This window comes from Saccharomonospora sp. CUA-673 (assembly GCF_001942305.1).
In the GTDB taxonomy this organism is placed as follows: domain Bacteria; phylum Actinomycetota; class Actinomycetes; order Mycobacteriales; family Pseudonocardiaceae; genus Prauserella.
In genome coordinates, this window is the sequence record NZ_MKKE01000016.1 from 1 (window position 1) to 81,252 (window position 81,252).

The following is an 81,252-nucleotide window of genomic DNA, read 5'->3' on the forward strand; positions in this document are numbered from 1 at the left end:
AGCGGCGTCGTCGACGGCCCGTTCGCCGACCGCACTACGCCCCCGCCCACCGTCGTCCGAGCCCCCGCCCACGACGTCCCCCACGAGTGACCCGTCACCCACACCGACGGGTTCGTCGTCGTCGGATCCGACGTCCAGCGGCAGCGGATCGGCCACGGCCTCGAGCTGACGACGTCGACCTCACCACCTGCGACGACTCGGCGGCGTGTACGTCGACATCGCTGCACCGCAGGTGGGATGATGGGCACATGGCCCAAGACCTCGCGCTCGACGCAGACGCGATCATCGGCCACCCCGTCGACCTGGTCCAGTCCAGGAACCTGCGCAACCCCTACATCGCGCACACCGTCTTCTCCACAGCCCGCGACATCTATGAAGCCTGACGCCCACCGGCGCCGGTTGGGCGCGGCGCGCTCAGGCGGGTTCGGGCTTCGAATCCGTCCGCAGGCCGTCCGCACCACCGCCGCCCGGTACACCACGACGGTTGCACCGTCGGACAAGGAATGAGGCAGCCGTGGCACAGACCCCGGAACACCCGAACGCCATCGGCGACGCGCCGCCGATGGCGCCGGAGCCGCTCCTGACCGAGGACGTCATGCTCCTGCTGCACCAGCCGGCGAGCGGCGCGATCGCGGGCGAGAACGTCCTGCACTACGTGCTCGGCAGCGCCGCCCTCACCGACCTTGCCCGCACCGGGCTGCTCGACGTGACGCAGCGCGCGGGGTCCAGCCAGGTCGTGGCGACGGGCGACGACGACGGATCGGACGCGATCCTCTCCCTGGCGCACTCCGCCCTCACGCCCAAGCCACGGGACGTGCACACGGCCGTCGCCCTCGTCGGCCCCAAGCTGCGGGGCCCCGTCCTCGACCGCCTCGTCGAGCGCGGCGACCTCGGCCGCGAACGGCGACGGGTGCTCGGAATCCTGCCGTCCACGAAGTACACACTGACGAGCCGGCGCCGCGACGAGCTCATGGAGCGTGTCCGGTCCGCACTCGTGGACGGCACGGCGCCCGAACCGCGCATCGGGGCGAGCATCGCCCTGATCTCGGCGAGCGGCACGCTACCGCAGTTCCACCGCGAGATCCCGTGGAGCGGGGACGTCTACACGCGCGCCAAGGAGCTCGAACGTGCGGACTGGAGTGCCATGGCGGCATCGGCCGGAGTCGCCGGTGTGGTGAACGCGGTCATCACCAACGCCGTCGTCGCTGCCGCTGTGCTGCCGTCGACCCAGTGAGAGCCGCCGTCAGGACCGTTTCCCTTCGTCGCCGTCGGAGTCGCTGTAGTCGGCGAGCTCGTTGTAGAAGCTGCGTTTCAGCGGGGTGCGCACGAGGTAGGCGGATCGCGCGATCGACATGCTCCCGACCGAGGAGGTCGCCAGCTGCAGCGCGATAATCAGGATTACCTTCACGACGTCCGGGATCGTGGGCTGGTGCAGGAGCGCACCGGTCACGACGAAGATGATCCCGATCCCGCCGCAGTGCCCAGCGAGGAAATCCGGGTGTAGGCATCGGGGAATCGGATGATGCCCAGAGCCGCGGTGACGAACACGAGGGCCCCGGCGATGATGAAGACGTCACCGATGATGGTCATCGCTTCCCCCTGGTGAGTGCGCGGGCGAGTGACAGCGCGCCGAGGAATCCCACTAGTGACGTGATCAGCACGATGTCGAACGTGTAGGTGCTGGCGGCGCGGATCCCGAACAGGGCGATCATGCCGGCCACCCCGAACAGGAGCAGGTCGCCGGCGACGACGCGGTCCGCTTCGGTGGGGCCGGCGAGCATCCGGTAGGTGGAGGCGATGCAGGCGACGGCGAGGAGCACGATGCCCAGGGCGGCCACGGTCATGTGGTGCCTCCCTTCCTGCGGACAGCACGCAGCATCCGCTGTTCCATAACGCCGAGCTCGGACCGCGCTTCGTCCGCGTCCTCGGCGTACATCGCGTGGACGTACAGCACGCGCCGCCCCTCCGCGGTGGTCTCGGTGCCCAGGGTGAGCGTTCCCGGCGTGAGCGTGATGAGCGCGGCCAGGAGGGTCAGTTCCCCGTCCGTTTCGCACCGGGTGCTGTATCGAGCGATGCCAGGGGTCGAGTACTGCGCGGGCGTGAGGTTGTCACGCAGCACCTGGACGTTGGCGACGACGAGCGCCCGGGCGAACCAGAGGGTGAAGCCGAGCATGCGGAAGGGCCAGCTGAGCCAGGTCATGAGCCGATCACCGCCTCGAGGTACGCGGACGGGTCGAGCAAACCGGCAGCCGCCGTCTCGGACAACGAGAGGAGGAGCTCGGCCCCGATTCCCAAGCTGAGGGTGATCGCGGCGAGCACTACCGCCGGTGCTGCCAGGCGCGCCTCGACGCGGGGTGGGGCTTCGGTGAGCACGGCCCCGCCTCCCGCCGGCGCGTCCTCGGATTCCGAGTTCTTGCCCCAGAACACGCCTGACCAGATCTTCAGCATCGACAGCAGCGTAATGATGCTGACGACGAGCATGATGACGACCGCGGCGATCTCCCCGGCGTCGAGCGAAGCCAGAATCAACGAGTACTTCGCGACGAACCCGGAGAACGGCGGAAGCCCCGCAAGCGACAGTGCCGCGATGAAGAAGGCGACCGCCAGCACGGGTTCCCGTTTCGCCATTCCGGACAGGGCACCGATGGTGCCGGTTCCGTAGCGAACCTCGATCGCGCCGGTCGAGAGGAACAGCGAGGCCTTCACGATCATGTGGTGCAGCAGGTAGAAGATGCCCGCCGTCAGGCCGACCTCGGTGAACAATGCGACGCCGAGGAGGATGTAGCCGATCTGGCTGACCATGTGGAACGCCAGGATCGACCGGGTCGTGGTCTCACCGGCAGCGCCGAGAACGCCGATGACCATCGTCGCGGAGAACACCGCCACGCCGATCCACAACCACCTGCTGTCGCCGTCGAACACGACCGCGTAGATGCGATAGATCGCGTAGATCGCGACCTTCGTGTGCAGGCCCGAGAACAACGCGGTGACCGCCGGGGACGTGGCGGGATAGGCGCGGGCGAGCCAGCCGTGCACGGGCACGATGGAGGCCTTGATGCCGAGGGCGAACAGGCAGACCATGATCGCGTAGCCGACCCTGTCGTCGGCCTGCGCGGCGCCGGCGAGCTCGCCGAGGTTCACGGTCCCGGCGGTGCCGTAGACGAAGCCGACGCCGGCGAGGAACACCGTCGAGGTGAGCAGGTTCAACGTCGCGTAGAGGCGAGCGCCTGCGGCCTGCCGCAACGGTGCCGCGCCGCGAGTGGCGAGCACGAACAGGCCGTACGAGGGCAGCAGCATGACCTCGATGAACACGAACAGGTTGAACAGGTCTGCTGTCAGCAGCGCCCCGTTGACACCGGCCAGCAGCACGAGCATCAGCGGACCGAAGTACCGGGAGCTCGCCCGCTCGGAGGCCAGCGCGAACCACACGCACACGACCGACAGCAGGCCGGTGACGGTGAGCATGAGCGCGCTGAACATGTCGGCGACGAGTGGGATGGCGATGCCGAACGGCCACAGCCCGACGCCGTGCGCGGAGGCGCCGCCCCCGGCGAACTCCGCCACGAGCGCGATTCCGGACGCCGTCGACGCCACCAGCACCGCCATCGTGACGACGGCATGGAGCCGGGGCTGGTGACCGACCAGCGTCAGCAGGCCCGCCGTGAACAGGGGAACCGCGACCAGCAGAGGCAGAAGCGGCTCGATCATGCGCGAACCTCCTCGGCCTCGTCGGCACTGTCGGCGCTGTTGGCACTGCCGGCGCTGTCAGCACTGTTGGCACTGTCAGGACTGTCTGCGCTGTCGACGCTGTCCGAGCTGGTGTCGTCGGGGCTGTCGTCGTCGGTGGCGCCATCGTTCGTGTCGTCGCCGCTGGTGCCGGTGACCGCGAGGACGAGCATGAAGATCGTGATGGAGAACGCGATCACGATCGCGGTCAGCACGAACGCCTGCGGCAACGGGTCCGCCACCGCCGACGTGTCGGCAGGGGTGCCGAACGGTTCCTCACGACGGTCGGTCCCGCCTGCGGCCATGAACACGAGGTTCGCGGCGTGCCCGAGGAGCACGAACCCGAGGATCACCCGCAGCATCTCTCGTTGCATGAACAGATAGACGGCGCCTGCCACCAGCACGCCGGATACGACTGCGATGGTCATCGGTGGCTCACCTCCTTGATCATGGTCGGTTCGTCGTCATGGACGACGCGACGCTGCCGCCCGAGCAGGTTGAACGCGGCCAGGACGACACCGATGACCGCGAGGTACACCCCGACGTCGAACACGAGCGCGGAGGTGAGCTTCATGCCGAACAGTTCCGCGTGCAGGGGCCTGAGGAACGAACCGTCGGCGTAGCCGAGGAACCCGGTCGCCGTGGCGATCGCGACCCCGGCACCGATCAGGACCATGTACGGCCACTTCACCCGCGCCGACGTGTCGGACGGCGCGGCGAGGTAGAGCAGTGCGAATCCCGCCCCGCCGATCAAGGCGGCGTTGAAGCCGCCTCCGGGCTCCTGATGGCCGCGGAGAAGCAGGATCATCGACAGCGCGATGATCACCGGACCCAGTAGTCGGGTGATCGACCGGACGAACACCGAGTTCACCGCGGCGTCGGCCAACGGTGTCGAGGTGTCGAGGTGGGCGCTGCGCGTGGGAGCGGGTCGCCGGCCGTGCAGCAGCACGGCCATCGCGATTCCGGCGACACCGAGCACGGTCAGCTCGCCCAGCGTGTCCAGGGCGCGGAAGTCGACGAGGATCGTGTTGACGATGTTCGCGCCGCCGGTGAGTTCCTCGCCCTCCCGAAGGTAGTAGGCCGCGGCCTCGGACATCTCCCGTCGCCCGGTGAACGCCCACACGCCCAGCGTGGTGGCGACACCGGCCCCGACCGCGACGACCGCGGCGACGATGCGCGGGCGCTTCTTCTCCCGCTGGAATCGAAGGGGCAGGCGGCGCAGGAGCAGGACCATCACGCAGACCGTGAGGATCTCCACGAGCAGCTGAGTGATCGCGACGTCGGCGGCACCGAGCGCGAAGTACCAGAGCGTCATCGTGAACCCGACCACGCCCAGGACCACGATCGCGGCGATCCTCGTGCGGGCGAGCACCGCTCCGAGCGTGCCGACGACGACGAGCGCCACCAGCACCCAGTCCGTCGGACGGGACGGCTCCCCCACGACGGGCGGCAGGTCCCGCAGGACGAACACCCCGATCAGGGCGAACAGTGCCAAGCACACCGGGGGAATCGCCAGGTGCAGCCGCGGTGACCGGCTGCCGGCCCATCCTCCGACGACCACGCCGAGGCTGATCGTGCCTGCGCGCAGGCGATCCACGACCGCCAGCCCGCTGATCGGCAGCGCCAGCGGGGCCATGACCGCCTGGACGCGGTGCCGGGCGAGCACGAGGGCGGTACCGACGAGCATGACGACGACGGACGCTGCCAGCGCGGGGGTCAGCCCGTGCCACAACGTCAGGTACACCGACTCCTCCTGGCCGATCGTCGCCGTCGCGGCGGACGAGATCCAGGAGTCCAACGGGAACGGAACGACGCCGAAGGCCAGTCCGGCCGCGGCGGCGATGGCGGGCACGGCCAGGAACGCGGGCGCACCCTCCGGGACCAGGCGCCCCGAGCGGCCCGCGAGCGCACCGAGCACGATCCGTCCCGAGTAGGCGAACGTGAACACCGATGTCAGCACGCCGCCGGCCACGACGAGCGCCGAGACCCATGCCGGGCCGGGCATCTCGAAGAAGGCGTCCAGCATCAGCTCCTTGCTGATGAAGCCCAGCAGCAGCGGCACACCGGCCATCGACGTGGCCGCGAGAGCGAGCGAGACGGCCGTGACCGCATCCGGAGCCGGAGGTCGGCGAGTTTGCGGATGTCGCGCGTGCCTGCCTGCAGGTCGATGACTCCGACCAGCATGAACAGCGCCGACTTGAACAGCGCGTGAGCCACCGTGTGCACCAACGCGGCGGTCAACGCCGCCGGGGTGCCCACGCCGATCATCGCGACGAGGAGTCCGAGCTGGCTCACCGTGGAGAAGGCCAGCAGCTCCTTCAGGTCGTACCGGCGCAGCGCCGCGACCGCCCCGAACAATGCCGTGATCAGGCCGGCGGAGATCAACAGTAGGGACCAGACCTGCTCCCCGGCGAGCGCCGGCGAGAAGCGCAGCAGGAGGTAGATGCCGGCCTTGACCATCGCCGCCGCATGCAGGTACGCCGACACCGGCGTGATGGCCACCATCGAGTCCGGCAGCCACGCCTGGAACGGGAACTGCGCCGACTTCGTGAACGCTGCTGCCGCCACCAGGGCGGCGACCGCCACCACGAACCCGGCATTCTCGTGCCAGATCGGGTCTGCCAGTGCCGCGCTGATCCTCGTCGTCCCCGTACCCACCGCGACGACGACGACCGCGGCGAGCAGGGCGAGGCCACCGGCGGCGGTCACCAGCAAGGTGCGGATCGCAGATTCCCGCGCATGCGGGCCAGGGCGGGCGATCAGGAAGAACGAGCACAACGTGGTCGCTTCCCACGCCACGAACAGCACCACGAGGTTGTCGGTGAGCACCAGCAGCAACATCGCCAGCGCGAACACCGTCATCAGCAGGTAGAACGAGCCGTGCCGGCCGTTGCTGCCGAGATAGCGGGTCGAGTAGATGAGCACGCCCGCGCCGATGACGAGCACCAGCAGGGAGAACAGCAGCGAGAGCCCGTCCAGCCGCAACGCGAAGTCGACACCGAGGGTCGGCATCCACGGCCACACCTCGTCGACCGGACCGGCCGGCTCGGCAACGGCGACCAGCAGCCCGGCCGCGACGAGCAGCGGGGCCGCGAGAACCCAGCCGGAGTTACGGCCGAGGCGATGCGTCAGCGGGAGCGCAAGTGCACAGGAGAGTAGAACGATCGCAAGGCATGCGAGCAGCAAAGGTCCACCTCGTGGTCGAACGGACAGACGTCCATCGAGCCGAATTAGTCAGAATCGTCCTCGCGAAGCGTCAAACGAAGTTCGGCCGATGCTAAAGCATCGACACCAGGGGCTGCCCCGGCAAGGATCGCTCCCCACGATGAGATGTACCCGTTCGTGCCTGGGTGCGCGAGCAGCCAGAAGGTCGGGGTGAACGCCGACCTGCAGTAGTGAGAACGAGCAAACATCCACACCATTGTACCAATTGACCCACTCGTTCCTCCTGTGTCGTTCCTCTCGACACCCGCTCCTGTGCTCCTGGCCGAGCCCGGCCGAAGGGGCTGCTGAAGGACGTCGTGACAGTGGTCCAGGCCACTGGGTCGTGGTGTGACTCACGGGATAGGACGGCCCGAGTCAGCGTCGTCGCTGGCACCTCGGGCAGGAGTACGACGAGCGGTTCATGAACGCCTCGCGGCGAATGAGGCTCGCGCAACGCCGGCACGGCTCGCCGCCGCGGCCGTAGACGTTCAGCGAGCGTTCGAAGTAGCCTGACCGACCGTCGACGTTCACGTACAGCGCGTCGAACGACGTGCCGCCCGCGGCGAGGGCATCGGTCATGACGTCGGAGGCCGCGCCGAGCACCTCGAGCGCCCGGGCGCGGGTGAGGCGCTCCGTGGGCCTCGTGCCGTGCAGCCGCGCGCGCCACAACGCCTCGTCGGCGTAGATGTTGCCGATACCCGACACGAGGGTCTGATCGAGCAGCGCGCGTTTCACCTCGGTGCGGCGTCGACGCAGCGCCGCCACCGCGGCGTCCAGGTCGAACGCAGGGTCCATGGGATCGCGCGCGATGTGCGCGAGCGCCGCCGGCAACGCCGCGCCGCCGGCGTCCACCAGCTCGTCCAGCGCCAGACCGCCGAACGTGCGCTGATCGACGAACCGCAGCTCCGGACCCCCGTCGGCGAACCGGAACCGCACGCGCAGATGCTTCTCGTCGGGCGCCGACGCGGGCTGCACGAGCATCTGCCCACTCATGCCCAGGTGCGCCAGCATCGCCTCGCCGCCGGCGAGCTCCAACCAGAGGTACTTGCCGCGCCGACGGGCGGCCGTGACGGTCACGCCCGCGAGCCGGGCGGAGAAATCGTCCGCGCCGGGCACGTGGCGCCGGATAGCGCGGGGATGCAGAACGTCGACCGATGCGATGGACCGGCCTTCGACGTGGCGTTCGAGGCCCAGTCGGACGACCTCGACCTCGGGGAGCTCGGGCACCCGCTACCCCGCGTCAGTCCGACGACGATTCGCCGAGATCGAGCTCGGCCGACAGAGCCCGCCACGCCGTCTCGGCGGCCTTCTGCTCGCCTTCCTTCTTCGTCGTGCCGCTACCGCTGCCCAGGTCACGGCCGCCGACGAACACGGTCGCCGTGAACTCCTTGCGGTGATCGGGGCCGGTGTCCTCGACCCGGTACTCGGGCACGCCGAGGCCGGAGGACGCGGTCAGCTCCTGCAGGCTCGTCTTCCAGTCCAGGCCGCACCGCGCAGCGGCGCCTCCTCCAGAAGCTTGCCGAAGAGCCGGTGGATGAGCTCCCGCGCGTCTCGATGCCGTGCGCGATGTATGTCGCGCCGATGACGGCCTCGAGCCCGTCCGCCAGAATGCTCGCCTTGTCGCGCCCACCGGTGAGCTCCTCGCCCTTGCCGAGGAGCAGGTGCGCACCCAGACCGCCGTCGCCGAGCTCGCGCGCCACACCGGCCAACGCGTGCATGTTCACCACGCTGGCGCGCAGCTTCGCGAGCTGGCCCTCCGGCAGGTCGGGGTGCTTGCGATACAGGTGATCGGTCACCACCAGGCCCAGGACCGCATCACCGAGGAACTCGAGCCGCTCGTTCGGCAGCAGACCACCGTTCTCGTAGGCGTACGAGCGGTGCGTCAGCGCAAGCGTCAACAGCTCGGTGTCGAAGGTGACATCGAGCGCGTCGAGTAGCGGTGTGGGATCTGTTGCCGGGCCCGCCGGCGCCTTACCCCCCATCTCGCGGACCTCAGGCCGGCTCGACAACCTGCCGGCCGGCGTACTGGCCGCACTCAGGGCAGGCGATGTGCTGCGGCTTCTTGGCCTTGCAGGCGCGGTTGGAGCACTCCACGAGCTGCACCGGCGTCGCCTTCCACTGCGAACGGCGGGCGCGGGTGTTGGAGCGCGACATCTTCCGCTTGGGGACAGCCACGGCTGGTTCTCCTCATCAAAATCTGCCCGCGCATGCGCGAGCTGCTTGCCTCAAACTCTGGGGTTGGACGCGAGCGACGCTAAGACGTCACCCGTCCGAGCCGTCCGATCGTTCGCCTGCCTGATCATCGCGGGTGGCCGAGTCGTCCTCGGCGCCTCGGTGTCCTGCAGCCGGTCGACGAGCGCGGCCCACCGAGGGTCTATCGTCTCATGCCCGTGTCCGGGCTCGAGATCGGCCCACTTCACGCCGCACTCGGAGCACAGGCCCTCGCAGTCCTCCCTGCACAGCGGGACCAGCGGCAGCGCGAGCACGAGGGCGTCCCGCACGACCGGCTCGAGGTCGATCCGGTCGTCGACGACCCGGCTGACCTCGTCCTCCTCGGTCGTCTCGTCGGTGGTCGAGTCGGGGTAGGCGAACAGCTCGGTGACGTCGATGGACACCTCGTCGGCGATCGGGTCGAGGCAGCGCGAGCACTGGCCGGTGGTCGGCGCGACGGCCGAACCGGTGACCAGCACGCCCTCGACGACCGATTCGAGGAGCAGGTCGAGCGCGATCGCGGCGTCGGTCGGCACGGTGACGACGTCGGGAACGCCGAGCGGGACGTCGACGGGCACGTCGAGCTGCAGCGGCCTGCTGGCGCCCGGGCGACGGCCGAGCTCGTGGGTGTCGATCACCCACGGGCTGCGGTCGGCGCGCGCGCCGCCGCGGTCGGTCGCGCGGTCGTCGCCGGCGTTCGGGGAGCGTTCGTCAGACATCGGATTTCTCGGGATCGGGGGCGTTCGGATTCGCCGCCTTCATGTGGAGGACGTACCTCCCCCGGGCGCGTCCGTCCAGCGTACGCGAGCACCGCGGAGCCCCGCCCCGCGGCCGGTGATCACGCGTCAGCGCCTCAGTGGGCTTGGAAGTCGTAGAAGCCGCGGCCGCCGGTCGAGCCCGTCGCGGTGCCGGCGCCGTTGTAGCCGCCGGAGGTGCCGCGGAGGTGGTTGCGGCCGGAGTCGACGGTGCGCAGCGTGCTCGAGAGGAGTTCGGAGAACTCGGCGAGCTTGCCGTCGACGTAGGCGTCGCAGTCGGTGCGCTGCTTGTCGGCCTCGGCGTGCGCCTCGTCGACGATACGTCCTGCCTCGCCGTGGGCGGCCTGCACGACCTCGGTCTGCGAGACGAGCCGGGCCTGCTCGGCGCGGCCGTCCTCGACGGAACGGTCGTAGGCGTCGCGGCCGGCCTGGATCATGCGTTCCGATTCGGCCCGGGCCCGCTCGGTGAGGTCGTGGTACTCGGCCTGGCCGGCCGACACGGTGCGCTCGGCCTCGGCCTGGGCATCGGCGACGAGCTGCTCGGCGCGGGCCTTGGCCTCGGCGACGAGCCGTTCGGCCTCGGAGCCGGCCTCGGACACGGTGCGTTCGGCCTGCTCGTTCGCGGTCGACACCGTGGTCTCGGCCTCGGTGCGCGCGGTCTGGACGATCTCGTCGCGCTTGTCGAGCACGTCCTGCGCGTCGTCCACCTCGGCGGGCAGCGCCTCGCGGATGTCGTCGAGCAGCTCGAGCGTGTCACCCCGCGGCACCACGCAACTCGAGGTCATCGGGACACCCCGCGCCTCTTCGACGATCGTGACGAGCTCGTCGAGCGCCTCGAACACCCGGTACACGGCAACTCCCTCAAAAACCGATCGTGGCCGCCTCCAGTGTGCCGGTCCGGCGGCGAGTTTTCGGTGACCGAGCGGGGCCGGGCGTGTCAAGCCGCCAACCAGGCACGACGCGTGCGGCGTGCTCGCCCGATTCCGCCCGCGCGTGCCGGTCCGCCCGGTTCAGTCCTGTTCGGCCAGTTTCGCCAGGAGCCGCTCGTGGACGTACGGAGAGACCATGGTGGTCACGTCGCCGCCGTAGGTCGCGACCTCCTTGACCAGTGAGCTGGACAGGAAGCTGTAGGCCGGGTTGTTCGACATCAGCAGCGTCTCGACGCCGGAGATCTCCCGGTTCATCTGCGCCATCTGCAGCTCGTAGTCGAAGTCGCTGACCGAGCGCAGCCCCTTGACGATGGACTGGATGCCGTTGTCGCGGCAGTAGTCGGTGAGCAGGCCGTGCCACGAGTCGATGCGCACGTTGGACAGGCCCTTCGTCGACTCGCGCAGCAGCTCGAGGCGCTCGTCGATGGTGAACATGCCCCGTTTGCTCTTGTTGATCAGGACGGCGACGACGACCTCGTCGAAGAGGTTCGCCGCGCGTTCGATGATGTCGAGGTGCCCGTTGGTCGCCGGGTCGTAGGAGCCGGGACATACCGCTCGCCGCATGCGCCGCACCCTAGCGGGGCTGCTCACCCTCGCCGGGCCGACCCACGTGCTCGCCCCAGTACAGGGCCGTGTCGCCGTACTTCTTGGTGCGGAAGGACTCCAGCCCCGTGGGCCACGCCGGTTCGCCGTCGCGCACCGCCCGCTCGACGACCACCAGCGCGCGCTCGGCCAGCCAACCGCCGTCGACGAGGTCGGTGAGCATGTCGGCGAGCGTCTCGGACGGCAGCGCGTACGGCGGGTCGACGAGCACCACGTCGTAGGGGCTCGCACTCCCCTCGGCGACGACCGTTTCGACCTTGCCCTGCCGCACCCGGCCGCCGAGACCGACGGTCTCGACATTGGCGTGCAGCACCTGCGCGGCACGGCGGTCGGCCTCGACGAACAGCACGTCGGACGCGCCGCGCGAGAGCGCCTCCAACCCGAGCGCGCCCGACCCGGCATACAGGTCGAGCACCCGGGCCTCGTCGAGGTCACCGGCGGTTTCGAGCGCGTTGAACAGCGCCTCGCGCACCCGCTCCGAGGTCGGGCGCGTGGTGCGCGGCGGAACCCGCAACGTCCGTCCCCCGGCGCGGCCCGACACGATCCTGGTCACAGCCACGATCGTAGAAGCCGTGGCGAGTGTGACTCTTGGCCGGACCTCGTGATTCCAGGGGGCCGATTCGCGTATTGTCGTTCTTCCCCTTCCCGGCGACTTTGCACCCAGGAGCGCGTCAGTGTCGGAACCTCGGGTCAGACGGGCCGAGATCGCGATCGAGCAGTCCCACGTGGACCGGGTCTACACCCGGCTCGCGGAGCTCCGCAGGCAAGCCGAGGACATGCGCGCGAAGGGTTACGAGATCGGCCACGGCGCGCAGCGCGAGGCGGTCTTCGAGCAGGCCTCGATGCTGTTCGAGCGCGACATGATGGTGTTCCACGCCAACCAGACGCTGCAGTCGCTCGACGCCGAGTACGAGGGTCTCGTGTTCGGCCGGCTGGACCACACCACCACCGAACCGGTGTACGTCGGCAGGCTCGGCATCCGCGACGGCGACTTCGAGAACCTCGTCACCGACTGGCGTGCCCCGGCGGCGGCGCCGTTCTACCAGGCCACGGCCGAGGCGCCGATGGACGTCGTGCGACGCCGCGTGATCCGCTGCTCCGGGCGACAGGTGCTCGACGTCGACGACGACGTGCTCATGCCCGAGTCGGTCCCGGACGGGATGCCCGTGGTCGGCGAGGGCGCGCTCATGGCGGCACTCGGCCGGGCGCGCGGCGAGAAGATGCGCGACATCGTCGCGACCATCCAGAAGGAGCAGGACGAGGTCATCCGCGCCCCGTGGCGCGCGTCACCGAAATCACCGGCGGCCCCGGCACCGGCAAGACGGCCGTGGCGCTGCACCGGGCCGCCTACCTGCTGTACCGCTACCGCAAGCAGCTCGGCGGCGCGGGCGTGCTGGTGCTCGGCCCGTCGGGCGTGTTCACGACGTACATCTCGCGGGTCCTGCCGTCGATGGGCGAGACCAACGTCGAACTGCGCTCGCTGGGCGAACTGCTCGACGGCATGCAGGCCACGCGCTACGACCCGGCGCCGCTCGCGGCGATCAAGGGTTCGCTGCGCATGCGCAAGGTGCTGCTCAAGGCCCTGCGGGACACGCCTCCGGGTGCACCGGAGGAACTGCGGATCGTCTACAAGGGCGAGGTCCTCAAGCTCGACACCAAGCAGCTCGAGCGGGTGCGCAAGAAGGTGCACTCGGCGGGCGGACCGCCGAACCGCGCGCGGATGCGCGCGGCCGACACGCTGCTCGAGGCGCTCGCCGACCGGGCCGAGGAGAACGCGAAGGCGGGCGGGCCGCGCCTCGAACGCGCCGACGTGATCCAGGACGTCGGCGAACGGATCGACTTCCACCGTTTCCTCGTCGCGTGGTGGCCGGTGCTGTATCCCGCGCAGGTGCTCCGGTGGCTCGGCGACGAGCAGAAGTTGGCGCGCTCGGCGCGGAAGGTGCTGAACGCCGACGAGATCGGCCTGCTCGCGGCGTCGCTGCGGGGCGAGGGCGACGACTGGACCGTGGCCGACGTCGCGCTGCTCGACGAGCTGCGCGTGCTGGCCGGTCCCCCGCCGAAGCGCCGCAAGCAGCGCGCCCAGGAGATCGAACTGGACGCCGCGCAGACGCGTGACTCCGACGATCCCGCGCGTCAACGTGCGGCGAAGCCGGCGCACTACGACGAGTACTCGCACATCGTCGTCGACGAGTCGCAGGACCTCTCCCCCATGCAGTGGCGCATGCTCGGCCGGCGCGGCGCGTACGCGAGCTGGACGATCGTCGGCGACCCGGTGCAGAGCTCGTGGCCCGATCCGGCCGAGGCCGCGCAGGCGCGCACCCACGCCTTCGGCACGAAGACCGCCCACCGCCGGTTCACGCTGCGCACCAACTACCGCAACTCGGCGGAGATCTTCGACCTGGCGGCCGAGGTCGTCGTCGACAAGCAGACCCCGGAAAGCTCCGGGGCCGCGGTTGCGTCGCCGGAGGACCTGCCGAACGCCGTGCGCAAGACAGGCCTGACCCCGGAGGTCCGCCGGGTCGACGAGGCGACGCGCGAGAGCGCCGTCCACTCGGCCGCGAAGGAACTGCTGGACGGGGTCGACGGCACCGTCGGCGTGATCTGCGCGATGAACCGGGTGCCGGAGGTGGAACGCTGGCTCGCCGGCCAGGGCGAGGACCGGCTCAAGGTGGTGGGCAGCCTCGATTCGAAGGGGCTCGAGTACGACGCCGTCGTGCTCGTCGAGCCGAGCGAGCTGATCACCGAGTCGCTCACCGGACGTCGCGTGCTCTACGTCGCGCTCACCCGCGCGACCCAGCAGCTCACCGTGCTCGCCTCCGACGACGACTGGCGCTGACCCGACCGCTTCACAGCTCCCGAGGGCCCCCTTCCGGACGGGCGTGTCCCCCACTAGGGTGACGAGGTCATGATCGACTTCGGCACGGTCCTGCCCCGGCTCGTCCCCGCCGCCACCGCGGACGCCGAGCCGTACCGGGGTTACGCCACCGAGTCCCTGCCCGGTGCCGCGACCGTCTACATCAGCACCGCACGGACCGGCAGCGCAGAGGGCGGCGCCGGCGACGACGTGACGTACCTCCCGGCCGAGACGGTGGCGGCCTGCGACGCCGACGAGCTGGCGGCCGCGGCGTTCGACAACCTGCACGCCGTCGAGTTCGCCGCCCCGGAACACCTCGACGGCGACCTGCTCGTGGTGAGCGGCCCGCACGCCGGGACGGCGGCGCTGATCCTGCCCGACGTCCTGCCCCGACTGACCGGCGCGGCAACGTTCGAGCACGGCGCCCTGTTCGCCTGTCCGACGTCGCATGTCCTGCTGCTGTACGTGCCGCGCGATGCGGGCGTCCACGACGGGCTCCAGAACCTCGCGGCACAGGCGGCGGGCGAGTTCGAGTACGACGAACGGCGCCGGATCACGCCGTCGACGTTCTGGTGGGACGGCGACCGCAGCGCCGAGCAGGTGACGTCGGTCGCCGACCGGGAGATCTCGGTCGACATGTCGGGACCGTTCGGCGAGACCTACCGCCGCCTCGCCGGCTGACCCCGGCCGCGCGGTCCTCGACGACGTTCCGCCGGGCACATTACGTCACTCGCGGGGCTGACTTCTCACTCGAAGCGGTTACCATGCGTTCTGGCGTGCACCGGACGTGACCAGGGCGTAATGGGGAGGATGCGATGGGTGAGCCACTGAGCCACGATTGGGTGGGGCAGTACGACGACGAGCCCGTCGTCGGTCACTCCGAGTGGCTACCCGAATCCGAAGGCGTTCCCGCCGACGCCCCCGTCCGCAGGGCACCCGCGCACGCCCTCCCCGACGACGAGCACGACCCGTACACCCGGCACGTCGAGCACTCCGAATACCCCGAATACCCCGAGTACTCCGAGCACGCCGAGCACGCCGAGTACGCCGCCGGCGACCGGGACCGCACGCCCGTCGATGCGGCAAACACCGAGGACACGGTGCAGCGTGCCCTGGCCGTGCACCGCCTGCTGAACGGGCAGACCCCGCCCTCCCCCGACCCGCTGCCCGGTATCCGCCGCATCCCGCTGCCCGACGTGGAACCGCCGCGCGCCGATCTGGTGAAGACGCTGGTGCGCCGCCGGTCGTGGGACGTGTTCGCCCACCACGACCTCGACCTGGGCGCGCTGAGTGGTCTGCTCCGGTTCGCGCTCGGCGTGCAGCGGTTCGAACCGGCCTACGGCTCGGAGAACCACCCGATGGGCATGGCGCCGTCGGGCGACGGACTGGACGTGCTGCGGGCGTACGTGCTGATCCGCGGGACCGACATCCTCGAACCGGGCGTGTACCGCTACGAGGCGATCGCGCACGAGCTCACGCGGCTCACGATCGCCGACCCGGTGCGCCCGCTGCAGCAGATCTACTGGCAGCCCGAGTTCGCGGCGGCGCCGGTGACGATCGCGCTGACGACGCGGATGCGGGTGGCCTACGAGCACAAGCCGCTGCGCCACTACCGCACGATGCATGTGGACTCGGGGATCGCGGTGCAGAACGTGTACCTCGTCGCGACGGCACTCGGGTTGGCGTGCTGCGCGGTGTCGGACTTCGACGACGCCGGACTGTCCGAGCTCCTCGGCGTCCCCGAGTCCGAGATCCCGACCATGCTCATCCCGGTCGGCCACCCCCCGCTCTGACCCGCACCGCACATGCACCCGTGGGCCCCATAGTCGCTCCCACCCGTCTCCCACCACCACCCAAACGGACACGCTCCGCGTGGCAGTGTTCGACAAGCGCGACTATGGGGCCCACGGGTGCTTCTTGAACGGGGTCAGCCGATGGTGATCGGGGTTGCGGGGTCGGTGATGTCGTACACGGCCTCGAGGGTGAGGGCGTCGCCGTCGCTGACCAGACCGAGGCAGCCGCTGGTGTTCGTGGCCTCGAGCGGTGCGACGCCGTCGGGCAGCGCGACGTCCGGGGTGACGGTCAGCTGACCCGTGGCGTTGTCGTACTCGCCCGGCGCGTTGCCGACCGCGTCGAAGCTGCACGTCAACGTCGAGATGCTGGCGTTGACCTCGCCGACCCACCCGGTCGACACCCCGCTCGCACTGTCGTACGAGCCGATGTGCAGCTGGTACGGCTGCGCGTTCGGCGTCACCGAGACGCTGCCCAGCGGGCCGGTGCAGCTGTCGAAGCTGACCGACAGGTCGCCGATGGGTGCGGGCGCGGTGTGACTGCCGCTCGGGATCTCGCCCTCGCCGGACGACGACGAGCACGTGACGTCGGTGCCCGAGTCGACGTTGCTGAGGGTGCTCCCGTCGGCGCTGGCCGACACGGATCCGTCCTCGTTCGGGTTGGTGACGGTGATGTCCTGAGCGGCGAACGCGGCGGGTGCCGCCACGAGGGCGATCGCGGCGGACACGGCGATACCTCCGACGAGGCCAGGCATACGGTTGCGCATAGAACTCCATCCTCCGTTGGCTGAAGACTGCTACCTGCGGATAGCCCGCGATCGACGCTAGGCCGCGTTGATCACCGGAACCAAGAACGGACCGGACGGACCGCGTTCGCACTCACCGCGGTCACACGTTTTCGCCGCGTCGTTGTCACCGGCCGACAGCATCCGGCAGATCCACCGATTCGGATGTTTCGGGCGCCCAGTCGGGCAGACTCCGCACGGCCGCCTCGAGTTCGAACCGCGCCCGCGGGTCGCGGAGGCGGTCCCCGTACGCCTCCTCCATGCGCCGCACCCGGTGCCGCACGGTCTGCGGGTGCAGGCCGAGCCGTTCGGCCACGGCGTGGACGCTGCCCTGCGCGTCGAACCACGCGCGCAACGTCTCGATGGTGCGTGCGCGCCGGCGTTCGGTCATCGCAGCGAGGGGCGCGAACAGTCGGCGCCGCAGTTGCGCCGTCACCGCGTCCCCGCCGCGCAGCAGCAGTTCGGGCAGCACGCGCTCGGCCCACACGACATCACCGGCCGGCACTCTCCCGTCACCGGCCAACGACAGCGCGCGCCGCGCCAAACGGAGCGAGTCGGCCGCCGCCGTGGGCTCGACGCCGGCGCCCACGCCGACCGCCGCGCCACCGACCGCATCACGCAGGGCGGTCACGTCGTCATCGGTCACCGCACCGGCCACGAGCAGGCACGGGGCGGCGCCGGACAGGTCGGCGAGGACCTCATCGGGCAGGTCGCGGGCCGCGCGCACGGGTCCGCGCAGCGCGAGCGGGGTCGCGATCTCGGGCAGCGGCCATCCGGCGCGGGAGGCGAGTTCGACGAGCTCGTCGTGGTTGTCGCGGTGACCGTGGGGGCCATGGTGATCGCCGCGCCGGGCCGTGCCGTCGGTCCGGAGCAGCAGGCGGATCAACCGGCAGCGGGCGGCCACCGCGGGGTCGGACGTCTCGGCCAGAGCGGCGCGGTATCCGTCGAGTGCCACCGAGGACAGTTCGTCCATCAGCGCCAGCATCCGGTCGGCCAGTTGCGACATCACCGCGGACGAGAAGCCGCTTCGCTTGCCCACCAGCATGATCCGCCGCCACGCGACCCGGACGCCGATGCGATAGGCGAGCTGCAACGTGTCCAGACTGCGGCCCTCCCGCAGTTCGCGGCGGCCGATCCGGCGGTGCACCTCGTGCCCGTCGCTGGCGACCGAGGTGCGCGACGCCGTGGACGCCGCGGCCGGTTCGCCGAGCCGGTCGACGAACAGCGTGATCGCGTGCCGCACGCCCTCCCGGATACCGCGTCCGTACGGGCCTTCGAGGGAGCCGCGGTATTCGGGCACGGCCGCCCGGATCTCGGCGATGATCTCCCCGGCGACGTCTTCCAGCTCGGGGCGCATGATTCCGCCGAGGCCCTTGAGCGCGGGCACCTCGGAGGAGGGTGGGCCGACAGGGTGAGCTCTCACGGGCTCCTCACAGCTCCCTTCCCTACGTCATCGGAGGGTCGGAACGGAGCACACCACACGAAACGGTGAGGTGGAAGGGCCGTGACTGGCGGGAACCAACGGCGTTCACCCGGACAGCCCACCACCAACGGCGGGCGCGCACACCCCGCATTCACGGCCGGGCCTGCCGGTGCGTTCACACACGGCGTTCATGAACCCAGCGCCCGCCCGAGCGCCTGGATCACCGGGGTGAGGCGCCGCAGCAACGCGCCGTCGGTGGTGGCGCACTCGGTCAGTCCGGCGCCGACGACGTGCTGGTCGGCGAGCGCGTCGATGCCGGCCACGAGCTGGTCGACGGTCAGCCCGCCGGGTTCGCGGTAGTGCCCGCCGGGCCATTCCTCGGGGTCGAGCACGTCGACGTCGACGTGGAGATACACGGGCCCGCCGGTCTCCGCGCCGACGGCCTCGCGCACCGCGGCCGGGTCGGCGGGCGGCGGGACGTGCCGCAGGAGACCGGCGTCGACGGCACGGCGTTCGTCGGGGTCGAAGGCGCGGGTCCCGATGAGCACGGCGTGGCCGGGTTCCAGCGCCGGGCTCGCCGCGAGGTCGGCGTCGCCCTCACCGAGCAGGGCTCGCAGCACCATGCCGTGGAACGCGCCGGACGGCGATCCCGCGGCGGTGTTGCTGTCGGCGTGCGCGTCGAACCAGGCGGTCACCAGCCGGTGTCCGTGCTGTGCGCGGGCGAAGCCGATCGGGACGAGATCGGCCCCGCAGTCACCGCCGATGGTCAGCACGGGCCCGCCGGGGCCGAGGAGCGACAGTGCGGTGTCCCGCCAGGACACCAGCGCCGCGCGGTGCGCGATGCCGTCCACTGTGGGCGATGCGGCGGCCGGGACGTCCGGATGCTCGACGGCGACGTCCAACACCTCGCCCGCCAGGCCCGCGAGGGCGCGGCATCCCGCGGGCAGCACGTCGGACGCGCCGTCCCAGGTCGCCCCTTGCCACTGCGGGAACGCGACGATCCGCACGCTCACCCTCCTCCTCCGGCGACGAGCCGGTGCTCGCGCGGCGAGATGCCGCGGTGTCGTTTGAACGCGGCACTGAACGCGAACGCGTTGGCATAACCCACTTTCCTGGCGATGACATCGGCCGTGTCGCCGGTGTTGCGCAGCAGGTCGGCCGCGACCGTCATGCGCCAGTCGGCGAGGTAGGCCATCGGCGGGGTGCCCACCAGGTCGGTGAACCGTCGCGCGAACGCGGCCCTGCTGACCCCGCACCGCGCGGCGAGGTTCGACACCGTCCACTGTGCACCGGGCTCGTCGTGCACGAGCCGCAGCGCCTGGCCGACCACCGCGTCGCTCTGCGCCCGGAACCAGCCGGGCGCGGCGCCGCGTTGGGCGTCCATCCAGGTCCGCACGGTCTCGACGAGGGCCAGGTCGAGCAGCCGGTCGAGCACGACCTGCCGGCCGGGACGGTCGACGTCGAGTTCGGTGATCAGCAGGTCCAGCACCGGCGATCCGAGGTCGACGGCCGGGACGCATGCGATGCCGGGCAGCGCCGCCAGCAGCCGCGCCCCGACGTCCCCGGTGACCTGGTAGGTGCCGCTGACGATGACAGAACCGCCCGCCGACTCCCGTTCCCGCGAACCGGCGAGGAATTCCTCGGTGATGTCGGTGCCGTCCATTGTGGTCAGCCGGTTGCCGGGGCCGACGACCACCGACGCGAGGTGTCGATCTCGTCGGCGACGACGTACGGACCGGCCCCGGTCACGACCGCGACCGTGCCCTCGTCGAGCCGCACCGGGTCCGCACCACCCGACTCATCGGTGCCGGGCTCACCGTCGCCGCTCCCGACCTCGCCGGTCGCACGATCCAGGCGTGCCGACGCACCGTTGTCACGAGCGCGAGCCGGGCGCCGTCGGCGATCCGCAGCGCCCACGGCGGTTCGAGCACGGTGCGGCAGAACGCCGCCGACCGCGCCCGCACTCCCGCGAGGAGATCCGCCAACGCATCCACACCGCCAGCGTAGGCGATCCGATATGCCTGCGAGCGATTCACGCATGGATCGTCTCGGCCCCGCGGGCGACTCTGGAGACAGCCACTCGAGACAACGATTCGAGACGTCCCAGAGATCGGAGACCTGCCATGTACGCCATCACCGGAGCGACCGGACACGTCGGCGGCGCCGCCGCCCGCGCCCTGCAGGCGCAGCACCTGCCCGTCCGCCGGGTCGTCCGCAACCCCGTGAACGCCGGACCCACCGGCGCGGTCGCCGACCTCACCGACCGCGCCGCGCTGACGACGGCGCTGCGCGGCTGCGACGGCGCGTTCGTCCTGCTGCCGACCCTGCCGAGCGGTTCCGACGCCGACCACCGCCGGATGGCCGACACCATCGCCGGCGCGTGGCAGGCAGCGGCGTCCCGCACGTCGTCGCCCTGTCGTCGTGGGGAGCCCAGCACGCCGAGGGCACCGGCCCGATCCGCTGGCTGCACCACCTGGAAGGCGCCCTCGGCGAGACCGGGGTGCGGGTGACGTCCGTACGGTCGCCGCATTTCCAGGAGAAGGTCGAGACGACCATGGCGGCCTCCACCGGCGCCGGGATCCACCCGGTGTTCGCCCCGTCGGCCGACGTCGACACCACGATGGTCGCGACCCGCGACATCGGCGCCGTCGTCGCCGACGCGCTCACCAATCCGGCAGGCGCAGCAGGATCCTCGGGGGCGAGCGAGATCGTCCACCTCGACGGGCCGCGCTACACCGAACGCGAGGTCGCCCGGCGGCTCGGCCTGCGCCTGGGCCGGGAACTCGAGGTCGTCGTCCTCCCCCGCAAGACGTGGGAACCGACGTTCGTCGACGCCGGCCTGCCCCCGCTGCTCGCCGCGGAGCTGGCGGCACTGCACGAGGCGGAGGCCCGCGGACTGCTCGAGCCCGCGGGCGACCGCCGACATGTGTGCACCACCGACCTCGACGAGACGTTGGCCGAGATCACCGCCGCGCTCGTCTGAGGCCGGAGGAGGCGACTACTCCAGGACGATCAGCAGATCGCCGCCCTCGACCTGCTGGACGGAGTTGATGGCGCGCCGCCGCACCGTGCCGCCGGTCGCGCGGTGATGGCGGCCTCCATCTTCATCGCCTCGATCGTCGCGACGGTGTCGCCCGCGGCGATCTCGTCGCCCTCGCCGACCTGCAGCGTGACCACGCCGGCGAACGGTGCCGCGACGTGGTTCGGGTCGTTCTTGTCGGCCTTCTCGGCGGCCGGCACGTCGGTGGCGACCGACCGGTCCCGCACGGGGATCGGGCGCATCTGGCCGTTCAATGTGGACATCACGGTGCGCATACCTCGTTCGTCGGCCTCGCCGACGGCCTCGAGCGCGATGAACAACCGCACCCCGGGCTCGAGGTCCACGGTGTACTCCTCACCGGGACGCAGACCGTAGAAGAAGTCCTTGCTCCGCAACACGCTCGTGTCGCCGTAGGACTCCCGGTGCGCCTCGAACTCGGCCGTCGGGCCGGCGAACAGCAGCCGGTTCAGGCTCGCGCGCCGGTCCTTCGTCAGCGCCTCGCGGTCCTCTTCGGACAGCGTGACCTCACCGCGCGCCTCACCGCGGCCCTCGAGCGCCTTGGTGCGGAACGGCTCGGGCCATCCGCCGGGCGGGTCGCCGAGCTCGCCGCGCAGGAAGCCGATGACCGAGTCGGGGATGTCGAACTTGCCGGGCTCGGCCTCGAACTCGGCCGGTTCGACCCCGGCGCCGACCAGGTGCAGGGCGAGGTCGCCCACGACCTTCGACGACGGCGTGACCTTGACGATGTGGCCGAGCATCCGGTCGGCCGCGGCGTACATGGCCTCGACCTCCTCGAACCGGTCGCCCAGTCCGAGCGCCTTGGCCTGCGTGCGCAGGTTGGACAGCTGACCGCCGGGGATCTCGTGGTCGTAGACCCGGCCCGTCGGCGAGGCCAGGCCCGCCTCGAACGGGGCGTAGATCTTGCGCACCGTCTCCCAGTACGGCTCGAGGTCGCCGACCGCGCGCAGGTCCAGCCCGGTGGGCCGGTCGGAGTGGTCGGTGGCGGCCACGATCGCCGACAGCGACGGCTGCGAGGTCGTGCCCGCCATCGAGGCGACCGCACCGTCGACCGCGTCGGCGCCGGCGCGGATGGCCGCGAGGTACGTGGCCAGCTGCCCGCCCGCCGTGTCGTGCGTGTGGATGTGCACGGGCAGGTCGAACTCGCGCCGCAGCGCGGTCACGAGCCGCTCGGCCGCGGGCGCGCGCAGCAGACCGGCCATGTCCTTGATGGCCAGCACGTGCGCACCGGCGTCGACGATCTGCTCGGCCAGCCGCAGGTAGTAGTCCAATGTGTACAGCTGCTCGCCGGGATCGGACAGATCCGACGTGTAGCACAGCGCCACCTCGGCGACCGACTTCCCGGTCGCGCGCACGGCCTCGATCGCGGGCCGCATCTGCGAGACGTCGTTGAGGGCGTCGAAGATGCGGAAGATGTCGATGCCGGTCTCCGTGGCCTCCTCGACGAACGCGTCGGTGACCTCGGTCGGGTACGGCGTGTAGCCGACCGTGTTGCGCCCGCGCAGCAGCATCTGCAGGCAGACGTTGGGCATCGCCTCGCGCAGCAGCGCGAGGCGCTCCCACGGGTCCTCGGCCAGGAACCGCAGGGCGACGTCGTAGGTCGCGCCGCCCCAGCACTCCACCGACAGCAACTGCGGCAGGGTGTGCGCGACCGCGGGGGCGATCGCCGTCAGGTCCTTCGTGCGCACGCGCGTGGCCAGCAGCGACTGGTGGGCGTCGCGGAAGGTCGTGTCTGTGACGCCGACGGTGCCCGACGTGCGCATCCACCGCGCGAAGCCCTCGGGGCCGAGCTCGTCGAGCTTCTGCTTCGACCCGGCCGCCGGCGCGCCGTCGGGCACCGCGGGGATCTTCTCCTCGGGGTCGATCAGCGTGGGCCGCGGACCGTGCGGCTTGTTCACCGTGACGTCGGCCAGATAGGTCAGCAGCCGCGTGCCGCGGTCGGCCGAGTGGCGCGCGGTCAGCAGATGCGGGCGCTGCTCGATGAACGCGGTCGTCACGTTGCCCGACTGGAAGTCCTGGTCGTCCAGCACCGCCTGCAGGAACGGGATGTTCGTCGCGACCCCGCGGATGCGGAACTCGGCGAGCGCGCGCCGCGCGCGGCCGACGGCCGTCTCGAACGTCCGTCCACGGCAGGTGAGCTTGACGAGCATCGAGTCGAAGTGGGCGCTGATCTCCGTGCCGGAGAACGCGGTGCCGCCGTCGAGCCGGATACCCGACCCGCCGGGCGAGCGGTAGGCGCTGATCATGCCCGTGTCCGGGCGGAACCCGTTGGCCGGGTCCTCGGTGGTGATCCGGCACTGCATCGCCGCGCCGCGCAGGTAGATCGCGTCCTGCGCCAGGCCGAGGTCCGGCAGGCTCGCGCCGGCGGCGATCCGCAGCTGCGACTGCACCAGGTCTACGTCGGTGACCTCCTCGGTCACCGTGTGCTCGACCTGGATCCGCGGGTTCATCTCGATGAAGACGTGGTTGCCGTTGCGGTCGACGAGGAACTCGACGGTGCCCGCGTTGCGGTAGCCCATCTGCCGGGCCAACTTCACCGCGTCGGCGCAGATCCGCTCCCGCAGCTGCGAATCCAGGTTGGGCGCGGGGGCCAGCTCGACGACCTTCTGGTGCCGGCGCTGCACCGAGCAGTCGCGCTCGTAGAGATGGATGACGTTGCCCTGACCGTCGGCCAGCACCTGCACCTCGATGTGCCGGGGCTCGACGACCGCCTGCTCGAGGAACACGGTCGCGTCGCCGAACGCCGACTCCGCCTCCCGCGAGGCCGCCTCGATGGCCTCGCGCAGGTGGGGCGGGTCCTCAACGCGCCGCATACCGCGGCCGCCGCCGCCCGCGACGGCCTTCACGAACACGGGGAACGTCAGGTTCTCGGCCGCGGCGACGAGCTCGTCGACATCGGCCGACGGCGCCGACGAACCCAGCACGGGCACGCCCGCCTCACGGGCCGCCGCGACGGCGCGCGCCTTGTTGCCGGTGAGCTCCAGCGTCTCGGCGTCGGGGCCGACGAACGTGATGCCGGCCTCCTCGCAGGCGCGCGCGAGGTCGGGGTTCTCGGACAGGAAGCCGTAACCGGGGTAGACCGCGTCGGCACCCGCGCGCTGCGCCGCGCGGACGATCTCGTCCACCGACAGGTACGCACGCACCGGGTGGCCCGGCTGGCCGATCTCGTACGCCTCGTCGGCCTTCAGCCGGTGCAGCGAGTTGCGGTCTTCGCGCGGGAACACCGCCACGGTGCCTGCGCCCAGTTCGTAGGCTGCGCGGAACGCGCGGATGGCGATCTCGCCGCGGTTGGCGACGAGCACTTTCCGGAACATTCCCGGTCCTTCCGTCCTCGGATCGGTCGGGACGCACGTTACCCGCTCCCGCCTCCTGGGAACACCTGCCCACATCCCGGAACGCCCGCTGGGCGGTTCGCCCGAAGGGTCAGGATTTCTCGAGGTATTCGGCTCGGTCGGCGTCGACGACGTCGGCAACCATGCGGGCCAGGCCCGGACTGTGCGCCAGGTCGGGGTCGGCGTCGACGACGCGCTGGGCGACGCCGCGTGCCTGCGCGATCACGTCCTCGTCGTCGAGCAGCGACAACATCTTCAACGCCGACTTCGTGCCGGACTGCGCCGCGCCGAGGATGTCGCCCTCGCGGCGCAGTTCGAGGTCGAGCTTCGACAGTTCGAACCCGTCGAGCGTGGAGGCGACCGAGTCGAGCCGCTGCCGCGTCGTCGTGCCCTCGGGGATCTCCGTCACGAGCAGGCACAGCCCCGCCGCGGAACCACGACCCACGCGGCCGCGCAGCTGGTGCAGCTGGCTCACGCCGAACCGCTCGGCGTCCATGATCACCATCGTCGTCGCGTTCGGCACGTTCACGCCGACCTCGACGACGGTCGTGGCGACCAGCACGTCCACCTCGCCCGCACTGAAGGCCCGCATGACGCCGTCCTTCTCGTCGGCGGGTTGTTTGCCGTGCAGCACGCCGATCCGCAGCCCGTGCAGCGGGCCCTCCTCGAGCATCGGCGCGATGTCGAGCACCGCGAGCGGCGGCCTGCGGCCCCCGGTGTCGGCCGGCGGCTCGTCCCCCACCCGCGGGCACACGACGTAGGCCTGCCGCCCGTTGCCGACCTCCTCGATGATCCGTTTCCACGCCCGGTCCAGCCAGTTCGGCTTCTCGGCGACGGGCACGACCGTGGTCGAGATCGGCGACCGTCCCGACGGCAGTTGCCGCAACGCCGAGGTCTCCAGGTCGCCGTAGACGGTCATCGCCACGGTGCGCGGGATGGGCGTCGCGGTCATGACCAGCACGTGCGGGCTGGTGCCCTCGGCGCCGCGGGTGCGCAGCGCGTCGCGTTGTTCGACGCCGAACCGGTGCTGCTCGTCGACGACCGCCAGGGCCAGGTCGGCGAACGTCACGTGGTCCTGGATCAGCACGTGGGTGCCGACGACGATGCCCGCCTCCCCGCTCGCGGCCTCCAGCAACGCCTTCTTGCGTTCCTTGGCGCCCATCGACCCGGTCAGGAGCGTGACCTTGGTGGCGTGTTCGGCGGCGCCGAGCTCGCCCGCCGTGCCCAGGTCGCCGAGCAGCTCGCGCAGCGACCGGGCGTGCTGGGCCGCCAGCACCTCCGTCGGCGCGAGCATCGCGGCCTGCCGGCCGGCGTCGATGACCTGCAGCATCGCCCGCAGCGCCACGATCGTCTTGCCGCTGCCGACCTCGCCCTGCAGCAGTCGGTTCATCGGGTGCTCGACCGACAGGTCGGCGGCGATCGTCTCGCCGACCTCCCGCTGCCCCTCGGTGAGCTCGAACGGCAGGCGTGCGTCGAACGCCGCCGTGATCCCGCCGTCGACGCGGGGGCAGGCCCGCGCGGGTTCGCTCACCTCGTTGCGGCGGCGCTGCGCGAAGATCAACTGGATGGACAGCGCCTCGTCCCACTTGAGCCGCTGTTTCGCCGTGGTGAGCCGCTCCCAGCTCTCCGGAAGGTGCACCTGGCGCAGCGCGGTGTCCAGATCGGTCAGCCCGAGCTCGGCGCACAGCACCTCGGGAACCGGGTCCTCGACGGTGTCGAGCGTGTCGAGCACCTGCCGCACCGCACGGGCGATCTTCCACGACTCGACGCCCGCCGCGGCCGGATACACCGGGATGATCTGGTTGGCGAATCCGTCCACCGTGGACGGATCGTCGTCGTCCTGCTCGAACAGCTCGTATTCCGGGTTGGACAGTTGCAGTTCGCTGCGGAACTGCGACACCTTGCCCGCGAACAGGCCCTTCCTGCCCGCGCGCAGGTGCTGCTCACGCCAGCCGACGTTGCCAAAGAACGCGCACGTCAGCCGGCGTTTGCCGTCGCTGAGGTGGATGGTGAGGATGCTGCCCTTGCGGGCCCGCATCGGCCGCCGTTCGACCCGTTCGATCTTCGCCATCACCGTGGCGTGCTCGCCGATCTCGAGCCCGCCGATGTCGGTGAGCTCACCGCGGCGCTGGTACCGGCGCGGGTAGTGCCGCAGCAGCTCGGCGACCGTCCGCAGGTTCAGCGACGATTCGAGCGCCTTGGCCATCTTGGCGCCCAGCACCACGGAGAGCTTGTCGCCCGTCGTCGTCATGTCACCGCCACCATCCCGGTCTCACCGCCGCCTTCTCGGTCTCACTCCACGCCCATCAGCAGCACCGCATCCGCCTGCCCACCGTAGTAGCACACCAGTTCGACCTCCGGATGTGCGGCACGCAGATGCTCGGTCAGGATCTCCTCGATCCGGTCGGGCGCGTCGACGCCGGTCAGCACCGTGACGAGTTCCCCGCCGACCGCGAGCATCCGCGTCAGCACCTCGAGCGCGGTCTCCACGATGCGGTCCGGCGCGCCGATCCGCACGACCTCCCCGTCGACCAGCCCCAGCACGTCGCCCGCGTGCGCGTGCCCGACCCACGTGATCGCGTCCTCGCCGGCGATCACGATGTCGCCGCGCCGGGTGGCCGCGGCGGCCTCGGCCATGGCCACCACGTCGGCGCCTGCGCGGCGCTCCGGGTCGTGCACCGCGAGCGCGGCCAACGTCTGCACGGGCGAGGCGCACGGCACGACGACCACGTCGCGGTCGGCGAGCACCGGATGGTTGGCCGCGCGCTCGGCGACCGCGGTCAGGTCGACCTCGCCCGGCACGACCGTGACGTGGCCCGCCGCGGTCTCGCCGACGAGCCCGAGGAGCTGTTCGACGCTCGGATCGTCGTCGGCGGCCAGCACGGGCAGTCCCTCCCCGGCGACCAGGTCGACGACGCCCCGCCCCCGCAGGACGACGACCACCGCCCGATCGCCCGCCGCGCCCTCGGGCGGGGCGGGGGTCATGAGCGGTTCGACGCGCACCCGGTGCGGACGCCCGTGCCGCAGGCCCGCCTCGAGCGCGGCACCGATGTCGCCGCAGTGCACGTGGACGGCGTGGTTGCCGTCGCCGTCGCCCGCGACGGTCACCGAATCACCCAGCTCGGCCAGGTCCCTGCGCAGCTGCAGCAGCGCCGATTCCTCGGCGTCGGCGGGCAGATCGGACAGCAGGTACATGACCTCCCACGCCTGCGGCGCCGGCACCACGGACGGCACCGTGACCGCGTGTTCCGGCGCGGCCTCCCCCGCCACGACCGCGGCGAGCGCGTCGAACACCGCCACGAGGCCCCGGCCGCCCGCGTCGACGACCCCTGCGGCGGCGAGCGCGGCCAGTTGACGCGGCGTCTCGGCCAGCGCCTCGGCCGCCGTGCGCGCGGCGGTGCGGGCGACGTCGTCCAGCGTGCCCACTTCTCCGTCGCGGGAAGAGCCGGTCGCGCTGCCGTGGCTGCCGTCGCTGTTGCCGTCGTTGTTGCTGGTGACGGCGGTTCCGACCGCGTGCAGCACGCTGAGCATCGTCCCGGCGACGGGCCGGGCGACGGCGCCGGTGGCGAGCTCGTCGGCCCGCCGGAGAGCGGAGGCCAGCGCCGGGCCGTCCAGCCGAGCGGCGTCGCCGGCGGCATCGGCGAGGCCCCGCAGGAACTGCGACAGGATCACCCCGGAGTTGCCGCGCGCCGCCGCGACGGCCCCGCTCGCCAGCACCCGCAGCGCCTGTCCCGCGGTGGTGACGTCGCGACGCTCCGTGAGTGCGATGTTCGCCGCGGCGATCGTGTGGAGCAGGTTCGAACCGGTGTCGGAGTCGGCGACCGGGTAGACGTTGATGCCGTCGATCTCGGTGCGCAGTTCCTCGAGGCTGCGCACGCAGCGCCCGCCCACGCTCGCACGGCTGCCGCGTCCCAGTGCTGCACCGCGTACCCTCCAGCCGGGAACTCGTCGGATCGAAGGCGAGCGTATCGACCCGGATTCAGGTGCGGAGAACGCACCGGCTACCCTGGTCGAGTTGCCCGGCATTCCCGGGCGGATTGTGTTTACCTACTTTCTCGAGGAGTGTTCGACGTGGCTGCCGTGTGCGACGTCTGTGGCAAGGGGCCGGGCTTCGGCAAGTCGGTCTCGCACTCTCACCGGAAGACGAACCGCCGGTGGAACCCGAACATCCAGACCGTGCACGCGAAGCTCGGGCTTTCCCAGAAGAAGCGTATGAACGTGTGCACGTCCTGCCTGAAGGCGGGCAAGGTCGTTCGGGGCTGACGCCTCAGAACCACAGTTTTCGAGGGCCCCGGGGATCACAGATCCCCGGGGCCCTCTCCGTGCGCCGTGTCAGCACCCCACGACGCCGTGTCAGCATCCTGCGACGCCGTGTCAGCACTTCACGTCGCCGTGTTGGCACCCCACGACGACGGCGTGGGTTACGGGAGGCGCCAGTCGATCGGTGCGGAACCCTGCGCCTGGAGGAGTTCGTTGGCGCGGCTGAACGGCCGTGAGCCGAAGAAGCCGTTGTGGGCCGACAGCGGGCTCGGGTGCACCGACTCGATGCACCGGTCGGCGCCGATCAGCGGCTTGAGCTTGCGGGCGTTGCTGCCCCACAGGATCGCGACGAGGGGCTGGTCACGTGCGGCGAGCGCGCGGATCGCCTGTTCGGTGACGTCCTCCCAGCCCTTGCCCTGGTGGGAGTTCGGCTTGCCCGGCTGCACCGTCAGCGACCTGTTCAGCAGCAGCACACCCTGCCGGGTCCACGGCGTCAGATCGCCGTTGGACGGCATCGGATGGCCGAGGTCGTCGACGTACTCCTTGTAGATGTTGACCAGGCTCTTCGGCAGTGGCCGGACGTCGGGCGCCACGGCGAAGCACAGGCCGATCGCGTGCCCCGGCGTCGGGTACGGGTCCTGGCCCACGATCAACACCCGCACGTCGGCCAGCGGCTGCTGGAACGCCCGCAGGATGTGCTCGCCCGCGGGCAGGTAGGTCCGCCCCGCGCCGATCTCGGCACGCAGGAACTCGCCCATGGCGCCGATCTTGTCCGCGACGGGTTCGAGTGCCTGGGCCCAGCCCGCGTCGACGACGTCGGTGAGTGCTCGCGCTGAAGTCACAGTCCGGGACCTTATCGACCCGCTAGTCCAGCCTGCGCAGCTCCGTCCGGAACCGCCGCGCGCGCTCGACGTAGCCGTCGACGACGCGGGTGATCGCGTCGGTGCCGAGCGAGGTGTTCTCCCGTGTCTTCGCCGGCACGCCCAGCGCGATGTGCCCGGACGGCACGTGCCCGCGGTACGACACGACCGCACCGGCGCCGACGACGCCGCCGTCCTCGACGACGGTGCCGTTGAGGACCACGGATCCGGACGCGATGAGACAACCAGACCCGATCGTCGCGCCCTCGACGTGCACGTTGTGGCCGATCGCCGAACCCGCGCCGAGGATCGTCGGCTGTCCCTTCGCGACGTGCACGACGCAGCCGTCCTGGACGTTGGACCGCGCGCCGATCTCGATGTGGTCGTTGTCGGCCCGCAGCACCGTCTGCGGCCAGATCGACGCCTCGGGTCCGAGTCGCACGTCACCGATGATCGTCGCGTCGGGATGCACCCACGCGTCCGGGTGGATGTCCGGTTCGAGCGCACCGAGTGCGTAGATCGCCATCGCCGAGCTACTCCAGTTCCTTCGCCATGCACACGCTGAGGACGTCCTGGGCGTACACGCCGAACTTGTCGATCTCGCGGTAGCCCGCCGAACGGTACAACGCGATCGCCTCGGGTTGGCGCGTGCCGGTCTCGAGGACGATGCGCCGGCAGTCGGCGTCGGCGGCGGTGCGTTCGAGGGCGGCGAGCATCGCGCGGGCGTGGCCGTTGCCGCGGTGCGCCTCGACGACGAACATGCGCTTGATCTCGGCGTCACCGGCGCGCAGCGGTCCCTCGTCCTCGTCGTGCCGGCGCCAGCCGCCGCACGCGATCGGCTCGTCGCCGCGGTAGCCGACGAGGAAGATCCCGTGCGGTGCGGCGAACTCCGCCGGGTCGACGGGCGTCACGTCGGGGTCGCCGTAGCGCGTGACGTACTCCTGCTGCACGAGCTCGATGAGCTTGGTCGAGTCCACATGGTCGAAGGGCAGCGTGCGAATGTCCACCCGTCCATGTAACCCGATTCAGCGCCAGTGTTCCCAGCCGTTTTCGCCGTCGTAGGGCTTTCCGTCGACGGTCACGCCCGTGTCGGGCATCAGCACGGTGCCGATCTGCCGCCAGCCCTGGGGAAGGTCGGTGAACGACGGGAACGTCGCCACCAGCGCGTGATCCTCCCCACCCGTGAGCACCCAGCGGAGCGGATCGGCGCCGAGCGCGCCGGCGACGTCGACGAGTTTGCGGTCCACGTCGAGCGATTCGGACGTGATGTCGATGCCGACGCCGGACGCCTCGGCGAGGTGCCCGAGGTCGGCCAGCAACCCGTCAGAGATGTCGATCATGGAAGTCGCGCCGGCGTCGGCGGCCACGGGGCCGGCCTCGTACGGCGGTTCGGGCGCCCGCTGGGCGTTGACGACCCCGACCGGCGAGCGGAATCCCCTGCCGAGCACGGCCAATCCGGCCGCGGCCCAGCCGAGCCGGCCGCACACTGCGACGATGTGGCCGGGCCGCGCGCCCGACCGCGTCACCGGCTCGCGGCCACCCAGGTCGCCGATCGCCGTCACGCTCAGCACCAGCTGGTCCGCGCGGACCACGTCACCGCCGACGATGCCCGCACCGGCCCGCTCCGCCTCGGCGGACATGCCGTCGGAGATGGCGGCCGCCACGGCGGCGTCGGTGTCGGCGGGGCAGGCGAACCCGGCGACCAGCGACGTCGGCCGCGCGCCCATCGCGGCGACGTCGGCGAGGTTCACGGCCGCCGCCTTGTGTCCGATCTGCTCGGGCGTGGACCAGTCGAGCCGGAAATGCACGCCCTGGACGAGGACGTCCGTGGTGATCACCACGCGGCCGTCGGGCGCCTCGACCACGGCCGCGTCGTCACCCGGCCCGAGCACGGTGCCCTTCGGCAGCTGCTGCCTGCCGACGACCTCCCGGATCAACCCGAACTCGCCGACGTCGGCGACCGTGCCGCCGACCCCGGCTCTGTCTGTGTCCCGTCCCTCCACACAACACCTCCGGTGCCCCGCCTGCGGTACGTTGCAGCGACGTTACCTATCTTGAGGCCGCTGGGGCCCATTCGGACGAAGGGACGCGCCGTGGTGCACGCATACATCCTCATTCAGACCGAGGTCGGCAAGGCCGCGTCGGTCGCCGCCGAGATCGCCGCGCTGCCCGGCGTGGCCAGTTCCGAGGACGTCACCGGTCCGTACGACGTCATCGTGCGCGCCCAGGCCGACAACGTCGACGATCTCGGTCAGCTCGTGGTGGCCAACGTCCAGAACGTCGACGGCATCACCCGCACGCTCACCTGTCCGGTGGTGAACCTGTCCCGTTGACCGACCGCACGTCCCCCGACAGCACTCCCCCGGACGAGGGTTCGCCGTCCGACGGCTCCCCGGACAGCAGCTCCCCGGACAGCAGCTCCCCGGATACCGGCTCCCCGGACAATGGAGCGCCGCCGCGGAAGCTGCTCATCGGCGCCGCGGTCCTCGCGACCGCCCTCGCCGTGGCCGTCGGCGCGATCGGCATGTTCGCGCGGGGCGGCGATGAGGGCGCCGGTCCGGCAGCGCACGACGGGTCCGACGACGACGGGCCGCTGCCCGTCGTGTCGATTCCCGCGCCGGAGGCCGACACCGACGAGTGCCGGCAGATCATCGAGGCCGCGCCCGAGGCGTTGACCTCCTCCGGGGAGCAGCTCGAGCGGCGCGAGCTGGCCGAACCGGCACCGGAGGCGACCGCCGCGTGGGGCGGTAACGACGAGGCCGTGGTGCTCCGCTGCGGCCTCGAACGTCCGCCCGAGCTGACCCGCACGGCGACGCTGCGGCAGATCAACGGCGTCCAGTGGCTGCACGTGCCCGGCGAGGGCAGCGCCACGTGGTACGCCGTCGACCGGCCCGCGTACCTGGCCGTGACAGTTCCCGACGGCACGGGAACCGGGCCCCTGCAACGGATTTCGGACCTGGCCGACGCCGAACTGCGCCAGGTTCCCCTGACCTTCTGAGCCGCCGCCCGGGAGCCGCCGCCCGCGCCTCAGCGCAGGCCGGTGCCGCGGGCGATCGCGGTGTCGACGAGCGTGGCCAGCAGTGTCGGGTAGTCGACGCCGGTCACGGCCCACATCTTCGGGTACGCCGACGTCGATGTGAAGCCCGGCATCGTGTTGACCTCGTTGATGATCAGCTCACCGGAGTCGGTGACGAAGAAGTCGACGCGTGCCAGGCCCTGGCAGTCGAGTGCGCGGAACGCGTCGACCGCGCAGGCACGCAGCCGCTCGATGACGGCGTCGTCGAGCTTGGCCGGGATGTCGAGTTCGGCGTCCTCGCCGAGGTACTTGGTCTCGAAGTCGTACCAGGCGTCGGAATCGTCGGACAGCACACGGATCTCGGCCGGCAGCGAGGCCTCGACGCGGCCGTCGGGGAACTCGAGCACGCCGCATTCCACCTCGCGTCCGGAGATGCCCGCCTCGATGAGCACCTTCGGATCGGTCCGGCGTGCCACGGCGATCGCCTCGTCCACCTGGGACCAGTCGGTGACGCGCGTGATGCCGACCGACGAGCCCGCGCGGGCGGGCTTGACGAATGCGGGCAGTGCCAGGCGTTCCCGGTCGGCCTCGGGCAGAGTGGACTGTCCACGCGGGACTGTCGCATAGGGACCGACGGGAAGCCCCTCCGCCAACAGGAGCTTCTTGGTGAACTCCTTGTCCATGGCCGCGGCGCTGGCCAGCACACCCGCCCCGACGTAGGGCAGGTCGGCCATCTCCAGCAGTCCCTGGATGGTGCCGTCCTCGCCGAAAGCGCCGTGCAGCACGGGGAACACGACATCCACCTCGGACAGCACCTCGGCCTCGCGTCCGGGCTGGACACTCACGACGCTCTTGCTCGTCGGGTCGCCGGCGAGCACGAGTGCCTGCCCGTCGTCGACCGACGGCAGCGCGGTGCCCTTGATCTGCAGCGCCGTCGGGTCGTCGGTGCCGAGCACCCAACCCCCCGACGGGGTGATACCGACGGGGACGACCTCGAACCGCTCCGGGTCGAGGTTCGCCAGCACGGAGCCGGCGGACACGCAGGAGATCGTGTGTTCGCTGCTGCGGCCGCCGAACACCACGGCCACGCGCGTCTTGCCGCTACTCATAGGCGGCCACCCTACCGGGGCGGGGTCCGGGTCAGTTCGACGAGAGTGGGCACGCATTCGCCCAGCTCGGCGCGCGAACACCCCGCGTAGCCGACCAGTACACCGTGCGCGGTCGGCGCGGTGGCGAAGTGCCGCGCCAGCCCGTCCAACAGCACCCCCCGGCGTTTGCCCGCCGCGATCCGCTCCCGCTCGTCGGTCGCCGACCCCAACGGCACGACCAGGTGCGCGCCCGCGTCGTCGCCGAGCACGCGGACCCCGGCCCGGCCGAACGCCTCGACCAGCACCGTCCGCCGGTCCGACAGCTCCCTGCGGAGCCGGCGCAGATGCCGACCGAGGTCGCCGTGCCGCGCGAGTTCGACCACGACCTGCTGTCCCGCCGGTGACGGCCGGGTTCCGGTGAGCTCGCGGTGCTCCAGCACGGCCTGCGTCACCGACGGCGGCGCGACCATCCACCCGGCGCGAGGGTCGGCGTGAGGATCTTGCTCGTCGTGCCGAGGTGCACGACGACGTCCGGGGCCAGTGAGGCGAGCAGCGGCAACGGTGCGACGTCGTAGCGCAGTTCGCCGTCGTAGTCGTCCTCGACGACGAGGAAGTCGCGCCGGCGCGCCAGCTCGGTGAGCTCCACGCGCCGCGAGGCGCTCATCCGGCAGCCCATCGGGTACTGGTGCGCGGGCGAGCAGTACACGGCGCGCACGCCCGGCGGGATCAGGTCGGTACGCAGGCCCTCGTCGTCGATCGGCACGCCCGCGACGCGCATGCCCGCGCGGGAGAACGCCTGCACTGCCCGCTGGTAGCCGGGTTCCTCGACGGCTACCAGATCGCCGGGCCGCAGCACGGCCGCGGCGAGTTCGACCACCGCCGCGGTCGTGCCGCCCGTCGCGAGGACCGATTCGGTGTCGGCGTCCAGACCCCGGTGTCGCAACAGATGTTCGGCGATCACCTCGCGGTACTCCCCCAGTCCCGTGCGCGAGAGGTACACCGCGGGCGGGGTGTCCGAGGCCGCCCGCCACGCCCGGCGCCACGCCGACCGGTCGAGCCCCTCGGCCCACGGGACGCCGGGCAGCAACGCGAGCCGGCCCGACGGCAGCTCGTCGCGGGCCGCGGCGGACCGGTGTTCCGGGCGGGCCGTCGGCGGGGACGTCGTCACGTACGTGCCCGACCCGTGTTTGCCGACGATCCAGCCCTCGGCGTGCAACTGCTCGTAGGCGGCCGCCGTCACGGTGCGGCTGACGCCGAGCCGGTCGGCCAGCGCTCGCGTCGACGGCAGCCGGTCACCGCCCCGCAGATGCCCCGACGACGCCGACTCGCGGAGCGCGTCCGCCAACTGCACGGCCAGCGGCGCGGGCAAGTCGCGATCGAGCGTCACCGGCAGCGCCGTGTCGCCGCGCGGCACGACGTCACCGCGCGACACGTCCGCCCCCTGTTCCGCCGATTCCCCGCAAAGTGGACTCCTCGTTCAGCGCCGTTGTGGACATTTCATCATGCCACTGTGTGCGGCATCGTCATCGGCATGTCCTCGAGCACTCCCACCACACCGTCCCGTCCGTCCTCCACACCGCTGTCCTCCACACCGCGCAGCACGTTGACGCGTAAGAAGGAGCGGGCCTCCGGCGACCGCGCCGATCTGCACTCGGTGCTCGACGCCGGTCTGCTCTGCCACGTCGCCGTCGTCTCCGGTGGATCGCCGGTGTGCGTGCCGACCGGTTACGGCCGCGACGGCGACACCCTCTACCTGCACGGTTCCACCGGGTCCGGCAATGTGCGCGCCGCGAGCAGCGGCGTGGACATCTGCGTCACGGTCACGATTCTCGACGGGATCGTCTACGCGCGCTCGCTGAACAACCACACGTTCAACTACCGCTGCGCGATGATCCACGGCCGCGCGCGCACGCTCACCGGCGACGACGAACGCGACCACGCGCTGCACGTGATCAGCGAACACCTCGCACCGGGTTCGTGGGACTACGCGCGCCGGCCGAGCGCGAAGGAACTGGCGGGCGTCACCGTGCTGGCGCTCGATCTGGAGGAGGCGTCGGTGAAGCTGCGCGACGACGACCCGGGCGAGCAGCCCGAGGACGTCGACCGCGACGACGTGTGGGCCGGGGTGATCGGCGTCCGCACCGTGTTCGACCCGCCGACGTCGGCCGCCTATGTACCCGCCGACGTGAAGGCCCCACCCCACGTCACCACTCGAACCCCGTAACCCCGCCGCCGTGTCAGCACCCCACGTCGCCGTGTCAGCGTTCTGCGTCGCCGTGTTGGCGTTTCGGGTACGGCCGGCAAGCCGTCAGGTGGGGCGGACCTCGGCCGTGAACGGGTCGACGTGGACGGGACGCGTGGTGCGGCCCGCGGCGCGGTAGACGTGGATGCTGATCGCCGGGTCGGGGCCGTCGTTGCGGACCTCGTGGGCATAGCCGGGGCCGAACACGCGCGACTGGCCCTGCGCGAGGTTGTGCACCTCGGTCACGACCCGGCCCGCGGGCGCGCGGCGCGTCACCGACTCGGTGAGGTGTCCGGACACGACGGTGAACGCGCCCACGGCGTCACCGTGGTCGTGCATCACGGCGTGCTGCCCGGGAAGCCAGCTCAGCAGCCACACCTCGTCGCCGTCGGTGCGGTCGATCAACGTGGCGAACCGGTGGTCCGGGTCGTAGCGCAGCGAGGTGCGCCAGCGGTCGCGGTCGACGGCGTAGTCGAGCGCGATCCGCACCGGGTGCTTGGCCAGGCGGCCCGCGGTCTCGGGCAGGGCGATGGTGTTCTCGGGAACGGCGAACATGAACGTGCGAATCCTTGCTGTCGGAAAAGAGTGTGTCGGCGCGGGTTACGAAGCGGAATTCACCGGCGACAGCGACAGCAAGGCGCGCAGCACGTACCGCGGCGGCCGGTGACCGGCCCCCGTACGGCGGAAACGTTCTGCGTCAGCACGTCCGCAAGAGAACCAGCGACCACCGATGGCGTCAAGCGCATCCCACGAAGTGACACAGAACGCCAACACGGCGACGCCAAGTGCTGACACGGCGACGCGGAACGCTGACACGGCGACGTGGGGTGCTGACACGGCGGGGCGGTTACATGCGTTCGGGTTTTTGCTCCCTGCCCAGGAGTTCGGCGCCGACGGTCGCGAGGTCGAGGCCCTCGTGGCACACGCGGTACATCGCGTCGGTGATCGGCATGTCGACACCGGCCCGCCGGGCGAGATCGCGGATGGAGCGGCACGACATCACACCCTCGGCGACCTGCCCGCCGACGGCCTCCTGCGCCTGCTCGATGGTCTCCCCGCTGCCGATCCGTTCGCCGAACGTGCGGTTGCGCGACAGGGGCGAGGCGCAGGTCGCGACCATGTCGCCGACGCCGGCCAGACCCGCGAACGTCATCGGGTCGGCGCCCAGCTTCACGCCCAGCCGCGCGGTTTCGGCCAGACCGCGTGTGATGAGCGTCGCAATCGTGTTGGCGCCGAAGCCGAGGCCGGCCGCCATGCCGCACGAGAGCGCGATGACGTTCTTGCACGCCCCGCCCAGTTCGCTGCCGACGACGTCGCTGTTGGTGTACGGACGGAAGTACGAGGTGAACGCCGCTTCCTGCACGGCGACGGCACGGTCGTGGTCGCCGCAGGCGAACACCCCTGCGGCGGGCTGGCCCTGCGCGATCTCCTTGGCCAGGTTCGGACCGGCGACCACGACGACCGATTCCTCGGGCACGCCGGCGACCTCGCCGATCACCTCGCTCATCCGCTTGAGGGTGCCGAGTTCGACGCCCTTGGCCAGACTCACCAGGGGCGTGTCGGCAGGCAGCAGGTCGCGCCACCGCTCGAGGTTGCTCCGCAGGCTCTGACTGGGCACGGCGAGCACGACGGCGTCGGCACCGTCGACGGCCTCCGCTGCGTCCGAGGTCGCCGTCAGGTTGGCGGGCAGGTCGATGCCCGGCAGGTACCCCGAGTTGGCGTGCTCACCGGCGATCTCGGCGGCCACCTCGGGCCTGCGGGCCCACATCGTCACCTCGCGGCCCGCGTCGGCGAGGATCTTGGCGAACGTCGTGCCCCACGATCCGGCCCCCAGCACGGCGACCGACTGCACCGAACTCGACATCTCAGGCATCGCCACCGGTCTTGGCGGGCGGCTGCTCGTCGCGGATCTCCGACAGCAACGTCGTGACCTCGCCCATCAGCAGATCGGTGACCTCGCGCAGGAGCTCCGGCGTCTGCGGAAGGCCGCGGTAGGCGCTCAGGTCGACCGGCTCGCCGACCGCGTGCACCACCGTCTTGCGCGGCAGCGGCCGGAACTTCTTGGTGTAGCCGTTCCACACCTGCTGCGTACCCCAGCGCGCGCACGGCAGAACGGGGACGTCGTTCTCCAGCGCGAGCCGGGCGACGCCGGGGTAGGAGCGTTTGGGCCAGAACTCCGGGTCCTTGGTGATGGTGCCCTCGGGGTAGATCACGATGACCTTGCCCTCCTGCAGCGCCCGATGCGCCGCGCGGAGGCTGTCGCCGGCCGAGCTGGTGCCGCGGGCCACGGGAATCGAACCGGCGCCCACCAGGATGCGGCCGAAGATCGGCACGCGCGTCAGGCTGTCCTTCGCAAGGAATCGCGGCACCCGCCTGTTCTGGTGCACGAACACCGCATCGACCGCGGGGTCCAGGTGCGACACGTGGTTCATCACCAACAACGCAGGCCCGCGCGCGGGGATCCGCTCCGCACCGCGGTAGTCCCTCCTGCTCATGTAGGTCAGTGGGTAGAACAGCGCCGCCGCCGCACCGACCCAGAAGCCGCCCTTCTCCCGATCAGCCAAGACTCCTCCTCGTAGGCCCACTCCTCGCCGGGGCGGCACCGATCCTCCCATGGGCACCGACCGGCGATGATGCGGGAAGATGGTCTCGTGGCCGTCACCCTCCTCGTGCCGTTGAAACCGCCCGGCGCCGGCAAGTCCCGACTACGCGGCGCCTTCGGCGCAGCCCCGCACGCGTCCGTGGTCCTCGCGCTGGCCGCCGACACCGTCGCGGCGGCCGTGACCACCCCGGGTGTGGACCGGGTCGTCGTCGTGACCAGTGACGTCGAGGCCGTGACCACGCTGCGCGAGTTGGGCGCCGATGTCGTCGACGACGGGGGCGCCGCCGACCTCAACGCCGCCCTGCGCGCGGCCGAGCTCCGATTGTCCGAACCCGCCCACGGCGCGACCGGCCACGGTACGAACGGACACGGCCCGCGGGTCGTCGGTGCGTTGCAGGCCGATCTGCCCGCCCTGCGGTCGGCCGACCTCGCGGCCGCGCTCGCCGAGGCGGAAGGAAGGCGCGCGTTCGTGGCCGACCACCTCGGCACCGGCACGACGCTGTTGCTGGCGGCGCCGGGGCGGCCGCTGGCGCCGCGCTTCGGCGCCGGCTCGGCGGCGGCCCACACCGCGTCCGGGGCCCGGCCGCTGACGGCTCCCGGCGACTCGCTGCGCTCGGACGTCGACACGGCCGACGACCTCGCCCGCGCCCGCACCGTCGGTGTGGGGAGGCACACGTCGGGGCTGCTCGCCCACGCGTGCCCGGTCCCCTGAGCAGTTTGTGACCCGGTGTCGTGAACTCCGGTCGAACCGACGCGAAACACCTCACCGGGGGTCCACGAATCCGCAAAACTGGTGGACAATGCCGGCGTGACCATGGACGAGAGCACCACGCCCGCGAGCTCTCCGGAATCCCGCCGGGCGACCACCGAACCGCCGCCGGAGCCGACCGCCGGCGACGCGGCGAACCACACGCTGCCCGCCGCACCCCCCGCCCCGACGCCCACGGCGCAGGGGCCGAACGCGCTGCCCGACAACCGGTACTTCAACCGGGAGCTCTCGTGGCAGGACTTCACGCCCGGGTGCTGGCGCTGGCCGAGGACGCATCGCAGCCGCTGCTCGAGCGGGCCAAGTTCCTGGCCATCTTCGCGTCCAATTTGGATGAGTTCTACATGGTCCGGGTCGCTGGGCTGAAGCGCCGCGACGAGACCGGCCTGTCCGTGCGCAGCGCGGACGGTCTCACCCCACGTGAGCAGCTGATCCACATCGCCAAGCGCAACCAGGAGCTCGTGCAGCGGCACAACGACGCGTTCGAGTCCCGGGTGCGGCCCGCGCTGGCCGAGGAGGGCGTCCGGATCGTTCGGTGGTCCGATTTGGACGATTCGGACCACGAGCGGCTCTCCCGATACTTCCGCGAGCAGATCTTCCCGGTGCTCACCCCGCTCGCCGTCGACCCGGCGCACCCGTTCCCGTACATCTCGGGCCTGTCGCTGAACCTCGCGGTCACGGTGCGCGATCCGCAGGAGGGCACGGAACGTTTCGCCAGGGTCAAGGTCCCCAACAACGTCCCACGGTTGGTGCGCACCGAACCGCAGCGCGACAGCCGTTCGGCGACGTTCCTTCCGCTCGAGGAGCTCATCGCCGCCCATCTGGGTGAGTTGTTCTCGGGCATGGAGGTCATCGAGCACCACGCGTTCCGGGTGACGCGCAACGCCGACTTCGAGGTGGAGGAGGACCGCGACGAGGACCTCCTGCAGGCGCTCGAGCGCGAACTGGCGCAGCGCCGATTCGGTCCGCCGGTGCGCCTCGAGGTCTCGCGGGACATGAGCGAGCACATGCTCGAACTGCTGTTGCGGGAACTGGAGGTGGATCCGCGCGACGTCGTCGAGGTCCCCGGTCTGCTCGACCTGTCGTGTCTGACCCAGCTGCTGTCGGTGGACCGGCAGGACCTCAAGGACCGGCCGTTCGTGCCGGCGACGCCGGCCGCGTTCGGGGAACGGGAGACGCCGAAGAGCGTCTTCTCGACCCTGCGCGAGGGCGACGTGCTCGTGCACCACCCCTACGACTCGTTCTCCACGAGTGTGCAGCGGTTCATCGAGCAGGCCGCCGCCGACGAGAAGGTGCTGGCCATCAAGCAGACGCTGTACCGCACGTCGGGCGATTCCCCGATCGTCGACGCGCTGATCGACGCGGCCGAGGCGGGCAAGCAGGTCGTGGCGCTGGTGGAGATCAAGGCGCGGTTCGACGAACAGGCCAACATCACGTGGGCGCGCACGCTCGAACGTTCGGGTGTGCACGTGGTCTACGGACTCGTCGGGTTGAAGACGCACTGCAAGGTCGCGCTCGTGGTCCGCCAGGAGGGTTCGACGATCCGCCGCTACTGCCACATCGGCACCGGCAACTACAACCCGAAGACGGCGCGCCACTACGAGGACATGGGTCTGTTCACGGCCGATCCGGCGATCGGCGCCGATCTGACGGACCTGTTCAACGTCCTGACCGGCTACTCGCACCAGGCGACGTACCGCAACATCCTGACCTCTCCCAACGGGATCCGGCGCGGCATCCTCGAGCGGATCTCCGACGAGATCGAACGTTCCCGACAGGGCGTCGACGCGGGCATCCGGCTCAAGTGCAACTCGTTGGTCGACGAACAGGTCATCGACGGGCTGTACCGCGCGTCGCAGGCCGGTGTCCCGGTCGAGATCATCGTGCGCGGCATCTGCGCGCTCAAGCCCGGCGTGGAGGGGCTCAGCGAGAACATCCGCGTGCGCTCGATCCTCGGCCGGTTCCTGGAGCACTCCCGCATCTTCCACTTCCGCGGCGCCGGGACGTACTGGATCGGCAGTGCCGACATGATGCACCGCAACCTCGACCGTCGGATCGAGGCGCTCGTGCAGGTGCGGGACCCGAAGCTGGCCGACCAGCTGGACGAGACGTTCAACTCGCAGCTCGACCCGCACACCCGGTGCTGGGTCCTGTCCCCGACGGGCGAATGGCACCCCTCGCCCGCGGACACGACCGATGTCCGTGACCATCAAGTCGAATCGCTACGCAAACACGGAGCACAAGGGTGAGCACGACAACCGCCGACCGCATTGCCTCGCACGCCGCGGGCGCCGTGCTGTGGCGCCCCGCGGGTTCGAACGACACCGACGTCGAGATCGCCGTTGTCCACCGGCCACGGTACGACGACTGGTCACTGCCGAAAGGCCACCTCGACCCGGGTGAAACGGCGCCCGTCGCCGCGGTCCGGGAACTCGAGGAGGAAACGGGCCACGCGGCCGTTCTGGGCGCTTTCCTGAAACGGGTCGAATACCGCATCGCGCGCGGCCGGAAAGCCGTCGACTACTTCGCCGCCCGCGCCGGCGACGAAGTGGCGCGCGGTTTCACCCCGAATGACGAAGTGGACCAACTGCGCTGGCACTCCCCGTCCGAGGCGCGGGAGTTGTTGTCCTACGACTCGGACGTCGAGGTCGTGAAGGAGTTCGCCGCACGTCCGACGGAGACCACGACCGTGTTGCTGGTGCGCCACGCGAAGGCGGGCAAACGGGAGAACTGGGCGGGAGACGACGATCTGCGTCCGCTCAGCGATGCCGGCCGGCGGCAGGCATCGGCGCTGCGGGAGATGCTGGCGACGTTCGGCCCGGACCGGGTCCTGTCCGCGCCGCTGCTGCGGTGTGTGCACACCGTGCAGGGCGTCGCGGACGACATCGGCGTCGAGGTGGTGCACGACGATGCGCTGTCGGAACGCAGCTACGCCGCCGACCCGGACGCGCCGATCGAGCGGATCGGCGAGCTCGCCGCGGAGGGCGGCACTCCCGTGTTGTCCAGTCAGGGCGGGGTGATCCCGTACATCGTCGAAACGCTCGCCGTCCGGGACGGCGTCACGCCCCGGGCGAATCCGCCGGCGGTCGCGGCCGACGGGGTCACGGCGAAGAAGGGTTCGCTCTGGCAGCTCACTTTCGACGCTGACGGCCGTCTCGTGGACGCGACCTACCTTTCCAGCGCCCTGCCTACGCCGACGGCCGCGTAGGCCGCACAGGCCAACTCAGGGCCGTATACGGCATTCCCACGCGAACGGGCCCCGATCCACTGTGTTCCGACAGCGGATGCGGGGCCCGTTCGCGGATACGGCGGGAATGCCGCCGACGAAGAGGTGTGCTTACTTCTTCTTCGCGGTGGTCTTCTTCGCCGCGGACGCCTTGGCGGTCGAGGCCTTGGCCGTGGAGGCCTTGGCGGTGGTCTTCGTCGCCGGCTTCGCGGCCGCCTTCGTCGTCTTGGCAGCGGTCTTCGGGGCCGCCTTGGTGGCGGTCTTCTTCGCCGTGCTCTTGGCGGCCGTGCTCTTCGCCGCGGTCGCCTTGGACGCCGTGCTCTTCGAGGCGGTGGACTTCGAAGCCGTCGCCTTGGATGCGGTGGACTTCGCCGCGGTCTTCGGAGCAGCCTTCGCGGTGCTCTTCGCCGCCGTCGTCTTGCCCTTGGTGGCGGTGGACTTCGCGGCCGTGCTCTTGGCGGCGGTGCTCTTGGCGGCCGTCGCCTTCGAGGCCGTCGACTTCGCCGCGGTCGTCTTGCCCCGCGTGGTCGTCGACTTGGTCGCCGTCTTCGGGGCCGCCTTCGTGGCGGTGGCACGCGTGGCGGTGGTGGCCCGCGAACGCGTCGTGGTGCTGCGCGTGGACGTGGCAGCGGTGGCGCGGGTGGTCGTGCCGCGGGCGGTCGTACCCGACACGGCCGGCTTGGCCTTCGTGACCTTCGGCAGCTTCTTCGTGCCGCTCACGACGTCCTTGAACGTGGTGCCCGGGCGGAAAGCCGGAACGTTCGTCTTCTTCACGCGCACGGTCTCGCCGGTGCGCGGGTTGCGCGCGGTGCGGGCTGCGCGGGCGCGCTTCTCGAACACACCGAAGCCGGTGATGTTCACCTTTTCGCCCTTGTTGACCGTCCGGATGATGATGTCGACGAGATTGTCGACGGCCTGCGTGGCGACCTTCTTGTCGCCCAGGCGCTCGCCGAGCGCCTCGATGAGTTGGGCCTTGTTGGCCATTCCAGTCCTCCAAGAAGAACTACGTGTTACCCGGCCACACCGGCCGACATGCGCACACGGTATTACCTACGCAGCACAAATTCCAAACGGCACGCGGATTTCTTCCTTATCGGATGGGGGATCCCCGAGCGATAAGGTCCGCCGGGAGCGGTATCCGCGTGGCCGTCTGGTGTCGGGTGTTCGGCCGGTGGGCCGGGTCGAATTCCCTTGCTGAACAGGGAATCTCTGCAGTTGTCCTGGGGCCGGAGCGCGCCGTCAGCCCGCCGCGGCGGGCAGTGTCACGGGCTTGTGAGCCGGACGTGTGGTCTCGAACTCGGCGATGGCGTCGGCGTGCCGCAGGGTGAGCGCGATGTCGTCGAGCCCCTCCATCAGACGCCAACGGGTGTAGTCGTCGATCTCGAAGGGCGCGCTGAAGTTCTTGGCCCGTACGGTCTTCTCGGCAAGGTCCACAGTGACCTCGGTGCCGGGCTCGTTCTCGAGCAGCTTCCACAGCAGCTCGACGTCGTCCTGCGAGCACTGCGCGGCCACGAGACCCTGCTTGCCGGCGTTGCCTCGGAAGATGTCGCGAACCGGGACGAGATGACGACCCGGAAGCCGTAGTTCATGAGCGCCCACACGGCGTGCTCACGCGAGGAGCCGGTGCCGAAGTCCGGTCCGGCGACCAGGACGCTGCCCCGGTTGAACGGCTCGACGTTCAGGACGAACTGCTCGTCGCCGCGCCAGGCGGCGAACAGGCCGTCCTCGAAGCCCGTGCGGCTCACGCGCTTGAGGTAGACGGCCGGGATGATCTGGTCGGTGTCCACGTTGGACCTGCGCAGGGGGACGCCGATGCCGGTGTGCTCGGTGATCGCTTCCATGCTGATGACTCCGTTGATGTGGTGGTGCCGGCGGGGGTCAGAGGTCTTCGGGCGAGGACAACGTGCCGCGCACGGCTGTGGCGGCCGCCACGAGCGGCGAGACGAGGTGTGTCCGGCCGCCCTTGCCCTGTCGGCCTTCGAAGTTGCGGTTCGAGGTCGAGGCGCTGCGCTCACCCGGCTTGAGCTGATCCGGGTTCATGCCGAGGCACATCGAGCAGCCCGCCTGGCGCCATTCGGCACCCGCGTCGAGGAAGATCTTGTCGAGGCCCTCCTCCTCGGCCGACTTGCGCACGCGCATGGAGCCGGGCACGACGAGCATGCGCACGCTGTCGGCGACCTTCTTGCCGCGCAGCACGTCCGCGGCGGCGCGCAGGTCCTCGATCCGGCCGTTGGTGCACGAGCCGAGGAACACCGTGTCGACGGCGATGTCGCGCAGCGGCGTGCCGGGGACGAGATCCATATAGGACAGGGCCTTCTCGGCCGCGAACTTGGCGCTCTCGTCACCCATCTGCTCGGGGTCGGGCACGGTCTCGCCGAGCGGGAGCCCCTGGCCGGGGTTGGTGCCCCACGTGACGAACGGGGTGAGTGTGTCGGCGTCGACGGTGACCTCGGCGTCGAACTCGGCGTCGGCGTCGGTGCGCAGCTCCCGCCATGCGGACACGGCCTCGTCCCACTGCTCGCCCTGCGGCGCGTGGGGACGGCCCTTGAGGTACTCGAACGTCGTCTCGTCCGGCGCGATCATGCCGGCGCGCGCGCCTGCCTCGATCGACATGTTGCAGATCGTCATGCGCGCTTCCATCGACAGCGATTCGATGGCGCTGCCGCGGTATTCGAGCACGTATCCCTGCCCGCCGCCGGTGCCGATCTTCGCGATGACGGCGAGAATGATGTCCTTGGCCGTGACGCCGGGGCGCAGCGTGCCCTCGACATTGATCGCCATGGTCTTGAACGGGCGCAACGGAAGGGTCTGCGTGGCGAGCACGTGCTCGACCTCGGAGGTGCCGATGCCGAAGGCCATGGCACCGAAGGCGCCGTGCGTCGAGGTGTGGCTGTCGCCGCACACCACGGTCGTGCCGGGCTGGGTGAGGCCGAGCTGCGGGCCGATCACGTGGACGATGCCCTGTTCGGCGTCGCCCATGGGATGCAGCCGGATGCCGAACTCGTCGCAGTTCCTGCGCAGGGTGTCCACCTGGGTCTTCGACACCGGGTCGGCGATCGGCAGCTCGATGTCGACCGTCGGCACGTTGTGGTCCTCGGTGGCGATGGTGAGATCGGGCCGGCGCACCGTCCGGCCGGCGAGCCGGAGGCCGTCGAACGCCTGCGGACTCGTGACCTCGTGCACGAGATGCAGGTCGATGAACAGCAGGTCGGGCTCCGCGCCTTCGCCACGGCGTACCGTGTGCTCGTCCCACACCTTCTCCGCGAGTGTGCGACCCCGTTTCTCCGCCATCAGGGCTCCTTCGTGACCGTCGCTGGGAACTGGTCGACCGGGTGGTGAACTCCCGGCCGTGTGTCCCAAAATCTGGACGTCCCAGACTTCGGGATTGTAGTATCGCTGTGTGGGACAGCATAACTCTGAAGCTCAGCAGAGCGGAATCGGCGTCTTGGACAAGGCGGTCGCGGTGTTGCAGGCGGCCGCGGCCCAGCCGTGTGGCTTGGCGGAGTTGTGCGCCGAGACGGGGCTGCCTCGTGCGACGGCGCACCGGCTCGCGGTGGGTCTGGAGGCGCATCGGCTGTTGCGGCGCGGACCGGACGGCCGATGGCGGCCGGGTGCGGCGTTGGCGGAGCTGTCGGGGGGTACGGCGGATCCGTTGTTGGACGCGGCGGCGGTCGTGCTGCCCAAGTTGCGGGACATGACGGGCGAGAGCGTCCAGTTGTATCGCCGGGACGGGGTGCAGCGGGTGTGCGTGGCGGCGGCGGAGCCGCCGAGCGGGCTGCGGGACACGGTGCCGGTGGGTTCGCGGATGCCGATGACGGCGGGCTCGGGTGCGAAGGTGCTGACGGCGTGGGCGGATCCGCATACGCAGCAGGCGATCTTGACCGAGGCGGTGTTCGGTGAGCGGACGCTGCTGGAGGTGCGTCGGCGCGGGTGGGCGCAGAGTGTCGCCGAGCGCGAGCCGGGTGTGTCGAGCGTGTCGGCCCCGGTCCGGGATTCGTCCGGGGCGGTAGTCGCAGCGGTCTCGGTGTCCGGCCCGGTGGATCGCATCGGCCGCAAACCGGGCGCCCGCTGGGCCAGCGACCTCCTGGAAGCAGCCGAAAACCTCCAAGACCGCCTCTAACCCCCCAAGGGCCCCAAAAGCTCCCAAGGGCCCTATGGTCGCGTTGAACGCGACGAATGTTCCCCTCGCTCCCCTGGCGTGCACCATCGGCGCGCAAGCTTGCGAAGGGAAGAATAGTCGCGTTCAACGCAACTATGGGGCCCTCGGGAGCACCACCCCACCCCTCGACCGCAGGCCGAGCGAGCGAACGGAACTTCCGGACGAAACGCAACCACAGGCAGGGGGTCCGGGGGCGAAGCCCGCCGGGCTGGGGGTGTGGGGCTGCGCCCCCACAAGGCACAACGAGAAAAACCCTATCCGCGCTTTCCGCAGATAGGGTTTTCCCGTTTTTCTCGTACCCCCGATGGGATTCGAACCCACGCTACCGGCGTGAGAGGCCGGCGTCCTAGGCCGCTAGACGACGGGGGCTTGTTCTTTTGTGTTGGAAGAGAACTTACCAGACCGGTTTGTTCGCTTCTCAGCTGGGGTACCAGGACTCGAACCTAGACTAACTGAACCAGAATCAGTCGTGCTGCCAATTACACCATACCCCAACGGATACTTCGTCCGAGCTCGCCGCAGCGTCCTAGTCCACTGCAGTGCCGAGACACCGTAGTGGCGGCCGGGTCCGTATCGCGTTGTTGAAGAAAGCATAGACCACGCTGCGTGGCCACAGTCAGCCGGGGTCCCCCATCGACGCCCGGACGGCGGCGACGGCGACTCCCCGAGCGTATGCGGTGCTCAGCGGGGCGCGGGGACGCCGACGCGCACGAACTCGGACACGAGCAGCTCGGGCAGTTCGGTGAGCGTGGTGAGCAGGTGCACACCGGCGGGCAGCTCGGCGTCCTCACCCGCCCGGTCTAGCCAGACGCCGCCGAGACCGGCGTCACGGCGCCGACGGCGTCGGTGGCGAGCTTGTCGCCCACGTGCACGGCTTCGCGGGGGTCGCAGCCGAGCTGGAGGCACACGTACTCGAACATGGCCGCGTCCGGTTTGGCGACGCCGATCTCGCCGGCGATGGCGACGTGGTCGAAGAAGCGGGCGAGGCCCAGCGCGGCCAGCTTGTCGCGCTGGTGGGCGCCGGAGGCGTTGGTCACGGCCGCGAGCTGGACGCCGGCGGCGGTGAGCCACTCGAGACATGGGAGGACGTCGTCGAACAGGCGCCAGGAGCGGTTCAGCAGGGCCTTGCGCCGGGCTTCGAAGTCGGCGGCCTCGTCGAGCGTGACGTCCATGCCGAGGCCGGAGAGGAACGCGTGGCAGCGCCGGGTGTGCATGTCGGCGTACTCGAGCCGGCCGTCGACGACGTGGGCGACGTGTTCGTCCGTGACCCGTTCCCACGCCGCCCACATGTCGTCGCGGCCGATCAGGGTGGCGAGCGTGCGCTTGCCGGTCGCCGTGAAGTCGATCAGCGTGTCGTCGATGTCGAGGAACACCGCCCGCAGTTCGGGAGGTGCCCAGACATCGGTATCAGGACGCCGTGGACCGGCGACGGTTTGCGGAGCTGTCGGGGAGCCAAGCGCAAAAGCCACCCACGCGAGGCTAGGGGGTTTTGCGCGAGCTCGACTCTGCTAACGAGGTGATATGGACCGTTCTGTTTCGGTCCAGCTTCCCTACGCTCAGTTGCCCGGAAGCGCGTTACGCAGCCGTCCGAGTGAAATATCCCGGCCGAGCAATTCCATCGATTCGTACAACGGTGGTGACACGGTGCGTCCGGTCACAGCGACGCGGACGGGCGCGAAGGCCTTGCGGGGCTTGAGACCGAGGTTCTCGACGAGTGCGTCCTTGAGTGCCTGTTCGATCTCGGCCGACTCCCACGACGACAGGTTCTCCAGCGCCTCGATGGAGGCGCGCAGCACCGGCTCGGCATCGGGTCCGAGCGCCTTGGTGGCGGAGGCCTCCTCGGGTGCGAACTCGGCCTCGTCGATGAACAGGAACCGCAGCAGCTCGACCGCCTCGGACAGCACGGCGACGCGTTCCTGCACGAGCGGTGCGATGGCGGCGAGCGTCTCCCGCTGCGCCGCGGTCGGCTCGGCGGGCAGAACTCCCCCGTCGACGAGGTACGGCACGACGCGTGCGGTGAAGTCCTCGTGGGTGAGCGCGCGCACGTGGTTGCCGTTGATCGCCTCGGCCTTCTTGACGTCGAAGCGAGCCGGGTTGGCGCTCACCTTGGTGATCTCGAACGCCTCGACGAGTTCGTCGACGGTGAAGATGTCGCGGTCGTCGGCGATGGACCATCCGAGCAGCGCCAGGTAGTTCAGCAGCCCCTCGGGCACGAACCCGCGGTCGCGGTAGTTGAACAGGTTCGACTGCGGGTCGCGTTTGGACAGTTTCTTGTTGCCCTCGCCCATGACGTAGGGCATGTGGCCGAACTCGGGCACGAACTCGGCGACACCCACCCGCTGCAACGCGCGGTACAGAGCGATCTGCCGGGGCGTCGACGGGAGCAGGTCCTCGCCGCGCAGCACGTGGGTGATGCGCATCAGCGCGTCGTCGACCGGGTTGGTCAGCGTGTACAGCGGTGCGCCGTTGGCGCGGACGAGGACCGGGTCGGGCACGGTGCCGGCCTTGAACTCGATCTCGCCGCGCACGAGGTCGTTCCACGACAGGTCCTCGTCGGGCATCCGCAGCCGCAGCACGGGCTCGCGCCCCTCGGCGCGCAGCGCCTGCTTCTGCTCGTCGGTGAGATGCCGGTCGTGGTTGTCGTACCCGAGCTGGGGGTCCTGTCCGGCGGCCTTGCGGCGCTCCTGGACCTCCTCGTTGGTGGAGAACGACTCGTAGAGCTCGCCCGCCTCGCGGAGCTTCGCCGCGACGTCGCGGTAGACGTCGGCGCGCTCGCTCTGCCGGTACGGGCCGTACTCGCCGCCGACCCCGGGGCCCTCGTCCCAGTCGATGCCGAGCCAGCGCAGCGCGTCGAGCAGTGCCTCGTAGGACTCCTCGCTGTCGCGCGAGGCGTCGGTGTCCTCGATCCGGAACACCAGCTTCCCGCCGTTGTGGCGGGCGAAGGCCCAGTTGAACAAGGCCGTGCGGATGAGGCCCACGTGCGGTGTGCCGGTGGGCGACGGGCAGAAGCGAGCGCGAACGGCTGCGGGCTTGGTCTCAGTCATAGCCCGACCAGCCTAGCGCTGTTGACTTCGCCGCTGTTCGAGCGCATCCTGTCGATGTATTCAACGACCGTTGAATAACAACCCCGGGCAGGGGCCCGTTCCCCGAAATCGGATACGACGAGGTGGTCACGATGGCGGCAGCGGAGACAGCGCGGTCCGGGCGGACCCGGCAGGCGACCTGCGTGATCGCGGGCGGCGGACCCGCGGGCATGGTGCTCGGACTGTTGCTCGCGCGCGCGGGCGTGGCCGTGACGGTGCTGGAGAAGCACGGCGACTTCCTGCGGGACTTCCGCGGCGACACGGTGCACCCGTCGACGATCACGCTGCTCGACGAGCTCGGCCTGGGCGCCGAGTTCGCGGCGCTGCCGCAGACGCGGGTGGAGGAGATCGCCTTCCCGGCCGCCGACGGCACCAACGTGGTCGTGGGCGACCTGCGCAGGCTGCGCCGCTGGACCAAGCACCCCTACATCGCGCTGACGCCGCAGTGGGACCTGCTGAACCTGCTCGCCGAGGCGGGCTCGGGCGAACCGGCGTTCACCCTGCGGATGAACACGGAGGTCACCGGACTGCTCCGGGAGAGGGGCCGCGTCGTGGGGGTGCGCTACCGCGACGCCGACGGGCCCGGCGAGCTGCGCGCCGCGCTGACCGTCGCCGCCGACGGCCGCTGGTCGCTGGCCCGCCGCGACATGGGGTGGACGCCGAAGGAGTACCCGGTGCCCTTCGACACGTGGTGGTTCCGCGTGGGGCGTGAGCCCGACGGCGCCCGCACGGGGCTGAGGCCCACGATGCGCTCCGGCCGGTTCGTCATCGACATCCCGCGCGAGGGGTTCCACCAGCTCGCCTACCTGGGCCGCAAGGGCACCGACGCCGAGCTGCGCGAGCGCGGCGTCGAGGCGTTCCGCCGCGAGGTCGCCGAGATCGTGCCGTACGTCGCGGACCGGACCGGCGACATCGAGTCGATGGACGACGTCAAGCACCTCGACGTCCGGCTCAACCGGCTGCGGCGCTGGCACGCCGACGGTCTGCTGTGCATCGGGGACGCCGCGCACGCGATGTCCCCGATGGGCGGGGTCGGGATCAACCTGGCGGTGCAGGACGCGGTCGCCGCCGCCCGCCTGCTCGCCGCTGCCCTGCGCGAAGCCGAGACGCGGCGCGACGTCCCGACGCCGAGCGGAAGCGGGCCGACGACGGCCGAACTCGCCCGGGTGCGCCGCCGGAGGTTGCTGCCGACGGTGGCGGTGCAGACCCTGCAACGCGTGATGCACCGGTTGGTCGCCGCGCCGGTCGTCGAGGGACGGCGGCTGGGCCCGCCGAAGCCGATGCAGGTGCTGATGCGCCGGTTCCCGGTGGCGTCGGTCGTGCCGGCCTACCTCATCGGCATCGGCATCCGGCCGGAGCGTGCCCCGGAGTTCGCGCGCAGGGCTCCGTCTCAGGCGTCCTGAACGGGGTTGGTGAGCGTGCCGATCTTCTCGATCGTCACGCTCACCTCGTTGCCGGCCACGATCGGGCCGACGCCCGCGGGCGTGCCGGTGAGGATCGTGTCGCCGGGCAGCAGCGTCATGACCGAGGAGATGAACTCGATCAGCTCGGGGATCTTGTGCACCAGCTCCGAGGTCCGCGAGTCCTGTTTGGTCACGCCGTCGACCGTCGTGGAGATCGCCAGGTCGGAGGCGTCGAGCTCGGTCTCGATCCACGGTCCGATCGGGCAGAACGTGTCGAAGCCCTTGGCCCGGCCCCACTGTCCGTCGGAGGCCTGGAAGTCCCGCGCGCTGACGTCGTTGGCGACCGTGTAGCCCAGCACGGCCTGCATGGCCTGCGCCGCGGACACGTTCTTCACCGGCTGTCCGATGACGACGGCCAGCTCACCCTCGAAGTCGACCTTCTCGGACTGCTTCGGCCTGCGGATCGGCGCGTTCGGACCGATGACGGTCGTCGACGGCTTGAGGAAGATCATCGGCTCGGCCGGGACCTCGTTGCCCATCTCCCTGGCGTGGTCGGCGTAGTTCCGACCGACGGCGATCACCTTGGTGGGCAGGATCGGGGCCAGCATCCGGACGTCGGCCAGCGGCCACTTCCGCCCGGTGTAGTTCGGCGTGCCGAACGGGTGGTCGGCGATCTCCCAGACCTTCGGGGCCGCCGTGTCGTTGTTGTCGCCGTCGCCGTCCACGGAGACGAAGGCGACACCTTCCGGGTGAGCAATCCGAGCCAAACGCACGGTTCCCATCCTAATCAGCGGCGCGAAGCGTCTCCGTTTGGGCGGTGGTGGGAGACGGGCGGGCCTAACCTCCGGCGGGCGGGCGGTTCAGACCCGCAGGGCCTTGTGGGCGAGGGCGTCGCAGAGGGCCAGCCAGCTGGCCTCGACGATGTTCTCGTGGACGCCGACCGTGGTCCATTCGCGTTCGCGGTCGGACGATTCGACGAGCACGCGGGTGACAGCGCCGGTGCCTTGCCGGTTGACGAGAATGCGCACCTTGTAGTCCGACAGCGACATCTCGTCGAGCCACGGCAGGTGCGGCCGCAGCGCCGTGCGCAGTGCCGCGTCGAGCGCGTTGACGGGGCCGTTGCCCTCGGCCGTGGCGATCACCCGCTCCCCCGCCACGTGCACCTTCACGGTCGCCTCCGACACGACCTCGCCGTCGACGCGGTGGTCGAGCACGACGCGGTACGACTCGAGCGTGAACGGCGGGGTCGCCGCCTCCACGCCGTCGGTGTCGGCGATCTCGCGCCGCATCAACAGTTCCAACGAAGCGTCGGCTGCCTCGAACGACCAGCCGCCCGCTTCGAGATCCTTCACCTTGTCGACCGTTGCGCTCAGTGCCTTCGGGTTGCCGGCGAGGTCGACGCCGAGTTCGGCGCCTTTCAGCTCGAGGCTCGCCTTACCCGCCATCTCGGTGACCAGGACGCGCATGTCGTTGCCGACGGTCGCCGGGTCGAGATGGTTGTAGAGCAACGGGTCCACTTTGATCGCGCTCGCGTGCAGCCCCGCCTTGTGAGCGAAGGCCGACGACCCGACGTAAGCCTGGTGGGTGTCGGGTGCGATGTTGGCGATCTCGGCGAGGGCGTGGGACACCCGGGTCAACTCGGCGGCCCGGCCCTCCGGAAGGACGTTCATTCCCAGTTTCGCCACGAGATTTCCCGTGACGGCGAACAGATCGGCATTGCCCGCGCGTTCGCCGTAGCCGTTCGCGGTGCACTGCACGTGGGTGGCGCCGGCCTGGACGGCGGCGATGCTGTTGGCGACGGCGCAGGACGTGTCGTCCTGGCAGTGGATGCCGAGGCGCAGTCCGGTGCGTTCGGCGACGTCGCGCACGGTCTCGGCGATGCCGAGGGGAAGTTGGCCGCCGTTGGTGTCGCACAGGACGACGACGTCGGCCCCGGCCGTGCCCGCCGCGTCCAGCACCCGCAACGCGGTGTCCGGATCGTGGGCGTAACCGTCGAAGAAGTGCTCGGCGTCGAGGAACACGCGCCTGCCCTCGCCGGCGAGGAACTTCACGGTGTCGGCGACCATCGCGCAGGCCTCGTCGACGTCGACGCGCAGCGCGCGCTCGATGTGCCGAACGTCCGATTTGGCCACCAGTGTCACGACGGGCGCCTGCGAGTCGAGCAGGGCGCGCACCTGCGGATCGTCGGCGGGGTCCACCCCGGCGCGGCGGGTCGATCCGAACGCGACGAGCGCGGCATGTTCCAGCTTCAGCTCCCCCGCGGCGGCGCGGGCGAAGAACTCGGTGTCCTTCGGCATCGCGCCCGGCCAACCGCCCTCGATGAACCCGACGCCCAGTTCGTCGAGGTGTCGGGCGACGGCGAGCTTGTCGGCCACCGAGTACGAGATTCCCTCGCGCTGGGCGCCGTCGCGCAGCGTGGTGTCGTACAGGTGGAAGTCGTCGCCGAGCGGGGTGCCGGCCGGTGCCGTGCGGGTCACGGGGTGCTCTCCTCGGAAGAAGGTGTCGGGCTGGGCTCGAGATTTCGCGGATGGCGGCGAACCGGCCGCGGTTGATCATCAAAAAAGACCCCCCGCTTGAGGATGCGAGAGGTCTGCGCGCCGGGTGCTCGAAAGGGCACTTACCCGGCGCGCCTGCCAATAATGATCACGCGAAACGTGTGCATGGGCCGAATCATGCCACACCCGGCGCCGCCTCGTCCAACCAGTGGGCAATGCGTCCACATTCCGGACGGCCCCGAGGTACGAAAAAGGCGCCCCGACCGGCGGTCGGGGCGCCTTCTCTCGCGTGTGTCACATGGCGGGACGCGCGGTGTTGGACGAGACGAGTGCGGCGAGCCGGTCGCCGATCGCGGTCGTCGTGCCCGGCGAGGACTGGTCGCGCGTCGCGAGGTCGAAGGCCACCGACGCCTCGATCCGGCGCGCCGCCTCCTTCTCGCCGAGGTGGTCGAGCAGCAACGACACCGACAGCACGGTGGCGGTCGGGTCGGCCACGTTCTGCCCGGCGATGTCCGGGGCACTGCCGTGCACCGGCTCGAACATGCTCGGGTTGCGCCCGGAGATGTCCAGGTTGCCGCTGGCGGCGAGTCCGATGCCACCGGTCACGGCGGCCGCGAGGTCGGTGATGATGTCGCCGAACAGGTTGTCGGTGACGATCACGTCGAACCGGCTCGGGTCGGTGACCATGTGGATCGTCGCGGCGTCGATGTGCGAGTACGCGACCGACACCTCGGGGTACTCGAGCGAGACCTCCTCGACGATCCGCGACCACAACGACCCGGAGTGCAGCAGCACGTTGGTCTTGTGCACGAGCGTGAGGTGCTTGCGGGGACGCTCGTTGGCGCGCCGGAACGCGTCGGCCACGACCCGCCGGATGCCGAAGGCCGTGTTGAGGCTGACCTCGGTGGCGATCTCGTGCTCGGTGTCCTTGCGCAGGAGGCCGCCGTTGCCCGCGTACGGGCCCTCGGTGCCCTCCCGGACCACGAGCATGTCGATCTCGCCGGGGTCACCCAGCGGACCGGCCACACCCGGGTACAGCCGGCCCGGGCGCAGGTTGACGTGGTGGTCGAGCTCGAAGCGCAGCCGCAGCAGCAGACCGCGCTCGAGGATGCCGCTGGGCACACTCGGGTCGCCGACCGCGCCCAGCAGGATCGCGTCGTGCTCGGCCAGTTCACCGAGCACCGACTCCGGCAGCAGTTCGCCGGTCGAATGCCAGCGGGACGCACCGAGGTCGTAGCTGGTCGTCTCGGCGTTCGGCACGACCTCCCCGAGCACCTTCAGTGCCTCGGAGACCACCTCGGGCCCGATCCCGTCACCGGGGATCACAGCGAGCCGCATCCACACACCTCCGTCAGGTCGGGCCCCACCGACCGCGGGTACCCCATTCGCATCCAAAGCCAGCGACGGCAGGTTACCGGGCGTCGACAAACTGTCGACCCACGACCACCCCAACGTCGTATTCGGACACGTCCGCGGTCCCCCGACCGGTGGACTCTCGGCCGGGTCAGCCGGCCGTGTCCGCCCGACCGGCGCCGTGGCCCGGCGCGTGCACCCGCACGGTGGACGCACGGTCGCCGGACTCGTTGTGGTGCCCCAGCACGAGCAGTCCCTCGGCGCTGCCCGCCGAGGCCGACCCGGCGTTGCGGGTCACGGTGAACTTCTGGCCGGGGCCGGCCACGTACGACAGCGCCGCACCGTCCGGTCCGCTCACGGCGTACTCCGGCGCGGCCGCGTCGAAGGTCACCGGTTCGGCCAGCCGGTCGATGTCGCCGGTCTCCGGGTCGCCGTAGCGGCTGCTGAACGTGCCGACGGTGTAGGAGATCTCGTGCGACTCGGCGTCCGGGTCGATGCCCAGCGCGGTCATCGACACGGGCAGCACCGCGACGTCGCTGTCGAAGGCGTTCGTGTCGACGTCGCCGAACTGGCCGTTGATCGGCTGGACGTCCACAACCGACTCGTCCGACAGGTCGACCGTCTGCGCCACCAGGACATCCGTCGAGGGCATGTTGCCGACGTAGGTCTCGTAGTCGGCCTCACCGTCGCCGTCGACGTCGATCTGCACGTACGGGATCGTGTTGCCGCCGAGGTTGGTCCAGGTGCCCCACGTGGACAGTCCGAACGCGACGAACGCGTTCTCGCCCTCCCCGACGGACGTGGCGCCGACGTACTGCAGGTCGCCGCCCTTGGCCGTCCCGTTGATCACGCATTCTCCGTTGGGCTCCTCGCCGCGGCACGGCGGCAGCGGCCGCGATTCGGCGTGCAGCTCCATGATGCTGACCATCGAGCGGTACGCCTCGGCGCCCTCGCCCTGGTCGAGACCACGGCCGCGGAAGGTCACCTCACCCTCGCCGCCGGCGAGGGTGACCGACCGCGAGTGCTTCAGGTCGGCCGCGGGCTTGGGCGCGGCGTGCACCGGCAGGTGCAGGCGCGAGCCGTCGCCCTGCGGCGTGAACACCAGACGTCCGGCCTCCTCGGCGACGAACTGCCGGGCGACGTCGAGCTGCTCGCGCTCGAGCGTCGGGTCGATCGTCTTGCGCAGGGCCTCCGGGTCCTGGACCCGCAGCCGCACCGTGAGCGTCGCGGTGCCGCCCGCAGGCACGTCCACGGCGTCCTTCGACAGTTCGACGGACACGCCAGGCACGGTCGAGGAGGCGTCGTAGCCGACGGAATAGCGCGCCGGTTCGTCACCCTTGTTCTCGACGCGGACGATCTTCGTCTCCACCGTCGGACTGTCCACCTCGAGCACGCCGAACGACAGGCTCACGGCGTCCCGATCGCGCAGCGAGTAGGCGAGCACGTCGCCCTCGACCGCGGCCGCGGCGTCGATCCGTCCCGTGCCGACCCGCTGCGGTCCGACAACGGTGCCGTCGGCGGTGATCTCGTGGACCGCCGTGTTCATCAGCCCGTTCTTGACCTCGGTGGCGCTCCAGTCCGGTTTGGTCTCCCGCACCAGCGCCGCGATGCCGGCCGCGTGCGGTGCGGCCATCGAGTGCCCGACATGACGGTCGGGGCGGTGCCGCCGCCCATGAGGGCGGATGCGATCGTGTCGCCGGGCGAGGCCAGGTCGGGCTTGACCGTCGGGCCGCGCACGCCGCGCGAGGTGAACGAACTCGGAGTGTCCTCGATGGACTCGTCCGTTGTGGGCAGTGACGTGCGACCCTCACCGGTCATCCGCAGCTCGAGCGTGCCGGCCTCGGCCGCGGCGCGCAGCTGCTCGGTCGCCGAGCCGGTCAACTGGAACACCGGGACGTCGGCGTTACCGGCGATGGCGGCGCCGAAGTGCTCCTCGCCCGAGGTGAACAGCACGCCTGCGGCGCCCGCCTCCTCGGCGTGGTCGGCGCGTTCGACGGAACCGCACGCGCGGGTCTCGTCGTTGTCGTCCCATTCGAGCCACACGATCGCGTCGTCGGCCGCGGCGGCGTCCTCGGCGGAGAACTCCGCGCATCCGTCGGCGTTGTCCTCGCCGGGCCGCACGACGGTGCGGGTGATGTCGAGCTCGTCGTAACCGGTGTAGGACTGGCTGAACTGGCCGGGCACGTCGCCGGCCACATCGGACGGTGCGGTCGCCTCGACGGCGTCGCGCAGCACGTACGAGTCGCGGATACTGGCCACGCCCAGCCCCTCGGGGGCGTTGCCGGGGCTGCCGCCCACGCCGTACAGGTCGCCGCCGTTGCCCGCCGACATCACCGGCAGCACGTCGTTGTCGACGAGCTTGCGGACGAAGTCGGCGTCCGGGTCGTCCGGGGCGCCGTAGTCGCTGCCCAGGGACAGGTTGACGATGTCGAGCTTGTCGGAGAAGTCGCCGTCGCCGCTCGGGTCGAGAGCCCAGTCCAGCGCCTGGGCCGTGACCGCGGTCGAGCCCTCGCAGCCGAACACCTTGATGTCGTACAGCTCGGCCTTCGGGGCACTGCCCGGCGCGACGAGCATGTCGTCCATCGCCTCGGGGGTCAGCTCGGAGTAGTCGCCGTCGAACGTCGAACCGTCGGCCTCGACGCCGTAGCCGCCCGCCGTGCCCGCGACGTGCGTGCCGTGCGCCATGCAGGGCAGCGGGTTCGGATCCGGCTGGGGCACCGGCGAACCGTTCTGGCCCGAGGCGTCGTAGTCGTCGCCGACGAGGTCGATGCCGCCGGCGACCTTCTCCGACGGGAACAGCTCCGGCGGGGCCTCCACGGTCGGGTCGACCGATTCGTAGGCCTCCGTCGTGCCCGGACCACCGAACGCGGCATGCGTGTAGTCGATGCCGCTGTCGATGATGCCGATCTTGACGTCCTCGCCGTACGTGCCGGTCTGCTGCCAGACGTCGATGGCCTTCGTCAGCTGGTTCGCCCCGGTGTTGTGGTGGTGCTTGGGCACGATCGGCTTGACGGACACGACGTCGGGCCGTTCGGCGAGCTCACGCAGGTTCTCGCGTCGGCGCTGACGATGGCGCCGGGGATGGCGTTGGCCGTGCGGCCCAGCAGGCGCGTGCCCGAATCGAGGGTCCGGAGTCCGCCGACGACGGTCTCGACGGCCTCGAGGGCGGCGCCGCGGGCGCGCTGTCCGGCGTTGGCGGCCGCGCGCTCGCCGTTGGCCCGTTCGGCGTTGAAGGCGTCGATCGCCGCCTCCTCGGCCACCTCCACGAAGGCGGAGATCTCACCGCGCGCCTCGGCCAGCCGCGGGGACACCCCGCCGGCGGGCGCGTCGATCTCGTCGCCGGATGCCGGCGGCACGGGTTCGAGCGAGGAGCCCTGTGCGGCCACGGTGCCCACCGCGAGGCTCGCGGTGAGCACGGTCGCCGAGCCGACGGCCGCCAGGCGGATTCGCCAACGTCTCATGAATGTGCCCCCGATGGGTTGCCGAGGTTGACAGTGCGCTTATCGCGTTGGTCAGCCAGCTAACCCCATCGGGGGCAAAAACGGACAGTATCTTCCGTATCGCTTTACCCGAACGTAATGGTTCGGACCTTCCCGACACCGGAACGGTCGACGCCGACCGGCGCCGGGAAGGGACACGGCATCAGTCGAAGGTGATCGAGCGGATCTTCCGCGCGGACACGGCGGCGCCGATCGGGTCGAGCAGCGCCTCGTCGACGGACCGGTCCACGCGCAGCAGCATGACCGAGTCGGACCGGTTCGTGGTCTGGCTGATCTGCGCGGCGTCGATGTTGATGCCCGCCTCGCCGAGCACGGTGCCGACGCGACCCATGATCCCGGGCTTGTCGGGGTACTCCATCAGCAGCATCGTGCCCTCGGCGCGGATGTCGAAGTGCCGGCCGTCGATCTCGATCAGCTTCTGCACCTCGTCCTTGCCGGTGACCGAACCCGAGACGGTGTGCGCGGTGCCGTCGTCCTGCACGGCGCGGACCGACAGCTGGCTGCGGTAGTTCGGGCTCTCCGGCTCGGTGGTCACCGACACCTGCACGCCCAGCTCCTCGGCCAGCCGCGGCGCGTTCACGAAGGTCACCTGCGACTCGACCACGCCGGAGAACACCCCGCGCAGCGCGGCCAGCTGCAGGACGCTGACGTCCTCGCCGGAGAGCTCACCCGAGGCGACGACCGACACCGACTGCGGCGCCTTGGCGCTGAACGCCGACAGCACCGTGCCCAGCTTCTGAGCCAGCGGCAGGTACGGACGCACCTCGTCGGTGACCGCTCCACCCGCGACGTTGACGGCGTCCGGGACGAACTCGCCGCGCAGCGCCAGCAGCGTCGAGCGGGCGACGTCGGTGCCCGCGCGGTCCTGCGCCTCGGCGGTCGAGGCACCCAGGTGCGGGGTCACCACGACGTTGGGCAGGCCGAACAGCGGGCTCTCCGTGGTCGGCTCGGACTCGAACACGTCGACGCCCGCACCCGAGACGTGGCCGTCGGACACGGCCTTGGCCAGGGCCGCCTCGTCGAGCAGACCACCGCGCGCGGCGTTGACGACGATGACGCCCTTCTTCGTCTTCGACAGCGCGGCCGCGTCGATGATGCCCTTGGTCTCGGGCGTCTTCGGCAGGTGCACCGTGATGATGTCGGCCTGCGCGAGCAGGTCGTCGAGGCTGACGAGCTCCACGCCGAACTGCTTGGCGCGCGCGGCCGAGGCGTACGGGTCGTAGGCCAGGAGCTTCGTGTCGAACGCGGCGAGACGCTGCGCCACGAGCTGGCCGATCTTGCCGAAGCCGACCACGCCGACGGTCTTGCCGTTCAGCTCGACGCCCGTGTAGGAGCTGCGCTTCCACTCCCCGCCCTGCAGGCTCTGGTCGGCGGCCGGCACGCGGCGCAGCACCGACAGCAGCAGCGCGATCGCGTGCTCGGCGGCGGAGACGATGTTGGAGGTCGGCGCGTTCACGACGAGCACGCCGCGCTCGGTGGCGGCGGGCACGTCGACGTTGTCGAGGCCCACGCCGGCACGCGCCACGACCTTCAGCGAGCCGGTTGCCGCGAGTACCTCTGCGTCGACCTGCGTCGCGGACCGGACGAGCAGCGCGTCGGCGGTCTTCACCGCCTCGAGCAGTGCGGGCCGGTCCGTTCCGTCCACGTGCCGGATCTCGACCTCGTCCCCGAAGACGCTCACCGCGGAGGGAGCGAGCTTTTCGGCGAGGAGGACGACGGGCTTGGTGGAAGTGGTCACGATGCGCCTTTCGTAGCTCGACTCACTGGAAGACACCCCGCCCTGCTCCGGCAGCAACTGCCCAGGAGTTCGTATGCGCCTGGCCAGATGCAACTGCTCAGAGTGGGCCGGCGTGTTCGAGGTCACGTCCTTGTGGCCTCAGCAGGCGGAGTCTATCCGCCGGGGTTAACGCCGGCGCAATGCTTGAGTGTCGATTCGGCGCGATCGAGCCGAATCCCGTCGGCGTTTCCGCAGTTCAGACGAGGTGGAATCGGCGTTACGTTCGTCCGGTCACTTCCGCGACGGGCCGGCCGGACACGCGCGGCGCGCCCTGCCGGGGATCAATCCGGGGGCCGGTCGAACTCCCCGTCCCGGACGCCGGCCAGGAACGCGTCCCACTCGGACGGGGTGAACACCAGGACAGGCTCGGCGCCCTCCGGATCGGCGTACCGCAGCGCCACGTAGGTCACGCCGTCGGTGTGCGGCACGAACGCGTACTCGAGGTTCCCGCCGGCAGGCCGAACCCGCGACCACGGCGCCGACTCCAGGTCCAGCGCCGCGGCCAACCCCGCCTTGTCCCCCTGAGTGCTGCTGTCCCCCGGACCGGCGCCGTCGGGCCCGGTGCTGTCAGATCCCCGCGTCATTTCGGGCACGGTAGCCGTGAGCAGCACGAACCCCCAAGACGTTCTCACACGTCCTGGGGGTTCGTCCCTGGAAAGTGGGCCTGCGTGGCCCCGCTGAGGGTTAGTCCCTCCGGATGATCAGGCCGTCTCGGTGATCGGGCGGTCCACCCACGACATGAGGCCGCGGAGCTTCTTGCCGGTCTCCTCGATCGGGTGCGTCTCGCCGCTCTCGCGCAGCTTGGCGAAGTTCGGGCGACCCGCCTCGTCCTCGCCGACCCATTCGCGGGCGAACGTGCGTCCTGGATCTCGGCCAGCACGGCCTTCATGTTCTCCTTCACCTCGGGCGTGATCACGCGCGGACCGCGGGTGAGGTCGCCGTACTCGGCGGTGTCGGAGATCGAGTAGCGCATCCGCGCGATGCCGCCCTCGTACATGAGGTCGACGATCAGCTTGAGCTCGTGCAGCACCTCGAAGTAGGCGATCTCCGGGGCGTAACCGGCCTCGGTCAGCACCTCGAAGCCGGTCTGCACCAGCGCCGACGCGCCGCCGCACAGCACCGACTGCTCACCGAACAGGTCGGTCTCGGTCTCCTCGGTGAACGTCGTCTTGATGACGCCGGCGCGCGCGCCGCCGATCGCCGCGGCGTAGGACAGCGCGAGAGCCTGGCCGCCACCGGTCGGGTCCTGCTCGACCGCGATCAGGGCCGGCACGCCCTTGCCGTCGACGAACTGGCGGCGCACGAGGTGGCCGGGGCCCTTCGGGGCGACCATCGCGACGTCCACATTGGCCGGCGGCTTGATGAGGTCGTAGCGGATGTTGAAGCCGTGCCCGAAGAAGAGCGCGTCGCCCGCGGACAGGTTCGGCTCGATCGACTCGGTGTAGATCGCGCGCTGGCTCGTGTCGGGCGCGAGGATCATGATGAGGTCGGCCCACGCCGACACCTCGGCCACCGTGCCGACCTGGAGGCCCTCCTCCTCGGCCTTGGCCCGCGACTTCGACCCCTCGGCCAGGCCGATCCGGACGTCGACGCCCGAGTCGCGCAGGCTCAGCGCGTGCGCGTGGCCCTGGCTGCCGTACCCGATGACGGCGACCTTGCGGCCCTGGATGATGCTCAGATCGGCGTCGTCGTCGTAGAAGATTTCGACTGACATGAGGGTCAGTACTTCCTTTCCATCACTGTGTCTGGTTCGAATGCGGCCCACGCCGCCTGCACGCGCCGCACCGGTCTGCGTGTCCTAGCGGGCCTGGCTGGCCGTGATCGACCGGGCACCCCGGCCGAGTGCGACCATGCCGGACTTCACGAGCTCGCGCACGCCGTACGGTTCCAGCATGCGCATCAGCGCGTTCAGCTTGTCGTGCGGGCCGGTGGCCTCGATGGTGAGCGCCTCGGGCGAGACGTCGACGACCTTCGCCCGGAACATCTCCGCGGTCTCGAGGACCTGACTGCGCACGGTGGCGTCGGCCCGCACCTTCACGAGCAGCAGGTCGCGCTGCACCGAGCTGGCGGGGTCGAGCTCCACGATCTTGATGACGTTGACGAGCTTGTTGAGCTGCTTGGTCACCTGTTCGAGCGGTTGTTCCTCGACGGCGACGACGATCGTCATCCGGGACACCTCGGGGTTCTCCGTGGGCCCGACCGCGAGGGACTCGATGTTGAAGCCGCGCCGGGAGAACAGACCGGAGACGCGGGCGAGCACGCCGGGGACGTTCTCCACCAGGACGCTCAGCGTGTGCATGCTCATGACTCGTTCTGCTCCCCTCGCGCGTGTGCGGCGGCGGTGTCGCCGTCGGTGTCGCCGTCACTGTCGGCCGCGCTGCCGCCGGCCTTGTCGGTGACGGCCCGGTCCGGGACGATGCCACCCTCGGCCGGACTGTCGTTGACCCCGTCGTCGTCGAACAGCGGACGGATGCCCCTGGCGGCCATGACCTCGTCGTTGCTGGCGCCCGGTCCGACCATCGGCCACACCTGGGCATCCTTGCCGACGACGAAGTCGATCACGACGGGGCGGTCGTTGATCGCCATCGCCTGCTTGATGACCTCGTCGACCTCGTCCTTGGTCTCACACCGCAGTCCGGCGCAGCCCAGCGACTCGGCGAGCAGCGCGAAGTCCGGGATGCGGTGCTTGTGCGTGCCGAGGTCGGTGTTGGAGTAGCGCTCGGCGTAGAAGAGGTTCTGCCACTGGCGCACCATGCCCAGGTTGCCGTTGTTGATCACGGCGACCTTGATCGGCGCGTCCTCGATGGCGCACGTCGCGAGTTCCTGGTTGGTCATCTGGAAGCAGCCGTCGCCGTCGATGGCCCACACCTGCTTGTCCGGCTGACCGAACTGCGCGCCCATCGCCGCGGGCACCGCGAAGCCCATCGTGCCGAGCCCGCCGGAGTTGATCCACGTGCGCGGGTTGTCGTACTTGATGAACTGCGCCGCCCACATCTGGTGCTGGCCGACGCCCGCCGTGTAGTAGGCGTCCGGGCCGACCAGCTCGCCGATGCGCTCGATGACGTACTGCGGCGAGAGCGTGCCGTCCTCGGGCCACTCGTAGCCGGCCGGGAACGTGTCGCGCCACGCGTTGATCTGCGTCCACCACGCGTCCAGGTCGGCCTTGTCGCCGCGGTCGTGCTCGGCCTTCACCGCGTCGATCAGCTCGCGGATGATCTCCTTGCAGTCGCCGACGATCGGCACGTCGGCCTTGCGGTTCTTGGAGATCTCGGCCGGGTCGATGTCGGCGTGCACGACCGTCGCCTCGGGGGCGAACGAGTCGAGCCGGCCCGTCACGCGGTCGTCGAACCGCGCGCCGAGTGCGATCAGCAGGTCCGAACGCTGCAGCGCCGCGACGGCCGAGACGGTGCCGTGCATGCCCGGCATGCCGACGTGGTGGTCGTGCGAGTCCGGGAACACCCCACGCGCCATCAGCGTCGTGGCCACCGGGATGCCGGTGAGCTCGGCCAGCTCACGCAGCTCCTCCGAGGCCTCTGCCTTGAGCACACCGCCGCCGACGTACAGCACCGGCCTGCGCGACTGCGTGATGAGCCGTGCCGCCTCCCGCACCTGCTTGCCGTGCGGGCGCAGCGTCGGCCGGTAGCCGGGCAGGTGCATCTCGGGCGGCCACGAGAACGAGGTCTGCTCCTGCAGCACGTCCTTCGGGATGTCGACCAGCACCGGGCCGGGACGGCCCGTGCTCGCCAGGTGGAACGCCTCGGCGATGACCCGCGGGATGTCGGCCGGGTCGGTGACCAGGAAGTTGTGCTTGGTGATCGGCATCGTGATGCCGCAGATGTCGGCTTCCTGGAACGCGTCCGTGCCGATCAGCGGCCGGGTCTGCTGCCCGGTGATCGCGACGACGGGCACCGAGTCCATGTTGGCGTCGGCCAGCGGCGTCACCAGATTGGTCGCACCGGGACCCGACGTCGCCATGCACACGCCGACCTTGCCGGTCGCCTGCGCGTAACCGGTGGCGGCATGCCCGGCGCCCTGTTCGTGCCGGACGAGGACGTGGCGCACCTTCGTCGAGTCGAGCAGCGGGTCGTAGGCCGGCAGAATCGTGCCGCCGGGAATGCCGAAGACGACCTCCGACCCGACGGCTTCGAGCGCGCGTACGAGCGACTGCGCACCGGTCACCCGGACGGGCGTTCCTGCGGGTGGGGCAGGCTTCGGACGGGCGCCGCTCGGAACGGGTCCGTTCGGCGGGGCGGGCTTCGGGGACGCCTGGGAGGCGCCGGTGTCACCGGCGGAGCCGGATTCCGATCGCGACGTCGCGCTTGTCATGGATTCTGCCTCGTGTCCTGAGTGCGGTACTGCTGGATTCTTCGGCTGTGTCCGTGCTGTCGGTGCTGCTGGGCGTGTGTCGTGGTGCTGATGTCGGTGGTGCGCTCGTCGATGCCCTGGCGTCGGTCGCTTCCGGTCCATGACATCAAAAAACCCCCGCCGACCGGGGTGGCCGTACGAGGGTCGCGCGTCGATGCAGAAGAGGACTTCCTAAGCGTTGTCCTCGACATCAACGCGCTTGGGAAGTACGAGAATCTTCTGCGGTGTCACGCCGGTGACGGTAGTCGGCCGCGTGGACGAGTGTCAACTCTGCGGGATGGTGATTCCGGATACTGGAATGTTGGCCCACTCGGCGGACACCCGGTGCGACCGTCCGGCCGCCGCGCGCCGTGCTCCCGATCCGGCCGGCTCGTGGTCCCGGGCACGTCGGACCGGCCCGGAATGCCGGATCGGAGCCGTTCGGTGGCACCATCGTGGTGTGGCAGACGAATCGGGCCAGACCCAGGAACAGCCGGTGACCGACCGGCGAGACGAGCAGGACGAGCCGGTCGTGCGCAAGCAGCGGCGGGCCGTGTTCCGCATCCCGCTGGCCTCGCTCATCACGCTCCCCCTGCTGCTGTTCTGCATCACGCCGCTGGCGTTCACGGCGCCGGGCATGCAGGCGCTGTACCTGCTGCCGGTCGCGCTGACGGTGTGGGTGGTCCGCGTCCGCACGGTGGTCACGCCCGAGGGCATGTGGGCCTACACGCTGACCTCGTCGCGGCACATCCCGTGGGACGAGCTGTCGAGCCTGGCGGTCACGAAGAAGGCGCGCATCCGGGCGGTCGTCACGGGCGCCTCCGGCGAGGAGACCGTGTCGCTCCCCCACGCGCGGTTGCACCATGTGCCAGTGCTGTCGCTGCTGTCGAACGGCCGCGTGCCGGACCCGTCGGGCGCCCTGAGCACCGACGGCGGCACCGACTCCGACAGCGACTCCGAGGCCAAGGACGTCGCGCGGCCGACGAGCCCGGCCTGATCTCAGGCACTCTCCTTCGGATCATTCGCCGGCGAGCCCAGCCAGCACGCCGCGGAGCGTGTTGCGGGCCGCGTTGAGCTCCTCGAGCGACAGGGCCGACACGGCACCCGCCCGCGATGCGTCCGTATCGGCGATCAACTGCTCGAGCCTGCCCAGCCCCGCGCCGGTCGCCCGATACAGCGATGAGCGTGCGTGCTGCGGATTGTCGCGCCGCTCGGCCAGCCCGGCCGTCACGAGTTCGCCCGCCACACGCTGGACGGCCTGCCGGGTGAGCCCGAGCCGGGACGCGATGTCCGGCACCGTTGCCGAACCACCGGACAGCACGCTGAGCACGTGCCATTGCGCGACGGTCACGTCGCGCGCCGCCGCGTCCGCCTCACTGATCCGCCGACTCACCGCCGCCAGCTCGTACACGTCCGCGATCAACGCGCGATAGGCCGCCGCCTTGGCCGCCGCGGAATCGGATCGACCGGCCGGCGACGCGTTCCCACTTGACAACATGTTGTCATTCTAGTCGACTCGTCGTATGACCGACACCCGACGCCGCGGGCTGGGCAGGGCCGCCGCGATTCCGCTCGCGTTCGGCTCGATCGCCGGCTCGGGCATCCTCAGCCTGCCGTCGGCGGTCTACGCCGAAGCCGGCCCCAGCAGCCTGCTCGTCTGGCTCGTCGCCGGTGTGCTGTGCGTGCCGATGCTCGTGATGTTCCGTGACACGGTGCGGCTGTCCCCGAACGGGGACGCACTGCAGGCTCTGGTCACGCGCGGCCTCGGCGACCCGGTCGGCCGGGCCGTGCCCCTGATGTTCCTGTTCGTCGTTGTCGTCGGCCTGCCGACGGGCTGCATCGTGGCCGGCCGCTACGTCGAACGCGGACTCGGCATCCCCGGTGCGACCGGAGTCGTCGCGGTGGCGCTGCTCGGCACCGCCCTGCTGATCAGTGTTGTCGCGCGAGCGCCAAACAATGGACCCAGCTCGTGGGCAGTGCCGCGCTGACGCTCACCGGCCTCGCGCTCGTTCTACTCGGCACACTCGGCAACCGGTCTCGGCCCGAACCACTGGACCTGATCCCCGGCGCGGAGGCCACGGCCGTCCTGCTGCCCGGCGTGCTGCTGGCGTTCTGGGCCTTCGTCGGCTTCGAGAACCTGACGTTCCTGGCCCGCGAACTGCGCGCACCCCACCGGGATTTCCTGCCCGTGAGTGTGGCGGCGCTGGGGCTGTACGGCACGTTCGCCGTCGCACTGACCGTGACCGTCGCCCTCAGCGTCGCCCGCAGTGGTGTCGACCCGGTCGCCGGCCTGTTGCAGATCGCCGAATCCCCGCCGGTGCGCGCGGTCGTCGCCGTCGTGGCCGTGTCGGCGATGCTCATCAATGCCGTCGCCTGGGTCCGCGGACTGACCACATTGCTGCGACTCGCGGCGGCCGACGGCACTCTTCCCCGCCGAACCCCCGCTCCGGTGGTGACGATGGGCGCGCTGTTCTCCGTGACGTTCGCCGTCCTGTTGACGAACCACGGCCTGACGGTGGATGCGCTGGCCGCCAGCAGCGCGGTGTTCGTCCTGATCTATGCGGTGTGCATCGTCGGCTACGTGCGGTTGTACGGGCTGACCGTGCGCACGGTCTCGAACGCGGCGCTGCTCGTCGTCATGGCCGCGGCACTCGTTCAGTCCGGCGGCCGCAGTCTGTACGGCGCCTGCGTGGCCGTGTGCTGCCTCGCCTGGTGCGCATGGCGACACCGGCGTGCGAACGGCGTTTCCCACATTGCGGGTACGCGTTGAGCCGATCACCGCATGTCGCACGACCTCCCGTCCAGGCGGTGGAACGCGGGCGTAACCTGAGGCCATGCCTGTTCTGCGTTCCCGCACCACCACCCATGGCCGCAATGCCGCCGGGGCGCGTTCCCTGTGGCGTGCGACCGGGATGACCGACAGCGACTTCGGCAAGCCGATCGTCGCGATCGCCAACTCGTACACGCAGTTCGTCCCCGGCCACGTACATCTCAAGGATCTCGGCGAGATCGTGGCGAAGGCGGTCGGCGAGGCGGGCGGCGTCGCGCGCGAGTTCCACACGATCGCGGTCGACGACGGCATCGCCATGGGCCACTCGGGCATGCTCTATTCGCTCCCGTCGCGCGAGATCATCGCCGATTCGGTCGAGTACATGGTCAACGCGCACCAGGCAGACGCGCTGGTGTGCATCTCGAACTGCGACAAGATCACGCCCGGCATGCTGAATGCCGCGATGCGGTTGAACATCCCGACGGTGTTCGTCTCGGGCGGCCCGATGGAGGCCGGCAAGGCGGTCGTCGTGGACGGCGTGGCGCACCCGTCGAGCGACCTGATCACGACGATCTCCGCATCGGCGAACGACGCGGTCGACGAGGAAGGCCTGTCGGAGGTCGAGCGTTCGGCCTGCCCGACGTGCGGTTCGTGCTCGGGCATGTTCACGGCGAACTCGATGAACTGCCTCACCGAGGCGCTGGGCCTTTCGCTGCCGGGCAACGGTTCGACGCTGGCGACGCACGCCGCGCGGCGCGCGCTCTTCGAGACGCCGGCACCACGGTCGTGGAGCTGGCCAAGCGCTGGTACGGCGAGGACGACGAGACGGCGTTGCCGCGGACGATCGCGTCGAAGGAGGCGTTCGAGAACGCCATGGCCCTCGACATGGCGATGGGCGGCTCGACGAACACGGTGCTGCACGTGCTCGCGGCCGCGCAGGAGGGCGAGGTCGACTTCTCGATCGACGACATCGACCGCATCGGCCGTTCCGTGCCGTGTCTGTCCAAGGTGGCCCCGAACTCGGACTACCACATGGAGGACGTGCACCGGGCCGGCGGAATTCCCGCCATCCTGGGCGAGCTGTACCGCGGCGGACTGTTGAACACGGGTGTTGCGTCGATCCACTCCCCCTCGCTCGAGCAGTGGCTGTCCACGTGGGACATCCGCGCCGAGTCGCCGTCGGCGGAGGCGGTGGAGATGTTCCACGCCGCGCCGGGCGGGGTGCGGACGACGCAGGCGTTCTCGACCGACAACCGGTGGTCCTCGTTGGACACCGACGCGGCGGGTGGCTGCATCCGCGACTCGAGCACGCCTACACCGCGGACGGCGGTCTGGCGGTGCTGCAGGGCAACCTGGCCGCCAGCGGCGCGGTGATCAAGTCGGCGGGCATCGACGAGGAGCTGTGGACGTTCGAGGGTCCGGCGCGCGTCGTGGAGAGCCAGGAGGAGGCCGTGTCGGCGATCCTGGGCAAGCAGATCCAGCCGGGCGACGTGATCGTGGTGCGCTACGAGGGCCCGGCGGGCGGTCCGGGAATGCAGGAGATGCTGCATCCGACGGCGTTCCTGAAGGGTTCGGGCCTGGGCAAGAAGTGCGCGCTGATCACCGACGGGCGGTTCTCGGGCGGTTCGTCGGGCATCTCGGTGGGCCACATCTCGCCGGAGGCGGCCGCGGGTGGCGTGATCGGCCTGGTGGAGAACGGCGACCGGATCCGCATCGACGTGCACGAGCGCTCGTTGGAGCTGCTGGTCGACGATGCGGTGCTGGCCGAACGGCGGGCCAAGATGGACGCGAGTGAGCGGCCGTGGCAGCCGGTGGAGCGGCAGCGTCCGGTGACGATGGCGCTGCAGGCCTACGCGAAGATGGCGACCTCGGCGGACCGGGGCGCGGTGCGCGACATCAACCAGTGAGGCCGCAACTGAGGCCGTAACTTCCGTGGGGCCATGAACAAGGCGCCGCACCGGGGAACCGGTGCGGCGCCTTTGTGTCGGGTGGGGTTGGTGGTCAGCGGAACATGACGATGACCACTGTGGACGCTGCGGCGGCAAGGAGGAGGCCGACGGCGCCGAAGGCACCGGGCTTGCGGCGCCAGGGGGTGTTCTTGTCGATGGAGACGCGGCCGGCGCCGGTGAACAACAGGGTCAGCGCCATGACGCCGAGCACGATGTCGAACTCGACGTCGAAGTAGCCGGTACCGAGCTGGAACTTGGTGAAGACGATATTGCCGACGACGCCGAGGATCGCGGCTGCGCCGAGGGGTGTGAACAGGCCGAGGGCGAGCAGCAGCGCGCCGCCGGTTTCGGCGAAGGCGGTGATCCAGGCGAGCAGGGTGGTTTGGCTGGTGTAGCCCATGCCGGTGAGGGCCTCGGCGAAGCCGCCGATGCCGGGGCCGTCGAAGAGACCGACGAGTTTCTGCAGGCCGTGGGCGCCCATGACGGCGGCAAGTCCGAGTCGGAGGACGAGCAGGCCGATGTCGAGTCCGGCGTGCCAGCGGTCGGGCTCGGGGCCGTTGTCCTCGACGTCGCTGAGGATGGTGTTCGTCGGCCCGGCGGTGAAACCGGAATCGTCGAACGCGCCGCCGCTGCCGCCGGCACCGTAGCCACCGGCGCCGTAGCCGCTGGCGTCGAACTTGGTCGTGGGCTCGTCGGGTGTGCTCATACGCGCGGAGGGTAGAGCATCGGCGGTCCGGTCGGGTGAATGCCCGATCGGTTCCTGGTGTCTCGGCGGTGACGGTCGGGTCATGCGTGGGGGTCGAAGGGGATGTTGTCCGGTTTGGCCTTCTCGAGGTTGGATTCGAAGGCGCCGTCGGAGATCGCGAGGCCGGCGGCGCCGAAGTCGGCGGCCACGAGCGTGTCGCGGATGCTCCGGGAAGTGGTCCCAGCTGACGAGGTCGGGGTATTGCCAGGTGCCGTAGTGGTTCTCGGGGGGTTCGTCGCCTGTGGACGCGATGCGGAAGCAGTGGGTGCTGGCGCCGTCCTTGTGGTAGACGATCTTGGGGTGGGTGCCGTCCCATTGGACGTCGGAGGCGGGATGGGTGGCGTAGTCGCCGTGTTGGGACACCGACACGTATTCGGCGGTGTCGCCGTGGACCCAGACGACGACGTGTTCGATGTCGTGGCGGTGGCCGAAGGCGTCGACGCGGGGACGACTTGGTCCTTCTCGAAGTAGAGGTCGTAGAGGTAGGCGCACCAGTCGCCGTCGCATGTGGAACGCGAGTACGAGTTGGTGTTGTCCAAATCGGATTGGTCGCGGCAGTTGCCGTTGAGGGCACCGGAGGGGTTGAGGCCGGCGTGAGGGTGCCGTCGGGTCCGATGGCGGGTGTGGGGTAGCAACCGTCGGTGTCGTAGTCGAAGGCGGGTTGCCAGCGCAGGTCGTCCGCCGCGGCGTCGGCGGGCAGCGCGGCGGGCGGTTCGGCGTGGGCGATGCCGGCCATGGGCGAGACGAGCAGCAGCACGGTGACGACGATGGTCTTGAGGGCGGTCTTGACGGCGAGGGCTGGGCGGGACGGGCGCGGTCTGCCGGGGACATCGGGGGCCTCTCTGACAGCAGGGTCGGTGGCGAGCGGCTGACAGAGAAGCAGCACCGCCGCGGCGAACAACCGACGTTGGTCGACAGTTCGGCGGTGTTCACCCCGACGGCGCAACACAGCGACGCAGAAGCCCAACACGGCGACGCAGAACGCTGACACGGCGACGTGGGGTGCTGACACGGCGCCGGCGTTCAGTACTCCCCGCGGACGAGGTTCTCCGGTAGTTCGCCGCCGGCGTACCGCCCCAGTTCCCGGGCGACGACGGCATAGGATCGATCCAACCGGCCGCGCACGAACCCACCGGAGTGCGGCGTGATCACCACGCCGGGGGCGCTCCACAACGGATGCCCGTCAGGCAACGGCTCGGGCTCGGTGACGTCGAGGATCGCCCGCAACCGCCCGGCCTCCGCCAACAGCGCGTCGTTGACGACGACGGCGCCACGAGCGGCGTTGACGAGTACGGCCCCGTCGGGCATGGCGGCGAGGAACTCGGCGTCGACCATCCCGCGGGTGGCGGTGGTCAGCGGCACGAGCAGCACGACGATGTCGGCGTCGGGCAGCAGGTGGGTAGTTCGTCGACGCCGTGCACGCCTTGGCGTGCGGTCATGCCGACCATGGTGACGCGCACGTCGAACGGCCTCATGCGGCGTTCGAGTTGCCTGCCGACGTCGCCGGCTCCGATGATCAGGGCGCGTTTGTCCTGCAGGGTGTCGGTGCCGTGGGGCCGCCAGGTGCCCTGGGCCTGGGCGTCGGCGAAGTCGGAGAGGTCGCGGTACAGGGCCAGCAGGGTGGCCATGGCCCATTCGGCGGTGCTGCCGCCGTGCGCGCCGCGGCAGGTGGACAGGAGTACGCCGGGCGGGACGATGTCGATCCACTCCTCGGCGCCGGCGCTGCGGAGTTGGATGAGCCGGAGTTTGGGCAGGTCGGAAAGGATTTTCTCGGTGACGCCGAAGCCGGGTACGAGCACCTCGGCGTCGGCGGCCTCCTCGGGCAGCGGCTGCCCGGGCTCGTATCGGACGGGTCGCACGCCGTCGACCTCGCGGAGCGCTGTCATGCCTTCGTCGTCGGGAACCAGAACCGTGATCGCCATGTCCCCCATCCTGTACAACCGGGGTCGACCCGCTTACTCGAGGCTCACGGCGGCCCACCTACGCTCGGGAACCGTGCATACCCGACCGCTTCGGAGGTCGTGGCCGCTGGCGATTGCCGTCAGCGGCGTTCTTGTGCTGTCCGGGTGCGCCGATTTCGCCGACGAGGCCGCCGGTGAGCAGTGGTCGGCCGCGCCGGAGTTGACGCCCGAGCAGGGCCCGCAGCCGGAGTTGCCGGAGGCGGCCACGCCGGACGTGCCGAGCACCCCGCAGCAGGAGCAGACGGAGGTCCCGCCGCCGGAGGGGTGCACGGATTACGACGAGGCGGTGATCGCGACGTGCCTGGACACGGTGTCGGCGGTCGCGGCGATGCCCAGTGACGGGCAGGTCGTGTCGGCGTTGGCGGGTGAGCGCAAGAGCGGCCGCGTGCTGTTGGTCGATTCGAACGGCCAGGAGGACGAGTACGCGAAGCTGAACGTCGACGCGTCGGGTGACGGCGGTCTGATGGGGCTGGCGTTGTCGCCGACGTATGCCGAGGACCGGCTCGTCTACGCGTACATCACGACCGGCGAGGACAACCGTGTGGTGCGGTTCGCGCAGGGCCAGCCGCCGAAGCCGGTGTTGACGGGCATCCCGAAGGGCGAGGACGGCAACGCCGGGGCGTTGCTGGCGTCGCCGGACGGTTCGCTACTGGTGGCGACGGGCAACGCGGGCGATCCTGGTCAGTCCCGGCAGCCGCGTTCGCTGGCGGGCAAGGTGTTGCGGATCGACGGGTCGGGTCAGCCGGTCGACGGCGATTCGCGCGTGGTGGCCTCGGGGATGTCACAACCGGGCGGGCTGTGCCAGACGGCGGACGGTTCGCGGACGTGGGTGACCGACCGGACCGCCGACGAGGACGCGTTGTACCGGCTGCCGGACGACGCCGACGGCGGCGAGCTGACGGCGGTGTGGACCTGGCCGGACAAGCCGGGCGTGACGGGCTGCACCGACTGGTCGGACTCGGTCGCGGTGGGCACGGAGTCCGACGCGAACGTACAGAACCTGCCGTTGACACAGGACGGCGCCGTGGGCGGCGAACCGCAGGTGACGATGGACGGCGAGAACGGTCCGAGCTACGGCCGGATCGGCGCGTTGACGCAGGCCTCGGCGGACGTGGCCATCGCGGGCACGGTCAACAAGGACGGCGGCGAGCCGGTGTCGAGCGACGACCGCGTGGTGTTGATCGTCCGCCAGCCGGCAGGCGGTTCCGGCCGCGACTGACCGCCGCCTCAGCGGGTGTGGCGCCCGCGGCGGGGTGCGGCGCGGCGGGTTTCGGCGCGGAGTGCGCGGACGTCCAGGACGGCGAACACGAGGCTGGTGACGATGGCGACCACGCCCAGGTAGCGGCCGACGGCCGCGTCGACGGACACGCCGCCGATGTCGAGGATGGCGCGTTCGTCGCCGCTGAACTGCCAGGCGATGAAGATCCACGCGAACACGGTGCACAGCGTCGCCACGCCGGCGGCGATGAGCCACAGTTGCGGCAGGCCGCCGGTTCGGGCGGTGCCGATCCGCCCGAACGCGGCGACCACGAGTCCGAATGCGGCGACGAGCAGCGGCGGGAACCAGCCGAGGAACGTGGCCCGCCACACCGAGCGGTCCACGTCCTCAGCGGGCAGCTCCCCGAGCGCGGCCTGCACCTCAGGATTGCCGGACGACAACCCGGTCCACGGCAACAGCAACGACACGACGGCCAGCACGGCGGCCGCAAGCCCACCGAGCTCCCGCCACGAAGGCCGAGCCATTACAGCTCCTCCATACCCAGATCCGAATCTGCGCCCTTGTCATTGCAACGGCGGGCGAGGTCATTGCAACGGCGGGCGAGCCGCCGCTGCGACCGCCTACGCAGCCGGCACCGCCGGGGGTTCTGAGTGGTTTTCTCGCGAGGACAGCGCCGCCGTGGTGAATTGGACATTCATGAGAAGGCGATTCCGGAGCGAGAAAACCACTCAGGTTCCCCTACCCGCACCGCAACTCAAGCCCCGACCCTCTCCAAAATCAACTCGCGGACGCGGGCGGCGTCGGCTTGACCCTTGGTGGCCTTCATGACGGCGCCGACGATGGCGCCGGCGGCCTGCACCTTGCCGCCGCGGATCTTGTCGGCGACGTCGGGCTGGGCGGCGAGGGCCTCGTCGACGGCGGCGAGCAGGGCCGAGTCGTCGGAGACGACCTTGAGGCCGCGCTTGTCGATGACCTCGTCGGGTGCGCCTTCGCCGTCGAGGACGCCGTCGACGACCTGGCGGGCGAGTTTGTTGGTGAGTTCGCCGGAGCCGACGAGTTCGATGACGCGCGCAACCTGGGCCGGGGTGATGGCGAGGTCGGCGAGTTCGATCTCGCGCGAGGTGGCCTGCTGGTTGAGGTACTGCACCCACCAGCTGCGGGCGTCGGCCTGGTCGGCGCCGGCGTCGACAGTGGCGGCGACCAGGTCGATGGCACCGGTGTTGACGAGGTCGCGCAGGTCCTCGTCGGTGAGGTTCCAGTCGGTCTGGATGCGCTTGCGACGTTCCCACGGCATCTCGGGGATGGTGCCGCGCAACTGCTCGACCCAGTCGCGCGACGGCGCGATGGGCACGAGGTCGGGCTCGGGGAAGTACCGGTAGTCCTCGGCGGTCTCCTTGGCGCGGCCGGCGGCGGTGGTGCCGTCGGCCTCCTGGAAGTGCCGGGTCTCCTGGGTGATGCTGCCGCCGTCGGCGAGGATCGCGGCGTGCCGGGTCATCTCGTACCGCACGGCGCGTTCGACGCTGCGCAGCGAGTTGACGTTCTTGGTCTCGGTGCGGGTGCCGAACTCGCTGCTGCCCTTGGGCATGAGCGAGACGTTGGCGTCGCAGCGCAGCGATCCCTGGTCCATGCGGACGTCGGAGACGTCCATGGCGCGCAGCAGGTCGCGCAGCGCGGTGACGTAGGCGCGCGCGACCTCGGGTGCCCGCTCCCCCATGCCGACGAGCGGCTTGGTGACGATCTCGATGAGCGGCACGCCGGCGCGGTTGTAGTCGAGCAGCGAGTGCTCGGCACCGTGGATGCGGCCGGTGGCACCGCCGACGTGCAGCGACTTGCCGGTGTCCTCCTCCATGTGGGCGCGTTCGATCTCCACGCGCACCACCTCGCCGTCGTCGAGCACGACGTCGAGGTAGCCGTCGAAGGCGATCGGCTCGTCGTACTGCGAGGTCTGGAAGTTCTTCGGCATGTCCGGGTAGAAGTAGTTCTTCCGGGCGAACCGGCACCATTCGGCGATGTCGCAGTTCAGCGCCAGTCCGATCCGCATGGCCGACTCGACGGCGGTGCCGTTGACGACGGGCAGCGCGCCCGGCAGGCCGAGGCAGACGGGGCAGACGTTGGTGTTCGGCTCGCCGCCGAAGACGTTGGCGCAGCCGCAGAACATCTTCGTGTTCGTCGACAGCTCGACGTGCACCTCGAGGCCGAGCACCGGGTCGAAGCGCTCGATGACCTCGTCGTAGTCCATGAGTTCAACCGTGGTGGTCACTTGGCGGCCTCCAGTTCCCCCAGCTTGTCGAGCACGGGCCCGCGCGCCGCCTCGTAGGCGGCGCCGACCCGGTAGAGCCGGTCGTCGGCGAGCGCGGGCGCCATGATCTGCAGACCCACCGGCAGGCCATCCTCATCGGACAGTCCACTGGGGACGCTCATGGCGGCGTTGCCCGCGAGGTTGGCGGGGATGGAACAGATGTCGTTGAGGTACATGGCCATCGGGTCGTCGACCTTCTCGCCGATGGGGAACGGCGTGACCGGCGTCGTCGGCGACACGAGCACGTCGACCTTGCCGAACGCGGCGGCGAAGTCGCGCGTGATGAGCGTGCGCACCTTCTGGGCCGAGCCGTAGTAGGCGTCGTAGTAGCCGGACGAGAGCGCGTACGTGCCGAGCATGACGCGCCGCTTGACCTCGGCGCCGAACCCTTCCTCGCGGGTCAGCGACATGACCTCCTCGGCGCTGTGGCTGCCGTCGTCGGCGACGCGCAGGCCGTAGCGCATGGCGTCGAACCGGGCGAGGTTCGACGAGCATTCGCTCGGCGCGATGAGGTAGTAGGCCGGCAGTGCGTAGGTGAAGTTCGGGCACGAGACCTCGACGACCTCGGCACCCAGTTCCTTCAGCTGGGCCACGGCGGCCTCGAACGAGCGCAGCACGCCACCCTGGTAGCCTCGCCGGACAGTTCCTTCACGACGCCGACGCGCACGCCGCTCAGATCGCCGCGGGCGCTCGCGGGCGGCGTCGACGACGGCCGGCACGGGCGCGTCGATGGAGGTGGCGTCCATCGGGTCGTGGCCGGCGATCACCTCGTGCAGCAGCGCCGCGTCGAGCACGGTGCGCGCGCACGGGCCGGCCTGGTCGAGCGAGGACGAGAACGCGACGAGCCCGTAGCGGGACACGCCGCCGTAGGTGGGCTTCACGCCGACGGTCGCGGTGACCGCGGCGGGCTGGCGGATCGAGCCGCCGGTGTCGGTGCCGATGGCCAGCGGCGCCTCGTAGGCGGCCAGGGACGCGGACGAGCCGCCGCCGGAGCCGCCGGGGATGCGGTCGAGGTCCCACGGGTTGCGGGTGGGGCCGAACGCCGAGTTCTCCGTGGACGAGCCCATGGCGAACTCGTCCATGTTCGTCTTGCCGAGGATCGGCACGCCGGCCTCGCGCAGCCGCCGCGTGACGGTGGCGTCGTACGGCGGCAGCCAGCCCTCGAGCGTCTTCGACCCGCAGGTGGTGGGCACGCCCTTGGTGGTCAGCACGTCCTTGAGCGCCAGCGGCACGCCGGCCAGCGGCGACGCGGGCCGCTCACCGGCCGCGACGGCGGCGTCGACGGCCCGGGCGGCCTCGAGGGCACCGTCGGCGTCGACGTGCAGGAACGCGTGCACGTCCCCGTCGACCGCGGCGATCCGGTCGAGGTGGGCCTGCGTCGTCTCGGCGGCCGACACCTCACCGGTGTGGATCTTGTCCGCGAGCTCGGCCGCGGTGAGCCTGGTCAGATCGCTCACTGTTCCTCCGCTCACTGTTCTTCACCCAGGATGCGCGGGACGCGGAAACGTCCCTGTTCGGTGGCGGGCGCGCCGGCCAGGGCCTCGTCCTGGCTGAGTCCGGGGCGGACCTCGTCGGTGCGGAAGACGTTGGTCAGCGGCACCGCGTGCGACGTCGGCGGGATGTCGTCACCCGCAACCTCACCGACCTTCGCCACCGCGTCCAGGATCTGGTCGAGCTGGCCTGCGAAGGTGTCCAGCTCCTCCTCGGTGACGGCCATCCTGGCCAGTTTCGCGAGGTGCGCCACCTCGTCGCGGGAAATGTTCGACACGCAGCTGACTCCGATGGGATGCGTCGGACCGCAGGATCGCCGACCTGCGGAATTCGTCTCTTCTCCCCGCGAAGTCTATGGCGAAGCGGACACCGGTGTTCGGCCGGGCGGGCGGTCACGGCGACGCTGGCACAGTGGAGGTGACCGACACGCTGTGCGGCGCCCCGCCGGCGGCTATATCCGCGCGGCGTGTTCTGCAACAATCACCGCTCTGCCCGGCCCGGTGTCCGCGACGAGGACGGGCCGGGTGCCAGACGACCCGAGGCAGACGAGCGGCGACGAAGGGAGAGACGCGGTGTCGTTCCTGATCCGTGTGCAACTGCCGGACAACCCCGGCATTCTCGGAGCGATCGCCACCGCGCTCGGCACCGCGGGTGCGGACATCCTGAGCGTCGACGTCGTGGAGCGGCGGAACGGCATCGCCATCGACGACCTGGTGGTGGACCTGCCGTCGGACCGACTGCCGGACGCGTTGATCACGGCGGCCGAGAGTGTCGACGGCGTCGAGGTCGACGCGGTGCGCCCGTACGCCGGGGTGCTCGACACGCACAGTGAGCTCGAGCTGGTCGAGGAGGTCGCCGCGCATCCGGCGAACGGGCTCGCGGTGCTCGCCGACGGGGTCCCGAAGATCATGCACGCGGGCTGGTCGCTGGTGGTGCACCGCACGTCGGACGGCGGGGTGGAGCGGCTCGCCGCGTCGGGCGCGGCCCCGGAGACGCGGCTGGCCGACATCCCGTGGCTGCCACTCGAACGGGCGACCATCCTCGACGGCGACGAGCCGTGGATCCCGGAGATGTGGCGCGAGCTCGGCACCGAGCTCGCGGCGACGCCGCTCGGCAAGCCCGATCTGGTGTTGCTCGTGGGGCGGCCGGGTGGGCCCATGTTCCGTGCGGCCGAGGTCGCCCGACTGGCCCATCTGGCCGGCATCGTCGCGGTCGTCCTCAACGGCTGACACCTTCGACCCCAGCCTTCGCCTCCGTGCGTCTCATGCACGGATGCGCACATGGACGCCCATCGCGAGTTGCTTCGCGTTCATTCGGGGGATACCAATCGTTCGCCGAAACAGTACTGTCCCGGTGTCAGCCGCACCTACAGTGCGAATCGCCCGAAACGAGACACAATCCCACCACCGATGCGGAAGGCGTTCATGGCGAACCAGGACCACGTCGTCAGCGACCCGGACGACCACAGCTCGAATCCTTCGAACAATCGCCCGTTCAGTGACGTCGCGCGCGTGCGCCTGTCGCGGCGGGGTGTGCTGCGCGGTACGGCGGCGGCCGCGGCGGTCGGCTTCCTCGGCGCGGGCAGCGGCCTGGCCAACGCGGGCACGACGACGCCGGCTGCGGCATCGGCGGCCAGGGCGGGCCGGCTGCTGGGTTTCAAGGCGGTGCCGACCAGTGATGCGGATGCGTTCACGGTGCCGGAGGGCTACACCGCGGACGTCCTGATTCCGTGGGGTACACCGGTGCGCCCGGACGGCCCGGCGTGGCGCAAGGACGCGTCGAACACGGCGGCGGAGCAGGCCGAGCAGATCGGCATGAACCACGACGGGATGCACTATTTCCCGATCGGCAACGGGCCGGCGGGCAACCGGCGTGGGCTGCTCGTGCTCAACCACGAGTACATCGACACCGATCTGATCTACCCGGACGGCGACGACGAGATGACGCAGGCCAAGGTCGACAAGGCCTTGGAGGCGCACGGTCTGGCGTTGGTGCAGATCGAGGAGATCGACGGCACGTGGCAGGTCACGGATTCGCCGTACAACCGTCGCGTGACGGGTACGACGCCGATGACGATCAGCGGCCCGGTGACGCCGGATCACCCGAAACTGCAGTCGAACAACGCGTTCCTCGGCACGTTGAACAACTGTTCGCACGGTGTGACGCCGTGGAACACGTATGTGGCGGCCGAGGAGAACTTCAACAGCTACTTCGGCACGGAGGACGCGTCGTGGAAGCCGGATGAGGTCGAGGAGCGCTACGGCATCGACAACGAGGGCTTCGGTTACCGCTGGCACGAGGTGGACGAGCGGTTCGACGTGGCTCTGAACGGCAATGAGCTCAACCGGTTCGGCTGGCCGGTGGAGGTCGACCCGTTCGACCCGGATGCGACTCCGGTGAAGCGTTCGGCGTTGGGCCGGTTCAAGCACGAGAGCGTGACGTTCACGGAGATCGCCGGGCATGTCGTGGCCTACAGCGGTGACGACCAGGACGGCGACTACGTCTACAAGTACGTGTCGGAGAAGCCGTGGCGCGCGTTGCAGGCGCAGGGCAAGAGCCCGTTGGATCACGGCACTCTGTTCGTGGCTCGGTTCGACGACGACGGTTCCGGTGAGTGGTTGCCGTTGGTGTTCGGCCGGGGTCCGCTGACGGCGGAGAACGGCTGGGAGGACCAGGCGGACGTGTTGATCCGTACGCGTCTGGCGGCGGATGCGTTGGGCGCCACGAAGATGGACCGTCCGGAGTGGGTGGCGATTCACCCGAAGACGGGCGAGGTCTACGTGACGTTGACGAACGGCACCGGTTGGGAGGGCGAGGCGAATCCGCGGACGCCGAACCCGTACGGCCACATCATCAGTTGGCGCGAGGACCACCGGGGCAAGCCGTCCGAGCGCACGGCGTTCGAGTGGGACATCTTCTCTTGGCCGGCGACCCGGCCTACGACGAGCAGGTAGACCTCGACGAGGACAGCATGTTCGGTTCGCCGGACGGTCTGTGGTTCGACGCGGACGGCCGGTTGTGGATCCAGACCGACATCTCTAATTCGGCGCAGAACCTCGCCGAGCGCGGCTACGACAACATCGCCAACAACGCGATGCTCGCGGCCGATCCGGAGACGAAGGAGATCCGCCGTTTCCTCGTCGGCCCGCGTGGCTGCGAGATCACCGGTGTGATCACGACGCCGGATCAGCGGACGATGTTCGTCAACGTCCAGCACCCGGGCGAGGACACCGAGGCGTGGGGCGGCGCGCCGACGCCGGACAACCCGCGCCTGGTCAGCAACTGGCCGGACTTCGACCCGGAGGGTCGTCCCCGTTCGGCCACGGTCGTCATCCGTAAGAAGGACGGCGGCGTGGTCGGCACCTGAGTTCGTGACGCCCGACGGTCGGCCCCCGGAGCACTGCGCTTCGGGGGCCGATCCAGGTTCGGGGCCCGTTCAGAACGGTGGTGGGTCGTCGTTCGGATCTGGCGCACTGTCGGTTTCGGACGAACGCGGTGGCAGGACGGTTTCGCGTTTGTCGGTGTAGGTGACGCCGAGCGGTGTGGTGACCGAGGAGGTGCCGTGGACCGGGTCGTAGTCCTGGATCCAGCCGGGTGCGTTCTTGAGTCGGTGGTGTTTGCGGCACCGGGGCGCGGCGTTGTCGGTTGAGGTCGAGCCGTTGTCCTTGGCCCACTGTTGTTGGTGGTCGAAGTCGCAGTGCCGGGCCGGTCGTCGGCACCAGGGCACGACGCACATGCGGTCGCGGACCTCGACGAGTTTGCGGATCGTCGAATTCGGACGATAGCTGGATCGGCCCAGGTCAACCGGGTTGCCAGTGGCGGGATCGCACAGCACCTTCCGCCAGATCGACTTGGGGTTGGTCATGATCTCCCGTGCGTACGCGGCGGGGATCGGTCCGATCCCGTCGATCGATGCCCCGGTCTCCGACATGGAGAGCGCCGTGTCGATGGGCATGTGCACGTAGACCATCGCC

At 70.5% G+C, this 81,252-nt stretch carries 66 protein-coding genes, 2 tRNA genes and 15 pseudogenes; 25 read left to right on the top strand and 58 right to left on the bottom strand.

What is annotated here, in order from left to right; genetic code table 11:
• The first annotated feature begins 248 nt into the window (after positions 1–248).
• Positions 249–383 (top strand): hypothetical protein, encoded by a 135-nt coding sequence (locus BJF85_RS29885; RefSeq protein ID WP_255375506.1) that lies wholly within the window; start codon positions 249–251, stop codon positions 381–383.
• A gap of 131 nt (positions 384–514) precedes the next feature.
• Complete coding sequence (locus BJF85_RS09250) at positions 515–1,234, top strand: GPP34 family phosphoprotein (RefSeq protein WP_222844479.1); 720 nt, start codon at positions 515–517, stop codon at positions 1,232–1,234.
• 9 nt (positions 1,235–1,243) lie between these two features.
• On the opposite strand, the pseudogene BJF85_RS31305 reads toward BJF85_RS09250, so the two are convergent.
• The 14 genes and pseudogenes from BJF85_RS31305 to rsmD form a co-directional block, all read right to left on the bottom strand.
• A pseudogene (locus BJF85_RS31305) lies at positions 1,244–1,590 on the bottom strand (cation:proton antiporter).
• Positions 1,587–1,844 (bottom strand): monovalent cation/H+ antiporter complex subunit F, encoded by a 258-nt coding sequence (locus BJF85_RS09260; RefSeq protein ID WP_075846631.1) that lies wholly within the window; start codon positions 1,842–1,844, stop codon positions 1,587–1,589. Before BJF85_RS09260 ends, BJF85_RS31305 begins: the two are co-directional and overlap by 4 nt.
• A complete protein-coding gene (locus tag BJF85_RS09265; protein ID WP_075846632.1) occupies positions 1,841–2,200 on the bottom strand; it encodes a Na+/H+ antiporter subunit E in 360 nt (119 codons plus the stop codon). The genes BJF85_RS09260 and BJF85_RS09265 overlap by 4 nt, the downstream gene beginning before the upstream one ends.
• On the bottom strand, positions 2,197–3,708 hold the full coding sequence (locus tag BJF85_RS09270) for a monovalent cation/H+ antiporter subunit D family protein (protein WP_075846633.1): 1,512 nt from the start codon (positions 3,706–3,708) through the stop codon (positions 2,197–2,199). The genes BJF85_RS09265 and BJF85_RS09270 overlap by 4 nt, the downstream gene beginning before the upstream one ends.
• On the bottom strand, positions 3,705–4,154 hold the full coding sequence (locus BJF85_RS09275; RefSeq protein WP_075846634.1) for a sodium:proton antiporter: 450 nt from the start codon (positions 4,152–4,154) through the stop codon (positions 3,705–3,707). The genes BJF85_RS09270 and BJF85_RS09275 overlap by 4 nt, the downstream gene beginning before the upstream one ends.
• The gene (gene mbhE / locus BJF85_RS28770; RefSeq protein WP_222844482.1) at positions 4,151–5,797 is read right to left on the bottom strand and encodes a hydrogen gas-evolving membrane-bound hydrogenase subunit E; all 1,647 of its coding nucleotides are present in this window, start codon (positions 5,795–5,797) and stop codon (positions 4,151–4,153) included. Before mbhE ends, BJF85_RS09275 begins: the two co-directional genes overlap by 4 nt.
• The gene (locus tag BJF85_RS28775; protein WP_222844483.1) at positions 5,752–6,912 is read right to left on the bottom strand and encodes a proton-conducting transporter membrane subunit; all 1,161 of its coding nucleotides are present in this window, start codon (positions 6,910–6,912) and stop codon (positions 5,752–5,754) included. The genes mbhE and BJF85_RS28775 overlap by 46 nt, the downstream gene beginning before the upstream one ends.
• Before the next feature lie 393 nt (positions 6,913–7,305).
• Positions 7,306–8,157: a bifunctional DNA-formamidopyrimidine glycosylase/DNA-(apurinic or apyrimidinic site) lyase gene (gene mutM, locus BJF85_RS09285; protein ID WP_075846635.1), complete on the bottom strand. Its 852-nt coding sequence runs from the start codon at positions 8,155–8,157 to the stop codon at positions 7,306–7,308.
• Positions 8,158–8,170: 13 nt separating this feature from the next.
• Positions 8,171–8,912 (bottom strand): annotated as a pseudogene (gene rnc, locus BJF85_RS09290) (ribonuclease III).
• Positions 8,913–8,922: 10 nt separating this feature from the next.
• Positions 8,923–9,105 carry a 50S ribosomal protein L32 gene (rpmF, locus tag BJF85_RS09295; protein ID WP_075846636.1) on the bottom strand — a complete coding sequence of 61 codons (183 nt, stop codon included), beginning with the start codon at positions 9,103–9,105 and terminating at the stop codon, positions 8,923–8,925.
• 50 nt (positions 9,106–9,155) lie between these two features.
• Positions 9,156–9,860, bottom strand: a complete 705-nt coding sequence (locus BJF85_RS09300; protein WP_083666150.1) for a DUF177 domain-containing protein — start codon at positions 9,858–9,860, stop codon at positions 9,156–9,158.
• A gap of 134 nt (positions 9,861–9,994) precedes the next feature.
• Positions 9,995–10,747, bottom strand: a complete 753-nt coding sequence (locus BJF85_RS09305; protein WP_075846637.1) for a DivIVA domain-containing protein — start codon at positions 10,745–10,747, stop codon at positions 9,995–9,997.
• Between the two features lie 159 nt (positions 10,748–10,906).
• Positions 10,907–11,389 (bottom strand): pantetheine-phosphate adenylyltransferase, encoded by a 483-nt coding sequence (gene coaD, locus BJF85_RS09310; protein WP_075846677.1) that lies wholly within the window; start codon positions 11,387–11,389, stop codon positions 10,907–10,909.
• 10 nt (positions 11,390–11,399) lie between these two features.
• On the bottom strand, positions 11,400–11,981 hold the full coding sequence (gene rsmD, locus BJF85_RS09315) for a 16S rRNA (guanine(966)-N(2))-methyltransferase RsmD (RefSeq protein WP_139320546.1): 582 nt from the start codon (positions 11,979–11,981) through the stop codon (positions 11,400–11,402).
• A gap of 121 nt (positions 11,982–12,102) precedes the next feature.
• Here rsmD and BJF85_RS09320 point away from each other — a divergent pair.
• The 3 genes and pseudogenes from BJF85_RS09320 to BJF85_RS09330 all read left to right on the top strand — a co-directional run bounded on the left by BJF85_RS09320 (position 12,103) and on the right by BJF85_RS09330 (position 16,075).
• A pseudogene (locus BJF85_RS09320) lies at positions 12,103–14,264 on the top strand (AAA family ATPase).
• Positions 14,265–14,333: 69 nt separating this feature from the next.
• The gene (locus tag BJF85_RS09325; RefSeq protein ID WP_075846638.1) at positions 14,334–14,963 is read left to right on the top strand and encodes a hypothetical protein; all 630 of its coding nucleotides are present in this window, start codon (positions 14,334–14,336) and stop codon (positions 14,961–14,963) included.
• Between the two features lie 134 nt (positions 14,964–15,097).
• Complete coding sequence (locus tag BJF85_RS09330; protein WP_083666152.1) at positions 15,098–16,075, top strand: SagB/ThcOx family dehydrogenase; 978 nt, start codon at positions 15,098–15,100, stop codon at positions 16,073–16,075.
• A 134-nt stretch (positions 16,076–16,209) separates the two neighbouring features.
• Here the strand turns inward: BJF85_RS09330 and BJF85_RS09335 are convergent, their stop codons facing one another.
• From BJF85_RS09335 to BJF85_RS31310, 5 genes are all read right to left on the bottom strand, one after another.
• A complete protein-coding gene (locus BJF85_RS09335; protein WP_158056857.1) occupies positions 16,210–16,800 on the bottom strand; it encodes a hypothetical protein in 591 nt (196 codons plus the stop codon).
• A 184-nt stretch (positions 16,801–16,984) separates the two neighbouring features.
• On the bottom strand, positions 16,985–18,280 hold the full coding sequence (locus tag BJF85_RS09340) for a helix-turn-helix domain-containing protein (protein ID WP_255375507.1): 1,296 nt from the start codon (positions 18,278–18,280) through the stop codon (positions 16,985–16,987).
• A 188-nt stretch (positions 18,281–18,468) separates the two neighbouring features.
• Complete coding sequence (locus BJF85_RS09345; protein WP_075846641.1) at positions 18,469–19,287, bottom strand: arginase family protein; 819 nt, start codon at positions 19,285–19,287, stop codon at positions 18,469–18,471.
• A gap of 2 nt (positions 19,288–19,289) precedes the next feature.
• Positions 19,290–19,976, bottom strand: a complete 687-nt coding sequence (locus BJF85_RS09350) for an AraC family transcriptional regulator (RefSeq protein ID WP_369822130.1) — start codon at positions 19,974–19,976, stop codon at positions 19,290–19,292.
• A 49-nt stretch (positions 19,977–20,025) separates the two neighbouring features.
• On the bottom strand, positions 20,026–20,274 hold the full coding sequence (locus BJF85_RS31310; protein ID WP_139320551.1) for a cupin domain-containing protein: 249 nt from the start codon (positions 20,272–20,274) through the stop codon (positions 20,026–20,028).
• Positions 20,275–20,403: 129 nt separating this feature from the next.
• Between BJF85_RS31310 and BJF85_RS09355 the strand changes: the two genes are divergently transcribed.
• Positions 20,404–20,790: an SDR family oxidoreductase gene (locus tag BJF85_RS09355; protein WP_075846642.1), complete on the top strand. Its 387-nt coding sequence runs from the start codon at positions 20,404–20,406 to the stop codon at positions 20,788–20,790.
• The gene (locus BJF85_RS09360; protein ID WP_139320548.1) at positions 20,787–21,263 is read left to right on the top strand and encodes a hypothetical protein; all 477 of its coding nucleotides are present in this window, start codon (positions 20,787–20,789) and stop codon (positions 21,261–21,263) included. The genes BJF85_RS09355 and BJF85_RS09360 overlap by 4 nt, the downstream gene beginning before the upstream one ends.
• A gap of 15 nt (positions 21,264–21,278) precedes the next feature.
• Here the strand turns inward: BJF85_RS09360 and BJF85_RS09365 are convergent.
• From BJF85_RS09365 to BJF85_RS09375, 3 genes and pseudogenes are all read right to left on the bottom strand, one after another.
• Positions 21,279–24,652: pseudogene (locus BJF85_RS09365) on the bottom strand (pyruvate carboxylase).
• 109 nt (positions 24,653–24,761) lie between these two features.
• Entirely contained in the window at positions 24,762–26,921 is a 2,160-nt protein-coding gene (gene recG, locus BJF85_RS09370; RefSeq protein ID WP_075846644.1) for an ATP-dependent DNA helicase RecG, read from the bottom strand.
• Positions 26,922–26,962: 41 nt separating this feature from the next.
• Positions 26,963–28,593 (bottom strand): annotated as a pseudogene (locus BJF85_RS09375) (DAK2 domain-containing protein).
• Between the two features lie 148 nt (positions 28,594–28,741).
• Here BJF85_RS09375 and rpmB point away from each other — a divergent pair.
• Complete coding sequence (rpmB, locus tag BJF85_RS09380; RefSeq protein WP_075846683.1) at positions 28,742–28,933, top strand: 50S ribosomal protein L28; 192 nt, start codon at positions 28,742–28,744, stop codon at positions 28,931–28,933.
• 158 nt (positions 28,934–29,091) lie between these two features.
• Here rpmB and BJF85_RS09385 read toward each other — a convergent pair whose 3' ends face one another.
• From BJF85_RS09385 to BJF85_RS09400, 4 genes are read right to left on the bottom strand one after another with little or no spacing between them, the layout of a single operon-like run.
• Positions 29,092–29,772, bottom strand: a complete 681-nt coding sequence (locus tag BJF85_RS09385) for a uracil-DNA glycosylase (RefSeq protein ID WP_075846646.1) — start codon at positions 29,770–29,772, stop codon at positions 29,092–29,094.
• A 22-nt stretch (positions 29,773–29,794) separates the two neighbouring features.
• Positions 29,795–30,316: a gamma carbonic anhydrase family protein gene (locus tag BJF85_RS09390; protein WP_075846647.1), complete on the bottom strand. Its 522-nt coding sequence runs from the start codon at positions 30,314–30,316 to the stop codon at positions 29,795–29,797.
• 7 nt (positions 30,317–30,323) lie between these two features.
• Positions 30,324–30,797, bottom strand: coding sequence for a GNAT family N-acetyltransferase (locus BJF85_RS09395; RefSeq protein WP_075846648.1), 474 nt, complete (start codon positions 30,795–30,797; stop codon positions 30,324–30,326).
• A gap of 18 nt (positions 30,798–30,815) precedes the next feature.
• The gene (locus BJF85_RS09400) at positions 30,816–31,793 is read right to left on the bottom strand and encodes a thiamine-phosphate kinase (RefSeq protein ID WP_075846649.1); all 978 of its coding nucleotides are present in this window, start codon (positions 31,791–31,793) and stop codon (positions 30,816–30,818) included.
• A 90-nt stretch (positions 31,794–31,883) separates the two neighbouring features.
• Here BJF85_RS09400 and BJF85_RS09405 point away from each other — a divergent pair, with 90 nt between their 5' ends.
• Both BJF85_RS09405 and BJF85_RS09410 read left to right on the top strand, forming a co-directional pair.
• The gene (locus BJF85_RS09405; RefSeq protein WP_075846650.1) at positions 31,884–32,123 is read left to right on the top strand and encodes an Lrp/AsnC ligand binding domain-containing protein; all 240 of its coding nucleotides are present in this window, start codon (positions 31,884–31,886) and stop codon (positions 32,121–32,123) included.
• Between the two features lie 131 nt (positions 32,124–32,254).
• Positions 32,255–32,788: a DUF3515 domain-containing protein gene (locus BJF85_RS09410; protein WP_075846685.1), complete on the top strand. Its 534-nt coding sequence runs from the start codon at positions 32,255–32,257 to the stop codon at positions 32,786–32,788.
• 29 nt (positions 32,789–32,817) lie between these two features.
• On the opposite strand, the gene BJF85_RS09415 is transcribed toward BJF85_RS09410, so the two are convergent.
• Positions 32,818–33,915 carry a D-alanine--D-alanine ligase family protein gene (locus BJF85_RS09415; RefSeq protein ID WP_075846651.1) on the bottom strand — a complete coding sequence of 366 codons (1,098 nt, stop codon included), beginning with the start codon at positions 33,913–33,915 and terminating at the stop codon, positions 32,818–32,820.
• Positions 33,916–33,926: 11 nt separating this feature from the next.
• Positions 33,927–35,308 (bottom strand): annotated as a pseudogene (locus BJF85_RS09420) (PLP-dependent aminotransferase family protein).
• A 117-nt stretch (positions 35,309–35,425) separates the two neighbouring features.
• Between BJF85_RS09420 and BJF85_RS09425 the strand changes: the two are divergent.
• Entirely contained in the window at positions 35,426–36,118 is a 693-nt protein-coding gene (locus BJF85_RS09425; protein WP_075846687.1) for a pyridoxamine 5'-phosphate oxidase family protein, read from the top strand.
• 84 nt (positions 36,119–36,202) lie between these two features.
• On the opposite strand, the gene BJF85_RS09430 is transcribed toward BJF85_RS09425, so the two are convergent.
• From BJF85_RS09430 to BJF85_RS09440, 3 genes are all read right to left on the bottom strand, one after another.
• Positions 36,203–36,691: a cysteine dioxygenase family protein gene (locus tag BJF85_RS09430; RefSeq protein WP_075846652.1), complete on the bottom strand. Its 489-nt coding sequence runs from the start codon at positions 36,689–36,691 to the stop codon at positions 36,203–36,205.
• A 292-nt stretch (positions 36,692–36,983) separates the two neighbouring features.
• Positions 36,984–38,009: an NAD(P)H-dependent glycerol-3-phosphate dehydrogenase gene (locus tag BJF85_RS09435; RefSeq protein WP_083666169.1), complete on the bottom strand. Its 1,026-nt coding sequence runs from the start codon at positions 38,007–38,009 to the stop codon at positions 36,984–36,986.
• Positions 38,002–38,700, bottom strand: a complete 699-nt coding sequence (locus BJF85_RS09440) for a 1-acyl-sn-glycerol-3-phosphate acyltransferase (RefSeq protein ID WP_075846653.1) — start codon at positions 38,698–38,700, stop codon at positions 38,002–38,004. The genes BJF85_RS09435 and BJF85_RS09440 overlap by 8 nt, the downstream gene beginning before the upstream one ends.
• Before the next feature lie 87 nt (positions 38,701–38,787).
• Between BJF85_RS09440 and cofC the strand changes: the two genes are divergently transcribed.
• The 3 genes and pseudogenes from cofC to BJF85_RS09455 all read left to right on the top strand — a co-directional run bounded on the left by cofC (position 38,788) and on the right by BJF85_RS09455 (position 42,712).
• Positions 38,788–39,450, top strand: a complete 663-nt coding sequence (cofC, locus tag BJF85_RS09445) for a 2-phospho-L-lactate guanylyltransferase (protein ID WP_075846691.1) — start codon at positions 38,788–38,790, stop codon at positions 39,448–39,450.
• A 102-nt stretch (positions 39,451–39,552) separates the two neighbouring features.
• Positions 39,553–41,753 (top strand): annotated as a pseudogene (locus BJF85_RS09450) (RNA degradosome polyphosphate kinase).
• Complete coding sequence (locus BJF85_RS09455) at positions 41,750–42,712, top strand: NUDIX hydrolase (protein ID WP_255375508.1); 963 nt, start codon at positions 41,750–41,752, stop codon at positions 42,710–42,712. Before BJF85_RS09450 ends, BJF85_RS09455 begins: the two are co-directional and overlap by 4 nt.
• Before the next feature lie 129 nt (positions 42,713–42,841).
• Here BJF85_RS09455 and BJF85_RS09460 read toward each other — a convergent pair whose 3' ends face one another.
• The 3 genes and pseudogenes from BJF85_RS09460 to leuC all read right to left on the bottom strand — a co-directional run bounded on the left by BJF85_RS09460 (position 42,842) and on the right by leuC (position 46,021).
• Entirely contained in the window at positions 42,842–43,714 is an 873-nt protein-coding gene (locus BJF85_RS09460) for an HU family DNA-binding protein (protein ID WP_075846654.1), read from the bottom strand.
• A gap of 255 nt (positions 43,715–43,969) precedes the next feature.
• Positions 43,970–44,571, bottom strand: a pseudogene (leuD, locus tag BJF85_RS09465) (3-isopropylmalate dehydratase small subunit).
• A 37-nt stretch (positions 44,572–44,608) separates the two neighbouring features.
• On the bottom strand, positions 44,609–46,021 hold the full coding sequence (gene leuC, locus BJF85_RS09470) for a 3-isopropylmalate dehydratase large subunit (RefSeq protein ID WP_075846655.1): 1,413 nt from the start codon (positions 46,019–46,021) through the stop codon (positions 44,609–44,611).
• Between the two features lie 109 nt (positions 46,022–46,130).
• Here leuC and BJF85_RS09475 point away from each other — a divergent pair, with 109 nt between their 5' ends.
• A complete protein-coding gene (locus BJF85_RS09475) occupies positions 46,131–46,850 on the top strand; it encodes an IclR family transcriptional regulator (RefSeq protein WP_075846656.1) in 720 nt (239 codons plus the stop codon).
• Positions 46,851–47,185: 335 nt separating this feature from the next.
• On the opposite strand, the gene BJF85_RS09480 is transcribed toward BJF85_RS09475, so the two are convergent.
• The 4 genes and pseudogenes from BJF85_RS09480 to gltX all read right to left on the bottom strand — a co-directional run bounded on the left by BJF85_RS09480 (position 47,186) and on the right by gltX (position 49,933).
• Positions 47,186–47,258 (bottom strand) — tRNA-Glu (locus BJF85_RS09480).
• 53 nt (positions 47,259–47,311) lie between these two features.
• Positions 47,312–47,383 (bottom strand) — tRNA-Gln (locus BJF85_RS09485).
• Positions 47,384–47,570: 187 nt separating this feature from the next.
• Positions 47,571–48,262 (bottom strand): annotated as a pseudogene (locus tag BJF85_RS09490) (HAD family hydrolase).
• Between the two features lie 183 nt (positions 48,263–48,445).
• The gene (gene gltX, locus BJF85_RS09495; RefSeq protein ID WP_075846657.1) at positions 48,446–49,933 is read right to left on the bottom strand and encodes a glutamate--tRNA ligase; all 1,488 of its coding nucleotides are present in this window, start codon (positions 49,931–49,933) and stop codon (positions 48,446–48,448) included.
• A 131-nt stretch (positions 49,934–50,064) separates the two neighbouring features.
• Here gltX and BJF85_RS09500 point away from each other — a divergent pair, with 131 nt between their 5' ends.
• Positions 50,065–51,375: an FAD-dependent oxidoreductase gene (locus tag BJF85_RS09500; protein WP_075846695.1), complete on the top strand. Its 1,311-nt coding sequence runs from the start codon at positions 50,065–50,067 to the stop codon at positions 51,373–51,375.
• Here the strand turns inward: BJF85_RS09500 and BJF85_RS09505 are convergent.
• The 11 genes and pseudogenes from BJF85_RS09505 to BJF85_RS09545 all read right to left on the bottom strand — a co-directional run.
• Positions 51,363–52,148, bottom strand: coding sequence for a fumarylacetoacetate hydrolase family protein (locus BJF85_RS09505; RefSeq protein WP_075846697.1), 786 nt, complete (start codon positions 52,146–52,148; stop codon positions 51,363–51,365). The two genes, BJF85_RS09500 and BJF85_RS09505, sit on opposite strands and share 13 nt — an antisense overlap.
• A gap of 87 nt (positions 52,149–52,235) precedes the next feature.
• On the bottom strand, positions 52,236–53,852 hold the full coding sequence (cimA, locus tag BJF85_RS09510) for a citramalate synthase (RefSeq protein WP_075846658.1): 1,617 nt from the start codon (positions 53,850–53,852) through the stop codon (positions 52,236–52,238).
• A gap of 312 nt (positions 53,853–54,164) precedes the next feature.
• Positions 54,165–55,208, bottom strand: coding sequence for a 3-isopropylmalate dehydrogenase (locus BJF85_RS09515; RefSeq protein ID WP_075846659.1), 1,044 nt, complete (start codon positions 55,206–55,208; stop codon positions 54,165–54,167).
• A gap of 166 nt (positions 55,209–55,374) precedes the next feature.
• Positions 55,375–56,856, bottom strand: a complete 1,482-nt coding sequence (locus BJF85_RS31315; protein WP_369822131.1) for a S8 family serine peptidase — start codon at positions 56,854–56,856, stop codon at positions 55,375–55,377.
• Positions 56,769–58,241, bottom strand: a complete 1,473-nt coding sequence (locus BJF85_RS31320; RefSeq protein WP_369822132.1) for a S8 family serine peptidase — start codon at positions 58,239–58,241, stop codon at positions 56,769–56,771. The genes BJF85_RS31315 and BJF85_RS31320 overlap by 88 nt, the downstream gene beginning before the upstream one ends.
• The gene (locus tag BJF85_RS29890; RefSeq protein WP_255375509.1) at positions 58,184–58,684 is read right to left on the bottom strand and encodes a hypothetical protein; all 501 of its coding nucleotides are present in this window, start codon (positions 58,682–58,684) and stop codon (positions 58,184–58,186) included. Before BJF85_RS29890 ends, BJF85_RS31320 begins: the two co-directional genes overlap by 58 nt.
• Before the next feature lie 181 nt (positions 58,685–58,865).
• Positions 58,866–60,461 (bottom strand): phosphoglycerate dehydrogenase, encoded by a 1,596-nt coding sequence (gene serA, locus BJF85_RS09525; RefSeq protein WP_075846660.1) that lies wholly within the window; start codon positions 60,459–60,461, stop codon positions 58,866–58,868.
• A 320-nt stretch (positions 60,462–60,781) separates the two neighbouring features.
• A complete protein-coding gene (locus BJF85_RS09530; protein WP_083666173.1) occupies positions 60,782–61,084 on the bottom strand; it encodes a DUF397 domain-containing protein in 303 nt (100 codons plus the stop codon).
• A gap of 117 nt (positions 61,085–61,201) precedes the next feature.
• Positions 61,202–62,214, bottom strand: a pseudogene (gene ilvC, locus BJF85_RS09535) (ketol-acid reductoisomerase).
• A gap of 84 nt (positions 62,215–62,298) precedes the next feature.
• The gene (ilvN, locus tag BJF85_RS09540; protein WP_075846661.1) at positions 62,299–62,805 is read right to left on the bottom strand and encodes an acetolactate synthase small subunit; all 507 of its coding nucleotides are present in this window, start codon (positions 62,803–62,805) and stop codon (positions 62,299–62,301) included.
• Between the two features lie 134 nt (positions 62,806–62,939).
• Positions 62,940–64,679: pseudogene (locus BJF85_RS09545) on the bottom strand (acetolactate synthase large subunit); the annotation flags it as partial.
• Positions 64,680–65,304: 625 nt separating this feature from the next.
• Between BJF85_RS09545 and BJF85_RS09550 the strand changes: the two are divergent.
• Positions 65,305–65,841, top strand: coding sequence for a PH domain-containing protein (locus tag BJF85_RS09550; RefSeq protein ID WP_075846662.1), 537 nt, complete (start codon positions 65,305–65,307; stop codon positions 65,839–65,841).
• A gap of 21 nt (positions 65,842–65,862) precedes the next feature.
• On the opposite strand, the gene BJF85_RS09555 is transcribed toward BJF85_RS09550, so the two are convergent.
• On the bottom strand, positions 65,863–66,342 hold the full coding sequence (locus tag BJF85_RS09555; RefSeq protein WP_083666159.1) for a MarR family winged helix-turn-helix transcriptional regulator: 480 nt from the start codon (positions 66,340–66,342) through the stop codon (positions 65,863–65,865).
• Between the two features lie 25 nt (positions 66,343–66,367).
• Here BJF85_RS09555 and BJF85_RS09560 point away from each other — a divergent pair, with 25 nt between their 5' ends.
• The 4 genes and pseudogenes from BJF85_RS09560 to BJF85_RS29895 all read left to right on the top strand — a co-directional run bounded on the left by BJF85_RS09560 (position 66,368) and on the right by BJF85_RS29895 (position 69,521).
• A complete protein-coding gene (locus BJF85_RS09560; protein WP_075846663.1) occupies positions 66,368–66,832 on the top strand; it encodes an amino acid permease in 465 nt (154 codons plus the stop codon).
• Positions 66,814–67,614, top strand: a complete 801-nt coding sequence (locus BJF85_RS09565; RefSeq protein WP_075846664.1) for an amino acid permease — start codon at positions 66,814–66,816, stop codon at positions 67,612–67,614. The genes BJF85_RS09560 and BJF85_RS09565 overlap by 19 nt, the downstream gene beginning before the upstream one ends.
• Positions 67,615–67,756: 142 nt before the next feature.
• Positions 67,757–68,988, top strand: a pseudogene (locus BJF85_RS09570) (dihydroxy-acid dehydratase).
• Positions 68,952–69,521 carry a dihydroxy-acid dehydratase gene (locus BJF85_RS29895; protein ID WP_255375510.1) on the top strand — a complete coding sequence of 190 codons (570 nt, stop codon included), beginning with the start codon at positions 68,952–68,954 and terminating at the stop codon, positions 69,519–69,521. The pseudogene BJF85_RS09570 and the gene BJF85_RS29895 overlap by 37 nt, the downstream one beginning before the upstream one ends.
• A gap of 94 nt (positions 69,522–69,615) precedes the next feature.
• Here BJF85_RS29895 and BJF85_RS09575 read toward each other — a convergent pair whose 3' ends face one another.
• Complete coding sequence (locus BJF85_RS09575) at positions 69,616–70,143, bottom strand: DoxX family protein (RefSeq protein WP_075846703.1); 528 nt, start codon at positions 70,141–70,143, stop codon at positions 69,616–69,618.
• 206 nt (positions 70,144–70,349) lie between these two features.
• Positions 70,350–71,044, bottom strand: a pseudogene (locus tag BJF85_RS09580) (NPP1 family protein).
• Here BJF85_RS09580 and BJF85_RS28410 point away from each other — a divergent pair.
• Positions 71,027–71,296 (top strand): hypothetical protein, encoded by a 270-nt coding sequence (locus BJF85_RS28410; protein ID WP_187346893.1) that lies wholly within the window; start codon positions 71,027–71,029, stop codon positions 71,294–71,296. The pseudogene BJF85_RS09580 and the gene BJF85_RS28410 sit on opposite strands and share 18 nt — an antisense overlap.
• A gap of 35 nt (positions 71,297–71,331) precedes the next feature.
• Here the strand turns inward: BJF85_RS28410 and BJF85_RS09585 are convergent.
• Positions 71,332–72,239 (bottom strand): annotated as a pseudogene (locus BJF85_RS09585) (2-hydroxyacid dehydrogenase).
• Positions 72,240–72,303: 64 nt separating this feature from the next.
• Between BJF85_RS09585 and BJF85_RS09590 the strand changes: the two are divergent.
• A complete protein-coding gene (locus tag BJF85_RS09590) occupies positions 72,304–73,488 on the top strand; it encodes a sorbosone dehydrogenase family protein (protein ID WP_075846665.1) in 1,185 nt (394 codons plus the stop codon).
• Positions 73,489–73,496: 8 nt separating this feature from the next.
• Here BJF85_RS09590 and BJF85_RS09595 read toward each other — a convergent pair whose 3' ends face one another.
• From BJF85_RS09595 to gatC, 4 genes are all read right to left on the bottom strand, one after another.
• The gene (locus BJF85_RS09595) at positions 73,497–74,012 is read right to left on the bottom strand and encodes a hypothetical protein (protein ID WP_075846666.1); all 516 of its coding nucleotides are present in this window, start codon (positions 74,010–74,012) and stop codon (positions 73,497–73,499) included.
• 230 nt (positions 74,013–74,242) lie between these two features.
• Positions 74,243–75,748, bottom strand: a complete 1,506-nt coding sequence (gene gatB / locus BJF85_RS09600) for an Asp-tRNA(Asn)/Glu-tRNA(Gln) amidotransferase subunit GatB (protein ID WP_075846667.1) — start codon at positions 75,746–75,748, stop codon at positions 74,243–74,245.
• A complete protein-coding gene (gatA, locus tag BJF85_RS09605) occupies positions 75,745–77,244 on the bottom strand; it encodes an Asp-tRNA(Asn)/Glu-tRNA(Gln) amidotransferase subunit GatA (RefSeq protein WP_075846668.1) in 1,500 nt (499 codons plus the stop codon). The genes gatB and gatA overlap by 4 nt, the downstream gene beginning before the upstream one ends.
• An 11-nt stretch (positions 77,245–77,255) precedes the next feature.
• Entirely contained in the window at positions 77,256–77,555 is a 300-nt protein-coding gene (gatC, locus tag BJF85_RS09610; protein WP_075846669.1) for an Asp-tRNA(Asn)/Glu-tRNA(Gln) amidotransferase subunit GatC, read from the bottom strand.
• A 295-nt stretch (positions 77,556–77,850) separates the two neighbouring features.
• On the opposite strand from gatC, the gene BJF85_RS09615 reads away from it, so the two are divergent.
• Positions 77,851–78,507: an ACT domain-containing protein gene (locus BJF85_RS09615; protein WP_075846671.1), complete on the top strand. Its 657-nt coding sequence runs from the start codon at positions 77,851–77,853 to the stop codon at positions 78,505–78,507.
• Between the two features lie 195 nt (positions 78,508–78,702).
• Positions 78,703–80,645, top strand: a pseudogene (locus BJF85_RS09620) (PhoX family phosphatase).
• Positions 80,646–80,714: 69 nt separating this feature from the next.
• On the opposite strand, the gene BJF85_RS09625 reads toward BJF85_RS09620, so the two are convergent.
• Positions 80,715–81,252, bottom strand: a 538-nt coding sequence (locus BJF85_RS09625; protein WP_222844486.1) for an HNH endonuclease signature motif containing protein, incomplete at its 5' end; no start/stop codon positions are given.

What these genes read in the sequence shown, in the direction of transcription:
- recG (WP_075846644.1), bottom strand. Translation starts at nt 26,921, where the DNA reads ATGACGACGACGGGCGACAAGCTCTCCGTGGTGCTGGGCGCCAAGATG.
- BJF85_RS09355 (WP_075846642.1), top strand. Translation starts at nt 20,404, where the DNA reads ATGTACGCCATCACCGGAGCGACCGGACACGTCGGCGGCGCCGCCGCC.
- BJF85_RS09460 (WP_075846654.1), bottom strand. Translation starts at nt 43,714, where the DNA reads ATGGCCAACAAGGCCCAACTCATCGAGGCGCTCGGCGAGCGCCTGGGC.
- coaD (WP_075846677.1), bottom strand. Translation starts at nt 11,389, where the DNA reads ATGCGGCGAGCGGTATGTCCCGGCTCCTACGACCCGGCGACCAACGGG.
- BJF85_RS29885 (WP_255375506.1), top strand. Translation starts at nt 249, where the DNA reads ATGGCCCAAGACCTCGCGCTCGACGCAGACGCGATCATCGGCCACCCC.
- BJF85_RS09325 (WP_075846638.1), top strand. Translation starts at nt 14,334, where the DNA reads ATGATCGACTTCGGCACGGTCCTGCCCCGGCTCGTCCCCGCCGCCACC.
- BJF85_RS09515 (WP_075846659.1), bottom strand. Translation starts at nt 55,208, where the DNA reads ATGCGGCTCGCTGTGATCCCCGGTGACGGGATCGGGCCCGAGGTGGTC.
- BJF85_RS09430 (WP_075846652.1), bottom strand. Translation starts at nt 36,691, where the DNA reads ATGTTCGCCGTTCCCGAGAACACCATCGCCCTGCCCGAGACCGCGGGC.
- BJF85_RS09330 (WP_083666152.1), top strand. Translation starts at nt 15,098, where the DNA reads ATGGGTGAGCCACTGAGCCACGATTGGGTGGGGCAGTACGACGACGAG.
- BJF85_RS09530 (WP_083666173.1), bottom strand. Translation starts at nt 61,084, where the DNA reads ATGACGCGGGGATCTGACAGCACCGGGCCCGACGGCGCCGGTCCGGGG.
- BJF85_RS09300 (WP_083666150.1), bottom strand. Translation starts at nt 9,860, where the DNA reads ATGTCTGACGAACGCTCCCCGAACGCCGGCGACGACCGCGCGACCGAC.
- BJF85_RS09500 (WP_075846695.1), top strand. Translation starts at nt 50,065, where the DNA reads ATGGCGGCAGCGGAGACAGCGCGGTCCGGGCGGACCCGGCAGGCGACC.
- BJF85_RS09275 (WP_075846634.1), bottom strand. Translation starts at nt 4,154, where the DNA reads ATGACCATCGCAGTCGTATCCGGCGTGCTGGTGGCAGGCGCCGTCTAT.
- BJF85_RS09425 (WP_075846687.1), top strand. Translation starts at nt 35,426, where the DNA reads ATGTCCTCGAGCACTCCCACCACACCGTCCCGTCCGTCCTCCACACCG.
- mbhE (WP_222844482.1), bottom strand. Translation starts at nt 5,797, where the DNA reads ATGGCCGGTGTGCCGCTGCTGCTGGGCTTCATCAGCAAGGAGCTGATG.
- BJF85_RS09560 (WP_075846663.1), top strand. Translation starts at nt 66,368, where the DNA reads ATGACCGACACCCGACGCCGCGGGCTGGGCAGGGCCGCCGCGATTCCG.
- BJF85_RS09435 (WP_083666169.1), bottom strand. Translation starts at nt 38,009, where the DNA reads ATGCCTGAGATGTCGAGTTCGGTGCAGTCGGTCGCCGTGCTGGGGGCC.
- BJF85_RS09595 (WP_075846666.1), bottom strand. Translation starts at nt 74,012, where the DNA reads ATGGCTCGGCCTTCGTGGCGGGAGCTCGGTGGGCTTGCGGCCGCCGTG.
- BJF85_RS09260 (WP_075846631.1), bottom strand. Translation starts at nt 1,844, where the DNA reads ATGACCGTGGCCGCCCTGGGCATCGTGCTCCTCGCCGTCGCCTGCATC.
- BJF85_RS09270 (WP_075846633.1), bottom strand. Translation starts at nt 3,708, where the DNA reads ATGATCGAGCCGCTTCTGCCTCTGCTGGTCGCGGTTCCCCTGTTCACG.
- leuC (WP_075846655.1), bottom strand. Translation starts at nt 46,021, where the DNA reads ATGGCGGAGAAACGGGGTCGCACACTCGCGGAGAAGGTGTGGGACGAG.
- ilvN (WP_075846661.1), bottom strand. Translation starts at nt 62,805, where the DNA reads ATGAGCATGCACACGCTGAGCGTCCTGGTGGAGAACGTCCCCGGCGTG.
- BJF85_RS31315 (WP_369822131.1), bottom strand. Translation starts at nt 56,856, where the DNA reads ATGGCCGCACCGCACGCGGCCGGCATCGCGGCGCTGGTGCGGGAGACC.
- gltX (WP_075846657.1), bottom strand. Translation starts at nt 49,933, where the DNA reads ATGACTGAGACCAAGCCCGCAGCCGTTCGCGCTCGCTTCTGCCCGTCG.
- BJF85_RS09265 (WP_075846632.1), bottom strand. Translation starts at nt 2,200, where the DNA reads ATGACCTGGCTCAGCTGGCCCTTCCGCATGCTCGGCTTCACCCTCTGG.
- BJF85_RS09555 (WP_083666159.1), bottom strand. Translation starts at nt 66,342, where the DNA reads ATGTTGTCAAGTGGGAACGCGTCGCCGGCCGGTCGATCCGATTCCGCG.
- BJF85_RS09390 (WP_075846647.1), bottom strand. Translation starts at nt 30,316, where the DNA reads ATGGCGATCTACGCACTCGGTGCGCTCGAACCGGACATCCACCCGGAC.
- BJF85_RS09415 (WP_075846651.1), bottom strand. Translation starts at nt 33,915, where the DNA reads ATGAGTAGCGGCAAGACGCGCGTGGCCGTGGTGTTCGGCGGCCGCAGC.
- BJF85_RS29890 (WP_255375509.1), bottom strand. Translation starts at nt 58,684, where the DNA reads ATGAGACGTTGGCGAATCCGCCTGGCGGCCGTCGGCTCGGCGACCGTG.